The organism is Oleomonas cavernae, assembly GCF_003590945.1.
Taxonomy (GTDB): Bacteria; Pseudomonadota; Alphaproteobacteria; order Zavarziniales; family Zavarziniaceae; genus Zavarzinia; species Zavarzinia cavernae.
The window spans coordinates 3,795,929-3,908,787 of sequence record NZ_QYUK01000011.1 but is presented as its reverse complement, the minus strand read 5'-3'; the positions used below and the strand labels follow the sequence as shown (position 1 = coordinate 3,908,787).

Genomic DNA, 112,859 nt, shown 5'->3' with positions numbered 1-112,859 from the left:
ACCCAGCCGCCGTGGACGCGCAGCACGAAGCTGTTGCCCAGGACCAGCGAGGGCAGGCGCCATTCGCCGCGCAGGCCCAGCTCGGTGGTCAGCGAGTCGGCATCGTAACCCTCGACGGTGCGGGCGCCGGCGCCGCCGCTTTCGCTGAAGCCGTCGACTTCGGCATAGTGGTAGGCGGTGTCGAGATAGGGGCTGAAGGTCAGGTCGCCGGTGGCGCCGGTGGCGACGGGAATGTCGTAGGCGATGGAGCCCAGGGCGCCGAAATCGGTGGCGTCGACATCGCTGGAGAAGGTGGTTCCTCCCGCCAGGCGGTCGCTGTCGTAGTTGAGCCAGCTATAGCCGACCACCAGGTCGACGCTCAGCTGCTTGAACATGGTGGCCGAGCTGTAGAGCATCACGGTGATGCCGTCGCCTTCGACCGTCGACCCGGCATCGGCAATGTCGGAGTCGAGGGTGGACCAGCCCAGGCCGACACCGGCGATGAGGCTGTCGATCGGGCCCTCGTTGGTGATGAACTCGTAATCGACGCCGCCGGTGACGGCGAAACCATCCGTGTTGCTGCCGATGAGCGCGCCCTGCGTATTGTAACCCGTCTGATTGTAGGAACCGGTCAGGAAGCCGCGCAGGCCTTTGACCCCGAACAGGCTCTCGGCCATGGTGTCGCCGGCGGCGGCGCCCATCACCTGGGGTGCGCCGTCCATCATCGCGGCCACCGCGCTGGCGGTGGTCAGCTCGCCGCCGCCCAGCCGGCCGGTCAGGCGCAGGCCGAGATTGCGGAAATGGTCGCCGGTCGCCAGCATCGGCATGTCGACGTAGTAGGGCACGAACTCGGAACGCGAGCCGCCCAGCGGGATACCGCCGACCTCGCCGAAACCGAAGATGAAGGTATTGGGAATGCCGTCGGCAGCGCCGCCGTCAGACGATGGCTGGCCCAGCGAGTAGACCTCGGCCCCCACGGCCCGCAGCGCCGCCAGGGCCTCTTCTTCCGTGGCGGCCGCGCCGTAGAAGATGACGAAGGATCGCGTGCCGCCGATATCCAGGACACCGAAGTTGAAGTCGAAGGTGGCGCCGTGATCGTCCGGGCCGTTGTCGTCGAAATTGCTGTTTTCCGGCGCCGAGATCGAGCCCGTCGGCTCCAGCGGATTGCCGTTGGCAAAGCCGTTGTCGCTGCTCGCCACGACGAGGGTGGCGGGCAGGCCCCAATGGTGACGAATTCGGAGAATTCGGTCGGCGGAATATCCCAGTCCATCGCCCGGCGGTAGCGCAACTCGTCGATGCCGACCGTGCCGGTATTCTCGATCGTCACCCGTACCTCATAGAGGTGTGGGTCCGAACTGGGATGGTAGTCGTGGGTGACCGTCAGTTCGGTATCCGGCGCGGTCGCGGTACGCACCTTCACTGTTGAAATCGCACTGTCGCCGCTCGAGCGCGCGTCGGTGCCCGTGCCGGTGACGATCAGAGTGGGGTCGAACAGGTTGCGGTCGCCCGTCGATTCGCCGGCATTGCCGAAAAATTCGCCGGCGGTGCCGTCGGTCGCGAAGTCGGCGACACCCCAGGCCTCGCAGGCGCAACCTGGGGTCAGCGCGTCCTGGTCGCCCGCGGGCGAAGGCAGGAAGGTCAGGCCGACACCGCCGGTGATCAGGTTGCCTTCCGGGTTGACGCCCAGGGCCACCAGCCCGTTGTCGATGATCGCCGCCTGCGCATTGGCCGTGGATGAGAACCCGGCGCCGAGCGCAAAGGCGGAGGAAAGGGCGGCGAGAGAGACAGCGAGGCGCCGGCTGGACACGCGGAAAGTCATGATTCCCCCAAAATATGTATGCCGTCCCCCGGACGGCGGCAGACGCCGCTACATGCCCCGACTATTGCCATATTGGTGGTAGCAGGCCAAGGGTTCTCACCATTTTGGCAGGACGTGCGGCACAAGTGTGGCCTTGCTGCAACGCTGCTGATGGATTGAACCTCTTTGAGGCTTTACCTTGCCGCCGAACGGGCCGGCGGGCTAAGCACGGCGGCGATGGAAAAGCTGGATGTCATCATCATCGGCGCCGGGGCGGCGGGGCTGATGTGTGCGCTGACCGCCGGGGCCCGGGGCCGGCGGGTGCTGCTTCTCGACCATGCCGAGAAGGCCGGCGCCAAGATCCTGATTTCGGGCGGCGGCCGCTGCAACTTCACCAATCTCGACAGCAGCCCCGAGTGCTTCCTGTCGCAAAATCCCCATTTCGCCAAGTCGGCGCTGACGCGCTATACCCAGCACGATTTCATCGCCCTGGTCGAGCGCCACCGCATCCCCTATCACGAGAAGACCCTGGGGCAATTGTTCTGCGACGGTTCGGCCCGCGAGATCGTCGCCCTGCTGCTGGCGGAATGCGCGGCCGGCGGCGTCGACCTGCGCCTGGGCGTGCAGGTCGGCGGCGTCGGCCATGACGGGGCGGGGTTCCGGGTCGAGACCAGCGGCGGTACGTTCGAGGCGCCCAGCCTGGTGCTGGCCACGGGCGGGCCGTCGATCCCGAAGATGGGGGCGACCGGTTTTGCCTATGGCGTGGCCAGGCAGTTCGGCCTGGGCCTGGTGGAACCGCGCCCGGCCCTGGTGCCCCTGACCCTGGGCGGGGCGGACCTCGCCTTTGCCGCGTCCCTGTCCGGTGTTTCGGTCGAGGCGGTGGCCTCGGCCGGGCATGGCCGGTTTCGCGAGAACATCCTGTTCACCCATCGCGGCCTGTCCGGGCCGGCGATCCTGCAGATCTCGTCCTACTGGCGCCCGGGCGGCACGATCGAGCTGGACCTGCTGCCCGATCTCGATGCCGCCGCCCACCTGAAGGCGCGCAAGGAGGCCCGGCCCAAGGCGGAAACCAGGACGGTCCTGGCCGAGATCCTGCCGGCGCGCCTGGCCCAGGCCCTGGCAGCGGGCCTGCCGCCCCGCCCGATCGGCGAGATCGCGGGCAGGGAGCTGGCGGCGCTCGCCACCCGCCTGAAGCGCTGGACGCTCGCCCCGCGGGTTCCGAAGGCTTCGCCAAGGCCGAGGTAACCGCCGGCGGCATCGATACCGCCGGTCTGTCCTCCAAGACCATGGCGGCCCGGCACCTGCCCGGCCTGTTCTGCATCGGCGAGGCGGTGGATGTCACCGGCTGGCTGGGCGGCTACAATTTCCAATGGGCCTGGTCCAGCGGCTGGTGTGCCGGCCAGGCCCTGTGAGAGTGTGTGGCCCTGTGAGAAAATAGGGCCATGGGCAAGATCCGCGTCACCCACAACATCTCGCTCGACGAGAGCGAACTGGAAGAAAGCTTCATCCAGGCCTCGGGCCCGGGCGGGCAGAACGTCAACAAGGTCGCCACGGCGGTGCAGTTGCGATTCGACGTGGCGCGTTCGCCGTCCCTGCCGGAAGGCGTGCGGCGGCGCCTGATGGTGCTGGCCGGCCGGCGCCTGACCCAGGACGGCGTGCTGGTGCTGCTGGCGCGCAGTCACCGCACCCAGGAGCGTAACCGTGCCGATGCCCAGGCGCGGCTGATCGATCTGATCCGGGATGCCGCGGTGCCGCCGGTGCCGCGCCGGCCGACCCGCCCCACCCTGGCCAGCAAGGAACGGCGCCTGACCGCCAAGACCGTCCGCGCGACGGTCAAGAAGGGCCGCGGCCGCCCGGACGACGATTGAGAAAAAAGAATCGCTCCCTCTTGAATTCGACATGATTTAGATATATCTAAAATTCGACATATCGAAACTATGTCGGAAATAGAGGATATCAATGTTCAAGAGACATCAAGACGACCGGCCGGTGAGCCGGGAAGGCTGCGGCGGCCGGTTCGGCCGCCATTTCGCCCGCGGCCGGGACGATTTCGACGATCGTCATTTCGGCGGCCATGGCCGTCATGGCGGCGGCGGCGGCGGTGGGCCTGGCCGCCGGGGCCGGCGCTTCTTCGACCACGGCGACCTGCGCCTGGTGGTGCTGAAGCTGATCGCGGACAAGCCGCGCTATGGCTACGACCTGATCAAGGCGATCGAGGAAAGCCTGGCCGGCCAGTACAGCCCCAGCCCGGGCGTGGTCTACCCGACCCTGACCCTGCTGGAAGAACTGGGCTATATCGCCGTCAGCGCCTCGGAAGGGCCCAAGAAGCTGTTTGCGATCACGCCGGCCGGGACGGATTTCCTGGCCACCAACCAGGGCCTGGTCGATGCCCTGTTCGCCCGCATGGCCGACACCCGGGCGATCCACGGCGACGGCCCGCCGCCCCAGATCATCCGCGCCATGGAGAACCTGAAGCTGGCCCTGCGCCTGCGCCTGTCGCGCGGCCGCCCGGGCGAGGACGAGATCAGGGCCATGGCGGCGGCGATCGATGCCGCGGCCAATGCGGTCGAGCAGGGTTGAGGGGCGCGCGATGATGAAGTCCCACGCCCTGGTCGCGACCGCGGCCGCGCGCCGCTACATGGGCCAGATGTGCAAGCATTTCGGCCATAAGCTGCCGGTCGAACTGACCGACAGCCACGGCACCATCGCCTTCCCCATCGGCACCTGCCTGATGGAGGCCGGACCCGAGGGCCTGCGCCTGTCGGCCGAAGCAGCGGATGAGCCGAGCCTCGCCCGGCTGCAGGAGGTGATCGCCAGCCACCTGGCGCGCTTCGCCTTCCGCGAGGTGCCGGCGATCGTCTGGGCGCCGATCTCGGCGTGAAGGCCGGGCAAGGGCTGGTGCCTTTCCTCTGTTTCTGGTAATATTTCCGGAAATAAAGGCAGCAGATACCATGCCCGGAATTGAAAAGAACGCCCTGGCCGCCCATCGGCGCCGATTGAAGCTGAAAGGCATCGCGCGGGTCGAACTGCGGGTGCCCGCCGGTGACGCGCCGTTGCTGCGGGGTGTCGCCGACGCGCTGTGCGATCCCGCCCGCGGGGGCCTTGCGCGGGAAATCCTGCGCAGCCACTTCGGATTGGGGGCAAGGCCGGGGCTCAAGGCCCTGCTGGCCTCGGCACCACTCGATGGTGTTGAACTGGAGCGTGATCCGGCGCCGGCCCGGGATGTCGAGTTTTGAATTACCTCATCGACACCAACATCATCTCGGAACTGCGCAAGGGCCCGGCCATGGATCCCGGCCTCGCCGCCTGGTACGCGACGATCGACGACGACGCCCTCTATCTCAGCGTGCTGGTGGTAGGCGAAATCCGCCGCGGGGTGGAGCGCCTGCGCCCGCGCGATGCCGCTCGGGCGCAGGCGCTCGAAACCTGGCTGGACGCGGTGAAACTTGCTTTCGCCGGTCGTATTCTGGCCATCGACGAGGCGGTCGGCGAAGTCTGGGGGCAACTGACCACGGGCCGCAGCGTGCCGGCGATCGACGGCCTGCTTGCCGCCACGGCCAAGGCGCGGGGGATGACTCTGGTCACGCGCAATGTCCGCGATCTCGCCGGGCTGAATGTGACCATCCTGAACCCATTCGCGAGCTGACAAAGAAAGGCCCGACGCCGGCATTGCTGCCGAGGCCGGGCCGAGTTCGGTCCGCCGTGATACGCAGGCGGACCTCAGGGTGGAAAGTCGACGGCCACAACTGGGCGGCCGACCCTCCGGGGAAGTTTGGCCTCTCAGGCCAACTGAATTCCGAGAGTCTGGCCGATCAGGCGAGACCGACGTTCTGCGCAGTCTGGACGGCCAGGGCGAGGCCGTAGAGCGCAACCGCGGCGATCGCCAGACGGTTCAACAGGTCGGTCGTGTTCAGGCGCAGCGTGTTCATGGTTCTGTTCCTTCCCGAATTCTAGGAGCCTGGCTGGTTACGCCAGGCCCACGTTCTGCGCGGTCTGCAAGACCAGGGCCGCGCCGTAGATCGCCACCGCGGCCAGGGCCAGGCGGCTGAAGAGGTTCTCGATCGACATCACCATAACCTTTCGGGTTCCGCTCGGGCCGGCCGTCAGGCCAGGCCGACGTTCTGGACGGTCTGGAGCGCCAGGGCGAAGCCGTAGAGGGCCACCGCGGCAACCGCCAGACGGGTGAAGAGGGTGTTGGTGTTCAGGTTCAGCTTGGTCATCGTCGTATTCCTTGTCTTGAGTTTCGCTGCCCGCCTTATCAGGCGATCGCGGCGAGGTGGCTTGCGGTGTCGATCACCAGGGCGGCGGCATAAGCCACGACCGCGATGGTGGCGAATCGGGTGAAAATCTCGTTGAAGGCCAGCTTGCGCATCTCGGCTCTCCGTCTCTTGTCTCGTTCCTCAGACAGCCAGCACGTTGCCGGTCATCTGAACCAGGGCGGCCGCGCTGTAGGTCAGTACCACCAGCGTGGTGATGCGATAGAAGCTCAGCTTCGTCGCGATGTTTGCGATGGTCCTCATGTCCATCCCTCCTACCAGATCGTTCCGGTGGGTCCCCGTGGGGCCATCACCGCTGAACGATGAATAATAAATATCCCAAAAATTATTTACTGCAAGAGGCAAATGCCAACTTTTGTAAATTTTTTTGAGATCGTTCACTATTTTCCTGGGGGTCCCGCCCTGAACGGCAGCGTTTCTGCGCTTCTTGATGGAAGAAGCGATTTTTGTTCACCCGTCACAGACCGGAAGAATCGCCCCGGCGCGTTACGATTGGTGAACCAGCACCCTTAATATAGGGGCGGATTGTGAACAGACAATTTGTCAGTCATCGTTTCCGCCCGGTCGTTGCTGCATTGCAACATGGGGCTGAGGGCACTTAGCCGGCGGAATCGGGCGGAAATAGGGCAGGTGCGGGCTGCGCCGGCGGCTGCGGCGCCCAGGTCACATAGACCAATGTCTAGTCAAAGAGAGCCCTCTCCTCTCGAGAGGAGAGGGTTGGGTGAGGAGGGGAGCCTGGTCTCGACATGGTGCGTCCCACCTCCCCCAACCCCCTCCCCCGACGGCGGAGGGGGCTCTTTATTGAGATGCGGAGGGCGCTTCAGGCGGCTTCGCCGGCCTTGGCCAGGGCCTTGGGCCGGGCGCGCAGGCCGTTGATCAGCAGGTCGATGACGCCGGCGGCTTCCCGTTCCAGCTTGTCGAGGTCGAGACTCGAGAAGAGCTGCGGGTAGCGGAACTTGATGGTGGCGGACTGGATCATCTCGGCGGTGAAGTTCACGTCGTCGATGTCGAACTCGCCGGTGGCATTGCCCATGGCCAGGATTTCGGCGATCAGCGAGCGGACCCGGGCCAGGCCCTCGTTGGAGACGTGCGGGCGCTCGCGCGCGACGATCTCGGCCATTTCGATCCAGTGCGGCTCCTTCTCCAGCTCGTGGAAGGTGATGGCCATCTGTTCCATCAGGAAGAAGCGCAGGCGCTCGATCGCCGTGACATTGGGGCGGCGGACCACCTCGCGGAGCTGCTCGGCCGTGCGGATGAAGCTCTGCCGGGCGATTTCCTCGGCGATGTCGAGCTTGGACATGAAATAGCGATAGAGATTGCCGGCCGACATTTTGCAATCGGCGGCCAGTTCGGCCATCGTGGTCTTGCCATAGCCATAGCGCTGCAGGCGATCCATGGCGGCCGCGATGATCGATTGTTTGATTTCTTCGTGACGCTTCATCCCAGTCGCAACTTTTATCTAAATCCTGAACGCTGACGATAACATTCATACCTGCCATGCCAAATTGGCAAGGAAATTCGCGATGTTGCAGGGCAGCATGCGAATCTTGGGCGAATTGATTCAAATATGGGGTTGATTGCGACCGGGGCCAGGGCCGCATGGCTCCCGTGCGCCGGGAACCGCTGGTGCCCGCGGGGGCAAATCCGCTTAGAGTCTGGCCATCGTCAGAATCAGCCGGGACCCAAGCGATGCTTTTTGCCGTGATCTGTACCGACAAGCCCGACGGCATGCCCATCCGCCTGGCCAATCGCCCGGCCCATCTCGACTGGCTGAAGGCGGCCGGCGCGCGCATCAAGCTGGCCGGTCCGTTCCTGACGCAGGACGGCCAGGCCATGACCGGCAGCCTGCTGGTAATCGAGGCCGACAGCGAGCCCGCGGTGCGCGAACTGGCGGCGCAAGACCCTTACGCCGTGGCCGGCCTGTTCACCCGGGTCGAGTTCAAGCCCTGGCGCTGGGTCATCGGCGCCCCGAGCGAGGGCTGAGCCATGGCGGCGAAGAAGGGCCATTTCCTGGTCAAGTCCGAGCCGGGCGCCTGGTCGTGGGACGACCAGGTCAAGGCCGGCACCACCTTCTGGTCGGGCGTGCGCAACTACCAGGCCTCGAACAACCTCAAGGCCATGAAGCTGGGCGACCGCTGCTTCTTTTATCATTCGGTCGACGAGAAGCAGATCGTCGGCGTGGTCGAGGTGGTGAAGGAATATTACCCCGACCATACCGACGAGAGCGGCCGCTTCGGCATGGTCGACCTCAAGGCGGTGGAACCGCTGAAGACCCCGGTGACCCTGGAGCAGATCAAGACCGATCCGCGCCTGAACCACCTGGCCCTGGTCAAGCAGTCGCGCCTGTCGGTGATGCCGATCGACGATGCCGCCTGGAAACTGATCTGTCAGTTGGGCGGCATCAAGGGCTGAGGAATCCCTCTCCGCCGCTTGGCGGGGGAGAGGGAAGGGGCCCGTCGCGTCAGCGATGGGAAGGGTGAGGTGGTGGATGGGTCGCGTGCCCTATGCCGCCGACCCACCTCACCCCACCCTCTCCCCCTGAAGGGCGGAGAGGGCTTAGAGCGAGCCGAACGCACCAATCGCGCCGATGCCTGCAGCACCACTACCATACAGTCGTTGTGCAGTCCGAGCGTCGATGCCGCCCAGGGCATAGACGGGCAGGCCGGCCTGTCGCGCCAGGCCGGCAAACCGCACCACGCCCAGGCAGGGGGCACCCGGATGGCTTAGTGTCGGCAGGACCGGCGAGAGGAAGGCCGCGGCGACACCGGCGCGGCGCGCCCGGTGCAGGGCGGCCAGGGAATGGGCGGCGGCGGTGGCGAAGCCCCTGACCCGGGCCGGCAGTTGCCGTTCCGGCCAGTGCACGCCGGCGGCCCCGACGCGGCGCGCCAGCCCCAAGTCGCCCGAGACCAGCAGGCGCAGGCCCCGCCGGCGGGCGACGGCCGCCAGCGTCCGGGCCAGGACCAAACGTTCCGCCGCGGCCAGATCGCCATCGCGCAGGATGATCAGGCTGCCCCGCGGCAGGCGCCCTGCCGCCGCGACCGGATCGGGCAGGCGGGTGCGGTCGGTCAACAGGGCCAGCGGCGGCAACAGGCCCCTGGCGGGATGCCGGGCATTGAGGCGGCGGGCCGCGGTTGTTAGTGTCCCCAGCGTCATGACCTTGTCCGATTCCGCCCAGACCCTCGCCGATCGCCTCGCCCATGTCGAGGCGCGCATGGCCAAGGCCGCCCGCACCGCGGGCCGCGCGCCTGGCGAGACGCGCCTCGTCGCGGTTTCCAAGACCCACGACGCGGCGACCGTCGCCCAGGCGATCGCGGCCGGCCAGCGCTGCTTCGGTGAAAACCGGGTGCAGGAGGCGCAGGGCAAATTCCCCGCCCTGAAGGCGCAGTTTCCCGATCTCGAACTGCACCTGATCGGTCCCTTGCAGACCAACAAGGCCAAGGATGCCGTCGCCCTGTTCGACGTGATCGAATCGGTCGACCGCGAGAAGCTGGCCGCCGCCATCGCGCAGGCCAGTGCCACGCTGGGCCGCCGGCCGCGCTGCTTCATCCAGGTCAACACGGGCGAGGAGCCGCAGAAGGCCGGCTGCCTGCCGGGCGAGACCGACGCCCTGGTGCGCCTGTGCCGCGAGACCTACAAGCTCGACCTGGTCGGCCTGATGTGCATTCCGCCGGCCGATGACGAGCCGTCGCTGCATTTTGCCCTGCTGTGCAAGCTGGCGGCACGCAACGGGCTGGCCGAACTGTCCATGGGCATGTCGGGCGACTACGAGGTGGCGATCCGCCTGGGCGCCACCTATGTCCGCGTCGGCAGCGCCATTTTCGGCAGCCGGCCGCCGCTTCAGCTCGGGGCGTGAACCACCAGCCGGGTCAGCGGCGTGGCGCCTTCGAGTATGGTGAGCAGATCGGGCAGGGCCAGCGCCACGCAGCCGGCGGTAGGCCCGCCGTCATGACGCTTCAGGTGCATGAAGATGGCGCTGCCGGCGCCGGCCACCGGCGGGTCGTCGTTGTGGCCGACGACGACGACGACGTCATAGAGATGGTCGTCGCGCCACATGACCTCGTGGCTGGCCACGAAGGGCAGGGTGATCGGGCGGTTGTAGGCCGGGTCGGCCGGGTCGTCGCACCAGCCGTCGTAACGGCCGATTCGCACCGTGGGCAGGCCGGTCACCGGGGCTTCCAGGCGATCGGGCCGGAACAGGACCCGGCGCAGCGGCCAGATGCCGGCCGGCGTGCCGCCGTCCCCCTCCCGCTTGTCCTCGACGACGCCACCGCGCCCCAGGGTGGCGAGGAAGGTGTGGCCGTCAAAGGTCACGCGGCCGTCGGCAAAGACTTCGATATCCATCGCGCCGGACTATAGCGCCTCGGCGCCCCGACGCCAGGGGGTGCCGCTCAGGGGTAGGCAGGGCGGCCGCCGCCGTGCTGGGCCCGCTATAGCGCGCCATGTTTTCCTGCATCATGCGCAAGGCGGCCTCGTAGCTCGCCTTGTCGTCCGGGCGGATGTCGAGGGGAACCGGCCGGGGCGGCTTGGCACCCACGGCGCGGGCCGGGAAGAAACGCCGCGCTTCGGTCGATCCCGCGGCCGCGGTCGATGCCGGCGCCGGGCTCGCCGTTGCGGCCTCGGCGGGCTGGCCGCCGACCGAGCGAATCAGCGCATCGAACGAGGCCGGGCTCAGTTGCGGCATGTTGGCGGCGGCCAGGGTGGCCGGCTTGGCTGGCGGGGCGGCGGCGGTTTCCGGCGGGCGCGTGGTTGCCTCGGCGATCAGGCCGCTGGGGGCGGACGCCGTCGCGGTGGCCGGCGTCGACGGGCCGATCCCGAGGGCGGCCATCATCTGGGCGCCCGGGTCGCTGCCGCTGACATCCTCGATCATGGCGCTGGCGGCGCCGAAGGCGGCGCCGATCGGCCCGCCGAACAGCATGTCGCCCATCACCCTGGTGGTCGGCTTGATCGTGTCGCCCGTGATGGCGCGGTAGATGGTCGAGACGACGGGGAGGTGCTGCAGCGGGTTGATGATGTCCAGGAAATCGTTGAAGGACATCTCGGGATCGCCGGGCCGGGTCGGGCCGAAGAAGGGATCGTCGCCGTTCCCGCCATCCTTGCCGCGGCCGATCGCCGGGCGCGGTCGCGCCGGTTCGGCGGCGTTGCGCGCAATCTCGTTGACGGGTGTGGTGGCGGCTTCCATGGCCTTCCTCCTTGGCTCGGGAGAAGACAATGCACTCCCCGTGCCAAGCGCGAGGGCCGCGCAAACCAAGGGTCCGCCGCGACAGGCCTCGGGCGCCCGGCAGATCCTGCCGGGTCAAACCCTCACAGCAGATGGCCGCTCTTGGCCTTCTTGGTGGCGAGGTAGAATTCGTTGTGGTTGTTGGCGGGGAAGGCGTGGGGCACCCGTTCCACCACATTGATGCCCGAGGCGACCAGCCCTGAGACCTTTTCCGGGTTGTTGGTCAGCAGGCGCACCGCGTCGAAGCCCAGCAGGCGCAGCATCTCGGCCGCCGGGCGGAACACCCGCTCGTCGGGATCGAAGCCCAGGCGCTCGTTGGCCTCGACCGTGTCGAACCCCTGGTCCTGCAGGCGGTAGGCCTTCAGCTTGTTGACCAGGCCGATGCCGCGGCCTTCCTGGGCCAGGTACAGCAGCACGCCGCCGCCGGCGGCGGCGATGGTGCGGATGGCGCCACGCAACTGCTCGCCGCAGTCGCAGCGCAGCGAACCCAGCAGGTCGCCGGTGAAGCATTCGGAGTGCAGCCGGGCCAGCACCGGCTCGCGCCGCGTCGGCTCGCCGATCACGATCGCCAGATGCTCGATGCCGCCGTCGGGCGGGCGGAAGGCGATGATCCGGGCTACTTCCGCATCGGCCAGCGGCACCCTGGCGTCCGAGACGATGCGCAAGGCTCGTGCCGCCTGGTCGTCATAGGCGGTGATGGCATCGGCATCGACGCACAGCAGGCCCTGGGTGTCGGCCGCGGTGGCGACCAGCGCCGCCGGCAGCAGGCGGGCCAGCTTCAGTAGCTTCACCGCCGCGAATTCGGCCGCCATGGGCGCCCGGCGCAGCACGGCAAAAGGCCCGCGCAGCGGATTGTCCAGGTCGGCGGTGGGATCGGCCAGCGAGGCGATGGTCGCGGCATCGAGATGGGCGTCGAGCGGCAGCGCCACCGGGTCGCCGACCAGCGGGCGCAGTTTCAAGGTCGCGGCGCGGCGGTTGGTCAGCAGCAGGCGCGGCGCAGCCGACGCGCCGGCGGCGGCGACAAAGCCGGCCAGACGCTCGGCCGTGGCATATTCGGCGGCCGTCAGGTGCAGGACATTGCCGCCCGGGTCGCTCACCGCGACGCTTAAGCCTCGGCGTAGTTCGGAGACGGCGCGATCGACCGCGACCAGGGCGGATGAGGGGGCGGAGCCAAAGGGCGAAGACATGGCGCGCAGTCTAAGCACAAGTTCGGGCGGCATGCAGCAAGGCGTCGAGAACGTTGCGGCATGGCTCCCTTGCGGCGCGGGGATCGCGGTCGCAAAATTCCGGCCATGCCGAATCGCAACCCCAGACCGCAGGAGCCGGCCAGGCTGCTCGTCGCCGTCGGCGACGAGGTGTTGCGTCGTGCCCTGGTGGAACCCCTGGCGCAGGCCGGCTATATCGTCGAGGCGGTGGCTGGGCCGCAGGCCGCCCCGGCGCATTTCGCCGGTGCCGACCTGGTGCTGGTCGACCGGGCGGAAGGGGCGGCCGACGCCGTCCTGACCGCGGCGGGCTGCACCCTGCCCATCGTCGCCCTGACCGCGGCCGACGACTCGCGGCCACCCGCCGGTGCCGGCGGGCAGGTCAGCCTGCTGCGCAAGCCCCTGCGGATCGAGGCCGTGCTGGCCGGCGTGCAGGCGGGCCTCGCCGCCGGGGCGGGCGCCCTGGCCATCGGCCCGTGCCGGTTGTTCGCCTCCTCGCGCATGCTGGTGGGGGCTGCGGGCGAGCCGGTGCGCCTGACCGACAAGGAAACCCAGATCCTGGCCCGCCTGGCGGCCGCGATCGGGCGGGTGGTGCCGCGCGAGATCCTGCTGGCCGAAGTCTGGGGCTATGGCGCGGCGGTCGCCACCCACACCATCGAAACCCATGTCTACCGGCTGCGGCGCAAGCTGGCGAAGGCGACCGCCGACGGTGCCGGGCTGATCCTGGCCGAAGGCGGCGGCTATCGCCTGGCGATCGGCTGAGGCCGGCCCCGGCGGCTGCTGCACCAAAAAAAGGCCCTGAAGGCAAGGGCGGCGAAGCCGTGTCTTCAGGCCCAGGCAACACCGGCGGAGGAGAGCTTGCCGGTGTGGGAGGTGACGCCCTAAGGCGCGCGCGAAGGTCATAATCGCGGCAGATCGCCGGCCGGCAGGGCCACGGCCGCCGCCGCCAGATGGTTGACCAGGCCCGCGGTCGATGAATCGTGGTCGCTTGCCCGCATCCTGCCTTCGATGACCGGCAGCAGGTCGGTGGCGAGTTCCTTGCCCAGTTCCACGCCCCATTGATCGAAGGCGTTGATGCCCAGGATGGCCGCCTCGACGAAGACGCGGTGCTCGTAGAGGGCGATGATCCGGCCCAGCGTGAACGGATCCAGCCGGCGATAGGCGATGGTCACCGACGGGCGATTGCCGGGAAATACCTTGTGCGGGGCCAGGGCCTCGATCTCCGCGGCGCTGCGGCCTTCCCGGGCGAGGTGCGCCCGCGCCTCCTCCAGTGTCCGCCCCTTCATCAGGGCCTCGCTCTGGGCCAGGCAATTGGCGACCAGCAGACGGTGATGCTCGGCCATCTGGGGCTCGTGACCCTCGGCCGCGACCAGGAACTCGCAGGGAACGACATCGGTCCCCTGGTGGAGCAACTGGTAGAAGGCATGCTGGCCGTTGGTGCCGGCCTCGCCCCAGACCAGGGGACCGGTCGGGTGCCCCACCGGGTGCCGTCCTGCTTCACCCGCTTGCCGTTCGATTCCATCTCGAGTTGCTGGAGATAGGCCGGCAGGCGGGCCAAGCGCTGGTCGTAGGGCAGGATGGCGCGCGACTGGTAGGCGCAGATGTCGCGATGCCAGATGCCGATCAGGCCCAGGATGACGGGCAGGTTGGTGGCCAGCGGCGCCGTGCGGAAGTGCTGGTCGACGACATGGGCGCCGGTCAGGAACGCGCGGAAGCGCTCGGCGCCGATCGCGATGATGACCGGCAGGCCGATGGCCGACCACACGGAATAGCGCCCGCCGACCCAGTCCCAGAAGCCGAAGGTCCGTTCCGGCCGGATGCCGAACTCGACGACGCGGTCGATCGCCGTGGAGACCGCGGCGAAATGGGCGCCGACCGCCGCCTCGCCCAGCGCCTGCGCGATCCAGCGGCGCGCGGTGCGCGCATTGGTCATGGTCTCGACCGTCGTGAAGGTCTTGGAGGCGACGATCACCAGGGTGCGCGCGGGAACAAGGCCGCGGATGGTATCGGCGATGTGCGCCGCGTCGACATTGGAGACATAGTGGATGCGCGGCCCGTCATGGCAGGCGGCCAGCGCCTGCGTAACCATGGCCGGCCCAAGGTCGGAGCCGCCGATGCCGATGTTGACGACATCGGTGAACCGCCCGCCGTCGGTCGAGACGATGTCGCCCCGGCGCAGCCCTTCGGCGAAGCAAAAAAGCCGGTCCAGGGTGGCGTTGACCTCGGGCATGACGTCGATGCCGTTGACCATGACCCGGCCGCCGGACCTGTTGCGCAAGGCGGTGTGCAGGACCCTTCGGTGTTCCGTGCCGTTGATCGCCTCGCCGGCGAACATGGCATCGCGCTTGGCCGCCACCGCGGTCGCCTGGGCCAGCCGGGTCAGCAGGGCGAACGACCGCTCGGTGAGCGCCGTCTTCGAATAGTCGATCAGGAGATCGTCGAGCCTGGCGGAGAAACCGGCGAACCGATCGGGGGTTTCGGCGAAAAGGGTGCGGAGGTGGCGCTCCCGCGTCTCTTCCCGGTGGGCGGCGAGCTCGGCCCAAAGCACGTCCTGCATCCTCGTCTCCTCCTATCGGCCCAGGGCGTTGGCTTGCGCCGCGGCGGCGCTGATCGCCGGCCAGTCGGCGGCGGCGATCCGGGCGCGGGTAACCATCCAGGAACCACCGACACAGACAACATTGGGCAGCGCCAGGTAGTTCGGCGCCGATGCCGGCGTGATCCCGCCCGTGGGGCAGAAGCGCAGTTGCGGCAGGGGCGAGGCCAGGGCCGACAGATAGGGCACGCCGCCCGCCGGCTCGGCCGGGAAGAACTTGGCGAAGCGATAGCCCCGCTCGATCAGGGCCATCGCCTCCGAGGCCGTGCCGATGCCGGGCAACAACGGCAGTGCCTCGCCGGCGGCGGCGTCGAGGAGGCGCGCCGTTGCCCCGGGGGATACGGCGAATTTGGCCCCCGCGGCGCGCACCTGGGCGAGTTGGGCGGGATCGAGCACCGTGCCGGCGCCGACATCGGCCGCCGGCACCTCCGCGGCGATGGCCCGGATCGCCTCGAGCGCCGCCGGCGTGCGCAGGGTGATCTCGATCGCGGTGAGACCGCCGGCGACCAGGGCGCGGGCCAGGGGCACGGCCTGGGCTGCATCGTCGATCACCACCACCGGCACGACCGGCGCCCGGTTCAGGATGGTGTCGAGGCTGGCTTGCAGGAATTCGATCATGCGAAGCCTCCGGCGAAAATGGTGCCGCCGGTATCGGCCGTGCTGACGGCCGCGCGGAAGGGCGCGAACAGCTCGCGTCCCACGCCCCGGTGGGAGGGGCCGAGGTCGATCATTTCAGGGACGCGGGCCGCCCATTCCGCCGCCGGCACCAGCACCGTCAACGTGCCGGCCACCGCGTCGACACGGATGACGTCGCCTTCCCTGATGCGGGCGATCGCCCCGCCTTCGGCGGCTTCAGGGGTTACATGGATGGCCGCGGGGACCTTGCCCGACGCGCCCGAAAGCCGGCCGTCGGTGACCAGGGCCACCCTGGCGCCCAGGTCCTGGAGCACGCCCAGGGGCGGCATCAGCCGGTGCAGTTCGGGCATGCCGTTTGCCTTCGGCCCCTGGAAGCGGACCACGGCGACGAAATCGCCCTGCAGCTCGCCGGCCTTGAACGCGTCATGCAGGGCCTCCTGGTCGTTGAAGATGCGGGCGGGGGCCTCGATGACATGACGCTCGGCCGCGACCGCCGAGGTCTTGATGATGGCACGGCCGAGATCACCCTCGAGCAGGCGCAGGCCGCCGGTCGGCGCGAAGGGCGCGCCGGTTCCCCGCAGCACCGCGGTATCGCCGCTGACCTGTGCGCCGTCGCGCCAACCCAGCTTGCCCTGGTCGTCCAGTACCGGCTCCTGCACATAGGCGCCGAGCCCGCTGCCCCAGACCGTCGCCACGTCCTCGTGCAGGAGGCCTTCGCCCAGCAGTTCGCGAATGACGAAGGGCATGCCGCCGGCGGCATGGAAGTGGTTCACGTCCGCCTGGCCGTTGGGGTAGACGCGGGCCAGCAGCGGCGTAACCTCGGCCAGGTCGGAGAAATCGTCCCAGGTCAGCTTGATGCCACCGGCGGCCGCCATGGCGACCAGGTGCAGGGTGTGGTTGGTCGAGCCGCCGGTGGCGAGCAGCCCGACCAGGGCATTGGAAAAGGCCCGCTCGTCCAGCATGCGCCCGACTGGCGTGTATTCGTTGCCCAGCGCGGTGATGGCCAGGGCCCGCCTGGCCGTGGCGGCGGTCAGCGCATCGCGTAGCGGCGTGTTGGGATTGATGAAGGACGCGCCCGGCAGGTGCAGGCCCATGATCTCCATGGTCATCTGGTTGGTGTTGGCGGTGCCGTAGAAGGTGCAGGTGCCGGGGCCGTGATAGGACCGCGCCTCGGCCTCCAGCAACTCGGCCCGGCTGACCTTGCCCTGGGCATAGAGCTCGCGGATCCTGGCCTTCTCGCCATTGGGCAGGCCCGAGGTCATCGGCCCGGCCGGGATGAACACCGCCGGCAGGTGCCCGAACGACAGTGCGCCGATCACCAGGCCGGGCACGATCTTGTCGCAGATGCCCAGGAACACCGCGGCATCGAAGGTCTGGTGCGAGAGGGCCACGGCGGTTGCCAGGGCGATCACATCGCGCGAGAACAGCGACAGTTCCATGCCGGTCTGGCCCTGGGTGATGCCGTCGCACATGGCCGGGACGCCGCCCGCCACCTGGGCGACACCACCGGCGGCGCGGGCCGCGTCGCGGATCAGCTCGGGATATCGCTCGTAGGGCTGGTGGGCCGAGAGCATGTCGTTATAGGCGGTGACGATGGCCAGATTGGCGCCCTCACCGCCACGCAGCATGGCCTTGTCGCCCGGCTGGCAGGCGGCGAAGCCATGGGCCTGGTTGGCGCAGCCCAGTTGCTGGCGCCGCGGCCCCGCCGCCGCGGCGGCGGCCAGGCCGTCCAGGTAGCGCGACCGAGTGTCGTGGGACCGGCGGGCAATGCGATCGGTTACTTCGGCGACGCGAGCCTGGACGCCGTAGGGGTTTGTCCGAGTGGTCATCTCGACCTCCTTGGTTGTGCCTCAGGGGCACCAGAAAACGGTGGGTGGCCGGGCCATGCGCAGCACTGCCCTGACCGGCATGTCGATGTCGGGCCCCGGCGCCAGGGCCTCGTCCAGCACGGACCGCTTGGCCGTGCCTTCGATGTGCAGCGCCAGGTGCTCCGCGGCCGCCAGCACCGGCAGGGCCAGGGTCACGCGCGGCTCGGCGGCACCCGGCGCCCGCATGGCGACGACACGCGCCTTCCCGGCCGGATCGAGCGCCTGGGCCAGATAATCGCCGGCGGGAAAGAACGATGCGGTGTGGCCTTCGTCGCCCATGCCCAGCACGGCGGCGGCCAGCGGCCAGTCGAGGGCGCCCAGGTTCCGCTCGATGGCGGCCAGGGCCTGTTCCGGTGCCGCATCGGCGCTGACCAGCGGGACAAAGCGGGCAATCCCGGCCGGCCCCTGAAGCAGATGGGTGCGGACCAGCCGCGCGTTCGACCGCGCATCGCTCTGCGTCACCCAGCGGTCGTCGACCAGGGTGACGGTCACCGCCGACCAGTTCAACGGTGCCTGGGCAAGTGCCTCGAAGAAGCGCACCGGCGTGCGCCCGCCCGAGACGGCAAGCATTGCAGCGCCGTCGCGGGCGATCCGCGCCGCCAGCGCCGCCGCGACGAATTGCGCCAGCGCGGCGGCCAGCATCGCGCCGTCCCCGAACACGCGCAGCGGCGGCTGGACCATGCGACCCGGTTGCATTTCCGCTCGTTGCTCCACGTCAGTTCCCTCCAGGTCAACGCTCGAGAGGCCGGATCACGTCATGCACCGTCGTCAAGCCAGGTCCGCCCGTCGCGCTCGATCAGGGCGATGGCGGCCGAAGGTCCCCAGGTTCCCGCGGTGTAGGGCTTGGGCCTTTCGCTGGTCGCGCGCCAGGCCTCCAGGATCGGATCGACCCAGCGCCAGGCCGCTTCCACTTCGTCACGGCGCATGAACAGGGTCTGGTTGCCGCGCACCACGTCCAGCAACAGGCGCTCGTAGGCGTCGGGATTGCGGACATTGAAGGCCTCGGCAAAGCTCATGTCGAGCGGTACCAGCGACAGGCGGATGCCGCCCGGGCCTGGATCCTTGATCATCAGCCACAGTTTCACGCCCTCGTCTGGTTGCAGCCGGACCACCAGGCGATTGGGCGAAACCGGGCCCGCCGCCGGCATGAACATCGAATGCGGCACGGGGCGGAAGCCGATCACGATTTCCGAGACGCGGCTGGCCAGGCGCTTGCCCGTGCGCAGATAGAACGGCACGCTCGCCCAGCGCCAGTTCGCCACCTCGGCCTTCACCGCGACGAAGGTCTCGGTCGCGCTGTCGGTCGAGCCCAGCTCTTCCAGATAGCCGGGGACGGCACCGCCGCGCGAGGCACCGGCGCGGTACTGCCCGCGCACGGTCAACTGGCCCGCGTTCAGCTCGTCGATGGGCTTGAGCGCGCGCAGCACCTTGAGCTTCTCGTCGCGCACGGCATCGGCGTCGAGCGAGGCCGGCGGTTCCATGGCGACCAGGCAGAGCAGTTGCAGCAGGTGGTTCTGCACCATGTCGCGCATGGCGCCTGCGGTATCATAGTAACCGGCCCGTTCCTCGACGCCCAGGCTTTCGGCCACGGTGATCTGGACATGGTCGATGTGGCCGGAATTCCACAAGGGCTCGAACAGCGCATTGGCGAAGCGCAGCGCCATCAGGTTCTGCACCGTCTCCTTGCCCAGGTAATGGTCGATGCGATAGACGCGGTCCTCGGGGAAAACGGCGCCGATGGCCGCGTTGACCAGGCGCGCTGACTCGAGGTTCTTGCCGATCGGCTTCTCGACCACCAGGCGGGCATTGCCGGCGGCCATGCCGTGGCGGCTCAGGCGTTCGCAAATCGGCTGAAACAGGCTGGGCGCGGTGGCCAGGTAGTGGACGTGGATAAGGTCGCTTTGCGGCGCGACCAGTTCGGCCAGGTCGCGCCAGCCCTCGTCGCCCTCGGCATCGAGGACGACATAGTTCAGCCGGTCGAGGAAGCGCTGCAATTCGGGGCCGCTCAGTTCCGTCGCCGGAACGTGGTCGACCAGGGCCTGGCGGGCGAAATCCAGGAATTGCCCGCGGCTCATGACGCGGCGCGACGCGCCGATGATGCTCGCGCGCTGCGGCAGTTGGCCGGCGAGATCGCGGTGAAACAGCGCCGGCAGCAGCTTGCGGCGCGCCAGGTCGCCGGTGGCGCCGAAGACCGTCAGCACGAAAGGATCGACGGGAATGGTGCGGCTGGTCATGCGGATGTCTCTTTCCCAGTCATTCCAGCGCCCCGACAAGGTGAGGCTCGAGGTTTGCCGCGACTTCCGCCGCGGTCGGCAGGTCGGCCCCGCGCCGGGTGCAGGTGATCGCCGCGGCAGCGGTGGCATAGGCCAGCAGATCGCCGATCGCCTCCCGGTCCAGGGCGCCGATCGCCTGCGGGTCGAGGCGGCCGGTGGTCGACAACTGCGCCAGCAGCGCCGCATGGAAGGTGTCGCCGGCACCGACGGTATCGCGTACCCTGACGCAACGCCCTGGAACGGCGACTGTTCCGGCGGCGGAAAAGGCCGTGGCGCCCTGCTCGCCGGCGGTGACGACGACCAGGCGGGCACCGCAGTCCAGCCAATAGGCCGCCGCGTCGGCAATGCTCAGCCGGCCGGCCCAGGCGATGCGGATGTCCTCGTCGCTGGCCTTGACGATGGTGGCGGCGCGGTAGAAGCGCTCGCCCGCCAGTGCCCAGCGGTCCATGTCGCCGACCACGGCGGGGCGCAGGTTCGGGTCGACGCTGATCACGCGCCGGCCCGCCTCGCGCGCGGCCAGGGCGGCGAAGGCCGAGCCCACCGGCTCCACCACCATGGTATAGGAGCCGAAGGTCAGCGCCCTGATCTCGTCCGGCAAGGCCACCGGCAGGTCGGTCGGGCCGATCGAGCGGTCGGCCGCCCCCTCGCCATGGAACGAATAGCTGGGCTGGCCGTCGGGGCCGGTGGCGATGGCCGAAATCGTCGACAGCGCGTTTGGACGCACCAGGAAGCGGCCATCGACCCCCTCGCGCTGCAGCGTGTCGGCCAGCAGGACACCGAACCGGTCGTGCGAAATGCCGCCCAGAAACGCTGGCCGGGCGCCCAATCGAGCAAGCCCGATCGCCACGTTGAACGGCGAGCCGCCGACCACGGCCCGCGCCGGCATCTCGGGGCCGTCGGGGGGCCGACGAAGAGGTCGATCAGCGCCTCGCCGCACACCAGGATCATGGCGCGCCCTCGGTTGGCTGGATCACGCCCTTGCGCAGGATGACGTTGCCGTAGAGCCGGCGCTCGCCGCTGGCAACCACCGCATAGGCGGCGCGGATGCGGTCGTAGAACGGCTCGCCCTCGATCGGCACCAGGCTGAAACCCGGCTCGTGGCAGGCGATCGCCGCCTCGAACTCGGCGAACACGGGCTCCATCCGCCCGCGCTCGCCAAAGGCGCAGGGCCGGAACGCCGCCTGCGGCACCGCCGCGTCCAGCGGCATGAGCGACAGTACCGCATCCAGGATCACCGGTGCCGCATGGCCGTCCATGCGGACCAGGCGGTGGGCATGGGCGTCGGCGGGGTAGTTGGCGTCGACGATGGCGATCTCGTCGCCGTGGCCCATGGCGCGCAGGATGCCCAGCAGGTCCGGGCCGATCAGCGGATTGATTCCCTTGAGCATGGTCAATCCTTGAACAGAACGTCGTGGTCGCGGGCGAAGGCGGCCAGCAGCGGCAGGGCGGCACCGCCGATCGCCCGGGCGTCGCGGCCGATGCTGCCCTCCACCACGGCCGCCTCGGTCAATCCCTGCCGGTCGAGGCGGGCCAGGCAGTCCCGGGTCCGCGCCACCAGGCGGCGGCGGACATCGACGGGAAAGGCGCCGTCGATGACGATCGCGTCGAAGTCGATCACCGACAGGACCGCCGCGCAGGCCTGGGCCAGCGCCTCGCCGGCTTCCGCGATCCACGCCTCGAGCGGGGCCTCGAAACTCGACCAGTCGTCGGGCGACAGCCAGATCGCGGTGCCCGACTTGCCCGCCGCGATCAGGCGGCGTTCCAGGCGATAGATCGAGGCGGTGCGGATCAATTGTTGCAAGGTCGCCGCGCCACCCGCCTCCCGGCGCAGGATCGGCATGGATCCCAGTGCCCCGGCATTGCCGCTGCGCCCCGGGAACAGGCTGCCGTTGAGCACGATGCCGCCGCCGATGAAGGCGCCGACATAGAAGTAGGCGAAGTTCTGATAGGCCGCACCCTGGCCGAAGGTAAGCTCGGCGGCGCAGGCCGAGGTGGCATCGTTGCACACCCGCACCGGCCAGCCGGGAAAGCGGCGCGCAAGTTCGCCGACGGCGTCGAAATGGCGCCATTCGCCCAAGGCGCCGGGTGGCGTTTTCAGGTCGTTTTCCCAGTTCCACAACTCGAAGGGCATGGCGACGCCAAGGCCACTGATGCGGTCACGCTGCGTCGGTTCGAGGGCGGCCACGAGCCCGGGGATCTCGCGCTCGGCAAAGGCCATGAGGTCGCCCGGCACCGGGTAGGCATAGGTTACGCGGCGCCTTGTGCGGATGCCGGCGACCAGGTCCATCAGGACGAGGTCGCTGCTGCGCCGCCCGATCATGATGCCGATCCCGAAGGCGCCGTCGGGGTTCAGCGAATAGGGCACGGAAGGCTGGCCGACCCGGCCGCGCTGCCGCTCGCCGGGGATCAGCAGGCCGTCGGCTTCCAGGTGGTTGATGATGACGGTCGTGGTCTGGACCGAAAGGCCGGTGAGGCGGGCGATCTCCACCTTGGCCAGGCTGCGATGGCGCCGGATCAGCGACAGGATCAGCCGCTCGTTGTAGAGGCGCACGCCAAGCTGGTTGGTGCCGCGGGTGACGGGCGACACGAATTCATCGACAGCCTGAACTGGCGTGACCTGCTCCATCCCTGGTTCCTCGACATTCTTGGTTTATCGGGCGCCGCCACGAACCCGGCAGCGCCCCTTCACGATCAGACAATGAGGCCGGCCGCGGCGCCCTGTCAATTAATAATTCGGAATGATTTATCTATTGACAGCGCCATACCCCTGGGATTTGATGAACGGGCCAAAACAAGCATCCGCGGTTCCGCCGCGAAGATCAGCGTCGTCCCAGGGAGGGAAACATGCGCCAGCCGTTCCGGCTTCTCGCCACAACCGTATTCACTTTGGGCCTGTGCATTCCCGGCGCTTTCGCGGCGGACAAGCCGATCGTGGGTATCATCACGAAGACCAACACCAACCCGTTCTTCGTCAAGATGCGGGAAGGCGCCGAAGCCGCCGCGTCGCAACTGGGCATGGAGCTGCGCTCCTTCGCCGGCAAGCTGGACGGCGACAATGAATCCCAGGTCGCGGCGGTGGAAAACCTGATCGCCGCGGGCGCCAAGGGCATCCTGATCACCCCCAACGATTCACGCGCCATCGTCCCGGCGATCGAGAAGGCGCGCGCCGCCGGCATCCTGGTGATCGCCCTCGATACGCCGCTGGACCCCGCCGATGCGGCGGATGCGACCTTCGCCACCGACAATTTCCTGGCCGGCGAGATGATCGGCCAATGGGCGGCAAAGGCCCTGGGCGACAAGGCGGCCGGCGCGAAAATTGCCCTGCTCGATCTCAATGCCAACCAGATCTCGGTCGACGTGGCGCGCGACCAGGGCTTTCTGAAGGGCTTCGGCATCGATCTCGCCGATCCCGGCCGGATCGGGGACGAGAGCGATCCCCGGATCGTCGGGCACGACGTGACGCTGGGCAACGACGAGGGCGGCCGCAAGGCCATGGAGAACCTGCTCCAGCGCGACCCCGAGATTTCGGTGGTCTACACCATCAACGAGCCGGCCGCCGCCGGCGCCTATGAAGCGCTGCGCTCGGTCGGGCGCGAGAAGGACGTCCTGATCGTCTCGGTCGACGGCGGCTGCCCCGGCGTGCGCAATGTCCAGGACGGCGTCATCGGCGCCACCTCGATGCAGTTTCCCCTGCTGATGGCGGCGAAGGGGGTCGAGGCGGTAAAGAAATTTGCCGACGAAGGGGTCAAGCCCCAGGCCTCCCAGGGGCTCGATTTCGTCAATACCGGGGTCGAGCTGGTCACCGACAAGCCGGTTCCCGGCGTTCCCTCGATCGACGCCGCCGCAGCCTTGAAGAAGTGCTGGGGCTGACCGCCGATGACGGACAGTATTTCAGCAGGCAACCCGCGGCGGCGAGCGAGCGGGAGAAGCCAAAGAAGGGGAAGCCTGCGCGCGGTGGCGCCAGGGCCAACCCCCTCAAGGAAGGATGACAAGATGGCGGACATAGGCAGCGGCGACCGTCCCGGCATGCAGGCCTTCGAGGCCGTGCTGGAAAAGCGGGACACCAGCGTCGCCGATTTCGACGTCCGGGCGAAAACCCCGTTGCAAAGGCTCCAGCACTTCCTGCATGCCAACCCGACGGCGGTGCCCGCCATCGTCCTGCTGCTGGGCATCCTCGCCTTCAGCCTGATCGCCGGCGGGCGCTTCCTGTCCGCCTTCAACCTGTCCCTGGTCCTGCAACAGGTGACGATCATCTGCGTCATCGGGGTGGCGCAGACCCTGATCGTGATCACCGCGGGCATCGACCTGTCGGTCGGCGCGATCATGGTGCTGTGCTCGGTGGTGATGGGCAAGCTGGCGGTCATGGCCGGGGTGCCGGCACCGCTCGCCTTCGCCGCCGGGGTGGCTGTGGGCGGTGCCTGCGGCGCCCTGAACGGCGCCCTGGTGACCCGGCTGAAACTGCCGCCCTTCATTGTAACCCTGGGCACCTGGTCGATCTTCTTCGCCCTCAATCTGTGGTACTCCGCCTCCGAAACCATCCGCTCGCAGGATGTCGGCAAGGAGGCGCCGTTCCTGCAATGGCTGGGCACTTCGGTCGACGCCTTCGGCGCCCGCCTGACCGCCGGCTCGTTCTTCATGCTGGTGCTGGTGGCGGCGGTCTGGTTCGTGCTGAACCGCACGGCCTTCGGGCGCCATCTCTATGCCGTCGGCGACGACCCCGACGCGGCCCGGCTGGCCGGCATCCGCACCGGCCGTGTCCTGTTCTTGGTCTATGTCGCGGCGGGGGTCATCTGCGCCCTGGGGGCCTGGACCCTGATCGGCCGCATCGGCTCGATCAGCCCGCAGGCCGGGCAGACCGCCAACCTCGACAGTGTCGTGGCGGTCGTCATCGGCGGCGCCAGCCTGTTCGGCGGGCGCGGCTCGATCATCGGCACGCTGTTCGGCGCCCTCATCGTCGGGGTGTTCCGCAACGGCCTCGCCCTCTCCGGCGTCGAAGCCCTGTGGCAGGAGTTCACCGTCGGCTGCCTGATCATCGTCGCAGTCGCCCTCGACCAGTGGATCCGAAAGGTGTCGGCATGACCCTCGACCTGAAGAACAGCCAGCCCAAGGTGCCGGTTCTGGAAGCGCGCGGCCTGGTCAAACGCTACGGCCGCGTCACCGCCCTCGACGGGGCCGATTTCGAGCTCTTTCCCGGCGAGATCCTGGCCGTGATCGGCGACAACGGCGCCGGCAAGTCGTCGCTGATCCGCGCCCTCTCGGGCGCCCTGGTGCCGGACGAAGGCGAGATCCGCCTGGAAGGCCAGCCGGTCTGCTTCCGCACGCCGCTGGACGCCCAGGCGGCGGGGATCGAGACCGTCTACCAGTCGCTGGCCCTGGCCCCCAGCCTGTCGATTGCCGACAACATGTTCCTGGGCCGGGAAATCCGCCGCCCGGGCGTGCTCGGCTCGATGTTCCGCATGCTGGACCGCCGGGCGATGCAGCGCATCGCGCGCGAGAAGCTGACCGAACTGGGCCTGATGACGGTGCAGAGCATCAACCAGTGCGTCGAAACCCTCTCGGGCGGGCAGCGCCAGGGTGTCGCCGTGGCCCGCGCGGCGGCGTTCGGCTCGCGCGTGGTGATCATGGACGAGCCGACGGCGGCGCTGGGCGTCAAGGAATCGCGCCGGGTGCTGGAGCTGATCCTCGACGTGCGCCGGCGTGGCCTGGCCATCGTCCTGATCAGCCACAACATGCCCCATGTCTTCGAGATCGCCGACCGGATCCACATCCACCGGCTGGGCCGGCGCCTCACCGTCATCGATCCCAAGGCCTATTCGATGTCCGATGCCGTGGCCTTCATGACCGGGGCCAAGACGCCGGCCGACGCCATCGCGGCCTGATGCGGCGCCATGGCGGCGGCGAATTCGGACACTATTGACAATGTTAGCACTTTTTTCACCTTGAATTGTTAACGGGGGGTTAACTAGAGCCAGTGTAAAAGCACCTAACGACAATAAAGTTGTTGTCCACCGTCTCACCAGGGTGCTTTCAGGGTGCAAGACCAGACCGACACGCGCCAGGGCTCGCCGACAAATGACGCAGGGCGCGACGCGATCGCGCCGGCTGCGGCAGGGCCGGCATGGATGCGGGCGGCGAAGCGGCTTCTCGCCGCCGCGCGGGTCTTGCTGTCGGCCGGGAACCGGCGCGCGGCCGAGCGCAAGCTGCGGGCGTCCGAGGAATGGTATCGCACCCTGGTCGCGAGCGTCGCCGACGGCATCGTCAGCATCGACGCGAAGGGCATCGTCGAGACCATGAACCCGGCCGCGGAACAGATGTTCGGTTTTGCCGCCGACGAGGTTCTGGGCCGCAATGTCACCATGCTGATGCCCGAGCGCTTTCGCCCCGTCCACGACCGCCATGTGAGGCGGTTCGCCGCGCAACGGGATCCCGCGCTCATCGGCCTGCGCCGCGAGGTCGTCGGCTGGCGCCGCAACGGCCAGGAATTTCCCATGATGCTGGCCCTCAACGTGGCGCCGGGCCGGGGCGATGCGCGCTTCGTCGCGCTGGTCACGGACATGACCGCCCAGAAGCGGGCCCGGCAGGATATCGCCGAAGCGCACCGCCGGCTGCACTCGATGATCGAAGCCGCCCCCTTCGCCATCATCACGACCGATGCGGCGGGGATCGTGGACAGCGTCAATCCCGCGGCGGAACGCCTGACGTTGTACCCCGCGGCGACCTCATGGGCGGGCCGATGGCACAGGTCTACGATCCCGACGAGGTGCAGGTCCGGGCAACCGACTTGAGCAAGATGAGCGGCCGGCCCGTCGAGCCGGGCCTGGAAACCTTCACCTTCAACGCGCGGCGGGGCTTCACCGACGACGGCGAATGGACCTTCGTGCGCAAGGACGGCTCCAGGGTTCCCGTGCAGTTGGCCGTCACGGCCATGCGCGACGCCGATCAGGGCATCGTCGGCTACATCAGCATCGCCTACGACATCAGCGAACGTAAGCGCCGCGAGGAATATGCCCAGCACATCGCCCACCACGATTTCCTGACCGGCCTGCCGATGCGCAGCCTGCTGGGCGATCGCCTGCAAATGGCGATGGCGCGGGGCCGCCGCGAGCGCAGCAAGGTGGGCGTCCTGATGATCGACCTCGATCATTTCAAGCGCGTCAACGACTCGATCGGCCACCATGTCGGCGACAAGCTGCTGCGCATCGTGGCCGACCGCCTGATCGGCTGTGTGCGCGCCAGCGACACGGTGGCGCGGCTGGGCGGCGACGAGTTCGTCGTTCTGGTCCCCGATGTGCGCGAGGTTGCCAGCATCGTGCATGTCGCCAAGACGCTGCTGGAACGGATCGCCGCGCCGGCCGTGGTCGGCAGCCATGTGCTGCAGGTGACGCCCAGCATCGGCATCTCGGTCTATCCGACCGACGGCGACACGGTGGACGAGCTGATCAAGCACGCCGACACCGCGATGTACTGGGCCAAGGCGAACGGGCGCAGCGGCTACATGCTGTTCACGCGCGAGATGCAACGCGCGGCCTCGTACAAGATGGAGCTGGAGAGCGATTTGCGCCGGGCGCTCGAGTGCCAGGAGCTTCAGTTGCACTACCAGCCGAAGGTCAGCCTGGAGACGGGCCGCATCATCGGCATGGAAGCCCTGCTGCGCTGGACCAATGCCGTCCACGGCGCGGTCTCGCCCGCAAAGATAATCCCGATCGCCGAGGAATGCGGCCTGATCCAGGTGATCGGTGCCTGGGTGATCCGGACGGCCTGCCGCGAAGCGCGCCTGCTGCAGGTGCGGCTGGGCCAGCCCTTGCGGGTGTCGGTCAACGTCTCGCCGCGCCAGTTCCTGCAAAACGACCTGGTCGATGTCATCGCGGCGGCGCTGGCGGACAGCGGGCTGGCGCCCGAGCACCTGGAGGTGGAGATCACGGAAGGCGTGTTGATGGAGAACACGGCGCTGGCGCTCGAGCGGCTGGCGCAGATTCGCGCGCTGGGCGTCAGCATCGCCATCGACGATTTCGGCACCGGTTTTTCCAGCCTGTCCTACATCACGCGCTTCCAGATCGACACCTTGAAGATCGACCGCAGCTTCATCGCCAATGTCACCGAAAGCGCCAATGATGCCGCGGTGGCGCAGGCCATCATCGCCCTGGCCCGCAGCCTGAAGGTGAAGGTCGTCGCCGAAGGCGTCGAGACCACCGGGCAACTGGCCTTCCTGCGCGAGCACTGCTGCGACGTCGCCCACGGCGACCTGTTCGGCGCGCCCGTGCCGCCGGCGCTGTTCAGCGTCCAGGGCTTCCATTTCGCCGCCGCCTGTTCGGCCGCGGATTTCGCCGAGACCTTCGGCCAGCTCAACCAGTCGAGCGAAGACCTGGTACGCGCCGTCGTTCACTGAACCCGGTCTGCGATCCGTCGAGCAGCGTCGCCGGTATCCCTCGACGCCGCGGGTTGACAGGACTTCCCCAAACAGTACACTAGCGCACAATAAATATATGTCCTAAATGCCAAGGCAGGGACATCGCTAGGGGAAACCAGGGAAGTGAAGCTGTTCAAGGGCCGCCATTCCATGTCCGCCATCCGCCGCCCGGGCGGGTGTCTGGGGATCGCGTCGTGACCGCCGGACCCTTCCGGGCGGATGCCCTGGCGGCCAAGCGGATTCTCGTCACCGGCGGCGGCAGCGGGCTGGGGGCGGAGATTGCCCGGGGTTTTGCCCAGCACGGGGCGACGGTCTATATCTGCGGCCGGCGCCAGGGCCTGTTGAGCGAGACGGCGGCGCGGCTGTCGCAGGAGACCGGTGGCCGGGTGGTGGCGCTCGCCTGCGATCTGCGCAACCCCCAGTCGATCGACGAGATGTTCGCGGCGATCTGGGCCGAGGGGCCGCTGACCGGCCTCGTCAACAATGCCGCCGCGAATTTCGTCGCCCCCACCAAGTCGCTGTCGCCGCGGGGCTATGAGGCTGTCCGCTCGACCGTGATGGACGGCAGCTTCTATGTCACCCTGGCGGCGGGCAAGCGCTGGATCGCCGATGGCGTGACCGGCTCCGTGGTCAGCAACCTGGTGACCTGGGTCTGGACCGGCTCGCCCTTCGTGGTGCCGGCGGCCATGGCCAAGACGGCGATCCATGCCATGACCATGTCCCTGGCGGTGGAATGGGGGCCTTACGGCATCCGGCTGAACGCCGTGGCGCCGGGGCCGTTCCCCACGGAAGGGGCGTGGGAGAAGCTGAACCCGATCCCCGAGACCTCGGCCGGCGCGACCCAGGCCGATCAGGTGCCGATGCGCCGTTTCGGCAAGATGCACGAGTTGCAGAACCTGATGATCTTCCTGATGTCGGACGGCTGCGAATACCTGACCGGCCAGACCATCGCCATCGACGGCGCGCATCACCTGGCGGCCCCCAGCACCTTCGCCGGCCTGTCCGACCTGACCGACGAGCAGTGGGCGGCGGCGCGGGAGAGGATCAAGGCGGCATCGGACCGCGACAAGCAGCAACGGACAGTGGGCTGAGGAGCACGAACATGAATCTTAGGTCCATGCGCCTCGATGTGCGGGACGGCCTCGCCGACCTGACCTTCACCGAAGCGGCGCGCGGCAACCCGATCGACGGCATCTTCTGTGCCGAGATCCGGGACGTCTCGGTCGAACTGTCCGAGCGTGCCGATGTCCGCGCCGTGCTGATCAAGGCCGAGGGCAAGACCTTCAGCGTCGGCGGCGATATCGCGGCCTTCACCCGCGATCTCGACGCGCTGCCCCGGACGATCAAGGGCTGGGCCACCGACCTGCATGACGCGGTGGCCAGGCTGCAGCGGATCGATGCGCCGATCGTCGCCGCGGTGCATGGCGTCTGTGCCGGCGGCATGGCGGCCTTCGTCGCCGGCGCCGACATCGTGGTGGCCTCGCCCGGCGCACGCTTCGTCTCGGCCTATACCGGCATCGGCTTTGCCTGCGACGGCGGGGCCACGGTGATGCTGTCGCGCCGCATGGGCTATGCCCGGGCGCGCCGCTACCTGCTGCTGGGCGAGGTGCTGAACCACGAGGCTGCCTTGGCTGCCGGATTGGTCGACGTGGTGGTCGAGCCCGACGCCCTGATCGACCATGCCGGCGCGATCGCCGCGCGCCTGGCCGCCGGGCCGACGCGCAGCTACGGCGAGATCAAGCGCCTGTTCCAGAGCGTCGACCACGAGCCGATCGAGACCCAACTGGCGCTCGAAGCCATGGCCATTGCCCGCACCGCCGCGACCCAGGACGCCCGCGGCGCGCTGCTCGCCTTCCGCGACAAGCGCCCAGCCGTCTTTTCCGGTCGCTAGGCCGCGCCCCACCTGGAGACAACCGATGTGGGTCTATCCTGAAATCCGCACCCTGGGCGATCTCACCGCCTTTCATGCCCGGCACACCCGGGTGGCCTGGCCCTCAGCTTCGAGGGCAGCACCACCGACTGGGCGACGCTGGAGGGCCAGGCCAACCAGGTCGCCCGCCTGCTGATCGGCGCGGGCGTGGCCCCGCGCGACCGCGTCGCCTTCCTGGGCAAGAATTCCGCCGATTTCTTCTTGGCCATGTTCGGCGTGGCCAAGGCGGGCGCCTGCTTCGTGCCCCTGAATTGGCGCCTGTCCGAGCCCGAACTGGGCGACGTGCTGGTCGATTGCGGCGCCACCATCGTGATCGTCGAGCGCGACCACCAGGACATGCTGCAAGGGGCCGAGAGCCGCAGCGGCACGAATCTGGCGCGGATCGTGATCGACGAGCAGGCGACCCTGGTCGCCGCGGCGGCGGATCAGGGCACGCAGGCCCCCGAGGTCTGGATCAGCGAGGACGATGCCGCCATCCAGCTCTATACCTCCGGCACCACCGGTCGGCCCAAGGGCGTGCTGCTGACCCATGGCTGCTTCAATCGCATTCGGCTGTGCGAACATCTGGAAGCCGCCTATCAATGGCACCCGGGCGACAGTTTCCTGTTCATCCTGCCCAATTTCCACCTGCTGGGCATCGGCCTGTCGATCCAGTGCCTCTACAACGGCCTGTCGCTCAGCGTGCAGCGGCGCTTCGATCCGGCGGGGGCCCTGGCGGCGATCACCCAGGATCGCCCGACCCTGCTGGTGCTGACCCCCACCATGATCCAGATGCTGCTGGACCATCCCGATGCCGCGACCACCGATTTCGGCTCGCTGCGCCTGACCATGTATGCCGGCTCGCCCATTTCACTGGGCCTGATCAAGCGTGCGATCGCGGCGATGCCCTGCCAGTTCATGCAGTTCTACGGCGCGACCGAGTCCGCCGGGGCGATCTCGCTGCTGCGGCCCGAGGAGCACGACCTGTCGAACGAGGGCAAGCTCAAGTCCTGCGGCCGCCCGCTGCCCCTCATTGCCCTGCGCATCGTCGACGACAAGGGCAACGAGGTGCCCGACGGCCAGCCCGGCGAATTGCTGGTGCGCTCGCCGGCCATCGCCCAGGGCTATTGGAACAACCCGGATGCCACGGCGGCCGCCTTCCAGGACGGCTGGTACCGCACCGGCGACGTCGCCCTGCGCGATGCCGAAGGCCTCTACTACATCGTCGACCGGGCCAAGGACATGATCGTGACCGGCGGCGAGAATGTCTATTCGGCCGAGATCGAGCACGTCCTGTCCACCCATCCGGCGGTCTTGGCGGTGGCGGTGATCGGCGTGCCCGACGAGCGCTGGGGCGAGGCGGTGAAGGCGGTGATCGTTCCCAAGGCGGGCGAAGAAATCGCGCTGGCCGAGCTGTCGGCCTACTGCCGTGAACGGCTGGCCGCCTACAAGGTGCCCAAGAGCTTCGATCTGGTCGACGTCCTGCCGATGACCGGCACCGGCAAGGTCTCCAAGAAGGACCTGCGCGCCCGCTATTGGGGCGGGCAGCAACGCTCGGTCGCCTGAAGGGACGGGGCAAAAATAGGGTGGGGGAAACAGTATGCATTACATGCAGCGGCTTCCTGGGATGGCGGGCGCGGGTGTCCCGGCAAACAAGAACCTGCCATCCGCCGAATGGATCGCCGGGCTTCGGCGCCGCTACCAGGTCGAGCGGCACATCGACCTGCTGCTGACCCGCAAGCTGCAGCGGCGGGCCGGCCCGGGTTTCGAGCCGGTGCCGCTGGCGCGACTGGTTCAGGCCTTGCAGGCCCTGCTCCGGGTGCGGATCGAGGGGGCCTTCACGATCGAGGATGCGCGCTGGCTGTCGGGCGGCGCTTCCAAGCTGCAGGTCGCCTTCGCCCTCGACTGGGACCGGCCGGGTGTGGGGCGGGAGCGCACGCCCATGGTCTTGCGGATGGAGCCGGCCGAGTCGATCGTGGAGACCAGCCGGCTGCGCGAGTTCCAGCTCATCAAGGCAATGGAAGGCGTGGTTCCCGTGCCGCCCGTCTTCTGGTGCGACGCGGAAGGCGAGTATTTTCCCTATCCGGCGCTGGTCTATGGTTTTGCGCCCGGTGTCACCAAGCCCAGCGAAGATACCAATCGCGTCTCGGGCGTCGGGGCCGTCGTCGGTGGCGAGCTGCGCCGAAAGCTCGCGCCGCAGTTCGTCGACCACCTGGCACGCATTCACAACCACGATTTCGCGCAGGGCGATCTTTCGGCCTTCGATGTCCCGGCGGGCGGTGGAACCCAATGCGCGGCGTGGGGGTGAACTGGTGGGACCGGGTCTGGGAAGAGGATGGCGACGAGGAGATTCCCCTGCTTCGCCTGGCGGTGGCCTGGCTGCGCCGGAACCTGCCGGTTCTCGACCGGCCGTCGATCGTCCATGCCGACTACCGCACCGGCAATTTCCTGTTCACGGAGCAGGACGGGCACATTTCGGCCTGGCTCGACTGGGAACTGGGTCGGATCGGCGATCGGCATCAGGACCTGGCCTGGACCACCAGCCGGGCCTTCGCCACGATGGCGGAAGACGGCAAGACCTCCCTGGTCTGCAGCATGATGCCGGAAGCCGCTTTCCTGGAGGCCTATGAGCGGGCGTCCGGCTTCGCGATCGACCGCAAGTCGCTGCATTGGCACAAGATCTACAACAGCTTCAGCCTGGCGGTGCTTCTCCTCGGCACGGGCTATCGCGTCGCCCGGAACGGCAAGACCCACCAGGATGTTCTGGTGGCCTGGCTGATCGGTATCGGTTACATGATCATGGACGACATGCGAGCCCAGCTCGAGAAGGGGGCGTGACATGCAGCTCAGGCCCGAGGTCCAGATCGCGAGCGCGATCAAGGCCATGAAGGATGTCGTGATCCCCGCCATTGCACCCGACAACAGCCTGGCCGTCGAGCAGGGGCGGCTGGTCGTCGGCATGCTGGCCCTGATGGCCCATCAGCTTCCGCTTCAATTCGCCTTCGACCGGGATGAACTGGCCCGCTTGCTCGTCTGCGCCGACCGCCTCGACCAGGCGACGGCTGCTTGTGCCGGGCTCGCCGCCGCGCGGGGCTCGCTGGACGCATGCCGGGGTGAGGCGGCCACTTTGCTGCGCGCCTGTGCCTTCGAGCCGGCCGACCTCCTGGACGTGGTGCAGCGGCTGAAACGCACCGTCGCCGGCCTGGTCGACACGGCGGCCGAAATAGCCGAGCCGGCGGTTTTCGCCGCCATAGGGGCAGCGATACTCGACCAGTCCCGGGAGCAGTTGATCCGGGACCGCGCCCTCATGGCACCCCAGGGGTGGGAGCCCGACCCGGCTGCCTTGCCGCCGATCGCCGACCTTCTCGCCACCGACATGACGCAGAGTGCAAGGGGTGCATGATGAACCAGAGTCACGAAACCTATGAAGGCCTGGTGGCCGGCGATGGCAACCCGCGCTGGGGCCAGAGCTACTACTACAATGCCTATGACCCGGAAACCCGCGTGGGCCTGTTGATCCGCCTGGGATTTCTCGAAAGCCAGCCGGAGGCGAACAGTTGGCTGATCGTCTTCAAGGATGGCCTGCCGCTTTTTGCCCGGACCAACCTGAACCTGCCCTATACGCCGCAGCGCCCGGCAGGCGGGGTGGATATTGCCGGCATGCGGATTCATGCCGAGATTCCGCTGAAGCGGACGCGGATCAGCTTTTCCTCGCCGGATTGCGCCTTCGACCTGGCCTGGGACGAGCTGCATCCCCTGGCCGATTGTATTGCCATGACGGCGGACAAGGATGGCTCCTTTGCCCGCGAGGTCGCCCATATCCATCTCGAGGGGACCTCGACGATTACGGGCCACCTGGTCCACCGCGGGCAACGTATCGAGATCAACGGCAAGGGATTCCGCGATATCGCCGCCGGCATCCGCAATTGGGATGCCTTGCATCATTATCGCCTGGCCTGGCCGGTGTTCGACAACGGCATGGCCTTCGCCGGGATCCGAGGGATTTCGACCGCCGGCCAGTCCGCCTATATGCGCATGATGCATGACGGCAGCGCCTGGCGGCGCGTGGTGTCGATCGAGGACGAGCTTGAGCTTTGCGATGACGGCCTCGCCGTGAAGGAGGCGCGCTGGGCCTTCGTCGACGAGCTGGGCCGGCGCTTCGAGATGACGGCCAAGCCACTTTTTAGCTGGCTGTTCCCGGTCGATACCTTCGTCGTCCGCGAGCACCTGATGGAGTTCCGCCTCGGCGACGGCACGGTCGGCTATGGCCTGCACGAGACCGGCTATCGCCTGCCGTGGACGGGCATCGCAAGCTGAGGGGGGTTGTTGCCCGGCGGGCCCCGCGGCGGCCCAGCTGGCGGGCTGTCGGTTCTTCAAGGATCTATATAGTACGTAAGTTTATGGTTGCCATTCATACCAAATGACTGCATTGTAGTTTCGGTAGAAATTACGGCGAAACCAATGCGCGGAATTGATCGTCTCCAGTCCGTCGAACGCAGCACCCCGCTGATGAGGGAGGCGCTGCCGGACCTGCCCATGACCCAAACCGTGATGGTCCGGCTCATGCGGATCAGCGTCTTCGGCATGAGCGACTATTTCGAGCCGGTCTTTCGCAAGCTGGGACTGAGCGAGAACATGTTCCATGTGCTCTGCCTCCTCCTGGCGAGCGAGAGCGGCGAGGCCTCGCCCAGCGAATTGAGCGACCTGGTGGGGACCAGCCGGGGCAACATGACCCGCATCCTGGATGCGCTCGTGGCCGAAGGCCTGATCGTCAGAGCCGTGGCGGAGCGTGATGCCAGGCGTTATAGCGTCGCCATCACCCCGGCGGGAAGAGACGCCGCCGAGCGGGCCGTGCCGCGCCTGGCCGGGCCGCTCGAACGCGCGTTTTCGGGCCTGAGCCCGGAGGAACTGGGCACGCTGGACCGGCTTCTGCGCAAGGCGGTCGTCTCGTTCGACAAGTCGGCACGGCCGTTCAAGAGCGTGGCCTGAGCACGAGCGCCGGCAAGCGACACCACTCAACAAGCCAACAAGGGAGGCGAACATGGATGAGAAAACGAGTTTGAAGTATCAGTTGATCAGTGCCTGGTGCGGACCGGCCTTCGTCGTCCTGTTCGTCCTTTTCTGGATGCACATCGGCGGCAACTTTCCCGGTCCGTCCCCGGCGTTCGACACCGCTCAATTGACCTCGCGCTATCTGGATAACCTGGACGACATGCGCCTGGGCTTCGTCGTTTCCCTGGTCGTCATCACCCTCTACATGCCGTGGACAGCGCTGCTCAGCGCACAGATGGCCCGAATCGAAGGGCGATACCCGGTGCTGGCGTTCCTGCAACTGATCGGCGGCGGGCTGACGGTGATGGTGGTGTCGTTCAGCGCCTTCTTCTGGGTGGCAGCCCTGTTCCGGCCGGATCGGGATCCCGCCCTGTTCCAGTTGCTCAACGATCTGGGCTGGCTGTGCATCGAAACGCAATATGCCTGCACCACGCTGCAGATGGCGGCGGCGGCCTTGGCCGGCCTGTCCGACAGATCCAAGGTGCCGCTGTTTCCGCGCTGGATGTGCTTCCTGACGATCTGGTGCGGTCTGAGCTTTATCCCGGCGAGCCTGACCGGCTATTTCAAGACCGGCCCCTTCGCCTGGGATGGTATGCTCAGTTTCTACATCCCCTATGCCTGCTGGCTGGTCTGGTTCAGTGCGGCCAGCTATTTCATGATCAGGGAGGTGCATCGCCGGATGCACGCGGCGGATCTCGCCGCCCCCGCCGGGTCGATGGCCTACGGCGCCTGAGCCTCAGCGCGACGAGGCCCTGGCACCTCCCCCGGGCCAGGGCCTCGCTTCCTTCGCTTGACAGGTTCGCCGACCGATGATCGAGGGGCCACGATGACGGGCATTGCGACAACCTCGAGCCGGGCGGAACCCGGCGCCAGCTACCTGCCCGGCGACAAGGATGTCTGGGTCTTCATCATCGCCGAACTCTCCATGTTCGGCGTGTTCTTTGTCGCCTACATCGTGAACCGGGCCGCCGAACCTGCCTTGTTCAATGCTTCCCAGCAAATGCTCGATATCTGTTCGGGTGCCCTCAACACGCTGATCCTGCTTACCAGCTCCTGGATGGTATCTCTCGCGGTTACGGCGGCGCGGCGAAACGCGTCGAGGGCAACGTCCCGGCTTCTCGTCGCGGCGCTTGCTCTGGCAGGTGCCTTTGTGGTGGTGAAGTTCTTTGAATATTCCTCAAAGTTCGCCAGCGGCATCGATATTTCGTCGAACAATTTCTTCATGTTCTATTTTTCGATCACGTTCATACACCTGATTCATGTGATGGGCGGTTCCGTCATTCTTCTGGTCATGTCGGTGAATGCGGGAAATGGCCGCTATACCGCAGCGAACATGCGGGGGCTGGAGGCCGGTGCCTCCTATTGGCACATGGTCGATCTCGTCTGGATCGTGCTTTTTCCGCTCATCTATCTGTTGAGATAGGCAGATGTTTCGGGTGTTTCGCGACCGCGCGAGCCGTTCCTGGCTGTTTCTTGTGCTGGCGACCAGCGCGACCTTCTGGCTGAGTGTCGACGGCCTCGCCGGGCCGGCGCTGGGGGCCGGGACACTCGGCATTGCCTATCTCAAGGGGCGGCTGATCATTCTCGATTTCATGGATCTGCGGCGGGCGCCGTTGCTGTACAGGGGGCTGGTCGAGGGCTGGCTGCTGCTTGTCTCGATCACGCTGTTCACGGCCTTCGCGCTCGGCACCGGCTGAGCGGCCGGGCCGCAGGACGACTGTCCCGCGGCCCGGCGGGCGCCTCAGAACTGGCGGGTTACCCGCAGGAAGGCTTCATCGGCATAGTCGACCGTGGAGAGGGCGTTCCTGTTGTCGTCGTCGGTCGCGAAGAGGGTCGCGTAGAGATCGACCTGCCAGTCGCCGTCGGGCTTCCACTTCACCCCGGGCTGGAACATCGCGCCGCCGCGCAGGTCGTAGAGGACGGAGAGATCGAAGCGCCATTCCAGCGACGGCGAGGGCTGCTGCACGGCCAGCGCCAGGGCATTGTAACCGTCGACGCCGGTGGCGTCCCGCTCGATGCTGCCGCCATAGCCTTCGAGGCTGCGGCCGAACAGGTCGCTGTCCGACTTGTGCAGATATTGCAGGACCATGTAGGTCGCCGGATAATCCGGGCTGAAGCGATAGTATTTCTCGAACACCAGCGCCAGGGTCCATTCGTCGCTTTCGAGCGGTTCCTGCGACAGCGACGGATCGGTGAACTTCTTGTCCGGCGTATAGGACATCTCGACCCGCGCGATCAACTGGTCGAACAGGGTGTCGGGCTCGTCTGTGAAGATATAGTTGGCGCCGAAGCCGAAGACGTTTTCATAAGGGTAGTAGCGCTCGATATGACCGCGCAGGCCGCCGGGCAGGGCGAAGAACGTGTCCAGTTCCCGGCCCGCCAGCGCGTGATCGTCGCCCACGTTGAAGGCCCCGATCAGCGAGGTGAAGGGCTGGAAATCATCGACCGCCGAATTCAGCGCGGTGGTGCCGTTCAGGCGCACCATGCTGGCGTAGTCGAACCATTCCCGGGCCGAGACGACGCCGGTGGCGGGATCGACCTCGAACGGCGTCTGGGCCAGGACCGCACCGGAGCCGGCCATGCCGGGCAGGTCGGTCGTGACCCCCGATTTGGTCCAGCGATAGATGCCGTCGGGGTTGCGCCGGCTGAGGGCGACGAATTGCAGGCCGAGGTCGCCGAGCTGGCCGCGCAGGCGACCGCCGACATTCCACGAGCCGTCGACCCAGTCGTAGCGGTCGTGCACCGTGAACTGATCGGGGATGGCGTTGTAGGGCGTCGACGGATTGGCTGTGATCGACGGGTTGAACTGCTGCACGAAGGTGTCGATCTCCCATTCCTCCGTGACCTGGTAGGAGACCCGGACGCCCAGTGCCGGCACACGCTTGTCGGCATATTCCTCGGCCGCCGGGTCGAGGATCAGGTGGCGGCGCAGATCGAGCCCGTTGGGCAGGTCGAGCACCCGGAAAAAGAGCGATTCGCCCCAGGCGATCTGCTGGTTGCCGGCCCGGATCAGCAGCGGGCCGCTGGCATAGTCGACAAAGGCGACCGGCAGATCGACCATGTATTCGCGCCCGGACACTTCCAGCAGCGAGCCCCGGTCGCCGCCGCGGATCGGCACCGCGAAAAAGCTGGTGTCGCCGTTGTCGTCGTAGAGGTTCCAGTCGTAATAGGCGCGCAGCTTCACCTGTGCCGACACTTCCGGCGTCAGCGTCGCCGTGCTGTTGAGTTCCAGCCGCGTGGCGAACAGGTTGAAATCATTGTCGGTGGTGCGCACCGATCGCGTCGCACTGGTGGGCAGGCCGTCCAGCAACGGGTTCAAGGGCACGGTCACGCCGTTGTACTTGCTGCTTTGCGTGTTGAAGGGATTGCCGTCGTCCGACAGCGATACGGCGACCTCCTGCCGGACGAAGCCGGAAAAGGTGATATCGGCTGCCACGGCGGGCGTGGTCGCGGCCAAGGCGGTCAGGGCCGCGGCCGCGCAGGCGCCGCGGTGATAGTGGCTTTTTGTCATTTTGTTCCTCCCGGATGTGTAACGGTGCAGCACCCGCACGCCGGTTCCCGGCCGGCGCGGCCCCCGCTTTCCTTGCCGTTGGCGAGAGCTCCCTCTTCGGCGGCAACAACATCCAAAATGGGCGTATTTTGACGGGCCGGGACCAGTCAGAAGGTTGGCCGCGGTTCAAAGAGACGGGGAGGGCAAGGGGGGAGACGAGACGCGTGCCGTGGCATAGAGCCAGGGGAGGGGGTAACCGGGTGTTACCCCCAAGCGTCATGACCGGGCTTGTCCCGGTCATCCACGTCGGGACGGTGCGCGTCCGTTGACGGCATAGGCAGCTTGCCGACATGGATGCCCGGCACAAGGCCGGGCATGACGAATTTGGGTTGGGAGGAGATTTCAGCCCGGTTGCGAAGCGGCGCGGTGCTGAAGCTGCCGGCTCAACGCCTGCTGGGCGGCCGCGTATTCGCCGGCCAGGCGGGCGATGTAGTCCCTGGCCTTTTCGCTGCGATCGATGATGCCGATGCCCTGGCCGGCACTCCAGATGTCGCGCCAGGCCTTGGCATTGGAACCGCCGTCCTTGATATTGATCCCGGCGTCGGGGTCGCGCACCAGGGCCTTGGGGTCGAGGCCGTTGGCCTCGATCGAGGGGCGCAGGAAGGTTGCCGGCACGCCGGTGAAGCAGTTGGTTACCATGATGTCGGCCGAGGTCGAGGCGACGATCATGTCCTTGAAGCCCTGGGCGGTATTGGCTTCCTCGCTGGCCAGGAAGGGCGAGCCGATATAGGCGAAGTCGGCGCCCATGGCCTGGGCAGCCAGCACGCTGCGGCCGGTGGCGATGCAGCCCGACAGGGCCAGGGGGCCATCCCACCAGGCGCGGATTTCCTGCATCAGGGCGAAGGGTGAGATATTGCCGGTATGGCCGCCGGCGCCGGCCGCCACCGCGATCAGGCCGTCGACGCCGGATTCCGCGCAACGCCTGGCATGGCGGTCGCTGATCACGTCGTTGAACACCAGGCCGCCATAGCCGTGGACCGCGGTGACGATCTCGACCGGGGCGGCCAGGCTGACGATGACGACGGGCACCCGGTGCTTGACCAGGATCTCGAGATCCGGCGCCACCCGGTCGTTGGTCTTGTGGGCCACCAGGTTGATGGCATAGGGCGCCGCCGGCTGGTCGGGATGGGTGCGGTCATGCTCGGCCAGGGCCGCGACGATCTGGCTGATGGCGGCATCCAGCAATTCGGTCGAGCGCAGGTTGAGTGCCGGCAGCGAGCCGATGATGCCGGCCTTGCACTGTTCGATCAGCAGGGCGGCGGTCGAGGCGATGAACATCGGCCCGGCGAAGACCGGCAGGCGCAATTGCGCCACCAGCGCCTCGGCCAGGGCGCGCGAGCCCTTCGTGGGGGTCATGATCGAGCCTTCCATGGATTTATCGCCCGTTTCCTCTGTTGCTCAATTAATAGCTCGCCTATTTATCATACGCAAGTGTACGATATCGGAAAACGGGAAGGGTTCGAGAAGATGATCGATGCGCGCAAGGGCAGTCCCCGGGGCCTGGCCGCCTGGTTCATGCGCCGTGCCCACTTGTCCGCCGATCGCCCCGCCCTGACCTTCGAAGGGATAACCTGGCGCTATGGCGTGCTGGCGGACCGGATTGCCCGCCTGGCCGCTGTGTTGCGCGCGGGCGGGGTGGGGCCTGGCGACCGCGTCGGCTTCCTGGGCTTCAACCATCCCGATTTCATCACCACCCTGGTCGCCACCGCCCATGTCGGCGGCATCTTCGTGCCGCTCAACTTCCGCCTCACGGGGGCGGAACTGGGCTACATCATCAACGATGCCGGCATTCACACCCTGCTGGTGTGCCGTGAACACCTCGAGCTGATCGAAGGGGTGCAGGACCTGCCGTCGGTCCGGCAGTTCATCGCGGTGGACGGCGGGCTCGACGCCCTGATGACGGCGGCGCTGCCTGACGATGATCAGGCCGCGGTCGACGAGCACGATGTGGCCGCTATTTTCTATACCTCGGGCACGACCGGACGGCCCAAGGGGGCGATGCTGACGCACCAGAACATCTGGGCGAACAACCTCAACTGGAACCTGGCCTTCGATGTGACCGGCAACGACACGATGCTGACCATGGCGCCGCTGTTTCATGTCGGCGGCCTGTTCGTCCTCACCACCTCGACCTTCCTGATGGGCGGGCATGTCGTCGTGCTCAAGAGCTTCGATGCCGGCCGGGTCCTGGCCGATGTCGAGAAGTACAAGGTTACCATCAGCTTCGGCGTGCCGGCGATGATGCTGTTCGTCAGCCAGCACGAGCGCTTCCAGGCCGCCGACCTGTCGAGCCTGCGCCTGTTCGTGGCCGGCGGCGCGCCGGTGCCCGAACCCCTGCTGGTCAGCTATGCCGCGCGCGGCATCCCCGTTTCGCAATGCTATGGCATGAGCGAGGTGGTGTCGGCCGCGACCTTCCTGGAGACCGACCGGGCCCGGGCCAAGCTCAATTCCGCCGGGCGGCCGGTGATGCTGGCCGACGTCATGCTGATCGATGTCGAGGGGGTGCGCATCGAGACGGCCGGCGAGCGGGGCGAGATCTGCATCCGCGGCGACAATGTGACGCCCGGCTATTGGAACCTGCCGGAGGCCACGGCCCTCTCCTTCGCGGCGGAGGGGTGGTTTCGCAGCGGCGACATCGGTTATTTCGACGACGAGGGCTTCCTCTATGTCTGCGACCGGGTGAAGGACATGGTCATCAGCGGCGGCGAGAATGTCTATCCGGCCGAGGTGGAAAGCGTGCTGTTCGAGCACCCGGCGATCGCCAATGTCGCGGTGATCGGCGCCCCGGACGAAAAATGGGGCGAGCGGGTGGTGGCGGTTGCCGTGTTGAAGCCGGCGGCTTCACTCACCCTCGACGAGTTGCAATCGTTCTGCGACGGCCGCCTGGCGCGCTACAAGCTGCCGCGCGAGCTGCGCCTGATGGCGGCCCTGCCGCTCAATGCCTCGGGCAAGGTGCTGAAGCGGGACCTGCGATAGGTGCTGGAACCTGACACTTGATATCCGGTTGAGACACCTGTGCTGTTCCGTCATTCCGGCGAAGGCCGGAATCCATTGCGACATCGCGCGCTGCCCCGGAATGGATCCCGGCCTGCGCCGGGATGACGGCTGAGGGTAGATTGGGGACGCTCCACAGCAATCGCCGCCCAAAACCCCAGACGGCGTTAGTGTGGGCCGGCATCCAGTTCGGCGACGCCCTGATCGAGCACGGTGCGGTCGCCGACACGAGCGGCGAACAGCACTTGGGCGCCTTCCAGCCACAGGCGGAAATCCAGGCGGTCGCCGGGGAGCACGATACCGGCAAAGCGCACGGCCAGGCGGCGCAGGGCCGCAGGCTCGCCCCCGCCGAAGGCGCGCAGCACCGCCCAGCCGGCCATGCCGTAGGAGGCCAGGCCGTGCAGGATCGGCCGGGCAAAGCCCGCCTTGGCCGCCACGGCCGGATCGGCATGGAGCGGATTGAGATCGCCCGACAGGCGGTAGATCAGGGCCGCGCGCGGCGAGGTCTGAATCGCCAGGGTAACATCCGGCGTCCGGCTGGGGAGTGCGGGCGTCGCCGCCGGGGCCGGCGGCGGGCCGCCGAAGCCGCCGTCACCGCGCAGCAGCAAGGTCTGCGTGACGGTGCAATAGGGCACCTGGGTGGCGGCATCCTTGATCAGGCGCTCCAGCGTGACCACCGCGCCCTTGCCGGCACCGCGGTCGGCGACCGAGACGATGCGGGCATCGGCGACGACATCGCCGTGGCCGGGCAGCGGCGCGTGGAAGGTTGCATCCTGGGCCGAATGGACCAGCCGCACCCAGTCGATCCCCAGGGCCGGCTCGCGCACCCACATGCCCAGGGTGGACAGGGTGACGGCCATGGTCGGCAGCACCCGCAAGCCGGATTCGAGCAGGAAGGCGAGCTCGGTAGGATCCAGCGGGTCGGCGCCAAGGCCGACGCCCAGCGCATAGAGGATCGCGTCGTGCTTGCTGTAATGCTGCGCGACCTGAGGAAACCGCCAGGACAGCAGCTGCTGGGAATCGATGGCCATGCCTGGATGATATCAGAAGCCGGGCATCGCCAGTGGTTGGAGCAGGCCCCCCGCGACACTCGGCACCAGGCCGGTCAGGATGAGGTCGGGCTGGGCATTGGTCAGCAGAGCCAGCAGGCCGTCGGTCGGCAGCCCGCCTGAAAGACCGCCCGATAGGCCGTCGAGGCCGCCGGTCAGATCCGTACCGGTCAGGCCGGACAGGGCACCGCCCAGCACGCCGTCCACCAGATTGTCGACGACAGCCGACACTTTGGTCGGGTCGGTCAGGCCGTCCAGCAGGGCGGGGGCCAGCATGTTGAGGATGAGCTCGGGCTGCGCACTGCCCAGCAGGGCGGTGACACCGCCGGCCGGCAGGGCGCCCAGCACGTCGCCCACCAGGGGCAGGTTGGCCAGGGAGCCGTCGAGGCCGGCCGCGGGCAGATCGCCGATCCTGAGCGTATCCGGCGACGCCAGCGCCGTGAGCGAGCCCACCAGTTCGCCCACGACCGGCACGCCGTCGAGCGGGGTGCCGGTGGTGCCGGCCGGCAGGATCCCGTTCAGCAGGCCGCCGAGCGGCGAGCTGCCCCCGGCACCGGACAGCAGGCCGGCCGACGCGCTGGAGGCCGGGGCCGGCTCGGCCGGGATATCGCCGAAACCCTCGCCGTTCGACAGGGCGTTGCCTGCCTGTGAGATGAAGCGCGTACCGATCACGGTGGGCGCGGCCTGGAAGATGTTGCGGCGGCCGAGCTGGCGATGGATGGCCATCAGGCTGGGCCCTTCGCTCGCCTCGCCCTCGCCGCCAAGGCCGTTGAAATAGAACCGGGCGCCGACCAGGCCGAGCGCGCCGTCCTCGTCGAAGGCACCGGACGCGAAGAGGGCGAGGCCCGAGGCGGGCGCGGCCAGATATTCAAGCTCCGCGTCGGCGCCCAGGTGCTGGGCCTCGGAATAGCTGACGCCAAGGCCCAGGCGCAGGGTCGGCGCGGCATAGATCGAGGCGCCCAGACGGGCGAAGGCGCTGCCATCGATGATGTCGCCGCTCTGGTAGCCGGCCAGGGCTTCGAGGGTGATGGTGTCCAGGTAGTATTCGCCGATACCGGCCACGGTGTATTGCGATTCGCCGTCCTCGACGAAGCCGGCGACGGCCAGGCCGATCAGGTGCGACTGGGGCTCGCGGTAGAACAGTTGCACCGCGCCGCCGAAGAAGCCCAGCTCGTCGGCCGCAACCCCGGCGATGCCATCGACCTGCAGGCCGACATTGTCGCCCAGCGGCACGGCGAGGCTGGGCGTGGCCCCGTAGAAGCCGCCGTTGTCGTCGCCACCGCCGAAAAGGCCCAGCTCGAACGAGGTGCCGGCAACCCCGACCGCCGGCGCCGCTTCTGCAACCGGCGCGGTATCCTGGGCGAAGGAAGCGGCACAGGCCGCCAGTGCCGCGCCGAGCGCCATCGATGACGCAATGATGTGCCTTTTCATCGCCCGTTTCCCTGTTTCCGTCCCACCGCCCCTTGCCCGGGGTGATCTTATGATCCTGCTCCGCTATAATATACTAATCTAGCGTACGATAAGCCTTTCTCGACCAATTCGGAGGTTAACGCGCAATGCATCCGGAAAGGTGTCGAAAACCCATACTTTTGCCCGGGGTATAACGGATACTCTCGGCAGCAACGATTCCTGCCCGATGCTTCAGCCGCTGGCAGTTCTTCTATAGTGCGCTATAGTACGATATGCGCCGATAAACAAACCGGGGGGAAGAACCATGCAATCGCAGACCGTCGACGGCACCGTTGCCAAGGCGTTCGTCCTGTCGGGTGTGGCCCTGGTGGCGTCCCTGGTCCTGACCCAGGGCTGGCTGATGGGTTTCATCCCACCGCCGTCGCCATCGCTCTCGGCTGAGGAACTGGCGCAGATCTTCATCGACCGCAAGGTCGGCATCCGCATCGGCACGCTGATCCAGTGCGTCTGCTACACCTTCTGGTCCACCTGGGCGATATCGATCGTCTTCTTCATGCGCCGCATGGAGCGTGGCGTTCCCTTGCTGACCTATGCCTCGATTGCCAACATCGGCGGCGGCTACGTATTCTTCCTGCTGATGCCGATCACCTGGGCCGCACTCGCGTTCCGCCCGGAGGCGATGGACCCGAAATTTCTGCAGATCATGAACGATTGGGTCTGGTTCATTTTCATCCTGAGCTGGCCGCCGTTCGCCGTCTTCATGATCTTCATCGCGGTGGCGATCTTCCGTGACCACAATGTTCCCACCGTCTTTCCGCGCTGGGTCGCCTTTTTCAATCTGTGGTGCGCCGTCCTGATCGTGCCCGCCGGGCTGATCGAATTTTTCAAGACCGGCCCTTTCGCCTATGACGGCCTGATCTCGTTCTGGTTCGTGTTCATCGTGTTCTTCGGCTGGATACTGGTCATGAGCGCGGCGACCCTAAAGGTGATTGCCGCCGACAAGCGGGCCGCCGCCGCCCCGCGGCTGGCCATGGAAGCCCAGCGGGCGTGATGCCCAGGGGGCGGATGCAGGCCGCGGCTGCCCATATCCCCGGGGAACCGGGGATATGGCTGTTCATCGGCGGCGATATCGTGCTGTTCTCGGTCCTGTTCGTCACCTTCCTCGACTACCGCGCCGCCGACCCCGTCCTGTTCGGCGCGGGGCGCGGGCACCTCAATCAGCTTCTGGGCCTGCTCAACACCCTGCTGATGCTGACCAGTTCCTGGTTCGTCGCCAGCGGGGTGGAAGCGGCGCGCCGGCGCATGGCAGGGGTGCCGCAATTCTGCTTCGGGGTCGCCCTGTCCTGCGGTGCGGGGTTCGGGGTGGTGAAGTACTTCGAATATGCCGCGAAGGTCTCTGCCGGGATCACGCCGACGACCGACGATTTCTTCATGTTCTATTTCGTCTATACCGGCATTCACATGATCCATGTGCTGATCGGCATGGCTGTGCTTTGGGCACTGATCGGTTACACACGCTCGCGGCCGATCGAAGCGGTGAACGTGCAGCATCTGGAAACCGGCGCCAGCTTCTGGCACCTGGTGGACCTGCTGTGGATCGTGCTGTTCGCCTTGCTCTATCTGGCGGCGTGAGCATGCGTGAATTGCTCTGGTCCCGCCTCACGCTCGTCTGGCTGTTGCTGGTCGTGGCCACGCTGCTTTCGTGGGGGCTGGGGCACGGCCTGGGACTAGCCGACCACCGCCTTGCCGCCACCGCCGTCATCGTGGTGGCCCTGGTCAAGGCGCGGTTCGTGATCATGGAATTCATGGAGATTCGCCGTGCGCCCGGCTGGTTCCGGCTGGCGGGGGAAGCCTGGACCGCGGGGCTCGCCGCGGCCCTGGCGGCGCTCATCCTTGCGGTTTAGCTCGACTCAACCGCGTCATCCCAGCGAAAGCTGGGATCCATGGCGGTGCAGGGTGACGAAGGTTCCGGTTTGCCATGCCGATGGATCCCAGCTTTCGCTGGGATGACGAAAATGGGTTGGTGCTCAAGGCCAGGGAATGAAGCTCGCCAGGATACGCGCCGCATCCCGCTCGGCCCTGTCCTCATCCGTGGCCTCCTCGTCCGGCGAGGCCGGGTCGAGGCTGTCGTCCTCGGCCATGGTCAGACCGGGTCCCAGGTGAAGACGTCGCCCGAACGGTGGAGCGGGTAGAAATCCTTTTCGAACATGGGGAACACCCGCTCGGCCACGCTGTCCGGGGTCCAGCCGTCGGAGGTGTGGGCGGTGCGGATCGGGCGTGGCTGCGAGAACAGGTAGATCTCGTTGTTGCGCACGCCGAAAATCTGCCCGCTCACCTTGGCGCCGGCATCGCTGCACAGGGCGACGACGAAGGGCGCGATCTTCTCCGGCACCAGCTTCTTCAAGCCTTCGATGCGCTTGATCTGTTCAGGCGTCGTGGCCGGGATCGAGTCGACCATGCGGGTCCAGGCGAAGGGCGCGACGGCATTGGAGCGGACGCCGAAGCGTGCCATGTCCAGGGCGATCGACTTGGACAGGCCGGCCACGCCCAGCTTGGCCGCCGAATAATTCGCCTGGCCGAAATTGCCGACGAGGCCCGAGGTCGAGGTCATGTGGACGTAAGCGCCGGATCCCTGTTCCTTGAAGAAGGAGGCGGCGGCACGGCTGACGTTGAAGCTGCCCTTGAGGTGGACGGCGATGACCGCGTCGAAATCATCCTCCTCCATCTTGTGGAACAGGGTGTCGCGCAGGTTGCCGGCATTGTTCACCACGGCGTCGATGCGGCCGAAATTGTCGATCGCGGCCCGCACCATTTCATGGGCGCCCTCGTAGGAGGCGACGCTGTCGCCATTGGCGACGGCCCGGCCGCCGGCTTGCACGATCTCATCCACCACCTGCTGGGCGGGCGAGGTATCGGCGCCATCGTCGCCTTTCAGCGAACTGCCCAGGTCGTTGACGACCACGGCGGCCCCGGCGGCGGCCATTTCCAGGGCGATGCCGCGGCCCACGCCGCGGCCGGCACCGGTAACCAGGGCGACCTTGCCGGTCATGTTGGCGACGATCGCCGTCATGCTGTTACTCCTTGGGTTCTCAATAGGACTTGGGCAGGTCCAGCACCTTCTCGGCGATGAAGCTGAGGATGAGCTGTTCGGTGATCGGGGCGATGCGGGTGATGGTCACTTCGCGCAGCAGCCGCTCCACGTGATATTCCTTGGCATAGCCGAAGCCGCCATGGGTCAGGACCGCCTGCAGGCAGGAGTCGTAGCCGGCCCGGGCTCCTAAGAATTTCGCCGAATTGGCCTCCGCGCCGCAGGGCTTGCCGGTATCGTAGAGACGGGCCGCGTGCATCGCCATCAGCCAGGCCGATTCCAGATACATCCAGCGTTCCGCGAGCGGGTGCTGGATGCCCTGGTTCTGGCCGATCGGCCGGTCGAACACCACCCGGTCGCGGGCATATTTGGCGGCCCGGCGCAGGGCATCCTGGCCGATGCCGATGGCCTCGACCGCGATCAGCATCCGCTCGGGATTCAGGCTGTGCAGGATATAGCTGAAGCCCTTGCCTTCCTCGCCGATGCGGTCGCTGTCCGGGATGAACAGGCCGTCGATGAAGATCGCGTTGGAATCGACGCATTTGCGCCCCATCTTGGGGATCTTGCGCACCTCGATCTTGGAGCGGTCCAGGTCGGTATAGAAAATCGTGATGCCGTCGGTCGGCCGCCTGGCATCCTCGTAACGGGTGGTGCGGGTCAGCAGCATGATCTTGTTGGCGACCTGGGCGGTCGAGGTCCAGACCTTCTGGCCATGGACGATGTAACCGCCGTCGACCTTCTGGGCGAAGGTCTTGATCCTTGTGGTGTTCAGGCCGGCGTCGGGCTCGGTGAAGCCGAAGCAGACCTGGTCTTCGCCGCTGATCAGCCGGGGCACCCAGCGGGCCTTCTGCTCGGGTGTGCCGTGGACCACGATCGGGTGCGGCCCGAACAGATTGATGTGCACGGCCGAGGTCGCCGCCATGCCGCCGCCGTGGCTGGCCACCTCGTGCATCATGATCGCCGCCTCGGTGACGCCAAGGCCCGCACCGCCGTATTCGACCGGCATGGTGATGCCCAGCCAGCCGGCATCGGCCATGGCGCGGTGGAATTCGTGGGGGAAGCGGCCGTCGTCGTCGCGTTCCAGCCAGTATTCGTCGTCGAAGCGCGAGACCACGGCGCGCACGCCGTCGCGGATTGCGCGGTGGTCTTCGCTCATGTCGATATCGGCGGTCATGGGAAGTTCCTCAGGGCTGGCTCTCGTTGACCGCGGCAAGGACGCGGCGGGCCTGTTTCAGGTGGGGGATATCGTACATCTTGCCGTCGATGCCGATGGTGCCGGCGTCGGGTGCCGCCGCGAAGGCGTCAACCACTGCCCTGGCATGAGCGACATCGCCGGGTGCCGGGGTGAAGCAGCGGTTGATCGTCTCAACCTGGTCGGGGTGGATGGCGATGCGGCCGGTGAAACCGTCGCGCCGGGAGATCCGGCAACTGGCGGCAAGGCCTTCCATATCGCGGAAATCGGCATAGAGCGTATCGATGGGCGCGACATCGGCCGCCGCGGCGGCGAACAGGCACATGGAACGGGCGACGCGGTAGGGGAAGCTCCATTCCCCATCGGCTTCCTTGTTGGCGGTGGCGCCGATCGCGGCGCCCAGATCCTCCGCCCCCCAGGTCAGGCCGGCCAGGCGTGGAGGGGCCGGGGCATAGGTGCCGAGGTTGAACATGGCGCGCGGCGTCTCGGTCGAGACCACGACCAGCTTCACTGTGCCTGCCGCCATGCCCGCCTGCGCTTCCAGCGCATCGAGATAATGGCCGATCCGCACGATATCGGCGGCGCCATTGGCCTTGGGCACCATGACGCCGTCCAGGCCGGGGCGCACCACCGCCCCCAGGTCGTCCAGGGTCAGGCCGGTGTCGAGCGCGTTGATGCGCACCCAGAAGTTCCAGGCGCGCGCACCCTGATCGGCCAGCAGGTCGCGGACCATCCAGCGGGCATCGGCTTTTCGGCTGGGCGCGACGGCATCCTCGAGGTCGAGGATCAGGCCGTCCGCGCCCACCGTCACCGCCTTGGCGAACTTGCGTTCGCTGTCGCCCGGCACGAAGAGGAGGGAGCGCAGCCTCATGCCGGCCTCCGCAGCATCAGCGCGACCCGGCGGCAATAGGCCACCTCTTCGTTGCGCTGGTTGAAGCCGCGATGCTCGAAGGTGACGATGCCCTGGGTCGGCCGCGACTTGCTCTCGCGGATGCCGACCACGACCGATTCCGAGCGCAGGGTGTCGCCGGCGAAGACCGGCTTGGGAAACTTCACTTCCTCCCAGCCCAGATTGCCCACGGTGGTGCCCAGGGTGGTGTCGTAGATCGACAGGCCGACCACCAGGCCCAGCGTGAAGATGCTGTTCATCAGCGGCTTGCCGAACTCGGTGCCCTTGGCATATTCGGCATCGATGTGGATCGCCGCCGGGTTGTAGGTGAGGCTCGAGAACAGGATGTTGTCCATGTCGGTGACGGTGCGCCGCACCTCGTGCACGAAGGTCTGGCCGACCTCGAATTCCTCGAAATAGCGCCCTGCCATGATGCTCTCCCTTAATTCAGCCGGCCGAGGATCGAGACGGCGGCGACGCTGTTGAACGGGGCGCCGCCCAGGTTGTGGGTCAGGCCGAAATCGACCTGGGTCCCCTGGCGCTCGCCCGCGCGGCCCAGCAACTGGCTGTAGACCTCGTAGGCCATGCGCAGGCCGGTCGCCCCCACCGGGTGGCCGAAGCATTTCAAGCCGCCGTCGACCTGGCAGGGCACGGCGCCGCCCCGGTCGTATTTGCCGTCCAGCACGTCGAACAGGGCGCGGCCGTCGTCCGACAGGCCGAGGTCTTCCATGGTCACCAGTTCGGTGATCGAGAAGCAGTCGTGCACCTCGGTCAGGCTCAGCGCCGCGCGGGGATCGGCGATACCGGCCTCGGCATAGGCGCGCCCGGCCGCCTCGCGGGTGTTGCGGACATAGGCGCCGTCCCACTCGCGATACTGGCTTTCCCAGCCGTTGCTGGCGGAAAGCTGGATCGCCTTGACGGTAACCAGGTCGCGCTTGCCCAGGCCGCGGGCGATGTCCGGCGTGGTGACGATGGCACAGGCCGCCCCGTCCGAGACGCCGCAGCAGTCGAACAGGCCCAGCGGATCGGCGATCAGGGGGGCGCCCAGGATCGTCTCCATCGAGATCGCCTTGCGCAGGTGGGCCTTGGCGTTCAGGGCCCCGTTCTGGTGGCTCTTCCACGAGACATGGGCCATGGCCCGCTTGAGATCCGTGGCGGCCACGCCGTGGCGCTGGGCATAGGCCCCGGCCAGTTGCGCGAAGGAACCCGGCGCCGAGCCGTAGGGCATCCACAGGTCGTTGGCCAGGCCCTTGGTGCGCAGGGGCAGGCCGCCATAGCCGGTGTCTTTCAGCTTCTCGACCCCCAGCGCCAGGGCGACGTCGCAGGCCCCGGCCGCCACGGCATAGACGGCGGCGCGCAAGGCCTCGGTCCCGGTCGCGCACATGTTCTCGACCCGGGTCACCGGAATGGTTGGCAGGCGCAGGGCGAAGGCCAGCGGCAGGGCGGAGTTGCCGACGTTGACGTCGTCCAGCGCGCTGCCCAGCCAGGCGGCCTGGATCTGGCCGCGCTCGATGCCGGCATCGGCCACGGCCTCCTGGAAGGCCTCGACCATCAGGTCCTCAGGCCCCTTGTCCCAATGCTCGCCGAAGGTCGTGCAGCCCATGCCGACGATCGCGACCTTGTCGCGGATGCCGCTTGCCATCGTTCAATCCTCCAGCCGGGCCCGCGCCAGCGGGGCGGCCTTCCAGAAATAGGTGCGGAAGCCCCGGCGCCGGTCGATCGACTTGACGCGGAAGCGCATGACGACGCTGTCGCCCACCGCCGGGCTGGCGCCGATGTCGGTGAATTCCATCAGCAGCCGGGCGCCTTGCGCGAATTGCACCAGGCCGAAATGGAACGGCGGGTCGGGCGAGAAATTGAGCCGGTCGGCGGTGATCGAGACGATGCGCCCGACCTCGTCGGCCAGGCGCACATCTTCCATGGGGGCGGTCTGCTCGACGCCGGGGGCGACGGGGATGCGGCTCTTGGGGAACTGGGTGTTGCCGGCGGCATCGCGCCCGCCGATGAAGCCCGCCATGTCGCGGCCGTAACGCTCCAGCACCGAGGCGGAAGTCTTCTGCTCCAGTTCCGAGCGCGGGCCCCAATCGAGGTCGAGCGAGCCGGTCAGGCTGAGGAAGCGGATGTAGTCCTCCAGCACGGCGCCGTGGCTGACGGCTTGTTGCGCAGCGGCGGCACCGTAGACCGGGCCGGTCACTTCCAGCACCAGGGCGTCGCAGCCACCGCCGAAGCCGGCCAAGAGGAGTTTGTCGCCGACCGCCGCCGTGCCCAGGGCCAAGCATAGGCCGAACAGCGGGTGGGCGGCGCCCAGGTCGCCCCCCTTGGCTGCCACCAGTTCGGCTGCGTTGGGGGCCTTCAGGCCGGTGGCCGCGGCCACCGCCTTGTAGATGCCGTCGACCGCCTCGGGCACGATCGCCGTGGCGATCTCGGCCGCCGCCACCCCGGCATCGGCCAGGGCGGCGCGGATGGTGGGGACCAGGATCTCCGCCACCGCGGTATCGCGGATGAAGCGTTCTTCCGACTGATAGGGTGTCGGATTGTCGCGCGAGGCATAGACGTCGACCAGATCGTGGGCCAGCGAGGCCCAGCCCAGCAACCGGGCGCCCTCGCCGGTGCCGACATGGACCGCGGCGCCGCCATCGCCCCAGGCCAGTTGCAGGGCATTGCCCGGCCTGGTGGGGCGGCGCTCGCCCGCCGCGATCAGCGTGTCGGCGCCGGCGCCGTCCAGCAGGGCCGCCAGCAGGGCCGAGGTGCCGCTGCGCCGCGAACCGCCGACGTCGAGCGTGCGGATCCGCGAGGGCAGGTGCAGGGCATCGACCAGGATGCCGGCCTGGGAGCGTTCGTAAAAGGGCGAGGAAGTGGTAGCCATCACCACCGTCCCGATCTCGGCCCCGGGCGCCACGGCCAGTCGTGCCGCCTCGACGCCCAGGGTCAATGAATCCTCGTCCCAGCCGGCGACGGCGCGCCGCCCCGGCTTGCCCCCGCCCAGGCCCGACCAGCGCAGCGCCTTGGCCGCGGCCCGTCGATCCAGCCTCAGTTGAGGCAAATAAGCCCCGACGCCCTTGATGCTTCTCTGCGTCATCTGCGATCCGTTTCCATCCCGTCGATACATCTAATAACTCGCTTGCATATCGTAAGCAAGTGTACGATAAGGGTGCGGAGAGTAAATGCTGCGAGTGGGGAAATTTGGCGCTATTACATGGGTTCAGCCGCTCACAGCGAGGTTGCCCATGTCTCAGGATTTGAACTGGAATTTGCGACTCGGTTTTCTAGTGCACGACGTGTCGCGGCTGCGCCGCAACGTGACGGACCGTGTCCTGAAGCCACTGAATGTCACCCGGTCGCAATGGTGGGTTCTGGCGTTTTTGTCCCGGCGGGACGGCATGCCTCAGGTCGCACTGGCCGAGGAGCTGGACCTGGGGAAGGTCGCGCTGGGTGGCCTGATCGATCGGCTGGAGGCCAACGGCCTGGTCGAACGGCGGGCCGACCTGACCGACCGAAGGGTTAAGCGGGTATTCCTGACCAAGGTCGGGACCAAGTTGATCAAGGAAATTCGGACCAGCGTTGCCGACACCGAACACCTGATCCTGAACGGGATCGACGAGCAGGAACTGCAGGTGATGGTGAAGGCGTTGCGCGCCATGAAGGAAAACCTTCTGGGTCTGCTGGGTGGTGAACGTGCGGAGCAGGACGACGAGGATGTCGCGCTGGATGCGACATGACCGTCTGATAAAGGGAGGATCAAGTTGCGGGGTCTGTCGAACAAGGTCGCCATCGTCACCGGTGGCGGGCAGGGCATCGGGCGGGGGATCACCCTGCGACTGGCCGCAGAGGGCTGCAAGGTCGCGATTTTCGACCTGAACCCCGCCGCCGGCGAGGAAACCGCCGCCCTGGCGGGTGGTGACGCCATCAAGGTCTACGGTGTCGATGTCAGCGACTATGCCGCCGTGCAGGCCGCCGTCGCCGCCGTCGAGGCGGAGCTGGGCCCGATCTGGGCGCTGGTCAACAATGCCGGCTGGGACAAGCCGTCGCCGTTCCTGAAGACCGACCAGGCCCTGTGGGACAAGATCATCCGCATCAATCTCTACGGCCCGCTGCACACCCATCACGCGGTCTGCCCGCTGATGGTCGCCCGCGGCGGCGGCCGGGTGATCAACATCGCCTCGGACGCGGCCCGGGTGGGCACCAGCGACGAGGCGGTCTATTCCGCCTGCAAGGGCGGCCTGATCTCCTTCACCAAGTCGATCGCCCGCGAGCTGGCGCGCAAGGGCGTGCTGTTGAACGCGGTCTGCCCCGGCCCCACCAACGCCGATGATGGCCTCGGTGTTGGGCACCGGCGACGACGCGGTGAAGTGGAAGGACGCCATGGTGCGCGGCATCCCCTTGAAGCGCATGGGCGAGCCAGAGGACTATGCCGGCATCGTGGCCTTCCTGGCCTCGGAAGACGCGGGCTTCATCACCGGCCAGACCATCTCGGTCTCCGGCGGGATGAACATGATCTGACGATATCCGCCCTCCTGCCGTCATCCCGGCCTCGAGCCGGGATCTCGCGCAGCCAGGGCGCAGAAGCCAACCACCGCAAGATCCCGGCTCAGGGCCGGGATGACGAGTTGCAGAAAAGCGAGGGAACCGTCATGGGCCAGGAAACGACTTTCGAAGACATCATCTACGAGGTTCGCGAGCGCGCGGCCTGGATCATCATCAACCGGCCCAAGGTCTACAACGCCTTCCGCGGCCAGACGGTCGAGGAACTGATCCAGGCGTTCCAGCGTGCCGCCAACGACCGCGACGTCGCCTGCGTGGTGCTGACCGGCGCCGGCGAGAAGGCCTTCTGCACCGGCGGCGACCAGTCCGCCCACGAGGGCAGCTATGACGGCCGCGGCGTCGTCGGCCTGCCGATCGACGAATTGCAGGGCATCATCCGCGACATCCACAAGCCGGTGATCGCCCGGGTGAACGGCTTTGCCATCGGCGGCGGCAATGTGCTGGCCACCCTGTGCGACCTGACTATCGCATCGGAGACGGCGCAGTTCGGCCAGGTCGGGCCCAAGGTCGGCTCGGTCGATGCCGGCTGGGGCACCGCCTATCTGGCGCGCCACATCGGCGACAAGCGGGCCCGCGAGATGTGGTTCATCAACGACCGCTACACCGCCCAGCAGGCCTTCGAGATGGGCCTGGTGAACAAGGTGGTGCCGGCGGCCGACCTGGATGCGGCGGTGAAGGATTGGACCGACAAGCTGGCCCAGCGCTCGCCCACGGCGCTGGCCCTGGCCAAGCGCTCGTTCAATGCCGATTCGGACTCGATCCGCGGCATCGCCAACTTCGCCCTGCACGCGGTGAAGCTCTATTACGACACGCCCGAATCCCAGGAAGGCGTCGCCGCCTTCAACGAGAAGCGGGCGCCGGACTTCTACAAGCACTTGCGCTAAGGCTTGTGGAACAGCGGTGGTGGCGCCGGTCACGATCAGGCCAGGTGATCTGGCCAGCGTGCTGCCACCGGGCGGGCTGACCTATGTTCAGGGGTGTTGCGGGGAATCCCCGGCCCTGAACGCAGGGGTAATGACTGCCGGGGCGGCCCTGGGGGCGATGACCTTTACCGGGATCTTCGTCCCCGGCTCAACCGGGCGAGCTACCTCGCCAACGACCGATGCCGGGTCAGCACCTTCTTCCTGACCCCGGAACTGCGCGCGGCGGGCGCCGCCGTCGATTTCCTGCCGTTGTGTTATGGCGATATCCTGGCGCATCTGCGCCGCGTGCCGATCGCCGCCGCCCTGTTCACCGTCGCGCCGCCCGATGCGGCCGGCCGGTGCAGCTTCGGCCCGGTGGTCGATTTCCTGGCCGACATCTGGGAACGCATCCCGGTGCGCATCGCCCATGTCAACCCGCTGATGCCGCGCACGCCGGGCCATCCCGGCATTCCCTGGGACAAGCTGACCGCCGTCGTCGACGACGGCGGATTCGCGCTGCCGGGGGCCGGCATGAATGGCACGGACGAGGTTTCCGCCGCCATCGCCCTGCACCTGGCCGGCATCATTCCCGATGGCGCGACCTTGCAGACCGGCCTGGGCAAGGTCCCGGGGGCTTGATGCGGGCGCTGACCGGGCACCGGGACCTGCGCATTCATTCAGGCCTGGTCGGCGACGGTGTGCTGGACCTGGTCGCGGCCGGCGCACTCGCCGCCGGCCGGCCGGTAACGGCCGGGGTCGCCATCGGCTCCCAGGCGCTCTACGACGCGGTGGGCGGCGAGGCCTTCGATTTCCAGCCGGTATCCCATACGCATGCGACCGAAATCATCGCCCGCATCCCCCGCTTCACGGCGATCAATTCGGCGATCGAGGTCGACCTGTTCGGCCAGGCCTATGCCGAGCTGACCCCCCGGGGCCTGATGTCAGGCCCGGGCGGCGCCTCGGACTTTGCCCGGGGTGCCCGGCTCAGCGACGGCGGCCTGCGCATCGTCGCCCTGCCGGCGGCGACCGGCGCGATCAGCCGGATCGTCCTGCCCGGCAAGGCCAGCGGCCTTGTCTCGCTGGGGCGCTTCGACATCGACGTGGTCGCGACCGAATACGGCATCGCCGACCTTCGGGGGCGGGATCATGCCGGCCGCGCCGCTGCGCTGATCGCCGTCGCGGCGCCCGCGCATCGCGAATCACTGGCGCGCGACTGGGCCGGTTTCTCGGCCAGGCTCTGACCGTCGGCGATGCCGTCTTGCTTCCCCGGCGGGAATGCGCATATAGTACGCTAGTTTACGGTAAGCGACATAAAAACAGGGCGGCAACGCGATGATCGAGCGGGATCTGTTCCAGGAAGAACACAACATATTCAGGGACTCCGTGCGCCGCTTCATGGAGCGCGAGGTGGTGCCCTTCCACGCCCAGTGGGAGAAGGACGGCATCGTGCCGCGCGAGCTGTGGCTGAAGGCCGGCGCCGCCGGCTTGCTGTGCTGCACGGTGCCCGAGGAATACGGCGGCCTGGGCCTCGACTATCTGTTCGACGTGGTGGTGTTCGAAGAATTGTGGCGCGTCGGCGCCAGCGGCCCCGGCTTCCTCATCCATACCGACCTGGTCGCCACCTATATCCTCTCCTTCGGCACCGAGGAGCAGAAGCGCAAGTGGCTGCCCAAGATGGTGGCGGGCGAGGCGATCGGCTCCTTGGGCATGACCGAGCCGCATGCCGGCAGTGATTTGAAGGCGATCCGCACCCGCGCCACCCGCGACGGCGACGACTTCGTGATCAACGGCCAGAAGGTCTTCATCTCCAACGGGCAGTTGTGCGACTTCATCGTCCTGGCCACCAAGACCGACAGTGCCGCCGGCGCCAAGGGCATCACCCTGTTCATCGTCGAGACCAACCGCGAGGGCTTTCGCCGCGGGCGCAATCTCGACAAGCTGGGCATGCATGCCCAGGACACTTCGGAACTGTTCTTCGATGGCGTCCGCATCCCCGCCAGCAACATCCTGGGCGAGGAGGGCAAGGGCTTCCAGCAGATGATGACCAAGCTGGCGCAGGAGCGCCTGGCCCAGGCCATCCGCTCGGCCACGGTGGTCGAAACCGTGATCGGCTGGACCGTCGACTATACCTCGCAGCGCCGCGCCTTCGGCCAGACGGTGGCCGACTTCCAGAACACCCAGTTCAAGCTGGCCGAACTCCAGGCCGAGTCGACCGTCGCCCGGGTCTATACCGACAAGTGCATCGCCCTGTTCATGGCGGGCAAGCTCGACCCGGTGGATGCCGCGATCGCCAAGATGATCACCGCGAACCTGCACTGCAAGGCGGTGGACGAGTGCCTGCAATTGTTCGGCGGCTGGGGTTACATGTGGGAATACCCGATTTGCCGCGCCTATGCCGACGCCCGTATCATCAAGATCGCCGGCGGCTCCATCGAGGTGATGAAGCTGATCATCGCCCGGCAATTGTTTTCCGAGCACAAGCAGTTGCGCTCGGCCGCGGAATAACGGCTGCCCAGGCGGCCGGAGGAAACAACATGGCAAAAGCCAACAAGGTCATCATCACCTGCGCGGTGACGGGCTCGATTCACACCCCCTCGATGTCGCCCCACCTGCCGGTGACGGCGCAGGAAATCGCCGAAGCGGCGATCGGCGCGGCGCAAGCCGGGGCGGCGATCGTCCATCTTCATGCCCGTAACCCGGTCGATGGCCGGCCGGATCAGACGCCGGAAGCCTTCGAGCCGTTCCTGCGCGTGATCAAGCAGCGTTCCGACCTGGTGGTGAACTTGACCACCGGCGGCTCGCCCTTCATGTCGGTCGAGGAGCGCATCCGCCCGGCAGCCGTGTGGAAGCCGGAAGTCGCCAGCCTGAACATGGGCTCGATGAATTTCGGTCTGTTCCCGATGCTGGATCGCTTCAAGGACTTCAAGCACGACTGGGAACCCCAGATGCTGGAGAATTCCCGCGACCTGGTGTTCCGCAACTCCTTCAAGGACATCGACTACGCCCTGCGCACCTTGAACGAGACCAACACCCGCTACGAGTTCGAGTGTTACGACACCAGTCACCTCTACAACCTGCACTATTTCTGGCAGCAGGGCCTGGTGAAGGCGCCCCTGTTCATTCAGACCGTGTTCGGCCTGCTGGGCGGTATCGGCCCGCACCCGGAGGACGTGATGCACATGAAGCGCACGGCCGACCGGCTGTTCGGCGATCAGTATCGCTGGTCGGTGCTGGGCGCAGGCCGCAGCCAGATGCCGATCGCGGCCATGGGCGCCGCCATGGGCGGCAATGTCCGTGTCGGCCTGGAAGACAGCTTGTGGATCGGCAAGGGCAAGCTGGCCGAAAGTAACGCCGCCCAGGTCACCCAGGTGCGGCAGATCGTGGAAGGCCTGGGCCTCGAGATCGCCACCCCTGACGAGGCCCGCGAGATCCTGTCGCTGAAGGGCGCGGATCAGGTCGCGTTTTAAGGGGCCGCAGGATCATGGCAAAGACATTGACCCGCCCGGCGACCGATGAGTCCCTGGGGATGTTCCGGGACCAGTTCCGCCGCTTCCTGGAGCGGGAATTCACCCCGAACCTGGCACGCTGGGAAGAGGCCGGCATCGTCGACCGCGGCTTCTGGCTCAAGATGGGCGAGGCCGGCTATCTCTGCCCCTCGGTGCCGGAGGAACACGGCGGCCTGGGCCTCGATTTCCGCTATAACGCGGTCTTGAACGAGGAGCTGAGCTACGCCGGCTCGACCGATACCGTGACTCTGCAATCCGATATCACCATCGGTTATATGCAGAACCACGCCACCGGCGCGCAGAAGGCGAAATACCTGCCCCGCATGGTGACAGGCGAACTCATCGTCGCCATCGCCATGACCGAGCCGGGCGCCGGCTCCGATCTCCAGGGCGTGCGCACCACGGCGGTGCGCGAGGGCGACGAATATGTCGTCAACGGTTCCAAGACCTACATCACCAACGGCCAGAACGCCGACCTGATCATCGTCGTCGCCAAGACCAACCCGCAGGAAGGCGCCAAGGGCACCAGCCTGATCCTGGTCGAGGCGGACCGCGCCGGTTTCTCGCGCGGGCGCAACCTCGACAAGATTGGCCAGTTCTCGTCCGACACCAGCGAATTGTTCTTCTCGGACGTGCGCGTGCCGGTCGCCAATTGCCTGGGCCTCGAGAACCGCGGCTTCGTCGTCCTGATGAACGAGCTGGTGCAGGAGCGCCTGTCGATCTCGATCAGCGCCCAATCGGCGGCGCAGCGCGCCTTCGACGAGGCGGTCGCCTTCACCAAGGAGCGTACCGCTTTCGGCCAGAAGGTGTTCCAGTTCCAGAACACCCGCTTCACCCTGGCCGACCTGTCGGCCAAGCTCCAGGTCGGCTGGGCCCATCTGGACTGGGCGATCCAGCGCCATGTCGAGGGCAAGCTGACCGCCGCCGAGGCCTCCGCCTCCAAGCTGTGGCACACCGAAACCCAGTGGGAGATCATGGACGCCGCGCTGCAGCTTCATGGCGGTGCCGGTTACATGAACGAATATGCCATCGCCAAGCTGTGGCGCGATGCCCGCGTCCGCCGCATCTATGGCGGCAGTTCCGAGATCATGAAGGAACTGGTGAGCCGGAGTATCTAGGGGACGGCAGCCTCACCCTTTGCCGTCATTCCGGCGAAGGCCGGAATCCATCGTGGGGGCAGGCGTAACCTGCGGCGCCACACTGGGAGGTGTCCTAGCCCTCGCACGACAATGGATTCCGGCCTTCGCCGGAATGACGGTGTGGGGATGGAGCCGCCACCGGCGGCAGGAAACATAACGCCTGAGGAAACGATGACCGATCTTCCTGTGTTCCGTGAATTCCGCGTCGAATCCGCCCGCGAAGGCCTTGTCCACCTCGTCTTCGACATGCCCGACCGGTCGATGAACGTGTTTTCCAACGCGGCAATCCACGAGTTGGGCCGCTTCGCCGCCTGGCTGCGCGATAGCGACGTGGCCGGTGTCGTGATCCGCTCGGGCAAGTCGGCCTTCTGTGCCGGGGCGGACCTGAACGAGTTGGGCGTCGCCTATGACATGATCATGCAGAGCCCGCGTGGCGAGCGTGGGCGTGTCGCCTATGATCACTTCTTCCCCTTGAGCCAGGCCCTGCGCGCGCTGGAGACCAGCGGCAAGCCGGTGGCCGCGGCGATCAACGGCCTGGCCCTGGGCGGCGGTTGCGAATTTGCCCTGGCGGCGCACTACCGGGTCCTGACCGACAGCCCGCGCACGGCCCTGGGCCTGCCTGAATCCCTGGTCGGATTGCTGCCCGGGGCCGGGGGAACGCAACGCCTGCCGCGCCTGGTCGGCGTCGCCGCGGCCCTGCCGGTGCTGCTGGAAGGCAAGCGGCTTTCGCCGGTCGAGGCGATGCTGGCCGGCGTGGCCGACATCGTGGTGCCGGTCGGCGAGGAAGTGGCCGCGGCCGAGCGCTGGCTGCTTTCCAAGCCGCGCCCGACCCAGCCGTGGGACGAGCCGGACTGGCACAAGGGCGACGAGCCCGCCGCCCTGCGCACGGTCGAACAGGCCAGGCAGGCGGTGCTGGCGGCTTCCGGCGACCGCTATCCGGCACCGCTGGCCATTCTCGACTGTATCGCCGGCGGTTTCCCCAGGCCGATGGACGAGGCCATCGCCTGGGAGATGGACGTCTTCTCGCGCCTGATCCAGCGGCCCGAGCCGCGCAACATGATCCAGACCCTGTTCCTGGGCAAGCTGGAGTTCGAGAAGCGCGCCAAGGCGGCGAGCCTGCCCACGGAACTGGACACCATCGAGACGGCGATCCTGGGCGCCCTGCGCTTCGAGATCGAGACCGGAAAGGCGGCCGGCCTGCCGCTCGACGTGATCGATGCGGCGGTCCAGGAACTGGGCATCGGTGCCGCCGCCGCCCGCCTGCATACCGCGCTGCCGGTGCCGGGGGCGGCCGCCGGCAGCCTGGTGGCGGGCGGCGAAAGCGCCGGCCTGTGGTTTGAAGGCGTGTTGACCGATCCGGTCCAGGCCCTGGCGGCGCGCCTGCTGGCCCGCAGCGCCGCCGCGGTTTCGCCCTATGCCGACCGGCTGGCGGCGGCCGACCAGCGTGTGATCGATTACGCCCTGGTCGCGAGCCTCGGCTTTCCCGCCTATCTGGGCGGTCCCTTCGCCCTGCGGCGATATCTTGGTGGTTCTATACCAGGCTGATGATCGACTTGCCCCGGTTCTCGCCGGTGTAGAGCCGGGTCAGGGCGTCCGGCGCATTCTCCAGGCCCTCGACGATGTCCTCGTCATAGATCAACTGGCCGCTCTCGATCAGCGCGGCCAGCTTGGCGGCCGTGGCGGCGAAGTCGTCGAGATGGTCGAAAATCACGAAGCCGGACCAGGTCAGCCGCTTGGTCAGCACGTTGCGTTCGGCACGCGGGCCCGTGGGCGGCGGTGTCCAGGCCGCGGTGGCGGCGGTGCCGCATTGGACGATGCGGCCGCCCAGGCGCATCAGGCCTCGGGCGGCGTCGGCGATGGCGCCGCCGGTATTGTCGAAGAACACGTCGATGCCCTCCGGGCAGGCCCGCGCAATGGCAGCCTCGATATCCGGCTCGTGGCGATAGTCGATCGCCTGGGCATAGCCGTAGCGGGCAACCGCGGTTGCCACCTTCTCGGGCGAGCCGGTCACGCCCACCGCGCGGCAGCCGGCGATCCTGGCCAGTTGGCCGACGAAGCTGCCGACGCTGCCGGCGGCGGTTGATACCAGCACGATATCGCCCGCCCGCGGCCGGCCCAGCTTGTGGAAGGCGAGATGGGCGGTCAGGCCGTTGATGCCCAGCACGCCCAGGCTGGCCGTCAACGGGATCGCCTTCTCGGTCACCCGGCGCAACACCGCCGCGGGCGTGGCGACACAATAGTCCTGCCAGCCGAACCAGCCATAGAGGTAGTCGCCGGCGGCGAAACCCTCTGCCCGGCTGTCGACGACCTCGCCCACCGCCAGCGCCCGCATGGGCGAGTTCAGCGGCACCGGCGTGCTGTAGTTGCCCTCGTCATTGGCCCAGCCGCGCTGGGCGGGATCGACCGACAGGTAGTGGTTGCGCACCAGGATCTCGCCCGCGGCGAGGTCGGGCACCGGTGCGTCGGCCCGTTCGAAATGCGATGGCTGGGGCACGCCCTGGGGGCGCCTGACCAGGCGGATCTGGCGGTTGACGAGGCTGCTCATGTTCTGGGCTCCAAAGGGGCTTCCACCAGCGAAGTGCGCGCAGACATTGTGATACACATACGCATCATATATTAGCAAATGCTCTAATCATCGATCCGGCCTCGGACAGATCCCGGTTCCTACAGATTGGCCGCCGGCATTTCTGCTCTGTCGGCTGACGCGCCCGTATTCCAGCATTACGCGACGTTACCGTGATTTTCGACGAGGCGGCCGATGATGACATCATCCGCTTGCCGCCGCCCCTGAAAAAAGTTGACTCGCCCCGCGATTCTTGGTTTCAATTCGCCATAATAGTTTGCTAGCGTACTGAAATAAAGCGAACCAAAAAATCAACGGCCGGTGACGAATGATCGCCGGTCAATCGCAGCGGCCCCAAGGGGCCGAAGGGGGAAGCGTGAAGATAAAATCTGTGCCGGCGCGTGCCGTCACGGCGTCCGCACTGGCTGCCGTGGGCCTGCTCACCACCACTGTCGCCAGCGCCGCGGAATACCAGGTGGGCAATGTCGATATTTCATTCTCCACCGTCCTCAGCGCAGGCATCCTGATCCGCGCGGAAGACCCCAGCCTCGAGTTCATCGCGCCCGGCAACCGGCCCGGCGGCTATGCCTCGACCAATGCCTATGACGATCCGTCGCTGAACTTCGACAAGGGCGATGTCGTCTCGAGCGGTGTCAAGGCGCTGTCCGAGCTGAAACTTTCCTACGAGAATTTCGGCGCCGTGATCAGCGGCAAGGCCTGGTACGACTATGAACTGTCGGAAGGCGATCGGCCCCACGGCAACATGGTCAACGGCTACCGGGCCGGCGCGCCCCTGTCCGACGACGGCCTGTCCGATCTTGCCCAGTTCAAGGGCGTCGAACTGCTCGAAGCCTATGTCCGCGGCTCCTTCGACCTGGGCGACCATGCGCTGGAGGCCCGCGTCGGCCGCCAGGTGGTGAGCTGGGGCGAGAGCACCTTCATCGGCGGCGGCATCAACTCGATCAACCCGATCGACGTCAGCGCCTTCCGCCGCCCCGGGGCCGAGCTCAAGGAGGGGCTGCTCCCGGTCGGCCTCGCCTATGTCAATTTCGGCATCACCGGCGATCTCAGCCTGGAGGCCTTCTACGAGTTCGAATGGGCGCCGACCGAGATCGATGCCTGCGGCACCTACTTCTCGACCGTCGACGCGGTGGCCCACGGCTGCAACGGCTTCACCCTGGGCGCGGCACTGGCCGATACCGCCGCGATCGCCGGCGGCCGCGTCGCCAAGCGCGCGGAGGACCTCGATGCCAACGACGGCGGCCAGTATGGCGCCGCCCTGCGTTACTACTCCGCCGGTCTCGACACCGAGTTCGGCGCCTATTTCGTCAACTACCACAGCCGCACGCCCTATATCAGCGTCTTCAACACCACGGCGGCGAACGGCGGCGTGCCCTTCATCCCGGGCGACCCGCTGGGCGGCAATTTCAGGTACGTGATCGAATACCCGGAGGATATTCAGCTCTACGGCCTCAGCTTCGCCTCGGTCCTGGCCGGGGTCTCGGTGGCCGGCGAGGTGAGCTATCGCCCCGACATGCCGGTCCAGCTCAACGCCAACGACCTGCTCGCCGCCTTCGCTTCGGGTGGTGCCGCCGTCGATACGCCGATTTCGCCCGACGTCAGGATAGGCTCGGGCGCGCTCTACCACGGCTATGACGAGGCCGATCAGTACCGCGCCACCGTGTCGGGCTTCAAGGTCCTGCCGCCCATGCTGGGCGCTGTCGGTATCACTGTCCTGGGTGAAGTGGGCGCCGAAATGCTGGACGGCCTGCCTGCCGACAAGCGTTACGGTCGCACGGCGGTCTATGGCGTGGGCGCCCGCAACGGCGTCTGCCGCGAAACCACGGCGAAGAAGTGCGACGACGACGGTTATGTCACCACCTTCTCCTGGGGTTATCGTGGCCGCGCCATCTTCGACTATCCCGACGTCGTCGCCGGCATCAATGCCAAGCCGTTCCTGAGCTGGTCGCACGACGTCAACGGCACGGCCTCGGACGGCACCTATATCGAGGGCCGCATGGCCCTGGGGCTGGGCCTCGATCTTGACTATCAGGGTTACAGCGTCGGCGGCTCCTATGTCCGCTTCATCGGCGGCGAATACAACTACGGCAAAGATCGCGACTTCTTCTCGTTGAACGCGACGGCTCGGTTTTGAGATTGGGGGAGGGCATGAACGTGAACAAGAGGACGATCGCCGCGGTGGCGATGCTGGGGTGCCTGATGGTGTCGGCTTCGGCCGTTGCCAAGATTACCGAGCAGGAGGCGGCCCGGCTGGGCACCGACCTGACGCCGATGGGGGCCGAGCGCGCGGGCAATGCCGACGGCTCGATCCCCGCCTGGGACGGCGGGATCAAGACGGTGCTGCCGGGCGTGGTGCCGGGCGTCTCGCGGCCTGACCCCTATGCCGCGGACAAGCCGCTGTTCAAGATCACCGCGGCGAACATGGCGCAATATCGCGCCAAGCTGACCGATGGCCAGGCCGCGATGCTGGCGCGCTACAAGGAGACGTTCTTCATGAACGTCTATCCCACGCACCGGAGTGCCGCCCTGCCCGAGACGATCTACCAGCACATCCGGGCGCAATCGACCAAGACCGAACTGGCCGACGGCGGCTATGGCCTGTCCGACCTGGGTCTCTCGACGGTTCCCTTCCCGATCCCCAAGACCGGGCAGGAAGCGATCTGGAACCACCTTGTGCGCTATCGCGGGCAGGCCTTCGAACGCCGCGTGATCCAGGCCGTGGTGCAGCGGAACGGTTCCTTCGACCCGATGATCTACCGGGATATGATGACCTTCCGCTCCGGTGTTCCCGAGACGCCGGAGAATGCCGACATCGTCCTGAAGGATGTGCAGAAGATCCTGGAGCCCCAGCGTCTCGCCGGCACCACCTTGCTGGCGATCGACCGCATCAACCCGGTGCGGGCGCCGCGGCAGGCCTGGATCTACAATGCCGGTACCAGGCGCGTCCTGCGCGCGCCGGAAATCGGCTATGACAACCCGGGCATCGCAGCGGACGGCGCCCGGACCAACGACAATTTCGACATGTATAACGGCGCCATCGATCGTTACGACTGGAAGCTGGTCGGCAAGCGGGAGATGTATATTCCCTACAATGCAAACCGGCTCGATGACCGTTTGCTCAAATACGCGGACATTCTGAAGCCCGGGCACCTGAACCCGGAATTGACCCGCTATGAGTTGCATCGGGTCTGGGTGGTCGAGGCGACACTGAAGCCGGCGTCGCGGCATATCTATGCCAAGCGGGTCTATTACATGGATGAAGACACTTGGTCGATCGTCGCGGGCGACCATTTCGACGGCCGTGGCGAGTTGTGGCGCGTGTCCGAAGGCCATCTGATCCAATATACCGATGCGACCGTCCCGCTGTATTGCGTCGAGGTCCTTTATGACTTGCTCGGTGATCGCTACATCGCCTTCGGCATGAACAACGAGGAACCCTACGAGATCAATTTCGACTGGCGGGCCGACGACGATTTCTATACCCCGTCCAACCTGCGCCGCTTCGCCAACTGATCTGCCGGAACAAAAGCGCCGGCGACAGCGATGTCGCCGGCGCTTCCTTTTTGTCCGGTTCAGCGGTGGAGCACGCGCAGGGTGCGGGCCCGGGCCAGGGCGCCGGCGCGGTTCTTCACCCCAGCTTGGAATAGATATTGTAGAGGTGCCACTTCACGGTCGGCACCGAGAGCGAGAGACGGGCGGCGATCTGGGTATTGTCGAGGCCTGAATCGAGCAGTTGCAGCAGCTCGATTTCCCGCGGTGTGGGCGGGTCGACCGGGAAGGCCTCGTCCTCGTCGACCTTGGGCTTCAGCACCTGGGGCGAGGCGCCCAGCATGGTGCAGATCGTGTTGAAGAACGTGACATCGGTATCCAGGGTCAGGCCGAAACGCTTCATCGGCGTGGCGTCGATCAACTGGGTGACGAGGCCGCGCTGCTGGACAAAGGGCCGGACCAGTTGCCGGCGCGCGGCGATGGTGATGGCGCGGGCCAGCGCCCTGACCGCGGCATCCTGGTTGTCGGAGCGGATCTTGATCGCGGCCTGCATCAGGTGCAGCTCCACCTGTTCGCGGCGCCGGCCGGTCTCCGTCGCCCGCTTCGTCTCCTCGTCGAGCAGGGCGCCGGCGTCCTTGAGGTTGCCGGTCGCGGTCAGCAGGTCGATACCGGCCAGGCAGGCGGCCGATTGCTCCATCGGTGTCACCATCGGCGCCAGCGCCTGAAAAGACCCGGGCTTCACCCAGATGCCGGCGGCCTCCGCGCGTTCCAGGGCCTCGGCCGTCTTGCCTTCCCGCAGCCATTGGCGGATCAGGGCCAGGTCCAGCAGCAGCGGCAGGCGCCGCGAATAGCGATGGGCGAAGGAATAGAGTTCCGCCAGGGTAAAGGGGCCGGTACCCAGGCTGGCCGATTCGACGGCGACGTCGATGCCGAACCAGGTGGTGTCGAGGATGCCGTCGTTGACCCCGCGCTCCATGCCGAAGGTAACAAGGCTCATCGCATCGGAAAAGCGCCCCAGGTCCGCGGCCACTCGGGCCTCGGCCAGGGTCAGGACCGAGACGATGCTGGCACCATCCCCTAAGTTGGTGCGCACGCGCTGTTCGACGTCCCGAAGTTGCCGGTCCGCCTCGGCCGGATCGCCCTGCAGCAGGTCGATGGTAACGCCGACAGTGGCAACCCAGGCCCGGCCATAGTCGCTTCTCGAACGGATGATCGAGGCATTCGACAGGCGCAGGGCGTCGCGCGCCGCGGGAAAGTCGTGAACGACGGCCGAGGCGATGCCGAAGCCGCCGGCGATGGCGGCATATTCGAACGGGTTGGCATCGGGAAAGTCGTGCAGCCAGCCTGGGCTCTCCTCGCGGACGGCGGTGAGGCGGTCGAGATGGAAGTTCACCATGATCTGCATCATGCGATGCCTGCCCCACAGGGCATGGTTGCGGGGCGCGCCCGGAATCTCCCGCTCGATCCGCTCGGCCAGGAGGTTCAGGGCGACGACCGCTTCCTCGTACTGCCGGGTGAAGACCAGCGCCCAGGTGTACCAGAGGAGGGTATCCACCCCCAGGTCGACACCCAGCAGCCGGGCCCGCTCGACACAGCCGACGAAGGTCGCCAACTCGCCCCGGTCGCGCACCATCGGGTGGGCGATGCGCTCGAGAATCGATGAAACCTGCGAAATAACAGGCGCGGTCAGGGCCAGTTCGAGCGCATAGGCGAGGTCGCCCCGCTGGTCCAGCCACGCCGCCGCGGCGGCGATCACGGCCAGCCGCCGGTCCGGCGCCTGGACCCGTTCGGCCTCGGCCAGCAGGAATTGCCGGAACAGGCCGTGGAAGCGATACCAGGTCCGGCTGCGGTCGAGCGGCACGATCAGGACGTTGCGCTCGACCAGATAACGGATCCATTCCCCGGCGCGGGCGTCGCCGGTGGCGGCGGCGGCCAGTTCGGCGGAAAAGCCCCGCAGTTCGGCGATATCGTAGAGGAAGCGCACCAGGTCGGCATCGAAGGTGGCCATCAGCCGCCGCGACAGCATGGCGGCAAAGTCGCTGTCCGCGCCCGAGAAGCTTTCCAGCCCCTGCTCCGGGTCGCTTTCGCCGGTCATGATCAACTGCACTAGGCGGATCGCGGCCGGCCAGCCCTCGGTCTTCTCGACGACGGCGGCGATCGTGTCCTCGGTCAGCGCGGTCAAGCCGGCGGATTCGAGAATCGCCGCGGTGGCATGCTGGTCGAAGCCCAGTTCCGCCGCCGTGATCCGTCGCAACTTCATCTCGATGCGCGCCCTTGCGATATCGAAGGGGATCGGGATGGTCGAGCTCATGATCAGCCGGAACGACGGCGAGGTGCGGAACACCAGGGCATCGAGCAGCAGGGCCAGGGCCGGATCGGTGCAGCCGTTGAGGTTGTCCAGGAAGAAGACGGTCTCGCCGGCCTGCCGGTTCAGCAGGGCGACCAGGCGATCGATGCGGTCGGGAATGTTGCCGCGGGGATCGCGAATGATCGGCGTCACGTCGCCGATCTGGTCGAGGCCGATCGCGTGCTCCATCGCCGCCAGCAGCATCGGCAGGTCGGATGCCCGGTCGTCGATGCCGATCCAGAAACACACCGCCCCGCGATCGAGCGCCAGCTTGTAGAGCTGGGTCATCAGCACCGTCTTGCCATAGCCGGGCGGCGCGATGAGGGTCGTTACCTTGGACAGCGGGCCGACATCGGTGAACGAGCGCAGGGCACGGGTTGTAACAGGTGAGAAGGCATAGCTCGGCGGCTCGAACCGGCCGGCGCCGATGAAGGAATGATCATCGATCTGCGCGCCCGGGGCCGGAATCTTCTGGGTCATGGCGACGGGACCAGCCCGTTATGCTGCGCCGCCGCACGCCGGCCTGTCGCCTCGACCTTCATCTTCGCCTTGTTATCCATTTCGCTTCCCCCGGTCGGGGTCGCATCGCTCTTCGGCGTGCTGTTCCGGCCAGTATTCGTTTTTCTGAAATATATCATGACCTCCTGCGATACAGCAGCAACATCGACGCCGTCGGCACCCCGATTGACCCGATCTGTGCACTTTCCACGCCGCCGGCCCGACTTTCGTCGGGCGACACGGCCAACCAGCGGCAGAAGATGAGCGCAGACACACAACATCCGCGGTGGGTTCCTGCCGCGAGGGAGGAATAAGATGTCGATTGCGGATGCGCTGCTCGATCCCGTGCGCGCCGGCCGGACGGCTGTTGCCGCCCGCGCGGCCATATTGTCCGAGCCAGGCGGCCGTTTCGTGGTTGAGGACGTGCAACTGCAGCAGCCGCGCCGGGACGAGGTTCTGGTGAAAGTCGCCGGTGTCGGTGTCTGCCACACCGACGTCGTCTGCCGGGGGGATTTCCCCGTGCCGCTGCCGATCGTGCTGGGCCACGAGGGCTCGGGCGTGGTCGAGGCCGTCGGCGCGGGCGTCACCCGGGTCAGGCCCGGCGACCATGTCGTCCTGACCTTCGATTCCTGCGGCGTCTGCCCCAATTGCGCACGCTCGACACCGTCCTATTGCTATAATTTCATGGCCGAGAACTTCGGCGGCGTGCGGGTCTCGGACGGCTCCACCCCGATGTCGCGCAAGGGTGACGCAGTCAACGCCCGCTTCTTCGGCCAGTCCTCGTTCGCCAGCCACCTGATCGCGCGCGAACAGAACACGATCGTGGTCTCGAAGGCGGTGCCGATCGAACTCCTGGGGCCGCTGGGCTGCGGCATCCAGACCGGCGCCGGCTCGATCCTCAATTCGCTGAAGGTCCACCAGGGCGATTCCGTGGCGATTTTCGGGGCGGGCGCCGTCGGCCTCAGCGCGGTCATGGCCGCGAAGATTGCCGGCGCCGCAGCGATCGTCGTCGTCGAGCCAAACCCGAGCCGGCGCGCCCTGGCGCTGGAGTTGGGGGCGACGGCCGCCCTCGATCCGACCGGCGACGCCGATGTAACGGCATCGGTCAAGAAGGCCGGCCCCGGCGGGGTATCCCATGCCCTGGATACCACGGGCATCCCGGCGGTGATCGGCGCGGCGCTGGAAACCCTGCTGCCCAACGGCATGCTGGGCCTGGTCGGCATGCCGCCGCCAGACGCCAGCCTACCGGCGAACATCCTGTCCATGCTGGTGCGCGGCGTGGGCGTGAAGGCCTATGTCGAGGGCGACAGCGATCCGGAAGTCTTCATTCCCCAACTGGTCCAGTACCATCTCGACGGGCGGCTGCCCTTCGACCGGCTGATCACGCGATTTTCGTTCGACCAGATCAACGAGGCGTTCGATGCGACCACGAACGGCACGGCGATCAAACCGGTGCTGATCCTCTGATCGGGCCGGGCAGGCAAAGGGAGGCTGAAATGCTGGACGAATTCAAGTACTGGCGGCTTTGTGCCTGGGCGGGGCCGCTGTTCATGGCGGTGTTCATCGGCTTCTGGGGGCTGATGGGGTTCAACCTTCCGCCGTTTTCGGCCGCCTTGCCCGCGGAAGACATCGGGCATTACTTCCGCGAAAACGCCAATACCGTGCGCCTCGGCATGGTCATCGCCATGACCTTTGCCGTGCTCTACATGGTCTGGGGCCTGGCCATCGCCAAGGTGGTGGAACGGGTCGAGGGCGAGAGCAACATCCTCTCGACCCTGGCGCTGTGGGGCGCCGGCCTGACGGTGGTGCCGATCCTGGTCTCCTGTTCGGGCTGGCTGGCCGGGGCCTATCGCCCCGAAGCGCTGAGCGATCCGGTGCTGCAACTGCTCTACGACTGGTCGTGGCTGCTGATCGACCTTGGTTACTCGGTCACCACCCTGCAGATGCTGGCGCTGGGCGTCGCCTTCCTGTCGGACAAGCGGGAGCACCCGCTCATCCCGCGCTGGCTCGCCTGGTACGGCATCTGGGTCGGCGTCAGCTTCGCGGCCGAATGCCTGATGCCGTTCTTCAAGAGCGGGCCGTTCGAGCGGGCCGGCCTGCTCAACTTCTGGATCGAATTCTCGGTCTGGTTCGTCTGGTGCCCGACCTTGACCTTCTACATCCTGGCGGCCATCAAGCGCCTGGAAGCCGAGAAACTGGAACGGCACGCGGCCGGCCGGCCGCCCGCCGGGGTGGTGCTGCCGCAAGCCGCCGAATGACCAGCCACGCCGCGCCGTCGCCTCATCAAAAAGGGGCGGCGGCGCCCCCGGGCGATCCCGGGATCTGGATGTTCCTGAGCGCCGACATCTTCATGTTCGGCCTGTTCTTCCTGATCTTCATCTTCGAACGGGCGCAGGCGGTTACCCTATTCGAACAGTCCAGGCTGCTGCTCGATCCCTGGACCGGCCTGCTGAACACCTTCTTCCTGCTGACCAGTTCCTGGTTCATGGTCGGCGCGGTCGAGGCCGCTCGCGAGGGCCGGGCGGGCCGGTTGCAGCGCTACCTTGTGCTGTCCTTCGCCGCCGGATCGGGCTTCGGCGTCCTGAAGATGACGGAATATGTGGAGAAGATTCGGGGCGGCATCTCGATGCTGACCAATGATTTCTTCATGTATTATTTCGTCTTCACCGGGGTTCACTTCCTGCACTACCTGGTCGGCATGGCGGTCCTTGCCCTGGTCTTCTTCAAGGTCCGGGGCCGGCCGGCGGGGCCCGGCAATCTCATCTGGGTCGAAAGCACGGCGTGCTATTGGCACATGGTCGATCTGCTGTGGCTGATGCTGTTCCCGCTGCTCTATCTGTTGAGGGCGTGATGCGTGGCCTGACCCTGCCCCCGGCCATCGGCATCTGGGCGATCCTGCTGGGGGCGACGCTGTCGAGCTGGCTGGTGGCCGAGGATATGGGAAGCCTTGCCGCGCCCTATGCCGCCACCGCCGTGGTGCTGATCGCGGCGCTGAAGATCCGCCTGGTGTTCGTCCACTTCATGGAACTGGGGCGCCGGGTTCTGCCCTGGCGGATCGTGTTCGAGGCCTGGATCGGCGTTGTAACCACGCTCATCCTGGCGGCCTATTGGTCCGGGCACTGATGGCCAAGCCCGAGGAAATCGAGGGCGTTCCGCGCCAATTGCTCGCCGGGGCAGTGCAGGGCGCCCAGGGCGAAGTCCACCGGCCGGCCCTGCTGGATGACAAAAGGATAGTCGGAGCCGACCGCGATCCGGTCGATGCCCACCGTCTGCGCCAGGAAGCGCAGCGACGGCGCATCGTAGAGCACCGTGTCGTAGTAGAATTTCCTGGCCATTTCGCTGGGCTTGCGCGGGAACAGCGCGCCCAGGCTGCCGCCCAGCGACCAGACCTGGTCCAGCCGCGGCAGGATCCACGGCAAGGCCCCGCCGCCATGGCACAGCAGGATGCGCAGGCGGGGATACTTGTCGGGAATGCCGGCCGCCAGCAGCGAGGCGCCGGCCAGGGCCGTGTCCAGCGGGAAGGCAGCCGCCGCGGCCAGGGCCGGATTGCCGCCCAGGCGCTCCCGCCCGACCGGGTGCAGCGGGTGCACCATGATGGCGAGGTCCAGGGCCTGGGCCGCCGCATAGAACGGGTCGAGCGAGGCGTCGCCCAGCGGCAGGCCATTGATGTGCGAGCCGATTTCGACCCCGCGCAGCCCCAGCGTCTTCACCTCTTCCAGGCGCCGCGCGGCCAGTTCGGGATCCTGCACCGGAACCATGCCCAGGCCGAGGTAGCGGTCAGGCTGGGTGGCGACGAGTGCCGCAAGGGCCTCGTTCATGTGGCGGGACAGCAGGTCGGCCTCCGCCGCGTCGAACCAGTGGGAGAGCAGTTCCGGCATGGGGGAGATGACTTGCCGGTCCACGCCTTCCGCCGCCAGGTCGGCCAGCCGCGCGGCACTATCCCAGTTGCAGGCGTCGAGGACGCGAAAGGGCCGGCCGCCGATGACGATCGCGGCCCGGCCGTCCGGCCGGTGCTCGATCGCCGGCCACAGGGCCGAGCGCCCGCGCCCGTCGGGAAAGGCCTGGGGCACGAAATGGGCATGCAGGTCGATGTTCACGGGCAAGCGTCCTCCCTGGCGACGCCGATTGTTGTCGCCGGAGTGTTACCTTTATTTTCTCTATTTACAAGCCGGTTGGACTGTTTGTAAATAAATGGGAACGACGCCGCTGCGCGGCAGCAGTTGAGCGTCGACCAGGGAAGGGCGGAATCGTGACTAGGGCTGGTCCCAGCATCGTCATCATCGGCGCAGGCCAAGCCGGCGCCCGCGCGGCCGAGGCCCTGCGTGCCGCGGGCCATGCCGGCGCCGTCACCCTGATCGGGGCGGAGGCGCATCCGCCCTATGAGCGGCCGCAACTGTCCAAGGAAATGCTGCTCAAGACCGATGCCGTGCCGGCCTTTGTCCGCAGTGCGCCGGATTGGGCAACCTTAGGCGTCGACCTGGTCACCGGGGCGGAAATCGCCGACGGCGATATCGAGCGCGGCCATGTCGCTGCCAAAGATGGCCGGGTGTTCGGCTTCGACAAGCTGATGTTTGCCACCGGCACGGTGCCGCGCCGGCTGCCGGCGCTGGAGGCGGGGCCGATCCCGGTGCATTACCTGCGCACGATCGACGATGCCTGCGCCCTGCGCCGCGGCTTCGTGCCCGGGGCCCGGATCGTTGCCGTGGGCGGCGGGGTGATCGGGCTGGAGGCGGCCGCCGCCGCGGTCGCCCAAGGGGCAAGGGCCACGGTCATCGAGGCCGCACCCCGCCTGCTGGCCCGGGCCCTGCCCGAGGTGGTCGCCGGCTTTCTGCGCCGCCGCCACGAGCAGGCCGGGGTCGAGTTCCATTTCGGCCAGGTGCCGGTCGGGGCGAATGCGCAGGGCGTCGTCCTGGCCGACGGCCGGGTGGTGCCGGCCGACCTGATCGTCGTCGGCGTCGGGGTCGATCCGGTCGTCGGCCTGGCCGAACGGCTGGGCCTTGCCGGCGGCCAGGGTATCAAGGTCGATGCTCACGGCCGCACCGAACTGCCGCATATTTTCGCGGCCGGCGATGTCGCCCTGCAATGGAGCCGCTGTCACGACCGCTGGACCCGGATCGAGACCTGGGCGAATGCGCAGAACCAGGCGATCGCCGCGGCGCGCACCATGGCGGGGCAGGACAGCCCCTATGGCGATCCGCCCTGGTTCTGGTCCGATCAGTACGACGTCAATCTTCAGGTCCTGGGTGACGCTGTCGCCGACGATCTCGTGCTGCGCGGCGACGTGGAAGCAGGCCGCTTCACCCTGATCGCCCTGCGCGCGGGCGAGGTGGTCGGGGCCGTCACCGTCAACGCGGCACGCGACATGGCGGCCCTGCGCCGCATCGTCGCCGGCCGGCAGCGCCCGGCCCGCGCCGACCTGGAAAACCCCGCATTCGACCTGCGCCGCGCCGCGGCACCCAAATGAAAATGGAGGGAGGTTCCATGACACCCAACGGCCATGGCGATCCGATGCTGGTGATCGACAAGGAACGGCACGTCTTCAATGTCGCCCGGCGCACCTTCGTCGATCCGGCGATCCTGGAGGCGGAGCGCGAGAAGATTTTCGGCCGCTGCTGGCTCTACCTGGGCCACACGTCGGAACTGGCCAAGCCCGGCGACTTCGTCACCCGCCAGGTCGGCGGGCGTCACATCATCTTCGCCCGCAATCCCAAGGGCGAGCTCCGCGCCCTGCTGAACACCTGTGCCCACCGGGGCGCCAAGGTCTGCCGCGAGCGCGCAGGCAATGCCAAGTCGTTCCAGTGCTTCTATCACGGCTGGATCTTCGGCCTGGACGGCAACCTGCGCAACCTGCCGGACGAGGAAGCCTATCCGGCGGATTTCAAGGCGCGCAGCACCTCGGGCCTGCAGCCGGTGCCGCGCTTCGACACCTATCGCGGCTTTGCCTTCGTCTGCTTCGATGCCGATGCCGTGTCCCTGTCCGATTACCTGGCCGGTGCCAAGGAATATATCGATATCGTGGCCGACCAGTCCGACCTGGGCATGGCCATCGTCGGCGGCACCCAGGAATATTCGATCCGCGCCAACTGGAAGCTGCTGGCCGAAAACAGCTTCGACGGCTACCACGCCGCCACCAACCATGCGACCTATCTCGACTATCTCAAGAACACCAATGGCGGCCTGGCCAATGTGGCGCTGAAGGGCGTCAGCCACGACCTGGGCAACGGCCATGCCGTGGTCGAATACAGCGCGCCCTGGGGCCGGCCGGTAGCCCAGTGGATCCCCATGTGGGGCGACCAGGGCAAGGTGGAGATCGACGCGATCTACGAGCGCCTGGTCGAGCGTCACGGCAAGGAACGGGCCGATCGCATCGCCACCCGTAACCGCAACCTGGTGATCTTCCCCAACCTGGTGATCAACGACATCATGGCGATCACCGTGCGCACCTTCTATCCCACCGCGCCCGATTTCATGCTGATCAACGCCTGGGCCCTGGCCCCGGCCGAGGAAAGCAAGTGGGCGCGGGAATACCGCCTGTTCAACTTCCTCGAATTCCTGGGCCCCGGCGGCTTTGCCACGCCCGACGATGTCGAGGCCCTGGAACAGTGCCAGCGCGGCTATGCCAACATGGCCGAGGTCGGCTGGAACGACATGTCCAAGGGCATGGGCCGCGAGACCCCGTCCTATGACGACGAGGCGCAGATGCGCGCCTTCTGGGCCCAGTGGAACCAGCGCATTTTCGAGGCCGCGGCATGACCATCGATCTCGCCCTGCCCAACCCGACCCGTGCCCAGGTCGAGGATTTCCTCTTCCTCGAGGCCGACCTGATCGACGAATGGCGCCTGCCGGAATGGCTGGCACTGTTCAGCGACGATGCGCATTACTACGTCCCGTCGACCGACGTGGCGCCCGACGCCTCGCCCGAGAACAACCTGTTCTATATCGCCGACGACCGCTTTCGCCTGGGTGAGCGGGTGAAACGCCTGATGAAACGCACGGCCCACGCCGAATTCCCGCGCTCCAAGCTGCGCCACCTGGTCAGCAACGTGCGGATCCGCGAGCGCGCGGGCGACGAATGGCAGGTCAGCTCGGCCTTCATCACCTATCGCACCAAGGAAGGCCAGACCGATGTCTTCTTCGGCACCAACCTGCATCAGCTGGTGTGGGAAGGCGAGGGGCTGCGGATTCGCGAGAAGCGCTGCCTGCTGGCCAGCGATGGCCTGCGGCCCCAGGGCCGCGTCAGCATCATTCTGTGAGGGGCGGAAATGACCAGGCCGCTTGAAGGCAGGATCGCGGTGGTGACGGGGGCGGCCCGGGGCATCGGCTTTGCCGTCGCCGACCGCCTGGCCCGCGACGGCGCCCGCCTGGTGATCGCGGATCTCGACGGCGATGCGTTGGAGGCGGCGGCCGATCAATTGGCCGGCAAGCATGGCGACCGGCCCGTGACGCAGGCCGGCGACCTGTCCCTGGAAGCGGCGGCCGGTGCCCTGATCGGCCGGGCGGTGGCCGATTGCGGGACGGTCGACATTCTGGTGAACAATGCCGGCGGCGGGATCATCCGCCCCTTCCTGGAACAGACGCCGGACACCCTGCGCGCCACCATCGACCGCAACCTGTGGACCGCCATCTGGTGTTCGTGGTACGCGCTGCCGGTCATGCGGCGGCAGCGCTATGGCCGGGTCGTCAACATGGGGGCGGATTCGGTGCGCAACGGCTTGTGGGACCATGCCGCCTATAACGCCGCCAAGGGCGGGGTGCATGCCATGACCACCGGCCTGGCGCGGGAATTCGCCCGCGACGGCATCACCGTGAACACGGTGGCGCCCTGCGCCGTCAACACCCACCAACTGGCGGCCTTCGTCGAGAAGGCGCCGGACCTCGCCCAGAAATTCCTCAGCGTCATTCCCCTGGGGCGGGCCGGCGAAATGGACGAGGTCGCCTCGATGGTCGGCTATCTGGCGTCGTCGGAGGCGGCGTTCGTGACCGGCCAGGTCATCAGCGTCAACGGCGGCAGTACCATGCTGTGATGGACCTGAAGCAGATGCCTGAACTGATGAAACTATGTCCCGTGGCGGACATTCCCGAAGGCGAAATCCGTCAGGCAGCGCTGCCTGACGGGCAGCCGATCGCCCTCTATAATGTCGACGGCCGCATCTATGCGACAGCCGATCGCTGCACGCATGGCGAGGTCTCGCTCTCGGAGGAGGGCTGCCTGATGGGAAAAATCGTCGAGTGCAGTTGGCACTTCGGCACCTTCGACGTCACCACCGGGGCGGCCACGGGCATGCCCTGCGAGGTGGCGCTGAAGACCTATCCCGTCGAACTGATCGAAGGGGTTGTCCATGTCGTCGTCTGATACCCTAATCCCGCCGGCCAGGCGCGGGCGCCCGAAGTCGAGGCCCGAAGTGGAACGCCGGACCCAGGCCGCGCGCAGCGAAGACATGCAGCGGCGCATCCTGGATGCCGCCGCCAAGGTCATGAGCAGCCATGGCTATGCCGGGTTTCGCACCGCCGAGGTGTCGCGCGTCGCCGGCATTTCGCGCGGCGCGCAACTGCATCACTTCCCGACCAAGGACCAGTTGATCGTCGCCACCCTGGCCCATGTCTATGACCAGGCCCTGGCGGTCAGCCGCCAGCGGGCCGCCGCGGTCGATCCCGCGCGCGATATCCTGGACCTGCTGATCGAGGACGCCCGCGAATTCTTCTTCAGCCGGCATTTCCTGGTTGCCGTGGACATCGTCCTGTCGACCGCGACCGAGCCCAGCGTGCGCGAGCAGGTGCTGGACATCGCCCGCGGCGCCCGCCTGCCGGTCGAGCAGGCCTGGGGCCAGGCCCTGGCCGCGGCCGGCATTCCGGCGGACCTGGCGCCGGGCCTGCTGTCGATCATGCTGGGCGTCGTGCGCGGCCTCGCCCTGCGCAAGCTGTGGGACAACGACCCCAAGCGCGACGACCAGCAGTTCGCCATGCTGCGCGACATGGCCCGCGCCTATATCGCCGCCCAAGGCAAGTCGCGAGGCCCCAAGCGTGGCTGAATCACTCGTCGCCGCGGTCTGCTATGTCCGCCTGGCCGTCCAGGATCCGCCGGCCAGCGCGCGCTTCGCCGCCGAGATCCTGGGGCTGCAGCGTGGCGTCGAGGTCGAGGGCGAAATTCCCTTCCGCTGCGACCAGCGGCTGCGCAGCCTCTCGTTCCTGCCGGCCGCGCAGGGTGCCGGGAGCGTGGGCATCGAACTGGTGGACGAGGCCGCGCTGGCCACGGCCGAACAGGCGCTGAACGCCCAGGGTTTCACCGCCGCCCGCGCGGGTGCCGAGGCCTGCCGCCGCCACGGTGTCCAGGCGATGGCGCAGGCCCGGGACGGCTCGGGCAATGCCATCGACCTGGTGGTGCGGCCCCTGCACAGCGGGCGGCGCTACTTCCCCGCGCGCGATGCCGGCATCGTCGGCCTGCATGGCGTCGGCCTGCGCAGCCGCGATATCGTCCGCGATACAATGTTCTGGACCGCCTGCCTGGGTGCCCGGGTCAGCGACCGGGTCGGCGAGATCACCTATCTGCAGGTCGACAGCCGCCATCACCGCATCGCCCTCTACCCATCGGAGCGGGCTGGCCTGCTCTATGCCGCCTTCGAGGTCGAGGCGCTCGACAACATCATGCAGAGCAGCTATTTCGCCCAGGAACACCAGGTCCGCATCATCCAGGGGCCGGGCCGCGAAACCGCGTCGAACCTGGCCTTCCTGCACCTACAGGGGCCGGACGGCGCGCTGTTCTCCTATGTCGGCGGCGACGACGACCTGGCCGGCCGCGCCCATCGCCCGCGCCAGTTTCCGCGCACCGTGGCCTCGCTCTGCGCCTGGGGCAGCACCTGCGCGGATGTCCCTGAACTTCAGGCGCCGGCATCATGAGTGCGACACCGCTGATCCGGCTCAAGGATATCGCCTATGTGCGCTTAGGGACCCGGGACCTGGCCCTGGCGGAATCCTTCGCCACCGCATGCCTGGGGCTCGAAGTTGCCGAGCGGGGGGCAAAATCCTTGCACCTGCGCTCCGATGCGCGGGCGCACACGCTTTGTTATGTCGATGACGAGCCGGGTTACCAGGTGGCCGGTTTCGAGGTCGAGTGCGAAGACGAGCTCGACCAGGCCGCCGCCGCCCTGGAGGCGCTGGGCCACCGCGTCCACGCCGGGACGGCGCCCCAGGCCGCGGCCCGCAAGGTCCGCGCCTTCATCGGCTTCGATGATCCCAGCGGCAACCGGATCGAGCTGGCGGTAGGCCCTGAGCATCGCGGCCGGCGCTATTTCCCGACCCGCGACGCCGCCATCACCGGCTTCAACCACATCGGCCTCAATTCGACCGATCCGCAGCGCGACGAGCGATTCTGGACCCAGGTCTGCAATGCCCGGGTCAGCGACCGCATCGGTGACATCCCCCTGATGCGGATCAACGCGATCCATCACACGATCGCGCTTGTCCGCGCCGAGACCGCCGGCGTGCAGCACATCAACCACCAGGTCGAGACGCCGGACGATGTCCTGCGCGCCTTCTACCTGCTGCGCGAGAAGCGCGTGCCGATCGTCTTCGGGCCCGGCCGGCACCCCACCTCGGGTGCCAACTTCGTCTATTTCCGCGGGCCTGACGGCATGGTCTTCGAATATTCCTGCGGCGTGAACGAGATCGCGGATGAGGCCGGCCACCGGCCCCGCCTGTTCAGCTTCGAACCCTCCAGCCTGTGCATGTGGGGCGCCCGCCCCGGCGGGCTGATCCGCGGCACCTGATCGGTCTTCGCCTGTGACTGTCCGATACTTGAGACATCAGAGGTTGTGTTTCTGTCTGGGCATTTTTCCAGGTCGTCATGGCCGGGCTTGTCCCGGCCATCCACGTCGGCAAGCTGCCTATGCCGTCAACGGCTGCGCACCGTCCCGACGTGGATGCCCGGCACAAGGCCGGGCATGACGACTTAAGTAACCTAACCATTGGAGGAAACCGACCATGATCAACACACCGGAAATCGCGCGCAGCATCCAGACCGGCGCCTTCGCCACCAATTGCCATGACCTGGGGCAGGGCAATCCCGTGGTCCTGATCCATGGGTCGGGCCCCGGCGTCACCGGCTGGGCCAACTGGCGCCTCGTGATGCCGGACCTGGCAAAGCGCGCCCGCGTGCTGGCGCCCGACATGGTGGGCTTTGGCTATACCGACCGGCCGAACGGCATCGTCTATTCCCGCGCGACCTGGATCCGGCAGTTGCTGGACCTGATCGACACGCTGGACCTCGCCAAGGTCGACATCGTCGGCAACTCGTTCGGCGGTGCGATCGCGCTCGCCTTCGCCATCCAGTATCCCGACCGGGTCGGCAAGCTGGTGCTGATGGGCAGCGCCGGCCTGACCTTCCCGGTGACCGACGGCCTGGCGGCGGTCTGGGGCTATCAGCCGTCGCTGGAAGCCATGCGCGGCCTGCTCGATATCTTCGCCTACGACCGCAGCCTGGTGACCGACGAACTGGCCGAACTGCGCTACCAGGCCAGTATCCGGCCCGGCTTCCAGGAATCCTTTGCCGCCATGTTCCCGCGGCCCCATCAGCCCTGGCTCGATGCCCTGGGCAGCGACCCCGCCGATATCGCCCAGGTAGGCCACGACACGCTGATCGTCCACGGCCGTGATGACCTGGTGGTGCCGCTCGACGTCTCGCTGCGGCTTCACCACTTGCTGTCGCGCTCGCAACTGCATGTCTTCGGGCGCTGCGGCCACTGGGCCCAGATCGAGCATGCCGCCCGCTTCAATCGCCTGGTCGGCGATTTCCTGGCCGATTGACGAGACCCGACATGACCCCCAGCACCACAAGGCAGGTGGCCGACAGCCTGTTCGAGGCCCATCGCCTGGGCACGACCGTGCCCCCGATCGCCGGCCAGCTCGACGGCGGCACGGCCGATCAGGCCTATGAGGTCCAGGACATCAATACCAGGCGCTGGGTCGAGGCCGGCCGGCGCATCGTGGGCCGCAAGATCGGCCTGACCTCGCTCGCCGTGCAAAAGCAGCTCGGCGTCGATCAGCCCGACTACGGCATCCTGTTCGACGACATGGCGGTGCCCGACGGCTGGGAGATCGGGCGCGACCGCCTGATCCAGCCCAAGGCCGAGGCGGAGATCGCCTTCGTCCTGGGCCGCGACCTGACCGAGCCGCGACTCACCATCGCCGATGTGTTGCGGGCGGTCGACTTTGCCCTGCCGGCCATCGAGGTGGTCGATTCGCGCATCGCCGACTGGAAGATCGGTTTCCTCGATACCGTCGCCGACAACGCCTCCTCCGGGCTCTATGTCCTGGGCAACACGCCGCGCAAGCTCGACGGGTTGGACCTGCGGCAGGCAGGCATGGTGATGGAACGGGCCGGGCAGATGGTCTCGGTCGGCGCCGGCATGGCCTGCCTGGGCCACCCGCTGGCCGCCACCCTGTGGCTGGCCCGGACCATGGCACGGCACGGCCGTCCCCTGCTGGCCGGCGATACCGTGCTGTCGGGCGCGCTCGGTCCCATGGTCCCCGTCGCCTGGGGCAGTGTCATCGAGGCGACGATCGCCGGCCTGGGCTCGGTTCGCGCTGCCTTTGCTGGCGATGCCAAGGCCGGGTGACCCTCAGGGTTGTCTGGGGTGCTTACCCTAATATAGTTCGCATACATATCATAATTTCATCGACAGAATAACGCGGGTGCCGGGCAGCCAGATGCCTCGGCGCCCGCCTTGTTTTCCGCCAATTTCATGGCACCGCAGCGTGACGGCGCGGTAACCGCGGTCATCGCGGAAAAAATAATAGTTCACTTCCTTATCATAACCAATTTGGGAAGAAGAGCCAACCTTTGGGCTGGTCAAAGTTGGGCGGCAAGGGTGCAGGGTCGTCACTGAAGCAGCTCGGCTCCTGGTGGTTCATCCGCCGGCAGGCCGGGCCACCAAAAAACACAAGCCCGGCCCTGATGGGACGGTAGAGGGGTGGGAACCATGGCGGAGATCCCGTGCCAAGCCGATACAGGCGTTTCGCGCGCCAAGGTGAGCGAAGAGGTTACGTCTCGATTCACGTCGCGAACGTTGAGATAGCGCCCCGCCCCGCCTGATCGCGGGGCAGCGCGTCTCGTTCAAGACCACAGCTTTTGGTGTGCTGCGCCGGCCCGTGACAGGGCGGCGCCGGCAAAGCCCCGACTTTTGACTTAAGTGACAACGGAAGGCTCGGAATCCCGTGCAAAACACGCCCTTTCGCATCGCGCAATTCGTCATGCGCAACCGGATCCTCTCGTTGGCGGTGATGATCGGCATCACGGTCTTCCTGGGCCTGGGCCTGCGCAACGTCGACTTGCGCACGGTCTTCTCGGACCTGCTGCCGGCGGACCATCCTTACGTCCAGACGTTCAAGGATCATCCCAACTTCGGCAACCCGCTGACCATCAGCATCATGGTCAAGCGCAAGGAAGGGACGATCTACAACGTCGAGACCCTGCAGAAGATCTGGAACATGACGCGCGAGGCCGATCTGGCGCCCGCGGTCGATCACGACCAGGTGGTCTCGATCAGCACCGAGAAGGCACGCTATGCCGAGGCGGTGCCCGACGGCATCGATGCCCAGCCGATCATGGGCGACCATCCGCCGGCCAACCAGGCGGATGTCGACGAATTCCGCCGCCGGGTGGAAATGTCGATCGGCGCGCGCGCCTTCCTGATTTCGGCCGATGAAACCTCGACCATCATCCAGGTCACCTTCATCGAGCGCCTGCTCGACTACGGCGAGACCTTCGCCTACATGCAGGGCCTGGTCGAGCGCGAGCGCGACGCCGATCACGACGTCTACATGGCGGGCCAGCCGGCCCTGACCGGCTGGGTCTATCACTACCAGCACCAGATGCTGTGGATCTTCGGCATCACGCTGGCGGCACTCGTGCTGTCGCTGGTCGTCTACATGCGCAACGTCATCGGCGTCGTCGTGCCGCTGACCGCCAGCGCGGTGACCGCGGTCTGGGGCTTTGGTTTCGTCGGCTGGCTGAACCTGCCGATCGAGCCCTTGATCATGGTCGTGCCGCTGCTGCACGTCGCCCGCTCGTTCAGCCATTGCGCCCAGTTCATCGAACGCTATTGCGAGATCCTGCACCATGTGAAGGATCGCCGGAAGTCGGCCGAGATCGCCCTTGGCGTCATGATGGTGCCGGGCACGCTGGGCATCGTCACCGACGCCGTCGGCCTGTGCCTGATCGCGGTCGCACCGATTCCGGTGATGGAACGCCTGGCGATTTTCTGCGGCTTCTGGGCCTTCATGCTGGTGCCGGCCAACATCTTCCTCAGCCCCCTGCTGCTGTCCTGGCTGCCCAGCCCCAAGAACATCCTGAAGATCACCGGCCGTGACGGCGACCGGGGCGTCCACGTCAAGATCCGCAACGGCCTGCGCACCCTGTCGACCTGGACCTACGGCTCCCGCGCCCGCTTCACCACGGTCGCGGTCGGCCTCGTCGCGGTTTTCTGCGTCTGGCAGACCACCCAACTGAAGATCGGCAACCCGGTCGAGGGCAGCAACCTGCTGTTCCCGAAATCGGAATTCAACGGCGCCGTCGCCCAGATCAACGATCACTTCCCCGGCCTCAATACGCTGGAAATCGTGCTCGAGGCCAAGAACCCGACCAATCCCAGCCGTGTCGCCCGCCAGGCCCATACGATCGAGACCATGGCCCGGATCGAGTATTTCCTCGAGAAGCAGCCGGTCCCGCCCGTCGCCACCCTGTCCTTTGCCGACTACCTGCCCGAGGCCAATCGCCTGTTCGCCGGCGGCAATCCCAAGTGGATGCCGCTCGACGGCGACGATGCCTCGGTCGGGGCGGCGGTCGGTGCCCTGATGTTCGGCACCAGCCCCAAGGCCTTCATGCATGTAACCGACTTCGAGCAGCAGAACGCCACCGTCTCGCTGTGGTACAAGGACAACACCCAGGAAACGGTCGACCAGGCGATCGCCCAGGCCCAGGCGGCGGTGGATTTCGTCGGCGCCGACCATCCCGAATTCCGGGTCCGCCTGGCCACCGGCACCATCGCCCTGCAGCAATCCGTCAACGAAGCGGTCGAGCACTATCACTGGATCATCCTCGGCCTGCTGAACCTCGCCATGTTCGTGTGCTGTGCCTATGCCTACAAGTCGATCCTGGCGGGCGTGCTGCTGCTGATCCCGGTCAATCTGTCGAACTTCTTCCTGTCGACCGTGATGGTGGGCATGGGCATCGGCCTCGACGTCAACAGCCTGCCCATCACCGCGATCGGCATCGGTGTCGGCATCGATTACGGCATCTACCTGCTCAGCCGGATCTGCGAGGAATACCAGGGCCACAAGAAGTACGACGCGGCGATCCTGGCCTCCGTCGCCACCACCGGCAAGGCGATCTTCTTCACCGCCTCGATCATGCTGCTGGGCATCCTGCCCTGGTACTTCCTGTCCGAGCTGAAGTTCCTGGCCGACATGGGCCTGCTGCTGGTCATGGTCATGCTGATCAACATGGTCATCGCGCTGATCGTGGTGCCCCTGCTGGTCTGGCTGATCAAACCCGCCTTCATGAAGCGCGACGATCTCATCGTCGGCGAGGGGGTGGACCTGTCCGCCTACATCACCGACGACCGCGAACTCGAGACGCTCGTCGCCGCACAGTAACCTTCGGTATCGCGTCAAAAAATCCTTTGGGAGGAACAGCGTCATGCACATCAAGAAATACGACTTCAACTACAGCCGCCGCCAGTTCATGGAACGCACCGCCAAGGGGATCGTCGCCGCCGGCGTGCTCCAGCCCTTGTGGCCGCTGATCGCCAATGCCCAGGACACGGCCAAGGCCTATCCCGAGGAATTGCTCTCGATCGATGCCTATACCAAGGGCAAGATCAAGACGGGCGACATCGTCGATGCCGGCAACGTCGACGTGGTGAAGGATCTGCTCGATCCCATCACCTTCAAGCAGATCAAGGAACTGGGCCGCCGGATCAAGATCGTGAAGACCGCGACCGATCCGTTGAAACTGAACAGCAACAAGTATCTCGAAGCGACGGTGCGCAACGCCGGCAAGGCGAAGTTCGACAGCAGCGGCAACGTGGTCACCCTGGACGGCAAGCGCTGGATCGGCGGCAACCCGTTCCCCAATGCCAAGTCCGGCGAGGAAGTCTATGCCAACCTGACCCTGTCATGGGGGCGCAACGACGCCGGTTTCTACGTGCTGCGCGACTGCGATATCTCGCCCGACGGCAATGTCGCCTACAAATACGACTTCTGCTGGGTGGAGCAGAACGTGTGCGGCCTGACCAGCAACCCGAGCAAGCCCTATCTCGACGGCTTCGAGGACATGCTGCGGTTCCAGACCGTGTTCTTCGTCTCGCCGAACGACGTGCGTGGCACCTCCTTCCTGTCGAACTGGCTCTACGACCAGACCAAGTTCCCCGATCTCTTCGGCTATCTGCCCGCCTTCAAGCGCGAGCGCCGCTTCCCGACCAACCAGCGCTTCGAGCCCCTGGTGCCCGGCCTCACCCTGTTCCTGTCCGACGCCTGGCACGCCGGCGACCCCATGAAGACCTGGGGCAACTACAAGATCGTCGATACCAAGCCGCACCTGGGCAACGCGGGTTCGAACTGGCACGGCGACAAGCCGGGCTGGGAACCCGAGGTTCACGGCGGCCCGAAGGGTATCAGCTTCTACGAGTACGAGTACGAGCTTAAGCCGGAAGTGCTGGTCATCGATTCCGAGCCGACGGGCTATCCGCGCGCCCCGGTCGGCAAGCGCCGCACCTATGTCGACGTGCGTAACATGCAGGGTCTGGTCAGCAACACCTACGATCGCCGCGGCGACCTGTGGAAGCTGGTCGAGGCGCCCTACGGCCGTTACGAGCGTGGCGGCAAGTCGGTGAAGGACGGTAACGGCGAGGTCGTCTGGTCGGTGCAATCCTGCATGTGCTACGACATCCAGACCAACCGCGGCAGCCGCTTCTACATGGCCGAGGAAGCGGCCGGCGGCTACAAGCCGAGCTGGAACCAGGGCAATTTCTACGAGCAGTTCCTGACCATTCAGGCGATCCGTCGCCTGGGCAGCGCCTGATCGGTTGGGCGGGGGCATCCGGCAATGAGAAACAGCATCCGAGCAGCCGTCGCGGCGCTCCTCATCGGTCTGGCACCGGCGGCTCATGCCGCCGGTGGCGTCGGCTTCGACGTCGTCCACCAGGGCACGCTGCACGAAGGCCTGTTCTGCATGGCGGCCGACGGCAACAAGCTCCTGGCGGTGGGTGCCCCCAACCTGATCTTTTCCAGCGGTGACGGCGGCGTGACCTGGGCCGCCGAAGCCGGCGCGGTGGTCGATGCCGTGCCGCTGGGCTGCATCCTGAAGAACAACATTGCCCTGGTGGTCGGGCAGCGCGGCTTGATGCTGCGCCGTGCCGGCACCACCTGGACCCGCCTGCCCAGCGTCACCGACGCCCGCCTGTTCGCGGTAGATGTCAATGCGGCCGGCCTTGCCGTGGCGGTCGGCGCCTTCGGCACCATCCTCGTCTCGTCCGACGCCGGCCAGACCTGGGCGCCGATCGAATACGACTGGTCCAGCACCAATACCGAGGGCTTCCAGCCCCACGTCTACGGCGTGTCGGTGGCGGCCGACGGCGCGATCACGATCGCCGGCGAATTCGAAGCCATCCTGCGCTCGACCGATCGGGGCAAGAGCTGGACCCTGGTCCACACCGGCAAGGCCTCGCTCTTCGACATCCAGATCGACGGGAATGGGATCGGTTACGCCGTCGGCCAGGATGGCCGGGTGCTCCGCTCGACTGATGGCGGGCTGACCTGGGCGATCGTGCCCTCCGGCTCCAAGGCCAACTACATGGGTGTGGGCCGGACGGCCGGCGGCCAGGTTCTGATCACCGGCGTGCGCAGCATGGCGATCGGTTCGGATAGCGCGGCGTCGTTCACGACCATCACGCCGGGCGATGCGGCAACCGGGTGGTATCAGGCGATTGTCGCCGCGGGACCGAACGGCTGGCTCATCGGCGGCAACAGCGGCCGGGTGGTCAAGCTGGTGCCGGGCGGGAACTGAACTGGATCACCGGGCCGCAGGGCAGGAATCGAGGGGGGACAGGTAAATGAAAAAGAAATCCAGTGCGATGCGCATGGTGGCGTCCATGACGGCAACGGGCGCGCTGATCGGGCTTGTCGTGCCGGCCTTGGCCATCGACTTCACCATATCGGGCTTCATCCAGCACCAGATTGCGGTGAAGCTGTCGGACAAGGAGAACGAGAACAACCAGTCCGGCGATCCCTACAACGGCAAGCAGGTGCCGCTCGAGCCCATGGGCCTCGACCTGAGTTCGCTCGCGGCTGTGAACAATCTGTTGACCGGCCTGTCCCTGCCGCCCTTGAGCAGCGTGACCAACCCGTTGTTCGGCCAGGCGGTGAGCATTCCGCCCACCGGCTACCGCGACGTCGCCTCGCCCACCAACGACTTCAACCACTTCATGACCCGGCTGGAAGTCAACATGGGGGCCATGATCGACGCCAACTGGAGCGCGTCGCTCACCATGCGCGCGGTCTACGAATGGAATCCCTATCACGACGTCTCGGACGTGAATTTCTACGAGACGCAGTTCCGCGACGGCGGCGGCGGCACGCCGCTGGAATATGCCGACAAGAACTTCATGATCGATTTCCCGGTCGCCAAGATCAACTTCACCAGCGGCCCGCTGGTGGTCCAGGTCGGCAACCAGGTCATCGCCTGGGGCGAGGCGGTGTTCTTCCGCGTGATGGACGTGCCCAACGGCCTCGACCTGCGGCGCCACCTGATCCTCGATCCGGCGCTGGAGGAATTCTCCGACAAGCGCGTGCCGGGCCTTGGCATTCGTGCGTCCTACCAGGTCACGCCGGACTGGGAAGTCGAAGCCTTCATCCAGAAGTTCGAGCCGACGATCTATCCCAATCCGTCGACGCCCTACAACATCATCCCCGACCAGTTCACCCTGCACGAGCGCTACAAGGGCATTGCCGACGATGTCTGGAATGTGGGCGGCCGCATTCGCGGGCAGCTCGGCAATCTCGGCCTGCAATTCTTCGCCGTCAGCCGCCACAATCCCGACGGTGCCATCCGCTGGACCAAGTCCGGGGTGAACAAGGATATCTCGCCCCTGCTGCCGGGTTCCGGCGCCGTGGCGGCGGAGACGCCCTTCGAGCGCGACGAGGCGCGTGGCGTGAAAAGCCAGGAGGAGTGGTTCCACTACGCCGGCAATGTCAGGCTCAACGGCGTCACCGCGCTCAACTCGGCGGTGGACGACTTCCAGCCCGCGACCGGCTCGCTGACCGCCTATAATGTCGGCGACAGCCAGAGCCTGGCGGCGGCCGAACTGGACACCTTCTTCTGGCTCTCGGGCGGCCTGCGCGGCCATATAGAGCGCGTCTTCCCCTACGAGAACGTCTTCGGCGCCAGCATCAACTATGTCTTCGACGGCGAGCCCGGCTCGTTCCTGGAGCAGTTGATCACGCGCGTCGAATTCTCCTATACCCCGAACAAGGTTTTCACCGCACCGTCGCTGTCCAAGGGCTTCCAGGTCGAGGACGAATGGGCCGCGGCCGCCGTGGTCGAAAAATGGTATCGCTGGAGCGAGGACTTCCCGGCCGCCTACCTGGTCGCCCAGTATCTGTACAAGTCGGCCGGCGACATCTTCGGCCGCAGCCTCGACGGCTTCGGCGGGACCGATGGCGGCCCGCCCGGCAAGGGCCTGGAGGATTACCACGCGGTCGCCTTCGCCGGGTTCCAGCCGTCGCCGTCGCTGGAATGGCGCTTCGAATGGGCCGTGCTCTACGACCTGCGCGGCGGCTTCTATGTCCAGCCGGGTGTCCGCTGGAAGCCCGACGACAAGTGGCAGGTCGATCTTCATGCTTCGGTCTTTGCCGGTGACCGCGACAACTACAATGCCCTGTCGACGCTCGATTTTGCCGACGAGGTCTCGCTGCGTGTAACCTATCAGTTCTGAATACCGGCTCTCCTCCGGTTAGACTGGAGGAGGGTGCGCGGCAGGCTTCCGCCACGCTCCCTCCTCCGCTTTTTTAGGTTCGAAGTGCCGGCTCTCCCCCGGCCACACTGAGGAGGGCACATGCTGAACACGGCATCCGCCCTCCTCCTTTTTTTCCGGCGGTGGAAGGCTTAAAGAAATGCGCATCAAGCGCTACGATCGTGATTACTCGCGTCGCCACTTCCTCGAGCAGCTTGGCCGCGGCGTCGTTACCGCCGGTGTCCTCTCGCCCCTGTGGCGGGCGATAGAAGCCCGGGGCGAGGGCAGTGCTGCCTATCCCGACGAGCTGCGGTCGATCGAGGCCTATACCAAGGGCAAACTGGCGCCCGGCCAGGAGATCAGCGCCGACAATGTCGAGCTGGTGCGCGACCTGCTCGACCCGGTGCAATACACCCAGATCAGGAACATGGGGCGGCGCCTGAAGCTGGCGCCGACCACGGCCGAGGTCATGAAGCTGGCGCCGTGGGAATATGTCGAGGCCACGCTGCGCAACAAGGGCAAGGCCAGGTTCGACGCCAACGGCAACGTGGTCACCACCGACGGCAAGCCCTGGATCGGCGGCAATCCCTTTCCCGCCGCCCAGACCGGCATCGAAGCCTTCGCGGGCCTGACCTTGAGCTGGGGGCGGCACGATGCCTCGGTCTATGCCATCAAGGAATGCGACATCGGCGCCTCGGGCAATATCGATTACCGCTACGAGGCGTGCTGGGCGGAATTGTCACCGATCGGCCGGGTGGTGATGGAGCCGCGGCCCTACTGGCCGGGCGAGGAGGACAAGCTGCGCTACCAGGCGGTCTATTTCGTTTCGCCCGATGATGTCCGCGGCTCCTCCTTCCTCAATGTCTGGCCCTATGACCAGCGGGAATTTCCCGACCTGTTCGGTTACGTTCCCTCGTTCCGGCGCATTCGCCGCTATCCCACGAACCAGCGCTTCGAGCCGCTGCTGCCGGGCTCCGACCTTTACCTGTCGGATGCCTGGGCTGCCGGGGATCCCTTCCTGACCTGGGGCAACTACAAGATCGTCTCGACCGGTCCCGCCCTGGCCGCGATCTCCGCCAACTGGTCGGGCAGCAGCCCGAACTGGGAGCGCAAGACCCATGGCGGCCCCAAGGGCAACACTTTTTTCGAGACCACCGTCGAACTGGTCCCCCAGGCGATCACGGTCGAGGCCGAGCCGGTCATGTTTCCCCGGGCCCCGATTTCCAAGAAGCAGGTGCGCTTCGACGTTCGCACCATGCTGCCCATCGGCATGGTCAGCTTCGACCGGCGCGGGCAGTTGTTCCGCTCGTTCGATGCGGCCTTCTCGCTCTACCAGGATGGCACGGCGGCGGTTGCCGACGGTGCCCATCCCTATTGGTCATGGACCCATGTTCACGCCTACAACGTCCAGACCAACCGCATGACGCGCATGGAGCAGGTCGCAAAGCTGGGCAACGGCGACCGCATGCGGGTCAACGATCCCGATATCTACGATCTCTATCTCACCCAGGGGGCGATGCAGCGGCGCGGCGACTGATGCTCAGCGCGCCGCGAAACTGGCGTCGGTGAACTTGTCGTAGTGGATCGAGGCCAGCGGGATGCCCAGGCCCGTCATCACCGTCACCGCGGCATCGATCATCGGCGGCGGCCCGCACATATAGCTCTGGAATTCCGCCGGGTCGCCCTGCGGCAGCAAGGCGGCCAGGTGGCTGGTGACGAAGCCGCGCAGCCCGCGCCAGTCGCTGTCTTCCGGTTCGTGGCTGAGCACGGGGACGAAGCGGAAGGCCGGTAGCCAGTCGCGGGCGATTTCCTCGATTTGGTCCAGGCCATAGAGATCCGCCTGGGTGCGGGCACCGAACAGCATGACGCAGCGCCGGCGCACCCGATTCTTGCGGGCATCCTGCAACAGGCTGAGCAGGGGGGCGAGGCCGCTGCCGCCGGCGATGCAGATGATCGGGCCGTCGCCCTGGCGCAGGTAGAACGTGCCGTGGGGGCCGTCGATGCCGACCGCGGCGGCCGACAACTGGCCCGCGAACAGGCGCTCGGTCAGGGCGCCGCCCGGGATCTTGCGGATGTAGAAGGTGATTTCCTGGCGGCCGTTGCGCTCCGGCGCGGCGGCAAAGGAATAGGACCGGGCCGGGATGCCGTCGACCAGGACATTGGCATACTGGCCGGCGATGTAGTTCATCGGCCGGTCGAGCGCCACCGTAACCGACTTGATGTCATGGGTCAGGTCGTCCGACCGGGCGATCCGGCCCTGGAACTGCTCGGGCGGCGGGGTATTGGCCGCCGGGCTTTCCACCTCGACGGTGACGGCGGATTTGAGCCGGGCCTGGCAGGCCAGGATGAAGCCGGCCTCCAGTTCCTCCTTCGACAGCGTATAGCCGAAATCGGTCAGGGCGCTGACCTTGCCCGAGACCAGCCGGCACTTGCACGAGCCGCAAGTGCCGACGGTGCAGTTGTGCGGAAAGGCGACATCCTGGGCCAGCGCTGCCTCCAGCAGGGTTTGCGAGCCGTCGACGGCGATCTCGACGTCGAACGGTTTCAGGCTCGCGATCTGGGGCTCGCTTTTGCCGAATAATTTGCGGAGGAGGCCGGCCATGATGTGCTCGATTTCTACTTGGTGATGACGCTCGCCAGGAATTGGCGCAGGCCGTCGCCATAGGGCGGACGCAGGAAATATTCGGCCTCGAGCGCCTTGCTCTGGCGGTAGACGGACTTGGCATGGCTGAAGGCCAGGAAGCCGGCCTTGCCGTGATAGGCCCCGGTGCCCGAGGCGCCGACCCCGCCGAACGGCAGGTTCTCGGCAAAGGCGTGGCTCATCACGTCGTTCACGGTGACGCCGCCCGAGGTGGTGCGCGCCAGCACCCGGCGCTCTTCCTCTTGGTCCTGGCCGAAATAGTAGAGCGCCAGGGGGCGGGGCCGGTCGTTGACGTAACCGATGGCTTCATCGATGCCGCGATAGGTGCGCAGCGGCAGCAGCGGGCCGAAGATCTCGTCCTGCATGATCCTGGCGTCGTCGGGCGCGTTGATCACCAGGGTCGGCGCGATGCGGCGGGCTTCCTGCTGCGAGAAATCCTCGCCCGCCGGGTTCAGCTCGACGATCTGCGCGCCCTTGGCCCGGGCGTCGTCCAGATAGCCGCGCAGCCGGTCGTAGTGGCGCTGGTTGATGATCGAGGTGTAATCCGGGTTGTCCTTCAGGGCCGGGAACATGGTGGCGACCGCCTTGCTCGCGGCGGCCGAGAAGGCTTCGACGCTGCCCTCCGGCAGCAGGACATAGTCGGGCGCCAGGCAGATCTGGCCGGCATTCAGGGTCTTGACGGTCATGACCCGCGCGGCGGCATCCTCGACCGAGGCGCTGGCGGACACGATCACCGGTGACTTGCCGCCCAGCTCGAGGGTCAGCGGCACCAGGTTTTCCGCGGCGGCCCGCGCCACGTGGCGGGCGACCGAGGTGCTGCCGGTGAACAGCAGGTGATCGAAGGGCAGGGCGGCGAAATGCGCGGCCACCGCGGCATCGCCTGTGACAACAGCGATCTCGCTCTCGTCGAAGGCCGAGGCCACCATGCGCGCGATCAGGGCGGACGAGGCGGGGGTGAATTCCGACGGCTTGATGATGCAGCGATTGCCGGCGGCGATGATGCCGGCCAGTGGCGCGAAGGTCAGGTTGAAGGGGAAATTCCACGGGCTCATCAGGCCGACGACGCCCAGCGGCTGGTATTCGACGCGGGCCTCGGCATCGGGGAACTGCGTCTCGAAGCCGAGCGGGGCCAGCCAGTCGCGCAGGTTCTCCCTGGCGTATTTCAGCGAGCCGATGACGGCGAAGACATCGGCGACCAGGGTCGCCTCGCGGCTGCGGTTGCCGAAATCTGCAGCCAAGGCCTCGACGATGTCGTCCTGGTGATCGACCATCAGCCCGATCACCCGGTCCAGCCAGGCGATGCGCTCGTCGGCGCTGAGCGGGCCCGCGGCCAGATGCGCCGCCTTCTGGGTTTTCAGCAGGCGCGTCAATTGTGCCTTGGCCGGCGAAAATACGGCGACATCCATTTGGCTGGCTTCCTGGCTCATGGTGCTTCCACCCGATTTTTTTTGCATCCTCCGTCAATCAAGCCAGATGCCCCGGCACCGGATAACCGACGAAAGGTTGGCCGCCGGACAAATAGCCCCCTGCCGCGCACCGCATTACATCAGCCCGGGTGCTGAAAACCGGCTGCGTTCCCGGCATTCCGGGTGGTTTTGCCGGCGCCCATCCTAAGGGTTGGCGCGGATCGCGGGCCTGTTGGTCATGATTAGTGCAGATCGCGTCGATCGCCCGTCGCCAGCCTTGAGCGAGGCCGGGCGGAAAGCCAGGCGACGCGTCAAGGGAGGGTTACGATATGAAATCATATCTCATGTACTATACCCCTGTGCTGGTCCAGCTCGCGGCCATGGCAGGGTTCATCGTCGGCGGCGACTGGATCTTCGTCGCCATCGCAAGTTTCCCGGCGCTGGCGATCGTCGACTCGCTGCTGCCCGACGACATGTCGCCGCGCACGATGACCAGCAAATTCTGGGCGAATGTCCCGGTCTGGCTGTCGACCTTGCTGTCGCCCGCGATCTACCTGGTCTGCGCCTGGCAGGTCGGCCAGGGCGAGCTCAACGGCTGGCAGATTGCCGGCGCCGTCGCTGGCTGCGCCTGGATGGGGGTGGTGCCCTTCGTGCCGGCGTCGCACGAGCTCTATCATCAGCGTGGCGTGCTGCCGCGCTTCTTCGGCCGCTACATGCAGGTCTGCTACCTGGACTGCACGCGTGAGATCGCCCATGTCATCGGCCATCACATCGATGTTGCAACACCCAAGGACGGCGATACGGCAAGGCGCGGTGTCGGCCTCTACAGCTTCACCGCCCGGGCGCTCTACACCAGCACGCGGGATGCCTGGCGGGTGGAGAGCGACGCCCTGGAGAAGCGCGGCAAGGGCCGCTGGTCGATCGGCCACCGGCTGTACAAGGCGATCGTCGCGCAGGTCCTGTTCCAGGCCGCGATCTTCGTCGTCGGCGGCTGGCAAGGACTGGCGGTCGGCATCGGCGCCGTCCTGGCGGCGCGGGTCTGGGTCGAGTCCTTCAACTACTTCCAGCACTATGGCCTGATCCGCGTGGAAGGTGCGCCGATCACCCGCCGGCATGTCTGGAATCACCTGGGTGTCATGTCGCGTCTCGTGGCCTTCGAGATCACCAATCACGCCGACCACCACCTGGACTCCTACGCCCCCTATTACAGGCTGGTGCCCGATCGGTCGGCGATCCGCATGCCCAGCGTCTTCGTCTGCTTCCTCGCGGCCCTGATCCCGCCGCTGTGGCACGGCGTCATCATCAAGCCGGCCCTGAAGCGCTGGGACCTGGAGTTCGCAACACCCGAGGAACGCAAGCTCGCCCGCGAACAGAACAAGGCTGCCGGCTGGCCCGACTGGCTGAGCGAGACATCGTCCAGCGGCCCGGCGATCACCGCCTCGCACGCCTGAGGTTACTTGCCCGACGCCGGCGGGCCACCGGGTCCGCCGGCGCATTTCATCCGCGCGGCGGGAGAGAGCGATGAACGATATTCAGCGCAAGATGATCGGCCACGCGGCCCTGATCATGCTGGTCGGCTTCCTGGCCGGCGTCGGCCTCCTGATCAGCCTGCTGGGGGGCGTGGAACTGGTGCCGGGCAGCATCGTTCCTGTGGCCCTGTTCGGCGAGACGGCCGGCTGGGTCAGGGCCCATGTCGGCGGCATGCTGAACGCCATCCTGATCATCGTCGTCGCCCTCCTGCTGCCGGTGCTGAAGGTGCCGGACCGGATGGCCGGCCGCCTGTCGTGGATGCTGGTGGGGACGGGATGGGCCAACACCCTGTTCTATTGGGCGGCCCTGGTCAGTGCCAATCGCGCGCTGACCTTCGGCCCCAATCGCTTCGGCGAGGGCGGCTGGGCTGCCGCCGTCGGCCTGGCGCCGGCCCTGATCTTCGTGATCGTCTCGATCATCGCCTTCGTGTTGATTGCCCGTCAGGCCTTCTCGAAGCCCTGACGCCGATCGCGGGGGCGGGCCGCGCGGAACGGATCACCACGGTCGACCCGGCAAGGGTCGATTTCCCGATGGTTCCGATGAGTCAGGTTTGGCGGATCCGAAAGGATTCGAACTTCGACCTCCGCCGTCGGAGTCTGTGAATCGTGTTTGGATTTCCGCGGATAGAGCGGCTTTCACAGCATGGATTGTGTTTTAATCTAGAATCATGTTGAAAATTCCGCGTTAAAAGCGGATAATGAAACATGGTTTATGATCAGCGTTCCGCCCTGTCTGCGCATATCGCCGGCCTGCTGTCCGCCGGCCGGGTCGTCTTTACGAGCAAAGAGGCTGAGCAGGTGCTCGGCGTCGGCCGGGGCGCGTTCCTGGACGCCGCCGAACGCCTCCAGCACCGGAAAGTGCTGCTCAGCCCTCGGCAGGGCTTCTACGTCGCCGTGCCCCCGCAGTTCGCATCATGGGGCGCGCCGCCGCCGCCATGGTATATTGACGCCCTGATGCGCCACGAACAGCAGCCCTACTACGTAGGGTTGCTCAAGGCGGCAGAGCTTCACGGCGCCACCCACCAGGCCGTGATGGAGTTCCAGGTCGTCGCCGCCAAGCGCCTGCCGAAAATCAGGGCTGGCCGCAATCTGATCATCTTCTATTACCGCAAGGACATGGCCGCCGTGACGGCGGGCGTCGAAGACCGGAAGACGGATACGGGCACAATGAAGATATCGTCGCCCGCGCTCACGGCGCTCGACCTCCTGCGTTACCCGCAGGCGGCGGGCGGGATCGACAATGTCGCGACGGTTCTCACGGACCTTGCCGAAAAGATCGATCCCGCGCAGCTCGCAGCGATTTCAGGCGCCGTGGAACGGCCGGTGGTGCAGCGGCTCGGCCATTTGTTGGACCGCCTCGGGCACGGGGACCGCGCAGAGCCGATGCGTGCCGCACTGCTCGTTCGCGGCGGCGCGGCATGGACGGCGCTCGACCGGCGCGAGACTCAGGCCCCGGATTTCGCACCGGAGCAGCAGGAGCGCGACGAACGCTGGCGCGTGATCGTGCACCGCGCGCCGGAGATCGATGAATGATCCCGGCGCAGAATATCGTCGCCTGGGGCAACGTCGTCCCGTGGGCCGACCTGCGGCAGGTCGAGCAGGACCTCACTATCTGCCGCGCGCTCATCGACATCTTCACGGACGAAGCCCTCCGCGACGCGCTGCGCTTTCGCGGCGGCACTGCCCTCAACAAGCTGCATTTTCCCGTGCCGCTGCGATACTCGGAAGACATCGACCTCGTTCGCACGTCGGCCGGTCCCATCGGGCCGATACTCGACCGCCTGCGGGCAGTTCTGGAGCCGTGGCTCGGCCGGGCGCAGTTCGACCAGAGCCCGGTCGCGCCCAAATTCCGATTCCGCGTGGAGGCCGAAGACAGCAGCGGCGTCCCCATCCGGCTCAAGGTCGAGATCAATACCCGCGAGATCGAGGCTTACGATCCGCCGCAAGCCATGCTGCTGCGCGTCGAGAATCCGTGGTTCACCGGGGAAGCTGCGATCCCGACCTTTTCCCGCGAAGAGATGCTGGCGACGAAGTTGCGGGCGCTCTTGCAGCGCGACAAGGGGCGTGACCTCTATGATCTCGCCCATGCGCTGGAGACGTTCGAGAATCTGGACACCGATCGCATCGCCGTATTGTTCGGCCGCTATCTCGACCTATCGGGTCAGACGATAACCCGCGCACAGGCGCAGGAGCGCATGCTCGCGAAACTGGCCAATCCACGGTTCCTGACCGACATGAAGCCGCTCCTTCCACCTGAAGCAGCCGAACGGATGACGCAAGCCTCCGCCGCTGACTCGTTCCGACGCGTCTTCACCATGCTCGTGGACCGCCTGCCGGGTGAGCCGTGGGCACGGCTGCCAGAAGTCAAAGAGAGGTTCGGCATCGGCTGGTAGTGGCGGATCCGAAAGGATTCGAACCTTCGGCCTCTGCCTTCGGAGGGCAGCGGGCGAGGGATAGATATTATAGTAATTTCAATATCTTACGTGACATCGAGAAGACGCGCGTGTCAGGAACGTGACAATGACCAGCCGGGTGGAGAGCGTCGACTGCTCCCGGCTTCCGCCTCACGCCAATCCCATTCAGCGGCGATTGGCCAATCTGATGGCTATCGAGAACTCACAACCGGCTTCCGCATAGGGGTCGGTGCGAGCCAATGGCCGTTCCTGCGGGCGCTGACATCGGGCTAAGTCCGCTCGATATTCGCTAGGTAAGTCGCCGGCGCGCTCCGCTTTCCATCTGAAAGAGGCAGTCGATAAGCGTTTAGCGGCTTATCTACTTGTCTTAGTACCACTCGCCTTCGAGCCATTTCGCGTGAGCTGCGCCAGCTTCTTGCTCTGGATGCCGCTCAGGAAGATCTCGCTCAGCACCTCGGCATATTGCTCGGCGGAAATGGCGCCGCCCTCCCGGAACCAAGTGTAGGTCCAGTTCAGGCTGCCCAGCAGCATCATGCCGACTGCCGTCTTGGTTCCCGCGGATTTGAGGTATTTGCTCCCGTGCAGGTCGGCTATGAGCTCGGAGAAACCATGAATCACCTCGCTCTGAGATTTCTTCAGGTACTCTTGTTCGTCTGGCGCAAGGGAATGGATTTCGTTCATCAATACTATGTGTCTGTCTCGTGTTCTCATGTAAATTTCCATGAGAAGTGACGTTACGAATTTCAATTTTTCTTCTGGATTTAATTCTTTCTCCAGCGCTTCGGAAATAAGATGATTTAATTCATCGACATGGCTCTTGAGCATGTCAAATAATATTTGCGTCTTATCTTTATAATAATGGTAGATGAGCGCTTTGCTGATCCCGCATTTGCTGGCAATCATCGAAATGGAGGCCGTTCCAAATCCGACCGTCGCAAACAATTTCGATGATTCGTCAATGATATTTTGGCGCTTTTCGTCATAGTCATCCGACCTTGGCCTTGCCATTTCTTTTCATTCCTTCATTTCTGCCGCTAAATTGTTTCGAAGATAGAGTGCAATCAAAAAGTGTTGCTGTAGCCCCAGAGGGCGATCGCACCGCCTGCGCGATCGCGATTTTCCACGCGCCGGGTCATTCATTCCCAAAAAGCATATGTCTTTTTTCATTTCTCATACTTTCGGATTGAACGATCGGTCGACAAACTGCCGTTGCGGCATGCAGAGGCTTTTCCTCATTTTCGAGGCGATCGCTGTACTGCCGGTTCGAGTACCGGCAGGTCCCGCCTGCCACCCAATTATGAATTAACCGAGCGTTCGGTTCAATAAATGAGCGGTGCATGACGCCGCATCTGGTGGGGACGCACAGGAATGCAACGTGATCTGCTGCGGCAGCCGATATTGGGCGATACAGGCCTTTCCGTGGCCGCCCGGAGGAAGGACGAACGAGGCGCCGCCGGTTTCGGTGTCGCCCTGACGAAACGTCTCCTCATGGCCACGGCCTTGGCCTGCGCGATCCTGGTCACCCATGCTTCCTCTCGCACTGCCATTGCCGATGGGGCAGCGCCGGCCAGGCTATATCCCGATCCGCTCTTTGGTGTCGTGCTGCTGGATCAATCGACGGCAATCGCAACCGGCTATCACGGGGCAGTCCGCCTCTCGGTCGACGGCGGAGCCACCTGGGCCGCCGAGCCGAGCGGTACCGAAGATATGCTCCGCCGCGTGGCGACCACATCGGATCACCATGTCTTTGCGGTCAGCCATGTCGGCAAGATCCTCGAGGCGGATGCCGATGCCCGCGGTTGGCGTACCGTGCATGACGAGCCGGGCCTCTATCTCAGGGACATCGCCTTCGCCACGCCTCAGGTCGGGTGGGCGGTCGGCCATGATGGTGTGATCCTGAAGACCGGCGACGGCGGTGCCACCTGGTCGCGGCAGGAACTCGCCAACTATACCGGCCGTGACAAGCCTCGCCTCAGCGGCGTGGCCGCCATCGACGCGGCCCATGCGCTGACCGTGGGCGAATTTGGCGTCATCGCCGAAACCCATGATGGCGGAACCACCTGGTCCGTGATCTCCGCCGGACAGTTTCCGACATTTCTCGGCGTCGCCGTCGCCGGCAACACGGGCTACGCCGTCGGCCTCAATGGCACGCTGGTGCGACTGGCCAATTCAGAAGCGGACGGCTGGTCGGCTACCTTGGTCCCCTTGGGGACCACCCAGCATCTCCTCTCGGTCGCCCTTTCGCGGGATGGCACGGAGGGGCTGATCGGCGGCAATGGTTTGCTGCTGACCCTCCGCAATGGTCAGTTCCTGCCGGCGAAAGTCACGGAAGCCTTTGCACTGACTTACGCCTGGATTGGCGGGGTCGCCATCGGCGCGAGCGGCCGGGCCATCGCGGTCGGGCAGGGCGGTGCAATTCTGGTTGCAGACCGCGCAAACGGGACCTTCAACCCTGCAGCCACCGGGCCGGTTACGGCCCAAACCACGACCGCGAGCGATCGGGTGACCCAATGATTGCCAACAAAATTTCCTCAATCGTGGGTCGGCGCGCATCGTTGATCGCGTCCTGCTTCTTCCTGCTGACCGCCTTCCTCGGCTACATGTCGTTTTCGAGCCTGTCGCTGAAGGTCGTGCTCGAGGCGATGCTGCCAATTCATCATCCCAACGTGGAACTGATGGCCAAATTCGGGGCGCAGTTCGGCGGTGCCAACACGACCTTGATCATGGTCGAGAATACCGAAGGCACCATCTACAACGAAAAATTCATGACCGCCTACAAGCGGGTGGCCGACGAGATCTACTTCCACCCGTCCGTGCAGCGCCATCTGGTGCAGGCGCTGACCCTGCGCAAGACCAAGGCGATCGTGGGCTCGGCCGGCCGGATCGACATCAATGCCATTGCCTGGCCCGATCTGCCCCGTTCGCCCACGGATTGGGCGAACTTCGAAGCGGCGGTGAAGGCCCAGTACCGCGGCCTGCTGGTATCGGACGACGAGAGGGCCGGCATGATCATTGCCGACTTCAAGGACGACACCGATTACGCGGCCCTGGTCAATTTCGTCGAGGCCCTGGGGCAAAAAGAGGCTGGCAACGGCATCAAGCTACACATGGTCGGGCGACCCGTCCTGCTGGGCACGATCGACAACGACCTCGGCGCTACCATCCTGCTGATCGGCATTTCGCTGATATTCTCCGGCATCATTCTGTACCTCTACTTCCGCTCCTGGGTCGGCGTGCTGATCCCCATGCTGACCGCCGCGATCGGCACCCTCTGGGGCACCGGGGTGATGGCACTGGTGGGGTTCAATCTCGACCCGCTGCTGATCATTCTGCCGGTCTTCGTGTTCGCGATCGTGCTGTCGCACTGCGTGCAGTTCATGTCTCGGGTTTTCGAACGCCTGAACCCCGGCGTGTCGATGCGCGAAGCAGTCGAAGGCGGGCTTGCCCAGGTCTTCGTGCCCAGCCTGACCGCGATCGTGGCGGCGGCCGGCGGCTTCTTCGTCCTGGTCATGATCGGCGTGCCCAGCCTCCAGGCCCTGGGCGTCATCTGCGGCGCCTGGCTGCTCGCCATTGCGCCCGCCTTGGTCTTCACGGCATCGCTGCTGTGCCTCATGCCGCGGCCGAAGCGGTTCCGGGCGCGAACGAGCTGGGTCGAGGGCGTGTGGCGGCTGGCGAAATTCGACCGCTACCCCCGTGTCATCGTCGGCATCACGGTCTTGTGTCTCGCGGGCGGCATCTATGGTTCGCAATTCGTGGTCATCGGCGACGCGGTCGGCAGCCCGATCCTCTGGCCCGACGCACGCTACAACCAGGACAACGGCCTGATCAACGAGCGCTTCTCGGCCGTGGGGACCGACATCCTCCTAGTGTACATCGATGGTCCCGAGGACACGATGAACCAGCCGGAAGTCTATCGCGCGGCAGAGAACCTCAGCCGGTACATCTGGGAGAACGAGCCCAAGGCGCGCCACGCTCAGAGCCTGGTGCCTGTCGTCGAGGTCGTGAACCAGGTGCTGTACGAAGGCGATCCTTCCTATGCGGTGATCCCGCAGACGACCGATGAGGTGGCCTTCAACGTCTACCTGTTCAGCTCCAAGGGCGAACCCGGCGACTTCAAGGCCTATACCAACGAGAAGTGGGAAATCGGCAATATCGCCATCCCGCTCGACGACAAGACCGGCCAGACGGTGAAGTCCGTCACCACGCTGGCGCGGAAATTCATCGCCGACATGGCACCTCTCCCCAGCGGTGCAACGCTGCGCGTGGCGGGTGGCCAGGTGGGCATCGCCGAGGCAATCAACAGCGAGATCGAAGACACCAAGGATGCGGTGCTGGTCGCCATCGTGGTGCTGATCATGCTCAGCGTCTTCCTGGCCTTCCGGTCGATCTGGGTGACGGGTGTGCTGACCTTCGCGCTGCTCACCTCGACCTTCCTGACCGACAGCTTCATGTACCTCATGGGCATCGGCCTCAACATCAACACGCTGCCGCTGGCCGCTCTGGGCGTCGGCCTGGCGGCGGACTATGGGATCTACATCCTGCACCGGGTACGGGAGTCGCTCGTCGAAGGTCACAGCTATGAGGTGGCGGTCGACCATGCCCTGAAAACATCGGGCAACGCCGTGATGATTACGGCCATCACGATGATCGCCCCGGTCATGCCGTGGGCATTCTTCTCGGCACTGCGGTTCCAGGCCGAGATGGGCGTGCTTCACGCGGTTGTCCTGTTCTTCAACATGCTGGGCGCCCTGATTTTCGTTCCCTGCATGGTGCTTCTGTTCAAGCCGAAATCACTGGTGATCCGCCGGCAAGTGGTCGAGCCCGAGGAGCCTGTGCAGTTGATGCGCCGGGCCGCGGAGTAACCCTGGTCAGCAACAAGCAAATAGACAAATTCTAAGGGGGCGAACCATGACCATCAGGAAGGTATTTCTGGCAACGACCATCATTGGCGGTGCAATCGGGGCCACGCTTGGTGCCTTCGCTTACGATCTGGACAACTTCACGGTTGGCGGGCGCGTCAAGCAGGGCATCTCGTTCGGCTATGCCGACATCACGCAAGACATGTTCAAGATCGCCCAGATGAACTATATCGCCGAGGTCGACACCAGCTGGAAACCCAGCAAGAACGTCGCCTTTACCGGTAACTTCTGGCTGCGCGGCGACTGGTTCGACAGCGCCGGCGGCGATCTCCTGGCGGGCGGCATTCAGGATTACAATTCGCCCGGCTTCCGTGACCAGTTCGGTTATCACATCAATCGCCGCGGCGGGGCGCGGGGCTCGCAGGACCAGTTCGGCAATACCGTCGATCACCAGAACCGTTATCTCGACGATTTCGAAGACGAGATGATCCGCGAGTTTGCAGTAAAGATCACGGACGACAACAATCGCTTCGCGTTCAAGGTCGGCAAGTTCGTCCGCGGCTGGGGCCAGTCGGACGGCATTCGCCTGCTCGACGTGCTGCACGCCCAGGACCTTCGGATGAAGGGGGTGCTGGGCGACTCCGACGAGATCCGTATTCCAAGCTGGATGGCCACCGTCGATTTGAACTTCGATGAAATGGGCATCGGCAAGCCGTTCGAATGGATCGGCCTGACCAAGCCCGGCCTTGAGTTGGTCTTTATGCCCGAGCACCACAAGGATGAGTTCATCATCAACAACCCGACGCCGACGGACACCACCTCGGGCGGCCTCTACGGTTTCCCGTTCCCCTACTTGATCGATCCCGAATCCGGCCAGGGCATCCCGTTCTTCGCGGCCAACCTGCACGATGTCACGCCCCGCGAATTCAGCGTGACCGATGCGACGGTCGCTGCTCGCTTCAAGTTCCAGGCACTGCATGGCGAGGGGACGCTCAACGCCTATTACGGCTGGCAGGAACTGCCGATCATCAAGATGCGCGATTCGGTGCTCTACGTCGGGAGCCCGAACAACGACCCCAACGAGGGCATCCTTCCCGGAACGAAGGCGCTTCAGGTGCCGCTCAGCCAGCCGCTGCTCGAAGACCTGGTGCACGCGCGGGGCATCGGCTACCTGTCTGCCCTTCGGGCGGTCCAGTTCCTCAATAGCGGCCCTCTGGGCGCCTTGCTGCCGGCACCGGTCAATCCCTATGGTTGTTCGCTCGGCATTATCGGGCCGCTTTGCTCGGTCACGACCAATTTCGATCTGGACTACCGCTACAGGAAAAAGCTGCTCGGTGCGACCTTCACGCGGGACATGGTCGAGCTTGCCTTCGGGCCGAAGGACGTCGCCCCCGTGTTCCGCATGGAGGCATCCTATGAATTCGACAAGCCGTTCAATCGCTACCGCGTGACCACCAGCAACGGCCAGGACGCCCATGGCTCGCCGGCGTTGATCTCGAGCGTGGACGAGAGTGTCACCTTCCGCGATCAGATCTCGGTCATGGTCGGCTTCGACTACTTCCTGTGGCTGCCCTTCTGGGAGAACCAGGAGAGTTCCATCTTCACGAGCTTCCAGCTCTTCAACATCATCACCGACGAATCGAAGGATCTGATGTTCCAGTCGCCTTATGCGGCGTTCGGGTCGAAGGTCCATCCGGTCCAGACCTACGCCACCTTCCTGTGGTGGAAGGGCCTGGATGACGGCCGCCTCTACCTGGAGGGACTGGCGGCCTACGACTTCCAGAATGAAGGCTTCGCCTACCGTCAGCGTGTCGACTTCAATTACTTCGGCGACAGCATCCGGCCGCGCCTCGAGTGGATTCATTACGAAGGAAAAACAGAACAGGGGTTGTTCGGACTCTACGACAACGCCGATGCCGTCGAGCTTTCGCTTACCTATCAGTTCTAAAGAAGTCCAAGGGAGGACAAAGCAATGAAACTCAAGCATGTGACGACCGGTCTCGCCGTCATCGGTCTGGCCATGGCCGGCTCGATCGCCGCCAAGGCCGACCCTGCAGACGGTGTCGCCGCGTGGAAGAAATTTGCGGCCGAGCATACCGATGTCGATCGCTCCAAATGGGTGGACGCCATCGGCTCGCCGGAAGCGCTCGCCGTCGCCAAGCGCTGGGCCGCATTGCGGGGCTTCGACGCGCCCGGCCTGCTGGCCAGCGCCAAGCTGCCGCCGGAACTCAAGCCCGGCCTGGTGATCAATGCCGGCAACATCGATTCCATGCCCTGGCTGAAGGACTATATGGTCGGCGCGCTGGCGGACCGGTTCAAGGATCAGAGCTGGTTCGGCTGGAAGCAGGCGATCATCGTCCCGACGACCTCGTATTACATGACCAAGGGCACGCTCGAACAGACCGAGGCCGCGGTCAAGGCCGGCGTAACCTTCAGTGCGACCGCGGACGGCAACCTGCTTACGCCTGACGGGAAGTACGCCCTGTCGACCCAGGGCGCGCTGCCCTTCGTCAACCCGAAGAACGGGCTGGAGGCGACCTGGTCTTTCGTCGCCCACGGCATCTCGAACGACAACCTGAACTTCAACCCGATCACCATGGATGTGTGCAACAGCTCGGGCAGCCTCGAGCGGCAGTACAAGGCCGAGCTGTGGTGGCAGAAGATGCACGGCCGCCAGGACATCACGCCGACCGGCGACATCGGCGGCATGGATGGGGTCGTGGAAGGCGGTGCCGTATACTTCACCGATCCGCGTGACGTGCGCGGTCTGTCGGGTGTGCGCAAGCGTTTCGCCGCGGCCAACAAGGAAGACGATTTCAAGGTCTTCGTGCCGACCTTGAAGCGTACGCGCATTCTCTCCGCCACCGACGGCCAGGATCCGCTTGCTGCCGGGCTGGAGCTGATCTGGGATGACTGGCGTGCCTACTGGGTGAAGACCGATCTGAACAAGTTCGACTACAAGATCGTCGGCGAGGGCTGGACCCTGGGCATGCCCCATGTCGGGCACTTCTACGAGGCGGCCAAGCGCAGCGGCAGTTGCGCCGTCGACACGGTGGAACTCGAGCTGCGGCCGGTCTGGATCCTGGAGATCACCGACAAGACCGGCAAGTACATCTACAGCAAGCGGCGCATCTATCTCGACAAGGAGTTCATGTATCCCGCGGCCAACGAGTTCTTTGACGCCCGCGGTAACTTGATGCGTGTCTGGTATGACTCGCGCGACTGGGTGCCGCAGAACGGCCAGGCCGCCTGGCGTCAGGTACCGATCTGGAATGTGATCTCCAAGCGGGTCACCTGGCTCGAGATGGACTCGCGCTGGGCCGGTCTCGAGACCAATCCCACGCCCAGCCTGTTCGATATCGATCAGTTGCGCGACTACAAGTAAGTAACGTCAGCAGTCGGCGAGGCTGCGGCCTCACCGGTCTCTTCCGCCTCTCCTGGGCCCTCCCCGGGATAACTAGGAGACAACCAGCGCACCCCCGCGCGGTTGTCTCCCTTTTTTTGCCTAGGGCAGGGCGGGCAGGCTTTTCCTGCGCAAAAGAAACGGCCGCTGCCCTGGGGTAGCGGCCGTTTCTCCTCAAACCGACTGGTGAAATCAGATCGCGGTCCGTCGAGACTTCAGCGCGTGGCTTGGCTGAGCTGGCGATTGTCGATGACCCGCTTGGCTTTACCCACCGAGCGCTCGATTTCGCCGCAGGGCATCAGCTTGACGTCAACCGAGACGCCGACGTGCGTCTTGATGGCGTGGCGCAGGGCGGTAATGGCACCGCTGACATCGCCGCCGGCATTGTCACGCCCCTCGATCAGGACGGTCATCTCGTCCAGGGGGCCCTTCTTCGTCAGGACGATCTGGTAGTGCGGCGCCAGTTGCGGCTGCATCAGGATCAATTCTTCGATCTGGGACGGGAAGACGTTGACGCCCCTGATGATCATCATGTCGTCACAGCGGCCGGTGATCTTCTGGATGCGGCGCATCGACCGTGCGGTGCCCGGCATCAGGCGGGTGAGATCCTTGGTCCGATAGCGGATGGTCGGCATGCCTTCCTTGGTCAGCGACGTCAGCACAAGTTCGCCGAACTCGCCGTCGGGCAGCACTTCACCGGTAACCGGATCGATGATCTCGGGATAGAAGTGATCCTCCCAGATGTGGATCCCGTCCTTGGTCTCGACGCATTCATTGCCCACGCCCGGCCCGATGATTTCCGACAGGCCGTAGATGTCGACCGCATCAATGCCGGCTCGTTCTTCGAGCTGGGTCCGCATTTCCTCGGTCCACGGTTCCGCCCCGAAGATCCCGATCCTCAGGCTGGTCTCCCGGGGGTCGATGCCGCGCCGCTCCATTTCCTCGAGGAGGGCGAGCATGTAGCTGGGTGTAACCATGATGATGCTGGGCTGGAAGTCCGAGATGAGTTGTATCTGCTTCTCGGTCTGGCCGCCCGACATCGGGATCACGGTGCAGCCCAGCCGTTCGGCGCCGTAGTGGGCACCCATGCCGCCGGTAAACAGGCCGTAGCCATAGGCGATGTGAACGATGTCGCCTTTGCGCCCGCCGGCGGCATAGACGGAGCGGGCAACGCAGTCGGCCCACAGCGAGATATCGTTCGCCGTATAGCCGACGACGGTGGGCTTGCCGGTGGTCCCGCTGGAGGCATGGACCCTGACGATTTCCGAGCGGGGAACAGCGAACAGGCCGAAGGGATAATTCTGGCGATAGTTCTCCTTGGTCGCGAAGGGGAACTTCGACAGATCGTCGAGCGACTTGAGATCGTCGGGATGGACCCCCTTCTGATCGAAGGCGGTTTTGTAATGCGGGACATTGCTGTAGGCGTGCGCCAGCGACCATTTCATACGCTTGAGCTGCAATGCAGCGATTTCGTCTCTGCTGGCGGTTTCGATCGCGTGCAAGCCGCCGCCATCGGCTCGACGCGCTAGTGCCTCCGACATTTTATTCCTCCCCTTGTCTCTGCCCAATGGTGTGCGCTTCTGGTCGTTCGACCGTAATCCGTGCACGAGATGGAGGAGCGCTTCCTATCCGTCAGCCTGCAACGAATGCGGCAAGCGGTCCACGGTTTCATCGACCCGACGAGGGGCCAGAGCGTCCAATCCCATCTTTCGCACTCATATTTATTAACCGAACGATCGGTCAAGTTAAAGCGAGTGGCGATGGAATAACAGTCAGTCGCGGCTGTATTGAATCGAGCACGTAAATACTTTGACCGATCGGACGGTCATAAATAGCCTGCGATGGATTTACCGGTGAACCAGTGTTTCGGCTTCATCAGGCGCGGAATGCCAAAAATTACACCCCGGGAAACGCTGAGCGCATGGCCCCGCGGGTCGGTGCAAACAGGGAAGGGACGAAAATGATCAGCGACGTCGTCAGCAAGTACGAGGCTTTTCAGCAAGACATCGCTCGCCTCGCGGGCAATGACGGGACGTTCGACAATTTCATCGACGGGAAATGGGTCGGCGGAACGGCGAACCGTCGTCTCTCCGTGATCAATCCTGCGCGCAAAAGCGCGTTTGCGTCGGTTCCCGACTCGAGCGACGCCGATGTGGAAGCCGCGGTTGCCGCGGCGAGAAGGCAACTGGAGGGCGGGGAGTGGTCGCGCCTGTCGGGTGCAGCCCGGGGCAAGCTCATGCAGAAGCTCGCCGACCTGGTGGAGCGGGATGCGGCCCTGATCGGGAAGATGGATGCCATCAGCATCGGCCGCCCGTTTACCGAGACCCAGATTCTCGACCTGCCCAACGCCGTGGATACCTTGCGCTATTTTGCCGGCTGGGCAGACAAGATCGCCGGTGCCTGCATTCCCACCGGCGGCTACTTCGGCCAGCCGACCCATTCCTACACCGTGCGCGAGCCGGTCGGCGTGGTGGGAGCGATCGTGCCCTGGAATACCCCCTTCATGATTACGCTGTGGAAGATCGCGCCGGCCCTGGCGGCCGGCTGCACGATCGTCCTGAAGCCGGCCGAGGAAACGCCGCTTTCCGCGCTCTATCTGGCGTCCCTGGCAATTGAAGCCGGCTTTCCGGGGGCGTGTTGAATGTCGTGACCGGTACGGGCGAGACGGTGGGCGCCGCGCTGGTGCGCCATCCCGGCGTGTCGAAGATCACCTTCACCGGCGGCCCCGATGCCGGCCGGGCCATCGCCCGCAGTGCCGCCGATACCTTCAAGCGGGTATCCCTGGAACTGGGCGGGAAGACCCCGCAGATCGTCTTTCCCGATGCGGACCTGACCGCTGCCGTCCGCGGGATCGCGATGGGGCTGTTCTTCAACCAAGGTGAAGTCTGCGCGGCCGGAACCCGTATACTTGCGCACAACTCGATCGTCGACCAAATCGCCGAGCAGCTCGCTGCGATCGCTACCTCGATCAAGCTCGGCGATCCGCTGGACGGCGATACCCAGATGGGGTCGCTTGCCAGCAAGGCCCAGTTCGATCGCGTCACCAGCTATTTTGACGTCGCCGCCCAGGATCAGGCCGAACTGCTCGCCGGCGGCAAGTCGGACGACAGCCGCGGCTATTTCGTTCGGCCCACGGTGTTCCGCGGCAACAACGGGATGCGTATCGCGCAGGAGGAAATCTTTGGCCCGGTCGGCGTGGTGATCGGCTTCGAGGACGAGGACGATGCCGTCCGCCTGGCCAACGACTCCAATTACGGATTGGCGGCGGCGGTATGGACGAGCGACGTCGGCCGTTCGCACCGGATGGCCGCCAGGCTGCGCGCCGGGGCGGTCTGGGTGAACTGCTGGGCGGCCATCGATGCGCGGTTGCCGTGGGGTGGCGTGAAGTTCAGCGGCACCGGGCGGGAGAACGGCCAGGCGGCGCTGGACGCCTACACGGAAACCAAGACCGTTACTGTCGCTCTCTAGGCCGGCGATCAGGCGATAGACGAACGGCTGCGTTTCAGGGCCTGCGTCGTGAAGTCGATGAAGCAGCGCGCACGGTGCGTGAGGAAGCGTGTCTGTGAGTAGACGATGTTGACCGACAGCGGGATCAGGTAGTAGTCCGCCAAAACGGACCGCAGGCGGCCGGCAGCGATGTCGGCCGCCGCGAGCCAGTCGGGAACGGCGGCAATTCCGGCACCGGTCAATACCAGGTCGTAGAGTGAATCAAGGTCGTTGCTGCGAATGGTGCCATCCACCTCGACGACCTGCCGGCCATGCTCGGATTCAAATTCCCACCGGGTTGGCGTCGCCGTCGCGGTATAGATCAGGGCATTGTGGCTGACCAACTCGGCGGGGGTCTCGGGTGTGCCGTGCTTGGAGAAATACGCCGGCGTGCCGACGACGATCCGCTCGATCAGGCCCAGCGACCGGGCGATCATGCTGCTGGACGGCAAATTGCCGGCGCGAATGGCCAGCTCGAAACCCTCTTCAATCAGGTCGACAACCCGGTCGGTGAGCACGACATCGACCGTGATGCGCGGGTATTGACCAAGGAATTCCGGGAGCAGCGGGATGATGCGCTCGCGCCCGAAGCTGGTCGGGGCCGTGAGGCGCAGCATGCCTTGGGGGGCCGCTTCACGGGTGCGGCTGTTGGACTTGATGGTTTCAAGGGCATCGAGAAGCTGACGCACATGTTCGTGAAGCTGCAGGGCTTCGGGGGTAGGATTCAGGCGCCGCGTCGTCCTGGCGAACAACTGCACCCCGAGGCTGGCCTCGAGCATGGCGATTTGCTTGCTCACGGTTGACTGAGAGATGCCGATTTCCCGGCCGACGGCCGAGAAGCTGCCCACTTCCAGGGCGCGGACAAAGGCGGTGAGGACCTGGATCTCGTTCATGGCACTCATTCCGATCAAGAATATATTTTAATCTATATCGACTGTTCCGGATTGAATAGCCATTCGGCAAACTAATTGTCACAACCAGCTCCGTCGGGAGGAAGCAAATGACAAAAAAGGTCGGAATCGTTGGTGCCGGGACCGCCGGCCTCCATCTTGCACTGTATCTGCAGAAGCATGGTGTCGAGGCGACAATCTTTACCGACCGCCAGATCGACGAATACAAAGGCATGAGGCTGCTCAACACCGTCGCTCATCACAGCGTGACGGTGCGACGCGAAGTCGAGCTTGGCGTCGATCATTGGCCCTCGAACGAATACGGCTATTTCGGGCACTATTACTATATCGGCGGCCCGCAACCGCTGACGTTCTATGGTGATCTCGAAGAGCCCTCGCGCGCGGTCGACTATCGCATCTACCAGCCCAAGCTGATGGAGGATTTCGTCAATCGCGGCGGTGATCTGCGGGTCACCGAGATCCGGCACGACGACGTGGCGACGCTGGCCCAGAAATTCGATGTGCTGGTGGTTTGCACCGGCAAGGGCCCGTTCGGTCAGATGTTCAAGCATCAGCCGGCGCATTCCCCCTTCGGTCAGCCCCAGCGCGCGCTCTGCGTCGGCCTCTTCAAGGGCATCGGGCCGACGCCCACCCGGGCCGTCACAATGTATTTCTCGCCCGGTGCCGGCGAGATGATCGAGATCCCGACCTGGTCCTTCGGCGGCCTGGTCAACGCGCTCGTCATCGAGAATCATTTCGGCGGCGATCTCGAGGTTCTGTCCAAGATCAAGTACGACGAGAACCCTCGCGCCTTTCTGGACCAGTTGCTCGAGAAGCTTCGCAAGCACTATCCGACCTGCGCCGAACGCATCGACGAGAAGGAATTCGATCTCGCCAACGGCCCGCTCGACATCCTGCAAGGCGGTGTAACCCCGACCGTGCGCAACAGCCATGTGCGCCTCGACGACGGAAAGCTGGTCGTCGCCCTGGGCGACGTGCATGCCGTCGTCGATCCGGTGCTTGGCCAGGGGGCCAACATGGCTTCCTATGCAGCGTTCATCCTGGGCGAAGAAATCGTCAAGCACGAGGTGTTCGACGATCGCTTCATCGAGCATGTCGACCTTCGGCGCCAGGATCGCGTCCTGGGCGCCACCCGCTGGACCAACTACATGATGCAGAACCTGCAGGCGGGCACGCCCTCGCTGCTCGAGTATATCGGCGAGGTGAGCCAGAAGCGTCCGCTCGCCGACAGGTTCACCGACAACTTCAACTATCCCGAACGCCAGTGGGATTGCTTTGCCAGCCCGGAGCGGATGCGCGCCTGGTGTGCCCAGAACGGCGCTGCGCCGTTGCGGGGCAGCCAGCCTCAACTGGTCCGCGCAAATGCATAAGCTGCTGGTCCTCTATCCCAAGCCGGCGGATGCGGCCGCGTTCATGACCTACTACGTCGAGCGTCACCTGCCGTTGGCGCTCGATCTGCCGGGCTTGCGTTCGAACCACTACTACCGGCCGGAGATGCTGTCGCCCGGCGACAGTGTCTTCCTGATCTGGGAAGGGGTCTTCGACAGTGCGGCGGCGATGTTCCTGGCGCTCAAGTCCGAAGCCGGGAAGAAAGTCGCCCGGGACGTGCCGAACTATTCGCCCGCCGGCGCCACCATGCTGCATTTCGGTCTCGATGGAGGTGCGTGATGTCAGTGCCCGAGGCAACGCCAGCGATGGACGGGGTGGACCCGGTCCACTTCCGAAAGACGGTCTCCTGTTTTGCCACCGGAATTGCTGTTGTTACGTGCAGTGATGACAACGGTGACTCGCCGCACGGCATGACCGTAAACAGTTTCACCTCGATCAGCCTGTCGCCGCCGTCTATCCTGGTCTCCTTGAAGGCGGGGCGCATGCACCGGCTGATCAGCACCGGTGGTTGGTTCGGGGTCAGTGTTCTCACCCATGCGCAGCAGCAGCATTCAGCCTATTTCGCCGGCTCCCGCGGTGAGGAATCCCCCGCTTTCGTGTTTCGCCACCGGGTGCCGACCTTGCGCGATTGCCTCGCCTGGTTCGAGTGCGAGGTAACCAGCCGCATCCAGGTCCATGACCATACCTTGTTCGTGGCGCAGGTTATGAATTGCGATTTCGTGAGCGGCAAGCCCCTGCTGTTCTATTCGAGCCAGTATTTCAGTCCCGGGGCGGATAGCTGATCGCAAGAACGACGGCATCGCCAAGCGGTCGCCGCACAATCGGAGGAAGCAGAATGGCACAAGCTGAAATTTTCGAAGCCGCAAAAGTGGAAACGCAGAGCGCGGCTCCCGCCCGCAGCGGCACCTTCACGCGCCTGCAGTCCGTCATGATCGCTCATGGCGTGCTGATCCTGTTCATGAGCCTGGTCGCCGGCCTCGGCCTGTGGATGAAGCTGATGGGTGGCTTCGAGTTCATCCCCGGCACGGTTACGGCCTTCGACATTCCCGGCACGGCCGAGGGCTGGGCCAAGGCGCACCGCGGCACGCCGATGAATGCCCTGATGGTCATTACCGTCGCGCTTATCCTGCCGCATCTGGGGTTCGGCCGGAAGCTGCAGAACTGGCTCGCGGTGATCATGGTGGGGGCCGGCTGGGCCAACACGATTTTCTACTTCTTCGCCAATTTCTCGGACAATCGCGGCCTGACCTTCGGCAGCAATGTTTTCGGCCCGGGCAGCATCGCGAGTTTCATCGCGCTGGCGCCGGCCTATGCCTTCGGCGTGGCCAGCATGGGGGCCACCCTCTACATGGCTTGGCGTATCTTCAGCCGACGCGACTGACATTGGTGATCTTCCCCTAAGGCACACCATGTCAGCCGGCCCAGAACCCGTCGGGATGCGCGGTTCTGGGCCGGAGTTTTTCCGATTCGATGGCAACCTTGCCCGTGTCGGACTCACAGGCCGGCGATTGCTGGCGATGGCGAGTACCTGCTGTCTCCCGTTTCCGCGGCAATGTAGGCGAGGGCCTGCGACACAAAGGCCGGGCCAATGCGCGCGGCCAGGGCGAGGGGCCCTTCGGGATAGTTGGTCCCGTACTGCATCGCCTGGTCGATCCCTTCGCGGTGCGCGACTTGATCTGCCAAGGCATCCGCCGCGGCGTTCGCCAATTGGGACCAGGTTCGCAGGACCAGCATGCCGGGCCTGTCCTTGATGACGAGCGCTGCCTTGCCTGTCAGGCGGGCAAGGCTGCTTGCCCTTGCCAAGTCCTGGTCCGACGAGTCAGGCGAGGCCGCGAATACGAGGTTGCTGCTGGCGCCGAAATCCCGGCACAGGTCGAACAGGACAACGGGGCGTCCGACGGCCTCGGCTCTCCTGGCTGCTGTGCGGCCATCGGTCATCAAGATCAGGGTGCCGTCGATCGAGAGGGCGCCTGCCGGCAAATCGTCCCGGACCTCTAGCGGCACCTTTGCGGGGATGGCTCGAATGAGCAAGTCCGCCAGACCGGGGTCATTCGAAACGCCGATACCCGTGACCTCGATGGCCGGATCCTGATTGGCCGGTCGCGGGCGGGGGGCCGCGTAATCGTAGACGCCCAACCCGGTCTTGCGCCCGAAATGCCCGAGCTCGACCAGCGAGGCTTGCGCCGTTTCGGGGCGGAATCGGGTCTGCCCGCCATAGGCCTCGAAAATACTGGAGGCGACCGCGTAGTTGATGTCCTGTCCGATGAGATCGGCGAGCGCGAGCGGCCCCATGCGAAAGCCGCCGCTGCCTTCCAGGGCCGCGTCGATGGTGGGCGCCTCGGCCGCCGCCTCGCCCAATGCGCGGAAGCCTTCCCCATAGTAAGGGCGAGCAACCCGGTTCACGATGAACCCAGGGACGTCACGCGC

At 66.2% G+C, this 112,859-nt stretch carries 104 protein-coding genes and 3 pseudogenes (2 of these 107 running past the window's edge); 73 read left to right on the top strand and 34 right to left on the bottom strand.

The window, feature by feature from the left end:
- Nucleotides 1-1,178 carry the 5' portion of an autotransporter outer membrane beta-barrel domain-containing protein gene (locus D3874_RS22740; protein WP_119781314.1) on the bottom strand. 223 nt of this gene lie to the left of the window's left edge, so the window shows 1,178 of its 1,401 coding nt (coding positions 1-1,178); its start codon is at nt 1,176-1,178; its stop codon lies beyond the left edge, outside the window.
- Nucleotides 1,179-2,014: 836 nt separating this feature from the next.
- Between D3874_RS22740 and D3874_RS22735 the strand changes: the two are divergent.
- The 6 genes and pseudogenes from D3874_RS22735 to D3874_RS22710 all read left to right on the top strand — a co-directional run bounded on the left by D3874_RS22735 (nt 2,015) and on the right by D3874_RS22710 (nt 5,423).
- Nucleotides 2,015-3,189, top strand: a pseudogene (locus tag D3874_RS22735) (NAD(P)/FAD-dependent oxidoreductase).
- A gap of 30 nt (nt 3,190-3,219) precedes the next feature.
- Entirely contained in the window at nt 3,220-3,645 is a 426-nt protein-coding gene (arfB, locus tag D3874_RS22730; protein ID WP_119781312.1) for an alternative ribosome rescue aminoacyl-tRNA hydrolase ArfB, read from the top strand.
- 91 nt (nt 3,646-3,736) lie between these two features.
- Nucleotides 3,737-4,357: a PadR family transcriptional regulator gene (locus D3874_RS22725; protein ID WP_119781309.1), complete on the top strand. Its 621-nt coding sequence runs from the start codon at nt 3,737-3,739 to the stop codon at nt 4,355-4,357.
- Between the two features lie 10 nt (nt 4,358-4,367).
- Nucleotides 4,368-4,658: a DUF2218 domain-containing protein gene (locus tag D3874_RS22720; protein ID WP_119781306.1), complete on the top strand. Its 291-nt coding sequence runs from the start codon at nt 4,368-4,370 to the stop codon at nt 4,656-4,658.
- A gap of 70 nt (nt 4,659-4,728) precedes the next feature.
- The gene (locus tag D3874_RS22715; protein WP_119781304.1) at nt 4,729-5,013 is read left to right on the top strand and encodes a hypothetical protein; all 285 of its coding nucleotides are present in this window, start codon (nt 4,729-4,731) and stop codon (nt 5,011-5,013) included.
- The gene (locus tag D3874_RS22710; RefSeq protein ID WP_119781301.1) at nt 5,010-5,423 is read left to right on the top strand and encodes a type II toxin-antitoxin system VapC family toxin; all 414 of its coding nucleotides are present in this window, start codon (nt 5,010-5,012) and stop codon (nt 5,421-5,423) included. Before D3874_RS22715 ends, D3874_RS22710 begins: the two co-directional genes overlap by 4 nt.
- Nucleotides 5,424-6,874: 1,451 nt before the next feature.
- On the opposite strand, the gene D3874_RS22705 is transcribed toward D3874_RS22710, so the two are convergent.
- Nucleotides 6,875-7,495, bottom strand: coding sequence for a TetR/AcrR family transcriptional regulator (locus tag D3874_RS22705; RefSeq protein WP_119781298.1), 621 nt, complete (start codon nt 7,493-7,495; stop codon nt 6,875-6,877).
- A gap of 248 nt (nt 7,496-7,743) precedes the next feature.
- On the opposite strand from D3874_RS22705, the gene D3874_RS22700 reads away from it, so the two are divergent.
- Nucleotides 7,744-8,037, top strand: a complete 294-nt coding sequence (locus D3874_RS22700; protein WP_119781295.1) for a YciI family protein — start codon at nt 7,744-7,746, stop codon at nt 8,035-8,037.
- 3 nt (nt 8,038-8,040) lie between these two features.
- Nucleotides 8,041-8,466: an EVE domain-containing protein gene (locus D3874_RS22695; protein WP_119781292.1), complete on the top strand. Its 426-nt coding sequence runs from the start codon at nt 8,041-8,043 to the stop codon at nt 8,464-8,466.
- Between the two features lie 144 nt (nt 8,467-8,610).
- On the opposite strand, the gene D3874_RS22690 is transcribed toward D3874_RS22695, so the two are convergent.
- Nucleotides 8,611-9,207 (bottom strand): thiamine phosphate synthase, encoded by a 597-nt coding sequence (locus D3874_RS22690; protein WP_119781289.1) that lies wholly within the window; start codon nt 9,205-9,207, stop codon nt 8,611-8,613.
- Between D3874_RS22690 and D3874_RS22685 the strand changes: the two genes are divergently transcribed.
- Nucleotides 9,206-9,907, top strand: coding sequence for a YggS family pyridoxal phosphate-dependent enzyme (locus tag D3874_RS22685; RefSeq protein ID WP_119781286.1), 702 nt, complete (start codon nt 9,206-9,208; stop codon nt 9,905-9,907). The genes D3874_RS22690 and D3874_RS22685 overlap by 2 nt on opposite strands.
- Here D3874_RS22685 and D3874_RS22680 read toward each other — a convergent pair.
- The 3 genes from D3874_RS22680 to ribA form a co-directional block, all read right to left on the bottom strand.
- Nucleotides 9,892-10,395: a L,D-transpeptidase family protein gene (locus D3874_RS22680; RefSeq protein ID WP_119781283.1), complete on the bottom strand. Its 504-nt coding sequence runs from the start codon at nt 10,393-10,395 to the stop codon at nt 9,892-9,894. The two genes, D3874_RS22685 and D3874_RS22680, sit on opposite strands and share 16 nt — an antisense overlap.
- Nucleotides 10,355-11,233, bottom strand: a complete 879-nt coding sequence (locus tag D3874_RS22675; protein ID WP_119781280.1) for a hypothetical protein — start codon at nt 11,231-11,233, stop codon at nt 10,355-10,357. Before D3874_RS22675 ends, D3874_RS22680 begins: the two co-directional genes overlap by 41 nt.
- A gap of 122 nt (nt 11,234-11,355) precedes the next feature.
- Nucleotides 11,356-12,369 (bottom strand): GTP cyclohydrolase II, encoded by a 1,014-nt coding sequence (ribA, locus tag D3874_RS22670; RefSeq protein ID WP_338016744.1) that lies wholly within the window; start codon nt 12,367-12,369, stop codon nt 11,356-11,358.
- Between the two features lie 195 nt (nt 12,370-12,564).
- On the opposite strand from ribA, the gene D3874_RS22665 reads away from it, so the two are divergent.
- Nucleotides 12,565-13,236, top strand: a complete 672-nt coding sequence (locus D3874_RS22665) for a response regulator transcription factor (protein ID WP_158596174.1) — start codon at nt 12,565-12,567, stop codon at nt 13,234-13,236.
- Nucleotides 13,237-13,373: 137 nt separating this feature from the next.
- Here D3874_RS22665 and pgi read toward each other — a convergent pair.
- From pgi to D3874_RS22625, 8 genes and pseudogenes are all read right to left on the bottom strand, one after another.
- Nucleotides 13,374-15,031: pseudogene (gene pgi / locus D3874_RS22660) on the bottom strand (glucose-6-phosphate isomerase).
- A gap of 12 nt (nt 15,032-15,043) precedes the next feature.
- Nucleotides 15,044-15,685: a bifunctional 4-hydroxy-2-oxoglutarate aldolase/2-dehydro-3-deoxy-phosphogluconate aldolase gene (eda, locus tag D3874_RS22655; protein ID WP_119781271.1), complete on the bottom strand. Its 642-nt coding sequence runs from the start codon at nt 15,683-15,685 to the stop codon at nt 15,044-15,046.
- On the bottom strand, nt 15,682-17,532 hold the full coding sequence (gene edd / locus D3874_RS22650; RefSeq protein WP_119781269.1) for a phosphogluconate dehydratase: 1,851 nt from the start codon (nt 17,530-17,532) through the stop codon (nt 15,682-15,684). Before edd ends, eda begins: the two co-directional genes overlap by 4 nt.
- Before the next feature lie 21 nt (nt 17,533-17,553).
- Nucleotides 17,554-18,267 carry a 6-phosphogluconolactonase gene (gene pgl, locus D3874_RS22645; protein ID WP_199699222.1) on the bottom strand — a complete coding sequence of 238 codons (714 nt, stop codon included), beginning with the start codon at nt 18,265-18,267 and terminating at the stop codon, nt 17,554-17,556.
- Nucleotides 18,268-18,326: 59 nt separating this feature from the next.
- A complete protein-coding gene (gene zwf, locus D3874_RS22640) occupies nt 18,327-19,805 on the bottom strand; it encodes a glucose-6-phosphate dehydrogenase (protein WP_119781263.1) in 1,479 nt (492 codons plus the stop codon).
- A gap of 19 nt (nt 19,806-19,824) precedes the next feature.
- Nucleotides 19,825-20,730: a PfkB family carbohydrate kinase gene (locus D3874_RS22635; protein ID WP_199699221.1), complete on the bottom strand. Its 906-nt coding sequence runs from the start codon at nt 20,728-20,730 to the stop codon at nt 19,825-19,827.
- A gap of 58 nt (nt 20,731-20,788) precedes the next feature.
- On the bottom strand, nt 20,789-21,232 hold the full coding sequence (locus D3874_RS22630; protein WP_119781260.1) for an RbsD/FucU family protein: 444 nt from the start codon (nt 21,230-21,232) through the stop codon (nt 20,789-20,791).
- Nucleotides 21,233-21,234: 2 nt separating this feature from the next.
- The gene (locus tag D3874_RS22625; RefSeq protein ID WP_119781257.1) at nt 21,235-22,470 is read right to left on the bottom strand and encodes an ROK family transcriptional regulator; all 1,236 of its coding nucleotides are present in this window, start codon (nt 22,468-22,470) and stop codon (nt 21,235-21,237) included.
- Between the two features lie 218 nt (nt 22,471-22,688).
- Between D3874_RS22625 and D3874_RS22620 the strand changes: the two genes are divergently transcribed.
- The 16 genes and pseudogenes from D3874_RS22620 (at nt 22,689) to D3874_RS22550 (ending at nt 36,909) form a co-directional block, all read left to right on the top strand.
- Nucleotides 22,689-23,714 (top strand): substrate-binding domain-containing protein, encoded by a 1,026-nt coding sequence (locus D3874_RS22620; RefSeq protein ID WP_119781254.1) that lies wholly within the window; start codon nt 22,689-22,691, stop codon nt 23,712-23,714.
- A gap of 123 nt (nt 23,715-23,837) precedes the next feature.
- Entirely contained in the window at nt 23,838-24,923 is a 1,086-nt protein-coding gene (locus D3874_RS22615) for an ABC transporter permease (protein ID WP_233560101.1), read from the top strand.
- Nucleotides 24,920-25,723 carry an ATP-binding cassette domain-containing protein gene (locus tag D3874_RS22610; RefSeq protein ID WP_119782446.1) on the top strand — a complete coding sequence of 268 codons (804 nt, stop codon included), beginning with the start codon at nt 24,920-24,922 and terminating at the stop codon, nt 25,721-25,723. Before D3874_RS22615 ends, D3874_RS22610 begins: the two co-directional genes overlap by 4 nt.
- 243 nt (nt 25,724-25,966) lie before the next feature.
- Nucleotides 25,967-26,629: a PAS domain-containing protein gene (locus D3874_RS22605; protein WP_119781247.1), complete on the top strand. Its 663-nt coding sequence runs from the start codon at nt 25,967-25,969 to the stop codon at nt 26,627-26,629.
- Entirely contained in the window at nt 26,578-28,230 is a 1,653-nt protein-coding gene (locus tag D3874_RS22600) for a sensor domain-containing protein (RefSeq protein WP_158596173.1), read from the top strand. Before D3874_RS22605 ends, D3874_RS22600 begins: the two co-directional genes overlap by 52 nt.
- Before the next feature lie 215 nt (nt 28,231-28,445).
- Nucleotides 28,446-29,342, top strand: coding sequence for an SDR family oxidoreductase (locus tag D3874_RS22595; RefSeq protein ID WP_119781241.1), 897 nt, complete (start codon nt 28,446-28,448; stop codon nt 29,340-29,342).
- Between the two features lie 11 nt (nt 29,343-29,353).
- Entirely contained in the window at nt 29,354-30,142 is a 789-nt protein-coding gene (locus tag D3874_RS22590; protein ID WP_119781238.1) for an enoyl-CoA hydratase/isomerase family protein, read from the top strand.
- Nucleotides 30,143-30,226: 84 nt separating this feature from the next.
- Nucleotides 30,227-31,726: pseudogene (locus D3874_RS22585) on the top strand (long-chain-fatty-acid--CoA ligase); the annotation flags it as partial.
- Nucleotides 31,727-31,769: 43 nt separating this feature from the next.
- A complete protein-coding gene (locus D3874_RS31695; RefSeq protein ID WP_338016743.1) occupies nt 31,770-32,468 on the top strand; it encodes a protein kinase family protein in 699 nt (232 codons plus the stop codon).
- A complete protein-coding gene (locus D3874_RS31690) occupies nt 32,450-32,998 on the top strand; it encodes a phosphotransferase (protein WP_338016742.1) in 549 nt (182 codons plus the stop codon). Before D3874_RS31695 ends, D3874_RS31690 begins: the two co-directional genes overlap by 19 nt.
- A 1-nt stretch (nt 32,999) precedes the next feature.
- Nucleotides 33,000-33,563, top strand: a complete 564-nt coding sequence (locus tag D3874_RS22575; RefSeq protein ID WP_119781228.1) for a hypothetical protein — start codon at nt 33,000-33,002, stop codon at nt 33,561-33,563.
- The gene (locus tag D3874_RS22570) at nt 33,563-34,477 is read left to right on the top strand and encodes a DUF7064 domain-containing protein (protein WP_119782445.1); all 915 of its coding nucleotides are present in this window, start codon (nt 33,563-33,565) and stop codon (nt 34,475-34,477) included. The genes D3874_RS22575 and D3874_RS22570 overlap by 1 nt, the downstream gene beginning before the upstream one ends.
- A 144-nt stretch (nt 34,478-34,621) precedes the next feature.
- Complete coding sequence (locus D3874_RS22565; RefSeq protein ID WP_119781225.1) at nt 34,622-35,149, top strand: MarR family winged helix-turn-helix transcriptional regulator; 528 nt, start codon at nt 34,622-34,624, stop codon at nt 35,147-35,149.
- A 52-nt stretch (nt 35,150-35,201) separates the two neighbouring features.
- Nucleotides 35,202-35,945 (top strand): hypothetical protein, encoded by a 744-nt coding sequence (locus D3874_RS22560; protein WP_147385808.1) that lies wholly within the window; start codon nt 35,202-35,204, stop codon nt 35,943-35,945.
- A 93-nt stretch (nt 35,946-36,038) separates the two neighbouring features.
- A complete protein-coding gene (locus D3874_RS22555; protein ID WP_119781219.1) occupies nt 36,039-36,635 on the top strand; it encodes a cytochrome c oxidase subunit 3 family protein in 597 nt (198 codons plus the stop codon).
- A 4-nt stretch (nt 36,636-36,639) separates the two neighbouring features.
- The gene (locus D3874_RS22550) at nt 36,640-36,909 is read left to right on the top strand and encodes a cytochrome C oxidase subunit IV family protein (protein WP_119781216.1); all 270 of its coding nucleotides are present in this window, start codon (nt 36,640-36,642) and stop codon (nt 36,907-36,909) included.
- A gap of 44 nt (nt 36,910-36,953) precedes the next feature.
- On the opposite strand, the gene D3874_RS22545 is transcribed toward D3874_RS22550, so the two are convergent.
- Together D3874_RS22545 and D3874_RS22540 are read right to left on the bottom strand one after the other, a co-directional pair.
- A complete protein-coding gene (locus D3874_RS22545; RefSeq protein WP_119781213.1) occupies nt 36,954-38,723 on the bottom strand; it encodes a DUF1302 family protein in 1,770 nt (589 codons plus the stop codon).
- Between the two features lie 381 nt (nt 38,724-39,104).
- Nucleotides 39,105-40,118 carry an NAD(P)H-dependent flavin oxidoreductase gene (locus D3874_RS22540; RefSeq protein ID WP_119782444.1) on the bottom strand — a complete coding sequence of 338 codons (1,014 nt, stop codon included), beginning with the start codon at nt 40,116-40,118 and terminating at the stop codon, nt 39,105-39,107.
- 111 nt (nt 40,119-40,229) lie between these two features.
- On the opposite strand from D3874_RS22540, the gene D3874_RS22535 reads away from it, so the two are divergent.
- Nucleotides 40,230-41,738 carry an acyl-CoA synthetase gene (locus D3874_RS22535; RefSeq protein WP_119782443.1) on the top strand — a complete coding sequence of 503 codons (1,509 nt, stop codon included), beginning with the start codon at nt 40,230-40,232 and terminating at the stop codon, nt 41,736-41,738.
- 185 nt (nt 41,739-41,923) lie between these two features.
- Here the strand turns inward: D3874_RS22535 and D3874_RS22530 are convergent, their stop codons facing one another.
- Together D3874_RS22530 and D3874_RS22525 are read right to left on the bottom strand one after the other, a co-directional pair.
- Nucleotides 41,924-42,787, bottom strand: coding sequence for a MaoC/PaaZ C-terminal domain-containing protein (locus D3874_RS22530; RefSeq protein WP_119781211.1), 864 nt, complete (start codon nt 42,785-42,787; stop codon nt 41,924-41,926).
- A gap of 12 nt (nt 42,788-42,799) precedes the next feature.
- The gene (locus D3874_RS22525; protein WP_147385806.1) at nt 42,800-44,236 is read right to left on the bottom strand and encodes a hypothetical protein; all 1,437 of its coding nucleotides are present in this window, start codon (nt 44,234-44,236) and stop codon (nt 42,800-42,802) included.
- A 283-nt stretch (nt 44,237-44,519) separates the two neighbouring features.
- On the opposite strand from D3874_RS22525, the gene D3874_RS22520 reads away from it, so the two are divergent.
- The 3 genes from D3874_RS22520 to D3874_RS22510 are packed head-to-tail and all read left to right on the top strand — an operon-like array spanning nt 44,520 to nt 46,119.
- Complete coding sequence (locus D3874_RS22520) at nt 44,520-45,266, top strand: hypothetical protein (protein WP_119781206.1); 747 nt, start codon at nt 44,520-44,522, stop codon at nt 45,264-45,266.
- On the top strand, nt 45,266-45,847 hold the full coding sequence (locus tag D3874_RS22515; protein ID WP_119781203.1) for a cytochrome c oxidase subunit 3: 582 nt from the start codon (nt 45,266-45,268) through the stop codon (nt 45,845-45,847). The genes D3874_RS22520 and D3874_RS22515 overlap by 1 nt, the downstream gene beginning before the upstream one ends.
- Nucleotides 45,848-45,849: 2 nt before the next feature.
- Complete coding sequence (locus tag D3874_RS22510) at nt 45,850-46,119, top strand: cytochrome C oxidase subunit IV family protein (protein WP_119781200.1); 270 nt, start codon at nt 45,850-45,852, stop codon at nt 46,117-46,119.
- Nucleotides 46,120-46,358: 239 nt separating this feature from the next.
- Here D3874_RS22510 and D3874_RS22505 read toward each other — a convergent pair whose 3' ends face one another.
- Genes D3874_RS22505 through D3874_RS22480 form a run of 6 tightly spaced genes read right to left on the bottom strand, consistent with a single transcriptional unit; the run spans nt 46,359 to nt 52,463 of the window.
- The gene (locus tag D3874_RS22505) at nt 46,359-47,285 is read right to left on the bottom strand and encodes an SDR family NAD(P)-dependent oxidoreductase (RefSeq protein WP_199699220.1); all 927 of its coding nucleotides are present in this window, start codon (nt 47,283-47,285) and stop codon (nt 46,359-46,361) included.
- A gap of 19 nt (nt 47,286-47,304) precedes the next feature.
- Nucleotides 47,305-48,477 (bottom strand): acyl-CoA dehydrogenase family protein, encoded by a 1,173-nt coding sequence (locus D3874_RS22500; protein ID WP_199699219.1) that lies wholly within the window; start codon nt 48,475-48,477, stop codon nt 47,305-47,307.
- Nucleotides 48,478-48,487: 10 nt separating this feature from the next.
- A complete protein-coding gene (locus tag D3874_RS22495; RefSeq protein WP_119781197.1) occupies nt 48,488-49,366 on the bottom strand; it encodes an HpcH/HpaI aldolase/citrate lyase family protein in 879 nt (292 codons plus the stop codon).
- A complete protein-coding gene (locus D3874_RS22490; RefSeq protein WP_119781195.1) occupies nt 49,363-49,815 on the bottom strand; it encodes a MaoC family dehydratase in 453 nt (150 codons plus the stop codon). Before D3874_RS22490 ends, D3874_RS22495 begins: the two co-directional genes overlap by 4 nt.
- Before the next feature lie 11 nt (nt 49,816-49,826).
- Nucleotides 49,827-51,026: an acetyl-CoA acetyltransferase gene (locus tag D3874_RS22485; RefSeq protein ID WP_119781192.1), complete on the bottom strand. Its 1,200-nt coding sequence runs from the start codon at nt 51,024-51,026 to the stop codon at nt 49,827-49,829.
- A gap of 3 nt (nt 51,027-51,029) precedes the next feature.
- Nucleotides 51,030-52,463 (bottom strand): hydroxymethylglutaryl-CoA synthase family protein, encoded by a 1,434-nt coding sequence (locus D3874_RS22480; protein ID WP_119781189.1) that lies wholly within the window; start codon nt 52,461-52,463, stop codon nt 51,030-51,032.
- A 148-nt stretch (nt 52,464-52,611) separates the two neighbouring features.
- Here D3874_RS22480 and D3874_RS22475 point away from each other — a divergent pair, with 148 nt between their 5' ends.
- The 8 genes from D3874_RS22475 to D3874_RS22440 all read left to right on the top strand — a co-directional run bounded on the left by D3874_RS22475 (nt 52,612) and on the right by D3874_RS22440 (nt 61,018).
- Nucleotides 52,612-53,103, top strand: a complete 492-nt coding sequence (locus D3874_RS22475; RefSeq protein ID WP_199699218.1) for a MarR family winged helix-turn-helix transcriptional regulator — start codon at nt 52,612-52,614, stop codon at nt 53,101-53,103.
- Nucleotides 53,104-53,127: 24 nt separating this feature from the next.
- Nucleotides 53,128-54,810 carry an SDR family NAD(P)-dependent oxidoreductase gene (locus D3874_RS32540; protein ID WP_199699217.1) on the top strand — a complete coding sequence of 561 codons (1,683 nt, stop codon included), beginning with the start codon at nt 53,128-53,130 and terminating at the stop codon, nt 54,808-54,810.
- 96 nt (nt 54,811-54,906) lie between these two features.
- Nucleotides 54,907-55,467, top strand: a complete 561-nt coding sequence (locus tag D3874_RS28790; protein WP_158596171.1) for a hypothetical protein — start codon at nt 54,907-54,909, stop codon at nt 55,465-55,467.
- Complete coding sequence (locus tag D3874_RS28785; RefSeq protein ID WP_158596170.1) at nt 55,467-56,069, top strand: acetyl-CoA hydrolase/transferase C-terminal domain-containing protein; 603 nt, start codon at nt 55,467-55,469, stop codon at nt 56,067-56,069. Before D3874_RS28790 ends, D3874_RS28785 begins: the two co-directional genes overlap by 1 nt.
- A 91-nt stretch (nt 56,070-56,160) precedes the next feature.
- Entirely contained in the window at nt 56,161-57,333 is a 1,173-nt protein-coding gene (locus tag D3874_RS22455; RefSeq protein ID WP_119781177.1) for an acyl-CoA dehydrogenase family protein, read from the top strand.
- A 29-nt stretch (nt 57,334-57,362) separates the two neighbouring features.
- Nucleotides 57,363-58,295, top strand: a complete 933-nt coding sequence (locus D3874_RS22450) for a BKACE family enzyme (RefSeq protein ID WP_119781174.1) — start codon at nt 57,363-57,365, stop codon at nt 58,293-58,295.
- Nucleotides 58,296-58,309: 14 nt separating this feature from the next.
- Nucleotides 58,310-59,452, top strand: a complete 1,143-nt coding sequence (locus D3874_RS22445) for an acyl-CoA dehydrogenase family protein (protein WP_119781171.1) — start codon at nt 58,310-58,312, stop codon at nt 59,450-59,452.
- Nucleotides 59,453-59,644: 192 nt separating this feature from the next.
- Complete coding sequence (locus D3874_RS22440) at nt 59,645-61,018, top strand: enoyl-CoA hydratase-related protein (protein WP_158596169.1); 1,374 nt, start codon at nt 59,645-59,647, stop codon at nt 61,016-61,018.
- Here D3874_RS22440 and D3874_RS22435 read toward each other — a convergent pair.
- Nucleotides 61,005-62,018, bottom strand: a complete 1,014-nt coding sequence (locus D3874_RS22435; RefSeq protein WP_119781166.1) for an NADP-dependent oxidoreductase — start codon at nt 62,016-62,018, stop codon at nt 61,005-61,007. The genes D3874_RS22440 and D3874_RS22435 overlap by 14 nt on opposite strands.
- A gap of 394 nt (nt 62,019-62,412) precedes the next feature.
- Between D3874_RS22435 and D3874_RS22430 the strand changes: the two genes are divergently transcribed.
- Nucleotides 62,413-64,191, top strand: coding sequence for a DUF1302 domain-containing protein (locus D3874_RS22430; RefSeq protein WP_158596168.1), 1,779 nt, complete (start codon nt 62,413-62,415; stop codon nt 64,189-64,191).
- A 14-nt stretch (nt 64,192-64,205) separates the two neighbouring features.
- On the top strand, nt 64,206-65,570 hold the full coding sequence (locus D3874_RS22425; protein ID WP_119782440.1) for a DUF1329 domain-containing protein: 1,365 nt from the start codon (nt 64,206-64,208) through the stop codon (nt 65,568-65,570).
- 115 nt (nt 65,571-65,685) lie between these two features.
- Here the strand turns inward: D3874_RS22425 and D3874_RS22420 are convergent, their stop codons facing one another.
- Entirely contained in the window at nt 65,686-68,373 is a 2,688-nt protein-coding gene (locus D3874_RS22420; RefSeq protein ID WP_119781161.1) for a LuxR C-terminal-related transcriptional regulator, read from the bottom strand.
- 333 nt (nt 68,374-68,706) lie between these two features.
- Between D3874_RS22420 and D3874_RS22415 the strand changes: the two genes are divergently transcribed.
- Genes D3874_RS22415 through D3874_RS22400 form a run of 4 tightly spaced genes read left to right on the top strand, consistent with a single transcriptional unit; the run spans nt 68,707 to nt 71,514 of the window.
- Complete coding sequence (locus tag D3874_RS22415) at nt 68,707-69,858, top strand: NAD(P)-dependent alcohol dehydrogenase (protein WP_119781158.1); 1,152 nt, start codon at nt 68,707-68,709, stop codon at nt 69,856-69,858.
- Between the two features lie 29 nt (nt 69,859-69,887).
- The gene (locus D3874_RS22410) at nt 69,888-70,649 is read left to right on the top strand and encodes a hypothetical protein (protein WP_119781155.1); all 762 of its coding nucleotides are present in this window, start codon (nt 69,888-69,890) and stop codon (nt 70,647-70,649) included.
- Nucleotides 70,646-71,242, top strand: coding sequence for a cytochrome c oxidase subunit 3 (locus D3874_RS22405; protein ID WP_199699216.1), 597 nt, complete (start codon nt 70,646-70,648; stop codon nt 71,240-71,242). Before D3874_RS22410 ends, D3874_RS22405 begins: the two co-directional genes overlap by 4 nt.
- Nucleotides 71,242-71,514: a cytochrome C oxidase subunit IV family protein gene (locus tag D3874_RS22400; protein WP_119781149.1), complete on the top strand. Its 273-nt coding sequence runs from the start codon at nt 71,242-71,244 to the stop codon at nt 71,512-71,514. Before D3874_RS22405 ends, D3874_RS22400 begins: the two co-directional genes overlap by 1 nt.
- On the opposite strand, the gene D3874_RS22395 is transcribed toward D3874_RS22400, so the two are convergent.
- The gene (locus D3874_RS22395) at nt 71,496-72,488 is read right to left on the bottom strand and encodes an amidohydrolase family protein (RefSeq protein ID WP_158596167.1); all 993 of its coding nucleotides are present in this window, start codon (nt 72,486-72,488) and stop codon (nt 71,496-71,498) included. The genes D3874_RS22400 and D3874_RS22395 overlap by 19 nt on opposite strands.
- A 152-nt stretch (nt 72,489-72,640) precedes the next feature.
- On the opposite strand from D3874_RS22395, the gene D3874_RS22390 reads away from it, so the two are divergent.
- The 10 genes from D3874_RS22390 (at nt 72,641) to D3874_RS22345 (ending at nt 81,002) form a co-directional block, all read left to right on the top strand.
- On the top strand, nt 72,641-73,855 hold the full coding sequence (locus D3874_RS22390; protein WP_119781143.1) for an NAD(P)/FAD-dependent oxidoreductase: 1,215 nt from the start codon (nt 72,641-72,643) through the stop codon (nt 73,853-73,855).
- Between the two features lie 17 nt (nt 73,856-73,872).
- On the top strand, nt 73,873-75,144 hold the full coding sequence (locus D3874_RS22385) for an aromatic ring-hydroxylating oxygenase subunit alpha (protein WP_199699215.1): 1,272 nt from the start codon (nt 73,873-73,875) through the stop codon (nt 75,142-75,144).
- Nucleotides 75,141-75,644: an aromatic-ring-hydroxylating dioxygenase subunit beta gene (locus tag D3874_RS22380; protein ID WP_119781141.1), complete on the top strand. Its 504-nt coding sequence runs from the start codon at nt 75,141-75,143 to the stop codon at nt 75,642-75,644. Before D3874_RS22385 ends, D3874_RS22380 begins: the two co-directional genes overlap by 4 nt.
- A 9-nt stretch (nt 75,645-75,653) precedes the next feature.
- Nucleotides 75,654-76,415 carry an SDR family NAD(P)-dependent oxidoreductase gene (locus tag D3874_RS22375; protein WP_119781138.1) on the top strand — a complete coding sequence of 254 codons (762 nt, stop codon included), beginning with the start codon at nt 75,654-75,656 and terminating at the stop codon, nt 76,413-76,415.
- Entirely contained in the window at nt 76,415-76,744 is a 330-nt protein-coding gene (locus D3874_RS22370; protein WP_199699214.1) for a non-heme iron oxygenase ferredoxin subunit, read from the top strand. The genes D3874_RS22375 and D3874_RS22370 overlap by 1 nt, the downstream gene beginning before the upstream one ends.
- Nucleotides 76,731-77,420 (top strand): TetR/AcrR family transcriptional regulator, encoded by a 690-nt coding sequence (locus D3874_RS22365; protein ID WP_119781136.1) that lies wholly within the window; start codon nt 76,731-76,733, stop codon nt 77,418-77,420. The genes D3874_RS22370 and D3874_RS22365 overlap by 14 nt, the downstream gene beginning before the upstream one ends.
- Nucleotides 77,413-78,285: a VOC family protein gene (locus tag D3874_RS22360; protein WP_119781133.1), complete on the top strand. Its 873-nt coding sequence runs from the start codon at nt 77,413-77,415 to the stop codon at nt 78,283-78,285. Before D3874_RS22365 ends, D3874_RS22360 begins: the two co-directional genes overlap by 8 nt.
- Nucleotides 78,282-79,154 carry a VOC family protein gene (locus tag D3874_RS22355; RefSeq protein ID WP_199699213.1) on the top strand — a complete coding sequence of 291 codons (873 nt, stop codon included), beginning with the start codon at nt 78,282-78,284 and terminating at the stop codon, nt 79,152-79,154. Before D3874_RS22360 ends, D3874_RS22355 begins: the two co-directional genes overlap by 4 nt.
- A 214-nt stretch (nt 79,155-79,368) precedes the next feature.
- On the top strand, nt 79,369-80,190 hold the full coding sequence (locus D3874_RS22350; protein ID WP_119781130.1) for an alpha/beta fold hydrolase: 822 nt from the start codon (nt 79,369-79,371) through the stop codon (nt 80,188-80,190).
- An 11-nt stretch (nt 80,191-80,201) separates the two neighbouring features.
- Complete coding sequence (locus tag D3874_RS22345; protein ID WP_119781128.1) at nt 80,202-81,002, top strand: 2-keto-4-pentenoate hydratase; 801 nt, start codon at nt 80,202-80,204, stop codon at nt 81,000-81,002.
- Between the two features lie 48 nt (nt 81,003-81,050).
- Here D3874_RS22345 and D3874_RS28165 read toward each other — a convergent pair whose 3' ends face one another.
- Nucleotides 81,051-81,269, bottom strand: a complete 219-nt coding sequence (locus tag D3874_RS28165) for a hypothetical protein (protein ID WP_147385803.1) — start codon at nt 81,267-81,269, stop codon at nt 81,051-81,053.
- Nucleotides 81,270-81,600: 331 nt separating this feature from the next.
- Between D3874_RS28165 and D3874_RS22340 the strand changes: the two genes are divergently transcribed.
- The 5 genes from D3874_RS22340 (at nt 81,601) to D3874_RS22320 (ending at nt 89,931) form a co-directional block, all read left to right on the top strand.
- Complete coding sequence (locus tag D3874_RS22340) at nt 81,601-84,039, top strand: efflux RND transporter permease subunit (RefSeq protein WP_119781125.1); 2,439 nt, start codon at nt 81,601-81,603, stop codon at nt 84,037-84,039.
- Between the two features lie 43 nt (nt 84,040-84,082).
- Nucleotides 84,083-85,465 (top strand): DUF1329 domain-containing protein, encoded by a 1,383-nt coding sequence (locus D3874_RS22335; RefSeq protein ID WP_119781122.1) that lies wholly within the window; start codon nt 84,083-84,085, stop codon nt 85,463-85,465.
- Nucleotides 85,466-85,489: 24 nt separating this feature from the next.
- Entirely contained in the window at nt 85,490-86,449 is a 960-nt protein-coding gene (locus D3874_RS22330) for a WD40/YVTN/BNR-like repeat-containing protein (RefSeq protein ID WP_119781119.1), read from the top strand.
- A 46-nt stretch (nt 86,450-86,495) separates the two neighbouring features.
- Nucleotides 86,496-88,376, top strand: a complete 1,881-nt coding sequence (locus D3874_RS22325) for a DUF1302 family protein (RefSeq protein ID WP_119781116.1) — start codon at nt 86,496-86,498, stop codon at nt 88,374-88,376.
- A 178-nt stretch (nt 88,377-88,554) separates the two neighbouring features.
- Nucleotides 88,555-89,931 (top strand): DUF1329 domain-containing protein, encoded by a 1,377-nt coding sequence (locus D3874_RS22320; RefSeq protein WP_119781114.1) that lies wholly within the window; start codon nt 88,555-88,557, stop codon nt 89,929-89,931.
- 3 nt (nt 89,932-89,934) lie between these two features.
- Here the strand turns inward: D3874_RS22320 and D3874_RS22315 are convergent, their stop codons facing one another.
- Nucleotides 89,935-90,996: a 2Fe-2S iron-sulfur cluster-binding protein gene (locus D3874_RS22315; protein WP_119781111.1), complete on the bottom strand. Its 1,062-nt coding sequence runs from the start codon at nt 90,994-90,996 to the stop codon at nt 89,935-89,937.
- 14 nt (nt 90,997-91,010) lie between these two features.
- A complete protein-coding gene (locus tag D3874_RS22310) occupies nt 91,011-92,462 on the bottom strand; it encodes a coniferyl aldehyde dehydrogenase (protein ID WP_199699212.1) in 1,452 nt (483 codons plus the stop codon).
- Between the two features lie 308 nt (nt 92,463-92,770).
- On the opposite strand from D3874_RS22310, the gene D3874_RS22305 reads away from it, so the two are divergent.
- From D3874_RS22305 to D3874_RS22290, 4 genes are all read left to right on the top strand, one after another.
- Nucleotides 92,771-93,892, top strand: a complete 1,122-nt coding sequence (locus D3874_RS22305) for an alkane 1-monooxygenase (RefSeq protein ID WP_119781108.1) — start codon at nt 92,771-92,773, stop codon at nt 93,890-93,892.
- Between the two features lie 70 nt (nt 93,893-93,962).
- Nucleotides 93,963-94,433 (top strand): styrene-oxide isomerase StyC, encoded by a 471-nt coding sequence (gene styC, locus D3874_RS22300; RefSeq protein ID WP_119781105.1) that lies wholly within the window; start codon nt 93,963-93,965, stop codon nt 94,431-94,433.
- 242 nt (nt 94,434-94,675) lie between these two features.
- Nucleotides 94,676-95,503 carry a type IV toxin-antitoxin system AbiEi family antitoxin domain-containing protein gene (locus tag D3874_RS22295; protein WP_119781102.1) on the top strand — a complete coding sequence of 276 codons (828 nt, stop codon included), beginning with the start codon at nt 94,676-94,678 and terminating at the stop codon, nt 95,501-95,503.
- A complete protein-coding gene (locus D3874_RS22290; RefSeq protein WP_119781099.1) occupies nt 95,500-96,363 on the top strand; it encodes a nucleotidyl transferase AbiEii/AbiGii toxin family protein in 864 nt (287 codons plus the stop codon). Before D3874_RS22295 ends, D3874_RS22290 begins: the two co-directional genes overlap by 4 nt.
- Nucleotides 96,364-96,738: 375 nt before the next feature.
- On the opposite strand, the gene D3874_RS22285 is transcribed toward D3874_RS22290, so the two are convergent.
- Nucleotides 96,739-97,392, bottom strand: a complete 654-nt coding sequence (locus D3874_RS22285) for a TetR/AcrR family transcriptional regulator (protein ID WP_119781096.1) — start codon at nt 97,390-97,392, stop codon at nt 96,739-96,741.
- Between the two features lie 360 nt (nt 97,393-97,752).
- On the opposite strand from D3874_RS22285, the gene D3874_RS22280 reads away from it, so the two are divergent.
- From D3874_RS22280 to D3874_RS22265, 4 genes are read left to right on the top strand one after another with little or no spacing between them, the layout of a single operon-like run.
- On the top strand, nt 97,753-98,898 hold the full coding sequence (locus tag D3874_RS22280; protein ID WP_119781093.1) for a WD40/YVTN/BNR-like repeat-containing protein: 1,146 nt from the start codon (nt 97,753-97,755) through the stop codon (nt 98,896-98,898).
- 41 nt (nt 98,899-98,939) lie between these two features.
- Nucleotides 98,940-101,246, top strand: a complete 2,307-nt coding sequence (locus D3874_RS22275; protein ID WP_158596166.1) for an efflux RND transporter permease subunit — start codon at nt 98,940-98,942, stop codon at nt 101,244-101,246.
- A 46-nt stretch (nt 101,247-101,292) separates the two neighbouring features.
- Nucleotides 101,293-103,191: a hypothetical protein gene (locus tag D3874_RS22270; protein ID WP_119781087.1), complete on the top strand. Its 1,899-nt coding sequence runs from the start codon at nt 101,293-101,295 to the stop codon at nt 103,189-103,191.
- A 24-nt stretch (nt 103,192-103,215) separates the two neighbouring features.
- Nucleotides 103,216-104,628 (top strand): DUF1329 domain-containing protein, encoded by a 1,413-nt coding sequence (locus D3874_RS22265; protein ID WP_119781084.1) that lies wholly within the window; start codon nt 103,216-103,218, stop codon nt 104,626-104,628.
- A gap of 233 nt (nt 104,629-104,861) precedes the next feature.
- Here D3874_RS22265 and paaK read toward each other — a convergent pair whose 3' ends face one another.
- Nucleotides 104,862-106,187 (bottom strand): phenylacetate--CoA ligase PaaK, encoded by a 1,326-nt coding sequence (paaK, locus tag D3874_RS22260; RefSeq protein ID WP_119781081.1) that lies wholly within the window; start codon nt 106,185-106,187, stop codon nt 104,862-104,864.
- 419 nt (nt 106,188-106,606) lie between these two features.
- Here paaK and D3874_RS31360 point away from each other — a divergent pair, with 419 nt between their 5' ends.
- On the top strand, nt 106,607-107,287 hold the full coding sequence (locus D3874_RS31360; RefSeq protein ID WP_199699211.1) for an aldehyde dehydrogenase family protein: 681 nt from the start codon (nt 106,607-106,609) through the stop codon (nt 107,285-107,287).
- A 26-nt stretch (nt 107,288-107,313) separates the two neighbouring features.
- On the top strand, nt 107,314-108,114 hold the full coding sequence (locus D3874_RS31355; protein WP_199699210.1) for an aldehyde dehydrogenase family protein: 801 nt from the start codon (nt 107,314-107,316) through the stop codon (nt 108,112-108,114).
- A gap of 8 nt (nt 108,115-108,122) precedes the next feature.
- Here the strand turns inward: D3874_RS31355 and D3874_RS22250 are convergent, their stop codons facing one another.
- The gene (locus D3874_RS22250) at nt 108,123-109,025 is read right to left on the bottom strand and encodes a LysR family transcriptional regulator (protein ID WP_158596165.1); all 903 of its coding nucleotides are present in this window, start codon (nt 109,023-109,025) and stop codon (nt 108,123-108,125) included.
- Between the two features lie 107 nt (nt 109,026-109,132).
- On the opposite strand from D3874_RS22250, the gene styA reads away from it, so the two are divergent.
- The 4 genes from styA to styC (D3874_RS22230) are packed head-to-tail and all read left to right on the top strand — an operon-like array spanning nt 109,133 to nt 111,813.
- Entirely contained in the window at nt 109,133-110,413 is a 1,281-nt protein-coding gene (gene styA / locus D3874_RS22245) for a styrene monooxygenase subunit StyA (RefSeq protein WP_119781076.1), read from the top strand.
- Nucleotides 110,406-110,711, top strand: coding sequence for an EthD family reductase (locus D3874_RS22240; RefSeq protein WP_119781073.1), 306 nt, complete (start codon nt 110,406-110,408; stop codon nt 110,709-110,711). The genes styA and D3874_RS22240 overlap by 8 nt, the downstream gene beginning before the upstream one ends.
- Nucleotides 110,711-111,214, top strand: a complete 504-nt coding sequence (styB, locus tag D3874_RS22235) for a styrene monooxygenase NADH-dependent flavin reductase subunit StyB (RefSeq protein WP_119781070.1) — start codon at nt 110,711-110,713, stop codon at nt 111,212-111,214. Before D3874_RS22240 ends, styB begins: the two co-directional genes overlap by 1 nt.
- Nucleotides 111,215-111,267: 53 nt before the next feature.
- Nucleotides 111,268-111,813 (top strand): styrene-oxide isomerase StyC, encoded by a 546-nt coding sequence (gene styC / locus D3874_RS22230; RefSeq protein WP_199699209.1) that lies wholly within the window; start codon nt 111,268-111,270, stop codon nt 111,811-111,813.
- Between the two features lie 113 nt (nt 111,814-111,926).
- Here styC (D3874_RS22230) and D3874_RS22225 read toward each other — a convergent pair whose 3' ends face one another.
- Nucleotides 111,927-112,859, bottom strand: partial view of a 3-hydroxyacyl-CoA dehydrogenase gene (locus D3874_RS22225; RefSeq protein ID WP_119781067.1) — the 3' portion only. The gene runs 537 nt beyond the window's last position; 933 of the gene's 1,470 nt are visible here — the last part of the coding sequence; its start codon lies off the right edge, out of view — the gene reads right to left on this strand; its stop codon occupies nt 111,927-111,929.

What these genes read in the sequence shown, in the direction of transcription:
- arfB (WP_119781312.1), top strand. Translation starts at nt 3,220, where the DNA reads ATGGGCAAGATCCGCGTCACCCACAACATCTCGCTCGACGAGAGCGAA.
- D3874_RS22725 (WP_119781309.1), top strand. Translation starts at nt 3,737, where the DNA reads ATGTTCAAGAGACATCAAGACGACCGGCCGGTGAGCCGGGAAGGCTGC.
- D3874_RS22720 (WP_119781306.1), top strand. Translation starts at nt 4,368, where the DNA reads ATGATGAAGTCCCACGCCCTGGTCGCGACCGCGGCCGCGCGCCGCTAC.
- D3874_RS22715 (WP_119781304.1), top strand. Translation starts at nt 4,729, where the DNA reads ATGCCCGGAATTGAAAAGAACGCCCTGGCCGCCCATCGGCGCCGATTG.
- D3874_RS22705 (WP_119781298.1), bottom strand. Translation starts at nt 7,495, where the DNA reads ATGAAGCGTCACGAAGAAATCAAACAATCGATCATCGCGGCCGCCATG.
- D3874_RS22700 (WP_119781295.1), top strand. Translation starts at nt 7,744, where the DNA reads ATGCTTTTTGCCGTGATCTGTACCGACAAGCCCGACGGCATGCCCATC.
- D3874_RS22695 (WP_119781292.1), top strand. Translation starts at nt 8,041, where the DNA reads ATGGCGGCGAAGAAGGGCCATTTCCTGGTCAAGTCCGAGCCGGGCGCC.
- D3874_RS22685 (WP_119781286.1), top strand. Translation starts at nt 9,206, where the DNA reads ATGACCTTGTCCGATTCCGCCCAGACCCTCGCCGATCGCCTCGCCCAT.
- D3874_RS22690 (WP_119781289.1), bottom strand. Translation starts at nt 9,207, where the DNA reads ATGACGCTGGGGACACTAACAACCGCGGCCCGCCGCCTCAATGCCCGG.
- D3874_RS22680 (WP_119781283.1), bottom strand. Translation starts at nt 10,395, where the DNA reads ATGGATATCGAAGTCTTTGCCGACGGCCGCGTGACCTTTGACGGCCAC.
- D3874_RS22675 (WP_119781280.1), bottom strand. Translation starts at nt 11,233, where the DNA reads ATGGAAGCCGCCACCACACCCGTCAACGAGATTGCGCGCAACGCCGCC.
- D3874_RS22665 (WP_158596174.1), top strand. Translation starts at nt 12,565, where the DNA reads ATGCCGAATCGCAACCCCAGACCGCAGGAGCCGGCCAGGCTGCTCGTC.
- eda (WP_119781271.1), bottom strand. Translation starts at nt 15,685, where the DNA reads ATGATCGAATTCCTGCAAGCCAGCCTCGACACCATCCTGAACCGGGCG.
- edd (WP_119781269.1), bottom strand. Translation starts at nt 17,532, where the DNA reads ATGACCACTCGGACAAACCCCTACGGCGTCCAGGCTCGCGTCGCCGAA.
- pgl (WP_199699222.1), bottom strand. Translation starts at nt 18,267, where the DNA reads ATGCAACCGGGTCGCATGGTCCAGCCGCCGCTGCGCGTGTTCGGGGAC.
- zwf (WP_119781263.1), bottom strand. Translation starts at nt 19,805, where the DNA reads ATGACCAGCCGCACCATTCCCGTCGATCCTTTCGTGCTGACGGTCTTC.
- D3874_RS22635 (WP_199699221.1), bottom strand. Translation starts at nt 20,730, where the DNA reads ATGCCGGCGCGGGCCGTGGTCGGCGGCTCGCCGTTCAACGTGGCGATC.
- D3874_RS22630 (WP_119781260.1), bottom strand. Translation starts at nt 21,232, where the DNA reads ATGCTCAAGGGAATCAATCCGCTGATCGGCCCGGACCTGCTGGGCATC.
- D3874_RS22625 (WP_119781257.1), bottom strand. Translation starts at nt 22,470, where the DNA reads ATGGAGCAGGTCACGCCAGTTCAGGCTGTCGATGAATTCGTGTCGCCC.
- D3874_RS22620 (WP_119781254.1), top strand. Translation starts at nt 22,689, where the DNA reads ATGCGCCAGCCGTTCCGGCTTCTCGCCACAACCGTATTCACTTTGGGC.
- D3874_RS22615 (WP_233560101.1), top strand. Translation starts at nt 23,838, where the DNA reads ATGGCGGACATAGGCAGCGGCGACCGTCCCGGCATGCAGGCCTTCGAG.
- D3874_RS22610 (WP_119782446.1), top strand. Translation starts at nt 24,920, where the DNA reads ATGACCCTCGACCTGAAGAACAGCCAGCCCAAGGTGCCGGTTCTGGAA.
- D3874_RS22605 (WP_119781247.1), top strand. Translation starts at nt 25,967, where the DNA reads ATGCGGGCGGCGAAGCGGCTTCTCGCCGCCGCGCGGGTCTTGCTGTCG.
- D3874_RS22600 (WP_158596173.1), top strand. Translation starts at nt 26,578, where the DNA reads ATGGCACAGGTCTACGATCCCGACGAGGTGCAGGTCCGGGCAACCGAC.
- D3874_RS22590 (WP_119781238.1), top strand. Translation starts at nt 29,354, where the DNA reads ATGAATCTTAGGTCCATGCGCCTCGATGTGCGGGACGGCCTCGCCGAC.
- D3874_RS31695 (WP_338016743.1), top strand. Translation starts at nt 31,770, where the DNA reads ATGCAGCGGCTTCCTGGGATGGCGGGCGCGGGTGTCCCGGCAAACAAG.
- D3874_RS31690 (WP_338016742.1), top strand. Translation starts at nt 32,450, where the DNA reads ATGCGCGGCGTGGGGGTGAACTGGTGGGACCGGGTCTGGGAAGAGGAT.
- D3874_RS22575 (WP_119781228.1), top strand. Translation starts at nt 33,000, where the DNA reads ATGCAGCTCAGGCCCGAGGTCCAGATCGCGAGCGCGATCAAGGCCATG.
- D3874_RS22570 (WP_119782445.1), top strand. Translation starts at nt 33,563, where the DNA reads ATGAACCAGAGTCACGAAACCTATGAAGGCCTGGTGGCCGGCGATGGC.
- D3874_RS22565 (WP_119781225.1), top strand. Translation starts at nt 34,622, where the DNA reads ATGCGCGGAATTGATCGTCTCCAGTCCGTCGAACGCAGCACCCCGCTG.
- D3874_RS22560 (WP_147385808.1), top strand. Translation starts at nt 35,202, where the DNA reads ATGGATGAGAAAACGAGTTTGAAGTATCAGTTGATCAGTGCCTGGTGC.
- D3874_RS22555 (WP_119781219.1), top strand. Translation starts at nt 36,039, where the DNA reads ATGACGGGCATTGCGACAACCTCGAGCCGGGCGGAACCCGGCGCCAGC.
- D3874_RS22550 (WP_119781216.1), top strand. Translation starts at nt 36,640, where the DNA reads ATGTTTCGGGTGTTTCGCGACCGCGCGAGCCGTTCCTGGCTGTTTCTT.
- D3874_RS22545 (WP_119781213.1), bottom strand. Translation starts at nt 38,723, where the DNA reads ATGACAAAAAGCCACTATCACCGCGGCGCCTGCGCGGCCGCGGCCCTG.
- D3874_RS22540 (WP_119782444.1), bottom strand. Translation starts at nt 40,118, where the DNA reads ATGACCCCCACGAAGGGCTCGCGCGCCCTGGCCGAGGCGCTGGTGGCG.
- D3874_RS22535 (WP_119782443.1), top strand. Translation starts at nt 40,230, where the DNA reads ATGATCGATGCGCGCAAGGGCAGTCCCCGGGGCCTGGCCGCCTGGTTC.
- D3874_RS22530 (WP_119781211.1), bottom strand. Translation starts at nt 42,787, where the DNA reads ATGGCCATCGATTCCCAGCAGCTGCTGTCCTGGCGGTTTCCTCAGGTC.
- D3874_RS22525 (WP_147385806.1), bottom strand. Translation starts at nt 44,236, where the DNA reads ATGAAAAGGCACATCATTGCGTCATCGATGGCGCTCGGCGCGGCACTG.
- D3874_RS22520 (WP_119781206.1), top strand. Translation starts at nt 44,520, where the DNA reads ATGCAATCGCAGACCGTCGACGGCACCGTTGCCAAGGCGTTCGTCCTG.
- D3874_RS22515 (WP_119781203.1), top strand. Translation starts at nt 45,266, where the DNA reads ATGCCCAGGGGGCGGATGCAGGCCGCGGCTGCCCATATCCCCGGGGAA.
- D3874_RS22510 (WP_119781200.1), top strand. Translation starts at nt 45,850, where the DNA reads ATGCGTGAATTGCTCTGGTCCCGCCTCACGCTCGTCTGGCTGTTGCTG.
- D3874_RS22505 (WP_199699220.1), bottom strand. Translation starts at nt 47,285, where the DNA reads ATGACGGCGATCGTCGCCAACATGACCGGCAAGGTCGCCCTGGTTACC.
- D3874_RS22500 (WP_199699219.1), bottom strand. Translation starts at nt 48,477, where the DNA reads ATGACCGCCGATATCGACATGAGCGAAGACCACCGCGCAATCCGCGAC.
- D3874_RS22495 (WP_119781197.1), bottom strand. Translation starts at nt 49,366, where the DNA reads ATGAGGCTGCGCTCCCTCCTCTTCGTGCCGGGCGACAGCGAACGCAAG.
- D3874_RS22490 (WP_119781195.1), bottom strand. Translation starts at nt 49,815, where the DNA reads ATGGCAGGGCGCTATTTCGAGGAATTCGAGGTCGGCCAGACCTTCGTG.
- D3874_RS22485 (WP_119781192.1), bottom strand. Translation starts at nt 51,026, where the DNA reads ATGGCAAGCGGCATCCGCGACAAGGTCGCGATCGTCGGCATGGGCTGC.
- D3874_RS22480 (WP_119781189.1), bottom strand. Translation starts at nt 52,463, where the DNA reads ATGACGCAGAGAAGCATCAAGGGCGTCGGGGCTTATTTGCCTCAACTG.
- D3874_RS22475 (WP_199699218.1), top strand. Translation starts at nt 52,612, where the DNA reads ATGTCTCAGGATTTGAACTGGAATTTGCGACTCGGTTTTCTAGTGCAC.
- D3874_RS28785 (WP_158596170.1), top strand. Translation starts at nt 55,467, where the DNA reads ATGCGGGCGCTGACCGGGCACCGGGACCTGCGCATTCATTCAGGCCTG.
- D3874_RS22455 (WP_119781177.1), top strand. Translation starts at nt 56,161, where the DNA reads ATGATCGAGCGGGATCTGTTCCAGGAAGAACACAACATATTCAGGGAC.
- D3874_RS22450 (WP_119781174.1), top strand. Translation starts at nt 57,363, where the DNA reads ATGGCAAAAGCCAACAAGGTCATCATCACCTGCGCGGTGACGGGCTCG.
- D3874_RS22445 (WP_119781171.1), top strand. Translation starts at nt 58,310, where the DNA reads ATGGCAAAGACATTGACCCGCCCGGCGACCGATGAGTCCCTGGGGATG.
- D3874_RS22440 (WP_158596169.1), top strand. Translation starts at nt 59,645, where the DNA reads ATGACCGATCTTCCTGTGTTCCGTGAATTCCGCGTCGAATCCGCCCGC.
- D3874_RS22435 (WP_119781166.1), bottom strand. Translation starts at nt 62,018, where the DNA reads ATGAGCAGCCTCGTCAACCGCCAGATCCGCCTGGTCAGGCGCCCCCAG.
- D3874_RS22425 (WP_119782440.1), top strand. Translation starts at nt 64,206, where the DNA reads ATGAACGTGAACAAGAGGACGATCGCCGCGGTGGCGATGCTGGGGTGC.
- D3874_RS22420 (WP_119781161.1), bottom strand. Translation starts at nt 68,373, where the DNA reads ATGACCCAGAAGATTCCGGCCCCGGGCGCGCAGATCGATGATCATTCC.
- D3874_RS22415 (WP_119781158.1), top strand. Translation starts at nt 68,707, where the DNA reads ATGTCGATTGCGGATGCGCTGCTCGATCCCGTGCGCGCCGGCCGGACG.
- D3874_RS22410 (WP_119781155.1), top strand. Translation starts at nt 69,888, where the DNA reads ATGCTGGACGAATTCAAGTACTGGCGGCTTTGTGCCTGGGCGGGGCCG.
- D3874_RS22405 (WP_199699216.1), top strand. Translation starts at nt 70,646, where the DNA reads ATGACCAGCCACGCCGCGCCGTCGCCTCATCAAAAAGGGGCGGCGGCG.
- D3874_RS22400 (WP_119781149.1), top strand. Translation starts at nt 71,242, where the DNA reads ATGCGTGGCCTGACCCTGCCCCCGGCCATCGGCATCTGGGCGATCCTG.
- D3874_RS22385 (WP_199699215.1), top strand. Translation starts at nt 73,873, where the DNA reads ATGACACCCAACGGCCATGGCGATCCGATGCTGGTGATCGACAAGGAA.
- D3874_RS22380 (WP_119781141.1), top strand. Translation starts at nt 75,141, where the DNA reads ATGACCATCGATCTCGCCCTGCCCAACCCGACCCGTGCCCAGGTCGAG.
- D3874_RS22375 (WP_119781138.1), top strand. Translation starts at nt 75,654, where the DNA reads ATGACCAGGCCGCTTGAAGGCAGGATCGCGGTGGTGACGGGGGCGGCC.
- D3874_RS22370 (WP_199699214.1), top strand. Translation starts at nt 76,415, where the DNA reads ATGGACCTGAAGCAGATGCCTGAACTGATGAAACTATGTCCCGTGGCG.
- D3874_RS22365 (WP_119781136.1), top strand. Translation starts at nt 76,731, where the DNA reads ATGTCGTCGTCTGATACCCTAATCCCGCCGGCCAGGCGCGGGCGCCCG.
- D3874_RS22355 (WP_199699213.1), top strand. Translation starts at nt 78,282, where the DNA reads ATGAGTGCGACACCGCTGATCCGGCTCAAGGATATCGCCTATGTGCGC.
- D3874_RS22350 (WP_119781130.1), top strand. Translation starts at nt 79,369, where the DNA reads ATGATCAACACACCGGAAATCGCGCGCAGCATCCAGACCGGCGCCTTC.
- D3874_RS22345 (WP_119781128.1), top strand. Translation starts at nt 80,202, where the DNA reads ATGACCCCCAGCACCACAAGGCAGGTGGCCGACAGCCTGTTCGAGGCC.
- D3874_RS22335 (WP_119781122.1), top strand. Translation starts at nt 84,083, where the DNA reads ATGCACATCAAGAAATACGACTTCAACTACAGCCGCCGCCAGTTCATG.
- D3874_RS22330 (WP_119781119.1), top strand. Translation starts at nt 85,490, where the DNA reads ATGAGAAACAGCATCCGAGCAGCCGTCGCGGCGCTCCTCATCGGTCTG.
- D3874_RS22325 (WP_119781116.1), top strand. Translation starts at nt 86,496, where the DNA reads ATGAAAAAGAAATCCAGTGCGATGCGCATGGTGGCGTCCATGACGGCA.
- D3874_RS22320 (WP_119781114.1), top strand. Translation starts at nt 88,555, where the DNA reads ATGCGCATCAAGCGCTACGATCGTGATTACTCGCGTCGCCACTTCCTC.
- D3874_RS22315 (WP_119781111.1), bottom strand. Translation starts at nt 90,996, where the DNA reads ATGGCCGGCCTCCTCCGCAAATTATTCGGCAAAAGCGAGCCCCAGATC.
- D3874_RS22310 (WP_199699212.1), bottom strand. Translation starts at nt 92,462, where the DNA reads ATGAGCCAGGAAGCCAGCCAAATGGATGTCGCCGTATTTTCGCCGGCC.
- D3874_RS22305 (WP_119781108.1), top strand. Translation starts at nt 92,771, where the DNA reads ATGAAATCATATCTCATGTACTATACCCCTGTGCTGGTCCAGCTCGCG.
- styC (WP_119781105.1), top strand. Translation starts at nt 93,963, where the DNA reads ATGAACGATATTCAGCGCAAGATGATCGGCCACGCGGCCCTGATCATG.
- D3874_RS22295 (WP_119781102.1), top strand. Translation starts at nt 94,676, where the DNA reads ATGGTTTATGATCAGCGTTCCGCCCTGTCTGCGCATATCGCCGGCCTG.
- D3874_RS22290 (WP_119781099.1), top strand. Translation starts at nt 95,500, where the DNA reads ATGATCCCGGCGCAGAATATCGTCGCCTGGGGCAACGTCGTCCCGTGG.
- D3874_RS22285 (WP_119781096.1), bottom strand. Translation starts at nt 97,392, where the DNA reads ATGGCAAGGCCAAGGTCGGATGACTATGACGAAAAGCGCCAAAATATC.
- D3874_RS22280 (WP_119781093.1), top strand. Translation starts at nt 97,753, where the DNA reads ATGCAACGTGATCTGCTGCGGCAGCCGATATTGGGCGATACAGGCCTT.
- D3874_RS22270 (WP_119781087.1), top strand. Translation starts at nt 101,293, where the DNA reads ATGACCATCAGGAAGGTATTTCTGGCAACGACCATCATTGGCGGTGCA.
- D3874_RS22265 (WP_119781084.1), top strand. Translation starts at nt 103,216, where the DNA reads ATGAAACTCAAGCATGTGACGACCGGTCTCGCCGTCATCGGTCTGGCC.
- paaK (WP_119781081.1), bottom strand. Translation starts at nt 106,187, where the DNA reads ATGTCGGAGGCACTAGCGCGTCGAGCCGATGGCGGCGGCTTGCACGCG.
- D3874_RS31360 (WP_199699211.1), top strand. Translation starts at nt 106,607, where the DNA reads ATGATCAGCGACGTCGTCAGCAAGTACGAGGCTTTTCAGCAAGACATC.
- D3874_RS22250 (WP_158596165.1), bottom strand. Translation starts at nt 109,025, where the DNA reads ATGAACGAGATCCAGGTCCTCACCGCCTTTGTCCGCGCCCTGGAAGTG.
- styA (WP_119781076.1), top strand. Translation starts at nt 109,133, where the DNA reads ATGACAAAAAAGGTCGGAATCGTTGGTGCCGGGACCGCCGGCCTCCAT.
- D3874_RS22240 (WP_119781073.1), top strand. Translation starts at nt 110,406, where the DNA reads ATGCATAAGCTGCTGGTCCTCTATCCCAAGCCGGCGGATGCGGCCGCG.
- styB (WP_119781070.1), top strand. Translation starts at nt 110,711, where the DNA reads ATGTCAGTGCCCGAGGCAACGCCAGCGATGGACGGGGTGGACCCGGTC.
- styC (WP_199699209.1), top strand. Translation starts at nt 111,268, where the DNA reads ATGGCACAAGCTGAAATTTTCGAAGCCGCAAAAGTGGAAACGCAGAGC.